Here is a 115343-nt window from a genome sequence, read left to right on the forward strand (position 1 = left end):
ATCCTCTGTATCCAAGTATGCAGCTTAACAATTAGAAGTTTTCTTAAAAATCGAAATAAAACAAAGAAGCTGCCCTTTTTGGACAGCTTCTTTTTTATGCCAACATAATTTGGTATTACTGAATGATAAACATTAACTTTGCAACAAAAATATAAAATAGCAATTATGCAATACGACGTTATAGTAATTGGTAGTGGTCCAGGCGGTTATGTGGCCGCTATCCGTTGTGCTCAATTAGGGTTAAAAACAGCGGTTGTTGAAAAATATAGCACTTTTGGTGGTACATGTCTAAATGTAGGATGTATCCCTTCAAAAGCCTTATTAGATACTTCAGAACACTATCATAATGCCGCTCATGCTTTTGCAGACCATGGTATATCTGTAAAAGATCTGAAAATTGATGTTAAAAAAATGATCGATCGCAAAAATGATGTGATCGCACAAAATACAGCAGGTATTACTTACCTTTTCAAAAAGAACAAAATTGATTCATTCGAAGGAACAGGTTCTTTTGTGAATAAAAACACAATTAAAATCACTAAAAAAGACGGTGGTTCAGAAGAAATCATAGGTAAAAATGTAATTATCGCTACCGGTTCTAAACCAACGGCATTACCTTTCTTACCTATTGACAAAAAACGTATCATCACTTCTACAGAAGCTTTAAATCTTCAAGAAGTTCCTAAACACTTAATCGTAATCGGTGGTGGTGTTATCGGTCTTGAATTAGGTTCGGTATACGCTCGTCTAGGTGCTAAAGTATCAGTAATTGAATACGCAAAATCAATTATCAGTACAATGGATGGTGGTTTAGGCAAAGAATTACAACGCGTATTGAAAAAATCATTAGGCATGGAATTCTTCTTAGGTCATAAAGTAACTGGCGCTAGCGCAAAAGGCAAAACAGTAACTGTTACCGCTGAAGATGCTAAAGGTCAAGCTGTCTCTTTCGAAGGTGATTACTGTATTGTTTCTGTAGGACGTGTAGCATACACGAAAGATTTAGGTTTAGAAAATATTGGCATTACACCAGAAGAAAGAGGAAATAAAATCACTGTAAACGATCACTTAGAAACTAGTGTAGAAGGTGTTTATGCTATTGGTGATGTTGTAAAAGGCGCAATGCTTGCACACAAAGCAGAAGATGAAGGCATCTATGTAGCTGAGCGTATTGCTGGTCAAAAACCGCATATCGATTACAATTTAATCCCTGGTGTCGTGTACACTTGGCCAGAAGTAGCTTCAGTCGGTAAAACAGAAGAACAATTGAAAGAAGCTGGTGTGAAATATAAATCAGGTTCATTCTCATTCAAAGCTTCAGGACGTGCTAAAGCATCTGGTGACACGGATGGTTTTGTAAAAGTATTAGCTGATGCAGAAACTGACGAAGTAATCGGTGTACACATGATTGGACCACGTGCAGCAGATATGATTGCTGAAGCTGTAGTCGCAATGGAATACAGAGCGTCGGCAGAAGATATCGCAAGAATCTGTCACGCACACCCAACTTACACAGAAGCGCTAAAAGAAGCTGCTCTTGCAGCAACTGCAAACAGAGCAATTCACGCTTAAAATAATCCAGAGAGGCAAAATTAATTTTGCCTCTCTGGATTTTCTTTAAATAAGAATAAGATGAACTTTCATACTAGAAAATGGGTAAAACCAGAAGATCTAAATCCGAATGGCTCACTTTTCGGAGGTACACTTTTACGATGGATTGACGAAGAAGCAGTTATTTATGCCATCGTACAATTGGGTAATCCACATGTAGTTACGAAATTTATTTCGGAGATTAACTTTGTAAGTTCGGCAAAACAGGGGGATATTATTGAGTTAGGTATTACGGCAACAGAATTTGGTAAAACATCAATTACATTGACCTGTCAAGTACGCAATAAAATAACAAGAAAACCAATTCTTTCTATAGACAAATTGGTTTTTGTGAATTTGGATGAAAATGGTACACCAACTCCACACGGAAAGACAGAAATTACTTATGCGTATATGAGTATAAATGACTTACCAACTAAAGACTAATCATCTAATAAAACAAAAGCAAGCTAAATAGCTTGCTTTTGTTTTATTTAATTCCTGCATTAATATCCTTCTTCAAATCAATTTCTATCCAGAATGAAGCGATCGGAATTACAGAAATAATGAGATATTTGACCAATCTTAAGAAACTCCATTTATAAATTCTCCATGCAGCAATTAACATTAATGCCAAAATAACAAACAAGGCTCCATGAAATAAACCAACCATATACGAAAAGCCCGCTGCCAATTCTTTTGTCAAGCCTAAATGTTCATAGAAATAATACTTAATAGGCATAGCCACAAAAAATAAAAGCACAGCAGAGATCGCTTCCCAAAGCGCAATAAGTCTTAAAATACGTAACATATTAATTATGATTGATAAATCGCAAAAATAATGGTCTACTTATGGAAACAAGAATTGTTTTCATTTATTGACTAGCCACTGACATAGCACATTTTTTTTAAGACAGTAGTTTATTACGTTTTGCCAAAATAAGATTGCAATACGCTATGTCCTTGCCAAAAAAAAGTGTATTTTTGGCTACAAAATTTGAAAAAGAAAACTAATTCAAAAACTATATGAACTACGACATTATTGTGATTGGATCTGGACCGGGTGGTTATGTTGCTGCTATCCGTGCATCTCAATTAGGTTTTAAAACTGCCATTGTAGAGCGCGAAGCTTTAGGTGGTATCTGTTTGAACTGGGGGTGTATTCCTACAAAAGCTTTATTAAAAAGTGCTCAAGTATTTGAATACTTAAACCATGCTGAAGAATACGGTATTAAGGTACAAGGCGGAGAAGCTGACTTTGGTGCAATCGTAAAAAGAAGTCGTGGTGTAGCAGAAGGTATGAGTAAAGGTATCCAGTTCTTAATGAAAAAGAACAAGATTGATGTAATCATGGGTACTGCTAAAATCAAAAAAGGCAGTAAAGTTGAAGTAAAAGCTGCTGATGGTAGCATAAAAGAATATACTGCAAAACACACGATTTTAGCTACAGGAGCTCGTTCAAGAGAATTACCTAACTTACCTCAAGATGGTAAGAAAATTATTGGTTACCGTCAAGCGATGAATCTGCCTACACAACCGAAATCAATGGTCGTGGTAGGATCTGGAGCTATTGGTGTTGAATTTGCCTATTTTTATAACGCAATAGGCACAAAAGTAACTATCGTTGAATTCATGGATCGTATCGTTCCTGTTGAAGACGAAGAAGTATCAAAACAATTAGAAAAATCGCTTAAAAAAGCGGGTATTGATATTTTAACGAAATCAGAGGTAACCTCTGTGGATACTTCAGGTGCATTGTCAAAAGTAAATATCAAAACTGCAAAAGGCAACGAGGTAATCGAAGCAGAAGTAGTGCTATCAGCTGTTGGTATCGCTCCAAATATCGAAAATATCGGTCTTGAAGAAGTTGGTGTAAAAGTAGATAAAGGTCGTGTATTGGTAGATGATTTCTACAAAACAAATATTGATGGTGTATATGCTATTGGTGACATCGTAAAAGGTCAGGCATTAGCGCACGTAGCATCGGCGGAGGCTATCACTTGTATTGAGAAAATCAAGGGTTTGCATGTAGAGCCTATCAACTATAACAATATCCCTGGATGTACATACTGTTCACCAGAAATTGCTTCTGTAGGTCTTACTGAAAAAGCTGCTCGTGAAGCTGGTTATGAAATCAAAGTTGGAAAATTCCCATTCTCTGCATCAGGAAAAGCTTCTGCTGCTGGCGCAAAAGATGGCTTTGTAAAAGTAATTTTCGACGCTAAATATGGTGAATTGTTAGGTGCGCACATGATTGGTGCTAACGTAACTGAAATGATCGCTGAGATTGTAGTAGCTCGTAAATTAGAAACTACTGGTCACGAAATGATCAAAGCTGTTCACCCTCACCCTACAATGAGTGAAGCTATTATGGAAGCTGCTGCTGACGCATACGGTGAAGTTATTCACTTATAAGATATCAGTTAGTTCTTTAAAAAATAAAAAGGCTTGAAATATTTTCAAGCCTTTTTATTTTTTAAAGAACTATTATCGTTCAAACATCATTTCCAGAATCACTCTCCACTGAAAATCATCTTGCAATTTCCACACCCTGATATAATTGAATTTTACTGCCTTTTCTTTTGAATGAATGGTAGCTGTACCTTGTGAATACGCATACTCCCCACTATATGTTCTTCCTACCTTTAATGGTTCAGTTACGATATCGATGCGTTGTTTTTTGATGAAATTGACTACATTATTTTTGCCCTCAATTTCATTTTGCCATGGATAATAAAAACGAACCTCATCAGCCATAAATTCTCGATAAGCAGCCTCTGTATCACGCTTTGAAATAGTAGAGAATAATTGATCTGTAGATGATATGATATCCTCACGCTGCTTCAATCTCACTTGTGAGCGATGTTTCAAATACCAAGAATCGTCAGGCTCTTGATATGTTAAATCTTTCGCGGCCTGTTTACCGTAGTTTTCTACTTCTGCACGAAGATCAACCTTCCAAACTCCCTTTTTATCGCGCTTCCAAATTGTTAAATATTGTCCATATCTTTTTACAGCGCCAACTTTTTGAAATTCCATATTGCCTGAAGTAACACCGAACTCCAAACTTTTCGACACCAAAGCAAAGTTTGGTTCCCAAGCCATGACATCAGGTATATTGGGTCTGTTATTCAAATAATTAAATGCATTCACCGCTGAAGGCACATAAAAAGTTGAGGTCTTATCTATAATAGACGAAAATGCTGCATGAGGAGTTTGTGCTTTTGAAATAATTGCCGCATTCCGATCGGCAGTAATTAGACCACCAACCTTTTCAGGAAGTTGAGCAAGCAAAACTTGCATTGGCAACAAAGCACATGCTACAGATACAGTTTTAAGAATAGTTGAATAATTCATCTAAAGTTATTTGCAAGCCTTATATCAAATCTTATTCCAAAGTGTACCGTCTTTGCTATCTTTTAATTGAATACCAATTGCCGTTAGCTCGTTACGTATTTTATCAGATGTTGCATAGTCTTTATTTTGCTTCGCTTCATTACGTAAGTTGATAACCAAATCCATCAATTTATCCATGCTTTCATTATCTGAACCCAATTGATCATCTTTCAAGCCCATGACATCAAATACAAAATTATTAAGCAATAATTTGATTTGATCTAAAGCGACCTGATCAACTTGTTGTTTACCATCATAGATTGAATTTATCAAACGAACAACCTCAAACAACTCCGCAATCAACACAGGTGAATTGAAATCATCATCCATAGCTGCATAACAACGTGCTGTCAATGTATCTAAATCAACATCAATTTTCGTAGAAGAAGCCGGAACTACCTTGTCTAATAAACTGATCGCATTCATTAGTCGCTTATAACCTTTCTCTGCCGCATCCAAAGCTTCATTAGAAAAATCTAATGTACTTCTGTAATGTGCTTGCAACATAAAGAAACGCACCGCCATAGGTGAATATCCTTTATTCAACAAAGGATGATTACCCGTAAATAATTCCCCAGGCAAAAATCCATTACCCGCTGATTTAGACATACGCGCACCATTTACGGTCAGCATATTCGTATGCATCCAATATTTAGCAGGAGAAGTATGGTTACAAGCTTCAGATTGTGCAATTTCGTTGGTATGGTGTGTAGCGGCCAAATCCATTCCACCACCATGTATATCGAATTGATCACCCAAATATTTACGACTCATCGCCGAACATTCAATGTGCCAACCTGGAAAACCTACACTCCACGGTGCAGGCCAACGCATAATATGTTCTGGCTTTGCTTTAATCCAAAGTGCAAAATCTAAACGACCTCGCTTCTCGTCCTGACCTCCTAACTCTCGCGTGTTATTCATCAAATCATCGAGATTACGGTTGGTCAGAATTGTATAGTTATGTTCTTTTGTGTATTTATCCACATCAAAATAAACCGTACCGTTTACTTCATAAGCATAACCATTATCAATAATTGTCTGCACCATTTCGATTTGTTCCGAAATATGTCCAGTAGCGGTCGGCTCAATACTTGGTGGTAATGCGTTAAATAAACGCAAAACATCATGAAAACCGATTGTATATTTCTGAACGATTTCCATTGGCTCAAGCTGTAATAATTTTGCCTTTTTAGCAAATTTATCATCACCCTCATCGTTATCACCTTCTAGATGGCCTGCATCGGTGATGTTACGCACATAACGTACTTTATACCCCAAATGAAGTAAGTAACGGAATATTAAATCAAAGGAAACGAAAGTTCTACAATTCCCTAGATGTACATCACTGTAGACGGTAGGACCACACACATACATTCCAACTAAATTGGGATGTAATGGCTCAAACTTTTCTTTTTTACGTGTTAATGTATTATAAAGTACGAGATTGTGTTGCATATAGAACTTTAGTTGATTTGATTTTAATAATTACTTTTGTCTGAAATAAACTTGAATAGGAACTCCCGTGAAATCAAAATTGTCACGTAATTTATTCTCCACGTAACGTTTGTAAGGATCCTTAATATATTGAGGCAAATTACAGAAGAAGGCAAACATAGGTGCTTTCCCTGGTAATTGTGTCGCATATTTAACTTTGATGTATTTACCTTTTATTGCTGGAGGTGGATAGTTCTCAATCACACCAAGCATTACTTCGTTCAATTTAGAAGTAGGGATCTTTTTCGTTTTATTACGATGTACTTCCATCGCTGTCTCTACGACCTTGAAAATACGTTGTTTCTCTGTCACTGATGTGAAAATAATTGGTACATCTGTAAAAGGAGCAATTTTTTCTTTAATACGAGCTTCAAACTCTTTCATCGTTTTGTTGTCTTTCTCAATAGTATCCCATTTGTTGACAACAATCACAATTCCTTTTTTATTCTTTTCTGCTAAATGAAAAATATTAATATCCTGCGCTTCGATACCATCATTCGCATCCAACATTAATACGACTACATCAGAGTCTTCTAGTGCACGAATAGTACGCATTACCGAGTAAAATTCGATATCTTCATTCACTTTACTCTTACGACGAAGACCCGCAGTATCCACCAATAAAAACTCATGTCCAAATTGATTATAATGAATTTTAATGGTATCACGTGTAGTTCCTGCTATATCAGTCACGATATTACGATCTGTTCCTAATAAAGCATTGGTCAATGATGATTTACCAACATTTGGACGTCCTACTATGGTTACTTTTGGTAAATAATCCTCTTCTTCCTCTTCTTCTGGTTCAGGAAAATGTGACACTACTGCATCCAACAATTCACCTGTACCCGAACCTGTAGCCGAAGACACATTAAATATCTCACCCAAACCAAACGCATAGAACTCAGAAGAATCATGGTGCAATTTAGCGTGGTCCACTTTATTAGCTACCACATATACAGGTTTTGAAGTACGACGCAATAGATCAGCGATCTCATCATCTAAATCTGTTGTACCAGTTTTAACGTCTACCATAAAAATAATTACAGACGCCTCTTCAATGGCGATATGCACTTGGTCACGGATTGCTTCTTCGAAGATATCATCTGATCCATGTACAAAACCTCCAGTATCAATAACTGTGAATTTCTTACCTATCCACTCTGCCATCTCATAGTGACGATCGCGTGTTACTCCACTAAAATCGTCAACGATAGCTTTTCTACTTTCCGTCAAGCGGTTAAATAAAGTCGATTTTCCCACATTTGGGCGACCTACAATTGCAACAATGTTTGCCATAATATTTTTTAAATTTTATCTCGCGCGTTACCATCCCGGCAACTCATTTCAATATGAAATATAGGCTACAAAGTTACACAAAATAGATTGTATTATTTTGAGAGATTTCAGACAAAGAAAATGGCAAGAAATTTCTCTCTTGCCATTCGTTAAGACCTTATAATAAGTGCTTATTTTCCAAATAATGGACTAATACCCATTGTTTTGTTTTAGCACACCTCTACTTGCGTCAATTGCAGCTTGAGGAATTGGCCAATATTCATTTTTCCCTTTTTCAAAAGTTCTATTTTCAACAAAGAATCTATCATTTAAGTTCGTAAATGTAACAACACCTGTTGCGGGATCAATATTACCTTTAGAAAGTGAACCATAAACTGGACCATTCATAACCTCGTCTGCAATCCCCCAACGGATAATATCAAATCTACGACGTCCCTCACCAGCCAATTCTACACGCAACTCTCTTCTCACCAAGTCTCTTAACTCCGTTTGTGAAGGATATTGCGTTGCATCTACTTTTGGTAAACCAGCACGTTCTCTTACCAAATTAATATTTTCGTAAACCGAATTATCGATTTGATTGGCTTCAATTTTAGCTTCGGCGTTCAACAATAAAATCTCAGCATAACGTTGTACAATAATATTCACTCCTACATTCCACACATTTGTATAGCTTGAAGGATTTTGAATATATTTCTTGTAGTTATAACCTGAATTAGAAGCGTTATCAGCACTAGTAGGGTAATCATTTGTGTCTCCTAGTGGATTAAACACTTGGCCTCTATACGTTACGCCTGCATACAAAATAGTAGCTGCTAATCTTGGATCACGATTTTCATAAGGTTGAGCCGCATTGTAAACTGCTGATTTTTCAATTGGCAAACCGTCTTTTGCTTCATAACTATCAACCAAACTCTGAAGAGGAACAATAGAGCTCCACCCACCAATGCTATTCGGCATCATGATTCCTAATGAACCATAACCGAAATCATTCTGAATGTACTGTATATCAGAGATTACTTCTGAATTTCCTTCATTGGCTTCTTCAAATAATGTAGCATAATTATCAAAAAGCTCGTAAACGCCTAAATTAATTATCTCGTCAGTAGTACTAGCCACTTCTTGATGTTTATTTTGGAATGCGTAAACTCTTGTCAAAAAGCCTAAAGCTGCCCCTTTGGTCATTCGCCCTTTCTCTGTAGCTACGCCAGGCAAATCTGCAGCAGCATCCTTCAATTCTTTCTCCAAAAACGCATAAACTTCTGCTTTAGGTGTTCTTTCTACAAAAGATTCGTCTATAGTTAATGTTTGAGTAATCAATGGGACATCACCAAATAATGTGACCAAATCCAAATAGCGATACGCACGAATAGTTTTTACCTCAGCTATTAATCTTTTCTTTAAATCAGCACTAATTGGAGCTTTCTCAATATTTTCCAATATCCAATTTGCACGTCTTATATGATTGTATGTATATCTTGACGAGGCATTTCCTGGATTTGTAGCCGTGGCTGTACCATTACCCAAAGCTTGGTAGCCTTCGTGTGCAAAATCATTATTCGAGTTATCTGAAACACAATCCATATAGAAAATTTGACTTCCTGATTCCCATCCATTATACAAGCCCGTCACAGCAAAAAGTACATCCTTCTCTGTATTCCAAAAATTGTTTTCACTTAAATCTTTTAGCGGATTCTGGTCTAAGCTTTCACATGACATCATGCTAACCAATCCTGCTAAACACAATACTTTATATTTTCCTAACATAATTTACATCTTAAAAATTAACATTTAATCCAAACACATTCGTTTTCACTTGAGGGTAGAAATTACCTCTTGAATCAGCTGGAGCTTCAGGATCGAATCCTTTTGCAAATCCAGTTATAGTGAATAAATTTTGTCCACTATAGTAAATTTTAGCACCTTTAAGCCCTATTTTATTAAGTACGGATTGAGGCAGATTATACCCTAACGTTATATTTTTTAGACGTACATAACTCGCATTTTGAATCCAAAAATCAGAAGGATTTGACTCTGGTTTATTTTGAACCCATGATGTCAAGGCTCTTGACATTGATCCATTTGGATTATTAACAGCATGGAATCTCTCGCTGTAGATTTCAGTAGGCTTATCTGTACCTGAAATATTGCCAATTGCTTCTCCCCACATATAACCTTGTACATCTGCCGCTCCTTGCAAAAACATATTCAAATCGAAATTTTTGTACGACATATTTGATGTCAATCCAAAAATATACTTTGGATCCGGAGAACCTAAATATACACGGTCGTTACCATCAATTTTACCATCGCCGTTTTGGTCTTTATAGATTAAATCTCCCGCACCTACTGTATTATTCACTCCCTTCACACCTGAATTTTGATATTCTTCATCAGATCTATAAATACCCAAAGATTCGTAACCATAGAAAGATCGCAACGGCAGTCCTAAATCTCTCACGTAAAATGAGCTATGAGGTTCTGCTGAATTCGATCTCCATTCTAAGATTTCATTGTTGATGTATGAAATGTTGGCTCCAATATCAAATTGAAATGGATTAGATCTATTACTGTAGTTAACTTGTAATTCTACACCATTGTTTTTGACCTTTCCTGCATTTTGAACAGGACTTGGAAGCCCAAATTCAACCGGAACAGGCAATGACATATAAAGACGGTCTGTTGTTCTGTTGAAATAGTCTAACACAAAAGACCATTTATTTCTAAAATTTAAATCTAAACCAACATTTGAGCTAATTGAACGCTCCCATAACATTTGAGGATTCGCTGCGACAGCTACTGTTCCTCCTGAAGCCAATCCAGTTCCGATTGGATAATTATATCCAGAACTAATCGTAAATACACCTGGGTAATAATTATCTGCTGAAGGGTAGGCATTCTCACCTACACCTGATAAGGTTTGGTTACCCAATATACCCCAACCACCTCTTAATTTCAATTCAGATATTTTTTCTGCTAAAGCTGAATTTTGGAAGAAACCCTCTTGTGAAACTCTCCATCCTGCAGAGAAAGAAGGGAATGTGTTCCATTTATTCTCTCCAACAAATCTAGACGTTCCATCATGTCTTACATTTGCTTCAAACAAATACTTATTATCAAATGCATAGTTTACTCGACCAAACCAAGATCTCAATAATAGTTTTTGCGCCCCACCTGTAGCCTGCTGACCCGATACATCACCCAAATCCAACTCATGCAATTCCGTACCCAAGAAATTTTGTCTATAACCCCTTGAAAAATCCGCTCTTCTCGTTTCATCCATAAAACCAGCTAGTGCATTAAGATCGTGTTTGCCAAATGATTTATCATAAGTCAACATTGACTGCAATGTCAATAACTCATCTTGGTTATTATATACCGTAAGATTATTTACACCTTGTCTGAAAGTTGGTGATCCTGTATTGTGATCATAAAACTGAATCTCCTTTACAAATTTAGAAGACATGTTATCTCTTGGCTGAAAACTAACCACTTGTTTAAATTTCAACCCATCTACAATTTTATATTCTCCAGAAAAATTGATATGAGTATGCTTGTAGATCATTTCATCCGTAGATTTCATATCTAACCAAGCAACAGGGTTCCCGTCACCATAGTAGCCATAAACTCCATTTGAATATTGATATGGGATAAAGGAAGGAATACGATTAGCCTGTCTAAAGATTTGCGCCATGTCACCTGTATATGGATTCACAGGCTCATCAATACGCTGGTAATTGTAAGACAAGCCAAGATTTATATTCAAGCGCTCAGTGACTTGTGCACCTAGGTTTGTACGTAAATTATAACGATCTGCTTTAGCTACATCAATCACACCCTTTTGCCCCATAAATCCTGCTGAAGCCATATAATTAACCTTATCCGTTGCTCCAGAAATTTGAACATTATGTGATTGTTGCAATCCAGATCCATCATACAACAGACCTAACCAATCTGTATCAGGATATTTATCTCTATCTGTGGAGTTTTTAAACCCGTCCAAATCATCATTTGTAAATCTCAAAGGCAGTCCTTGATTTGCTAAGGCTTCATTCAATATTACCGCATGATCATAAGAACGCATATATTCTGGCAATCGAGTAGGATCTTGCATACCTACATATCCAGCATAATTAAGCTGAGGTTCACCTATCTTACCTTTTTTTGTAGTTACCAAAATAACGCCGTTTGCAGCTTTAGATCCGTAAATAGCGGCACTTGGTCCATCCTTCAATACAGAAATATTTTCGATATCGTTTGGATTAATATTATTCAATGAACTTTCTACCCCATCCACCAAAACCAGAGGGTTCGCATTATTCGTTGTACCTAGACCACGAACGCGAATAGTACCACCATCTTTACCCGGCTGACCTGAATTTTGTACAATAGTTACACCTGCAAACTTTCCTTGCAATGCCGTAGAAGCATTTGTAACCGGTCTGTTTTCTAAATCTTTAGCACTAATTGCTTGCACAGCCCCAGTCAAATTAACCTTTTTCTGTGTCCCAAAACCAACTACCACAACTTCATCTAGTGACTCTGTCACACTTTCCAATGTGATAGCCATAGTGGCAGCATCGATTACTTTAGTCAGCGAATTATAACCAACCGCACGAATTATTAAGGATTGACCAACTTTAGCTTTTAGCGTAAACTCACCATCCGAATTTGTTGTCGTTACGATAGAAGGATTTTCTTTCAATGAAACAGTCACCCCTGCGACAGGTCCTGATTCATCATAAACTTTACCAGAAATAGTTTCTTGGGCTAAAACATTTGAGTTTAAAGCATAATTCTCATGCGCTAACACATATGACGCATTGGGCATCATAGTCGTCAACAAAAGAGCTGTTGCTAACGGTGTTACTTTCCTTAAATGAAAGGGCATTGTAAATCTGTTGTTCATAAGTAATTGAATAAATAATTGTTACCGTGTGATACCATAATAGGGATTATCGATTTCAATATTAACTTATTATTAGCATAATAAAAAAACTTTAACCAACGAAATCGATTGCACAAACAACAAATGATTGATTTACAGAAAACAAGCATATTTGATGAAAAACAAATTATTATCCACAAACGACAAATATTTTTTACAAAATTAGTTGCATAACTAATATGAAATCTTACTACACAAGAAAAAGGATAAATTTAAAAGATTCGAAGAGGATTTTTTAGGCAAAAAGCACTTTTTCGGAAGTAATTAAAAAACCAAAAGCAACTTCTAAACACACAACTACATAAAGTATAGCATAGTATATAAAACAAAAAAGCTTTACATTTTCATGTAAAGCTTTTATACTTAGTAGCGGGAACCAGACTCGAACTGATGACCTTCGGGTTATGAGCCCGACGAGCTACCACTGCTCCATCCCGCATTATATTTTACCAAATCTAACCTCGCGTTAGACTTTAAATTTTAGTAGCGGGGACCAGACTCGAACTGATGACCTTCGGGTTATGAGCCCGACGAGCTACCACTGCTCCACCCCGCATTATATTTTACCAAATCTAACCTCGCGTTAGACTTTAAATTTTAGTAGCGGGGACCAGACTCGAACTGATGACCTTCGGGTTATGAGCCCGACGAGCTACCACTGCTCCACCCCGCATTATATTTTGCCAAATCTAACCTCGCGTTAGATCTTAAATTTTAGTAGCGGGAACCAGACTCGAACTGATGACCTTCGGGTTATGAGCCCGACGAGCTACCACTGCTCCACCCCGCATTATATTTTGCCAAATCTAACCTCGCGTTAGATCTTAAATTTTAGTAGCGGGAACCAGACTCGAACTGATGACCTTCGGGTTATGAGCCCGACGAGCTACCACTGCTCCATCCCGCATTATATTTTGCCAAATCTAACCTCGCGTTAGACTTAAATTTTAGTAGCGGGGACCAGACTCGAACTGATGACCTTCGGGTTATGAGCCCGACGAGCTACCACTGCTCCACCCCGCATTATATTTTATATGTCAAAATCTTTGTTCTTAATGTCAAAATCAAAGATTATTTACTCCCTTAATTGGAGTACAAAGATATTATTTGTTTCTTTGTAAAACAAATAAATATTCAAAAATGTCACATAAAGCTGGGTTCGTAAGTATAATCGGAAAACCAAACGCTGGTAAGTCTACGCTAATGAACGCTTTAGTCGGTGAGAAGATGTCTATCATCACACCTAAAGCGCAAACTACTCGCCATCGTATCATGGGTATTGTCAATGATGACAATCATCAAATCATCTTTTCAGACACACCCGGAATCATTATCCCCAAGTATTCTTTGCAAGAATCAATGATGAGTTTTGTTGAAGGATCACTGATTGATGCTGACATTATTTTATTTGTGACAGATATTAATGAGAAACACGATGAAAATGATGTAATCGAAAAATTAACAAAAACATCGTCACCCATTGCGGTATTAATCAACAAGATCGATAAATCTACAGAAGAACAAGTAAAAGAGAAGATAGAATATTGGAAGGAAAAATTAAACCCTGAAGCGATTTTTGCAATGTCAGCATTGCTAGGATATAATGTGCCTCCAATCCTTACATACATCAAAGATAAACTGCCAATTCATCCTCCATACTACGAAAAGGACGAATTAACGGATAAATCTATGCGTTTCTTTGCTTCTGAAATTATTCGCGAAAAGATTTTCAAATTGTATGCTAAAGAAATCCCCTACAGTACCGAAGTAGCTGTAACGGCTTACAAAGAGGAAAAGAATATTACACGAATATCCGCTGAAATATATGTAGAACGTGATTCTCAAAAAAACATCATAGTGGGTACAGGAGGATCAATGATCAAAAAAGTCGGCACCTATGCTCGACAAGATATAGAAGAATTTATTGGAGGAAAAGTCTTCCTAGAAATATTCGTCAAAGTAGTACCCGATTGGAGAGCGAAGAAGAACATTCTGAAAAGATTTGGTTACGAAGATTAGTATAAATGCCCGTTACAGTTTTGTAACGGGCATTTATACTAATCTTCGTGTTGTAATAATGTTTGTTTTTATTTAACTTTATTAAGCAATAAGTAAAACTTAAAACATGAGAACTATCTTAACAATTATCTTCCTTACTATTTTTACGACAGGAATATTCGCACAAACTGATTCAACTTTAAAAGGAGTTTGGAAACTAAGTCAGTCAAAGAATAGCCTCGGGGAAATCACGGATGTACCTCCTGTCTTTTATAAGTTTTTTGATTCTAACAATTCATTTTCGAACTTATCACTACGACAAAATGGTTTAACTGCAGCACACAAAGGTAAGTATTCATTAGACAGTCAAAATAGCAAATATACAGAATCTGTCACTACAGTGAACGAGAGTAATACCCAAGCCGCAGAAGCCACTAATACCTTAAAGATCACATTCAATGAAGACAAAACTTCGTTTACAATTGAGGGGAATATTCAAAGTACAAATGGCACATTTAGTCTATACGAAGTTTGGGAAAAGCTGGACTAAAAGTTATTGAAAATACTCACGAAGTGCTTTAATCTGTTTTAGATTAAGCACTTTTTTTAATTCCTCTTCAGACTGTTCTTTAATCCGTTTCACGGATTTAAATTCTTTCAACAATTTCTCTACTGTTGTCTTACCAATCCCAGGAATATTCTCCAACTCTGACACAAAAGTTTTACGACTACGTTGATTGCGATGAAAGGTTATCCCAAAGCGATGCGCTTCATCTCGTAGATGCTGAATAATTTTCAGCGTTTCGGATTTTTTATCCAAATACAATGGATATTGATCGCCTGGATAGAATAATTCTTCTAGGCGCTTCGCGATACCGATGACAGTCACTTTCTTTTCTATTCCCAAAAGCCTTAAACTTTTCAATGCAGCTCCTAATTGTCCTTTACCCCCATCTATGACGATTAATTGTGGCAGTTCTTGCCCTTCATCCAATATGCGTCTATAGCGACGATGTACCGCCTCTTCCATCGTTGCAAAGTCATTCGGTCCTTCGACTGTCTTTACATTAAAGTGTCTATAATCTCTCTTCGAAGGCTTTGTATCTTTGAAAACTACAATTGCCGAAACAGGGTAGTTTCCTTGGATATTGGAGTTATCAAAACATTCAATATGGCGTGGTAGTACATTAAGTCGTAGGTCCTTTTGCATTTGCAGTAATAAGCGATCTGTACGAACTTCTGGATTTAGCTTTTCGTATTGAAGCATACGTTCCTTTTTGAAGTAAGCAACATTCTTCAGCGACAGATCCAACAATTTTCGCTTGTCACCCAACTTCGGTACTGTAAATTTCACAAAATCTGGCAGACCATCAATTTCTAAATCAAAAGGAACGATAATTTCTCTCGATAATGATTTGTAGCGGTTTCGAATTTCGGGTATAGCAATCTGTAACAACTCCGCATCCGTTTCATCCAAACGTTTTTTCATTTCCAATGTTTGTGTCTGAATGACTACACCATTTACCACTTTCAAGAAATTCACAAAAGCCAAACTATCGTCCGAAGCTATACTGAATACATCCACATTCGTGATGGATGAACTTACCACGGTAGACTTAGATTGGTAATTATCGAGCTTATCCAATTTATTCTTGAGGTAATGTGCCAATTCAAAATTCAACGAGGAAGCTGCTTCATTCAATTGCTCTTTTATACGATTTTTTACAACTGCAATCTTACCATTCAAGATATCTTTGATATCGGACAAATTTTGGTCATAATCTTCTAATGTTTGGTAACCTTCGCAAGGACCTTTACAGTTACCAATTTGATACTCTAAACACACTTTATATTTCCCCTTTGCAATTTGCTCAGGTGCTAGATTCAGATTACATGTACGAAGTGGAAATAATTCACGTATGGCGTCCAATACAATATGCATCATCCCTACGGAAGCATATGGACCAAAATATGTTGAGCCATCTTTAATGTATTTCCTTGTCCAAAAAACACGTGGAAAAGACTCATTTTTAATAACGATCCAAGGATAGGTCTTGTCATCCTTGAGCATGACATTATACCGAGGCTTATGCTTTTTGATAAGGTTATTTTCCAACAACCACGCATCAATCTCGGTGTCCACTATAGTAAAAGCGATACGTTGGATTTTACGCACCAGCACACGCGTCTTCGAATTGAGTTGACGCTCGTTAACAAAATAAGAACTTACACGATTCTTTAAATCTTTGGCTTTACCGACATAAACAAGTGTATCCTCTTTATCAAAATATTGATAAACCCCAGGTTTATGCGGAATCTTCTTTAACTCTTCTTTGTAATCAAACGAACTCATCTATACCAAACAAAAATGCCAGACAACAAATTACAAAAATTCATTGTCTGGCGTATTTATAAATTGTAAAATTTTAAAATCCTAAACGGTCATCTTGCAATTCTGGCTCTTGAGGTTCACCGCCATGGTAAATTCCCTCATATTGAGAACAATCCAATGTCCGTGTCAAGCCTCCAGGTGGTTTGGCAAAATCACCTTTACTATAATTCAATTTCGAATCAGCATATACGCGTTTCATATACAAGCCAAACACTGGTAAAGCAGCAGCGGCTCCCTGTCCATATTGCATATTACTGAAACTAATACTTCGGTCTTCTGCTCCTGTCCATACTCCCGTTACCAACTCTGGTGTAACACCAATAAACCAAGCATCCGAGTTATCATTTGTAGTACCCGTCTTACCACCAATAGGATTTGTTAAGCCTCCAAATTCGGCGCGTCGCAAGCGACTTGCAGTACCACCATCAACTACACCTCTCAACATATCCACCATAATGTAAGCTGATTCTGGATTTAAAACCATTTTAACATCAGGCTGATTTTCATACAATACCGTCCCATCTTTGGTCTCTACACGTAAAATCATAATGGGTTTTATCCAAGTACCATGATTGACAAAAGCAGAATATGCTCCAACCATATCATATACTGATGCCTCGTATGCCCCTAATGATATAGATGGATAATTTGGCACATTGGAAGTAATCCCCATCTTACGTGTCAAATCAGCTACATTTGAAGCCCCCACTAAATTCACTAAATAGGCAGTTGCATAGTTTTGAGAATACTTTAATGCATTTTTTAAGGTTATAGGATTACCACCTTGGACTGTACCTCTTGGTGTCCAATCACCATACGTTTGTTGATAATTAGGTATAGTCTGACATGGAGAATAATCGTTATCAATAGCTACAGCATATGTAAATGGCTTCGCGGTAGATCCTACTTGACGAATCCCCATCTTCACTTGATCGTACTTATAATGTTCAAAGTTAATACCTCCAACCCACGCTTTAATATGACCACTTCTAGGTTCCATAGACATCATCGAATTACGGAGTACCAATTTATTATACTTTATAGAATCCATTGGTGTCATCATAGTATCAACATTTCCACGCCAAGTGAAAATCGTCATTGATGTCTTTGTATTAAAAGCCTTTTTTATTTCCTCGTCACTAGCACCATCTTGTTTCATCTGAATATAGCGATCAGATCGCTTCATTCCTGCTTGCAATAATTTAGCTCGATCCCCTACAAAAGGGTTTTTATTACGCCACTGCTTATCAAATTCACGTTGCAATTTCTGCATCCACTCCTTTTGAGCAGCCTCAGCATATTCTTGCATATCGTAATTGATTGGAGTAAATATCTTTAACCCATCCTTATCTAAATCATATGGTGTACCATCATCCTTTAATATCTGCAAACGTTGAAATTCTTTCTTGATTTCATCTTTTAATACGGCTCTAAAATATGGAGCTAAACCTTCTCCGTAACTAGACACGTTCAAATCAAGCTTTAATGGTTTCTCTTTCGCTGCCGTCAGCTCTTCAGTAGATATAAAACCTTCGTTCATCATATTCTCCATCACAAGATTACGGCGACTTTGTGAACGCTCTATATTTCGAACTGGTGAATACATAGAAGGTCCCTTCAACATACCAACCAAAACCGCAGCTTCTTCCAATTTCAATTTATCAGGAGTCGTATTGAAGAAAGTACGCGCCGCGGACTTTATACCGTATGTATTTTTATACCCGAAATCTACAGTATTAAAGTACATCATAATGATTTCTTCCTTGGTATAATTACGTTCCAAACGTACAGCAGTAATCCATTCCTGCAATTTTTGCATAATACGTTTTATAGTATTACGCTCTCTTTTTTCTGCAAAAAGATTTAGCGCCAACTGCTGGGTAATGGTACTTCCCCCTTGTTTATTACCCATTAGGGTATGAAATATAACTGTAAATGTACGAGAGTAATCAATTCCTGAGTGACCATAAAATCGCTTATCTTCAGTTGAAATTAGGGCGTTGATCAAATAAGGTGATAAATCACTATATTCTACATTAGATCTATTTTGGCGATAATACGTACCTAATACTCTGTTATCATCTGTTAAAATTTCAGACGCAAGATTACTTTGTGGATTCTCCAGCTCATCAAAACTTGGAAGTTTACCAAATAAACCAATACGTACTAGAAACAAAAACAACATACCAAAACCAATTGCTCCCAAAAGAATTACCCAACATGTACGGGTATATCGCTTGATATCTTCTGTAGTCAGTTTACTATTTTTAGATTCTCTCTTCATATTAACACGTAGAATACTACTTATTTATATATTTTCTAACGAAATAATCTATATCAGATATATTTTCAACACTATCTAATATCGATTTTTGAATTACAAAGGTACTATATTTTTTTTCACGAAACTTGATTATTTCAGGCAGCATTTTCTCAACTTGATGTTCAAAATTAGTAACAGCATCCAAAGATTCAAATATTCCTACACGTAGTAATTGACACGATGATCCAAACTCCAATAAATCATGCCCAAGTCCCATATTGGTATGTTTAGTTCGAATAAACTGTCCAATTGCATAGCGCACGGGTGTCAGATTTATCCTCATATCCTCCAGCAATAGTACAAAATAATATGCCTCCCCATGTCTTGATTGAATATCAATAAATGTTCCAACATTTGAAATTTGGCTATCATTTTTTATTGATTCAATTGGAGTATCTCCCTGTTTAATGTTACGATTTGAAAAATATTCTTTTGTTTTTTCTAGAGCGTATTTCCGGAGCGCAAATTTGGATTTATTCTTGTCAATATACTCGAGATATTTATGAACCAATTCAGAGATTGGATAACCCTTATATTTTTCTTTAATAGACTCTAAAGTGCTAACAAAGGAAGAAACAGATTGAGAATACCCGATTGCCATAGCTTTTATATAAGCAACCCGAGATTCATCCCCAATAGCTAAAATTGATTCATCAATAATAGCATCAGCTAATACTATGAGTTCTTCATATTTTTCAGCATCCAAAAGCTTATATAATTCTTCCTGCTTTGTATATAACTTCTGCTTAATAACTAATTTTTGCTGGTAAACATTATTCTCATCTTCTACACCTGCTTTATCGAAGAGGTAGAGATCATGCAAATAATCGATTTGTTTAGATGGATTAATCAGAACTAAATCATTGAGGATTGACTTCGCATCATTATACAATTTATTTTCTCTGTAAAAAGTGGCCAACTCGTACATTGCACTGAAATACAGTTCGCTTTTAGTATTTTCAGACTGTTGCTGATCAATTAGTTTTAATAATACAATCCAATTTTCCCTCTGTAAGATTAATGTTTTACTTCTCTTGTCCAGAAGAGACAATTCTTCAACATCAATTTGAGAAAAGCTAATCACTGCGTCATCTAATTTATTTAGAAGTAGCATGAATTGCCCTTGCTTCCACCGTTCCAAATTCTTGACCGCAATAGGAACGGTATTGTGAGCCAGAACTTTTTCTGACACAACATTTGCTGAATCAACTTCGTTTTGTAATCTATATAAGTCAGATTGTGCAGCATAGACCAACCATTCTAAACCTATAGAATACCCCCTATTTAGTAGTTCACGAAGAGCTGTAATCCTTTCATCAACACTTTGACTCCCTATATTAATTAATTCTACTTCAGCTTTGAGCGTGAGTAAACTAGGAGCACTATTGGATCTCGCTATTTTTCTTAAAACTTTCTTAGCTTGTGGAACATCAATTGTCGACAACATTTTACCCAAACACAATTGCCAATAAAATTTATATTTTAAAGGAACACCAATTTCGAAAGATCGACCCAAATAATAAGCCGCTGAATCTTTAATCTCCTGTTGACGAAATATATCCGATTTGAGAGCATAATATAATGAAGCCTCTTTAGGAGAAAGTCCATTAAAATCAATTTCATTGATTTCGATTAAGGATTCCTCCAGTTTTCCTATCTCACGTAATGCATTAATCTTCCACAAATCCCTATCCTTAAACAACGAGTGATTTGTTATTAGCTCAAAATAAGCCAATGCTGTATAGAAATCTGACATAAGATAATACGCTTTCCCAATTCTATAATAGAGTTCTTCACGTACAGCCTCGCTTTTCTCTTCAACAAGTAAGCGTTGTAATTTCGATATGGCTGATGCCAATTCGATTTTATAAATTTCATTAGGTGCTCCAAATAATGAAAATTCTGATAAAGCTATTTCATCTCGAAATAAAGAACTTTCTGCCTTAGACAAAAGTGCATCCACATTAAACATTGTATTATATTTCATCTGAAAGTGATGTCCAATGGACTGGTTACTTTTAGGTGAACAGGCATACTGTTGCAATATTACCACAACTATGATAAATGTAATTATAGCATGAAGAGAAGTTATTCGAAATACATTCATGACAGAATCTACTGACTATCAAATATAATCTTTCGGAGCAGTATATTTCCAAATACCGCTTCTGATTTTTTCAATACGCTGTAAAGTATTAATTGAATCCTTACCTTTATTATTATAATATGAGAACAGGAGCTCCAAAAGGTTTATTATTTATATTTATTACGGTTGTAATTGACTCGATTGGTTTAGGTATTATAATCCCAGTGATGCCCAAATTGATTCAAGAACTTATACATGGAGACTTGAGTCAAGCATCAAAATATGGAGGCTGGTTAGTATTTATGTATGCCTTTACCCAGTTTTTCTTTGCATCGGTATTAGGCAATCTAAGTGATAGATATGGCAGGCGGCCCATTTTACTTTTTTCATTATTTGGCTTTTGTATCAACTACATACTAACGGGGCTTGCTCCTTCCATAGCATGGCTATTTGTAGGAAGATTGATCGCAGGTGTAACTGGTGCAAGTCATACTGTCGCAGCCGCATATATTGCCGACATTAGTACTCCACAAAACAAAGCGCAAAATTTTGGCCTGCTGGGGGCAGCCTTTGGCTTAGGGTTTATACTTGGACCTGTACTTGGAGGCGTTCTTGGCCAATATGGCTCAAGCATACCTTTCTATGCAGCGGCTGGTTTATGCTTGTTGAATGCCATTTACGGTTACTTTGTAATTCCAGAATCCTTAAAACCTGAAAACAGAAGACCTTTTAATTGGAAAAATGCGAATCCAATAGGTGCATTTAAACACATTAAATCATACCCCAATATATTACCATTGGTCATTTGTATTTTCTTAATCAATATAGCTGCAAATGCTGTACAAAGTACTTGGTCATATTATACTATGGAAAAATTCAACTGGGATGAGAGAATGGTGGGTTTATCATTGGGCTTTGTTGGCACACTTCTAATGATTGTTCAAGCGGGGTTAATTCGTCTTGCCATTCCAAAATTCGGGCTTGAAAAATCAATCACAATAGGCTTAGTTCTGTATGTTGTAGCTTATGCACTATTTGGATTTGCATCTGCAAGCTGGATGATGTATGCGATAAGTATTTTATTTGTATCAGCTGGTATAGCAGGTCCATCGTTACAAAGCTGTATCTCGAATCATATCCCTCAAAATGAACAGGGGCAAATCCAAGGTGGTATTACTTCAGTAATAAGCCTTACTTCTATTATTGGCCCTTTGGTGATGACGACACTCTTTTCTCATTTTTCAGAAAAAGAAGTGCACCCTTATTTCCCAGGTGCACCTTTTATATTAGCAGCAATTTTAGCTATCACGGCTTTAATAATTGCCTTAGTCTACTTTCGAAAACAATAAGTGAGCTTTATTTTTGAATCAAGCAAACCGCATATGCTACGACTCCTTCTTCACGTCCAACAAAACCCATTGTTTCATTAGTCGTGGCCTTTATAGAAATATCCTCCACATCCAAGCCCGTAGCTTCAGCAAGCTTTTCCTTCATTTGTGGAATATAAGGTTTGATTTTAGGTGCTTCTAAGCAAAGCATTGCATCAATATTTCCCAAACACCAACCTTTATCTGTGATCAGACGCATGCATTCTTCTAACAACAAAAGACTGCTTACACCTTTCCATTTCATATCCGTGTTCGGAAAATGATAACCAATATCCTCTAAATTAGCTGCCCCAAGAATAGCATCACAAACAGCGTGGACTAATACATCTGCATCAGAATGCCCAAAAGCTCCTGAATGATGATCCAATTGTACACCACCTACTATAAAAGGATGTCCCTCTTTCATTTGATGAACATCAAATCCAAAACCAACTTTAATTTTCATATCGAGCTAAATTAGGCTTTTATTATGAAATAAACACATAAAGTCAGCGTATGACTACAGTTGAATTATAAATAGCAGAAAATTCTACATCGATCTTAGCGCTATCTTATAAAAATATTCATATTTTTGAGTATTACTATTAAATCCAATTGAATCAAATTATGCATAATTTGCGTAAACTTATACCAGCTCTATTAATTACTACAAGTCTGTTCAGTGCTTTTTCATGCAAAAGCAATAAAAATAATGTGTCTGATAAAACAGGTGTACGCTATAATGACCCTGATAATGGAGGCTTGCAAATAAGCCGTAAGGTGAAAGACTCTCCCGGACCAGGATTAATTGCTATTGAGGGTGGAACTTTTATTATGGGGGGAAGTCTAAATGAAGATATTTCCTACAACCATGACAATCCCAAAAGGAAGGTTACCGTAGCTTCTTTCTACATCGATGAAACTGAAGTTTCAAATGCTGATTGGTTAGAATATTTACAATGGATTGGACAGAATTTCCCAAAAGACCGAAAAATGTATTACGATGCACTACCAGATTCTTTAGTTTGGCGTAATCCTTTGTCTTACAATGAACCATATGTGAATTTTTATCTTCGTCATCCTTCATTCCAAGATTACCCTGTTGTAGGAGTATCATGGGAACAAGCAAATGACTATTGTCTATGGCGTACTGATCGTGTTAATGAACATATCTTACGTAGTAGCGGAATTCTTGCGGATTATAAAACAGCAAATCAGCAACAAACAAACGCCCCTTTTAACTCAGATATATACCTAAATGGTCAATATCAGGGACAGGGAATAGATGGCAAGAAAATGCTTAAAGATGATCGCCCAGGCGCTCAAAAAAATGCAAGTAGAACAGCGCGCATGCAGGATGGTATATTAAAACAAGCATATCGTCTACCTACTGAAGCGGAATGGGAATATGCTTCCCTAGGATTGATAGGTAATACATTTGATGGAAATATTGAATCTAGCAAAACATATCCTTGGAATGGACTTGGTGTTAGAGATCACAAACGTCGTACTCAAGGCCGCATGTTGGCGAATTTCAAAATTACTAGCGGAAATAATATGGGTGTAGCTGGAGATTCTAATGACGGAGGAGATATCACAGTTCCTGTTAAGAGTTATCAACCAAATGATTTTGGATTATATAACATGGCTGGAAATGTAAATGAATGGGTAAGTGACGTATATCGTCAATTATCATTTGAAGATTTTGAGGATTTCAATCCATATCGTGGTCATGTCTTTATGAGCAATCAATATGAAGACACAGAAACAGGCAAATTGGCTAAAGATCAATATGGCAGACCTATCAAAATAGCATCTAAAGCCCCTCGTAAACAAACTTGGCAAGATCTACAAGCTAACATTACTCAGAATGCATCGACTACCTCCGTTTATGATAATGACGTAAGAGGATTCAAAGATGAGGTGCAAAAAGAGCTATATGGAAAAACAACACTAATAAACGATAAATCAAGAGTTTACAAAGGCGGATCTTGGAACGATAGAGCATATTGGATGAATCCAGGTACTCGAAGACATATGCAGCAAGATGAATCTAGTGCGATGATAGGCTTTCGATGTGCTATGACTATGGTCGGAAATGTCTTTGGACCAAAAAAATAAAGATCTTAACCTCATTCATAAAAAAAGCGTTCGACTATGTTAGTCGAACGCTTTTTTTATATTATATTCAATCCTTCTGTAACTGATATTGGCTTTTTGTCATCCCCCAAAGCAACAAAAGTGAACATACCCTGAATGGCCAACTCCCGTCCTTCTTCGTACATATGTTCCAAATAAATTTCTACTTTCACTTTCAAACTTGTACGCCCAACACTATCAACACGCGCAATAGCCTCTATAATACTTCCAGAAGGAATAGCTTTCTCAAAATTAATTTTATCTGATGAAACAGTCACCAAACGCTTACGACAAAAACGTGTTGCAGCCATAAAAGATACCTCATCCATAATAGCCATCGCCTTCCCCCCAAATAAAGTGTCATGATGATTTGTCAAAAATGGGAATACCGTTGTACATACTCGAGTTTCTGCTAGATCAATTCTTTCTTCTAAAGTCATTTTTTACTGTAATTTCCACAAAAGTACAACTTCTAATCGTTTTGTACATGCACACCTATCCCCTTCAAGAGCAGCGAAGCATTAAAAACAGTACATTTTCCGTTCTTTAACTTATAATCAAACAGCATTTCTCCATCTTTCACCTGAATGTCAAAATGAAAGTTTTTCAATAATCCTTCGTATTCTTCCTCCAACGATGCTAATTGCAAATCATGTGTTGCAACCATACCCTTACCATTAATAGCTAATATTTTGCGGATAATAGCTTTTGAACCCAAGTACTTATCTACTGAATTCGTACCTCGTAGCATTTCATCAATCAGCACATAGGTATTCCCATCCTTTTCCAATTGTTCTAGAATAAACTTCATTCTATCCAATTCGGCTTTAAACGTAGAGGTGCTCTCATTCAAATTATCTTTGATACGCATATAACTAACGAGCCAATATACAGGAAGAGCCAATTCTTTTGCACAGACCACCGCTCCAGCATAAGCCAAAACAGCATTGATACCTATGGTGCGCAGAAAGGTACTTTTTCCTGCCATATTTGATCCAGTAATCAAAGCCAATTGATGGTCATGAGCTGAATAATCATTCGCTACAGCAATTTTATTATTAATCAATGGATGATTAATTTCAAGAGCAGAAATCCTGTCAGATTGAGGATTATCCAAGATAACAGGCGTTGCCCATGTTTCAAAATTACTTTTTAGCGTTGCCAAACTTATCAAAGCTTCAAATTCAGAAATGATATCAAAAGCTTTAAGTACATCCCCTTCGTAATTCTTCTTCCAATCAACAATGGCTAATACCTGCTTGAAATCCCATAGCAGAAACATATTTAACACCGCACCTACTAAGATGTTGTTGCGGGCGTCCAACTTATCTACCAAAGAACCTAACCCCCTAAATGCCAATGATAAATTCTCTTGTTTACCTGTTCTTAATTCTGATTGTAATTTTTGATTTAGTGAAGTAGTAAATTTCTCACCTTCTACCATTCGTATAGCATCAGAATATGCTATCAATGTAACTCCGATTTTATCAATCCGACTAGAGAAATATGAAACCTTACCTCCCAATGCCATCGACCATATTAAATGTACTATAGCCAACAACAATAGATAATTCCAAATAGGTGTAACAAATAAAGAAACAAAAATCCCCGCCAGGAAAAGAAACGGAGCAACCTTCACATACAATCGCATGAAAGAAGAACCAAAGTTTAATGATTCATCTTTCATATATCGAGTCATAAATGTCTTAATATTTACTTTTTGACCAAGATTAAAAAGTAGTTTCGTCTGTAACAATTGTGTCCACTCGCGTTTAGACGATAGTTCTGCAGAAGCCTCTTGTCTCGCTAAAATTTCACTTTTGGATGCTGGAATAGATAGCCAAGAAGCTAATAACGAAGTACCTTCTACTGTCGCTGAACGATTGATTAATAAAAAAAGTGATTTTTCACCAAAAATATCTAAATCAGAACTATATGCGTGTTTACCATCCTCAAATTCAGCTCCATTAGCATACATGTTTTCTGAATGTTCGTCTACATGAAGTTCATTCTCATTGACACGTAAAAATGCTTTTTTAACATCGCGCAACTTCTCTAGCTTGCTTTGACGCAATACTAAATAAGCGAAGCCTAATACTATCGTAAAAACAGCAGCAAACAACACCCAAATGTTATTCATCTGAAATGTTTGGAATAATATAGCAGCACCAATCAAGATTAGTGCTAGGCGCATTAAACTATTTCTGTTAATATTTTTCTCAAGAACTTGAAGTTCTTCTTTCGTCGCTTGAATATTTTTATTGTAAAATGCCTTCATTAGGGCTAAAGATAGGAAAAAGCCCTTGAAGTATAATGCGAATTACCAAGCTTTGTCGCCCACCAGAGGCACAAAGCGAAAAGTATCTAATTCAATGCGCTCAAAGTCATTTTCTCCCACACGTAATATTGTTACCATTTTTTGGGATTTCTCATCTCCCACAGGAATAACCAATAATCCGCCCAATTTCAATTGCTTCAACATTATTTCGGGAACAAATGGTGCACCAGCTGTCACAATAATCTTATCGTAAGGAGCATGTTCAGCAATACCCTTTGAACCATCCCCCAAAAAGAAATTAGGCTTATACCCCATATAAGGCAACACCTGAATAGTACGCTGGTACAACTTCTCTTGACGCTCAATCGTGTACACCTCGGCACCAAGCTCCAATAAAATACAAGTTTGGTAACCTGATCCTGTTCCAATTTCTAATACCTTATCACCTTTTTTCACATGCAACAGCTCTGATTGGTAAGCCACAGTATAGGGTTGCGAAATAGTTTGTCCATCACCAATCGGGAAGGCAATATCTTTGTACGCTTGATTCCAAAATGTCTCATCAAAAAAGAAATGACGAGGTACCTTTGCGATAGCTCCGAGTACACGAGAATCTTGTATACCCCTACTTTCAAGATGCGTTACCAGCTTCTTCCTTGCGCCCTTTTCTCTGTAATTATCTATGAATTTGTATGCCATCGTCCCTCAAAAATACCATTGTTTGACCACATTATTAAAGAATAAATACAATTACTTCGAAGCCAATAAGTTCAGTTTTACAATTCATATTTTAGGGTTTATAGTTTTTAATAGGTAATTTTATAAATTTATAAAATCAATATGATGATGCGTAATTTTCTACCTTTTATTCTTTTATTTTTTGTTGCTTGTGATTTTCAAGGCAATACCCCCACACGTAATCTAGACTTAAAAGATAAAATAGATGATATATTTTCTAAACAAGATCTGAAAGGAACCATCTTAGTGTATGATGCAAAACAAAAAGTGTACTATTCAAATGATTTTGGATTAGCAGAAAAAGGTTATCTACCCGCGAGCACATTCAAAATCGCAAATTCAATTATAGCTTTTGAAAGTGATGTCCTAAAAGATGAAAATACAGTAATGAAATGGGATGGTCAGAAACGAGCGCTTCCTTCTTGGGAAAAAGATATGAATGTACGTGAAGCTTTTCAAGCATCCTGTCTACCCTGCTACCAAGAGGTAGCTAAAAATATAGGTGCGAAACGTATGAAGACTTACCTAAACAAATTGCATTACAACAATATGGAGGTAAGCGAAAGTACAATATCAGACTTTTGGATAAAAGGGAACTCTCACATTACCCCCTTTGAGCAAATCGACTTTATGCAGCGTCTATATACAAAAAAACTCCCTATTCTTAACACAACATATGATAAGATGTTGCACATTTTTGAAAAAGAAAAAACATCAACCTATACCTATTATGGCAAATCAGGCTGGTCTGAAAACAACAGTGTGAATAATGGATGGTTTGTCGGTTTTGTTGTAAAAAATACTCAAGCATATTATTTTGCACTGAATGCTGAACCGATCGATCAAAATAACACATCAAAATTTACCGAAGGTCGTGAGTTGGCCACACGTGAAGTTTTAAAATTATTACAAATACTATAATCAACACAACTATACAATGAAAAACCTTATTACAAGTTTATTTACCATTCTTTTCATGACCATAAGCGTTACTGCGCAAGAAAAGGTTCTTAAGATTTTAGCCATTGGCAACAGCTTCTCCGAAGATGGCATTGAAAATTATCTCTATGATTTAGCTAAAGCTGATGGCAGAAAGATAATAATAGGAAACATGTACATTGGTGGTGCTTCGGTAGAGTTACATGTTAAAAATTCTCGCGAAGACAAAGCAGCTTATTCATACCGCAAGATAGGGCTAGATGGAGAGAAGGTCACAACAAAAGAGATTCGTATTTCACAAGCCATAGCAGATGAAGATTGGGACTATATAAGCTTACAACAATCGAGTCCTTATTCTGGACAACACGAAGCTATTATGAAAGATTTACCTGAATTGATTACTTATGTAAAGTCTTTAAAGAAATCCCATACAAAATTAGTCTATCATCAAACGTGGGCATATCAACAGGATTCTAAGCATAAAGGTTTTGCGAACTATGATAACAACCAATCCAAGATGTATACCGCAATAGCTGATGCAACAAAGAAAATAAGCAAGATGAAAGATTTTGCTATGGTCATTCCCGCTGGAACAGCCATTCAAAATGCCCGCACGTCCTCACAAGGCGACACCTACACACGTGATGGCTATCATTTAGAATTGACCTACGGAAGATTCACCGCAGCCTGCACTTGGTATGAAAAACTATTCAAAAAGGATGTCCGCAAAAATAGCTACACACCTGAAAAAGTAACAGAAAAGCAAGCTGTGATTTCCAAACAAGCAGCACACAAGTCTGTGAAAAAACCTTTTAAAATATCAAAAGTTAACTTATAAAAGAAAACAAAAAGAGCGAGTAATGTAATACTCGCTCTTTTTGTTACTTCAATTCCTCTGGACTCATTATCTTTTCAAGAATTTATTTACCACGCGGTAAATTATAATTACTAAAAAAATCAAAAACGCTATATTTGCTAATTGCCAAATAAACAACCCCCAAGAGAAAGAATGTACAACCATAATTGACAATTCAAATATTTATGATGAAAAATTAAATTTAAACAAAAAATAAGAGAAAAAATAAATATTTAAATTAATTCCATATTTATTTCATTAGCCAAATATAGGTACCTAATACGGATCAACATCAATTACAGTACGTACTCCTGCATTATGTTTATCCAATTCAAAATGAAGCAAACCTGTACGGATTAACTCCTTCACTTTATGGATACTGATGTTGGTGCGTTCGATTTTCAGTGTAATGGTTTGTATATAATGATTACGCACACGAGAAATCAATGGAGGTTCTGGTCCTAATATTCGATTCCCCAAAGAAGTACGCAATAGATTTGCCAATTTTTGTGCCGAATCTAACGTTTGTTGCTGATCAGGATGTTTGACATCTATTTTGATAATACGATAGAAAGGCGGGTAAGCAAAATTCTTCCGTTCAGTCACTTCCTGCATAAACATACCTGTATAATCATGATTAACAACCTGCTCGATGACGCGATGATTCGGCGTATACGTCTGAATAATTACTTTTCCTTGATCTTGACGACGGCCTGCACGACCTGCTACTTGGGAGAACAAAGAGAATGCACGTTCATAAGCTCTAAATTCTGGAAAATTAATAATTGTATCCGCATTAAGAATACCTATCAAACTTACTCGACCGAAATCCAAACCCTTTGCTACCATTTGTGTACCAATCAACACATCAAATTCATGGTCATCAAAAGCCGAAATAATCCGATCAAAACCATATTTTCCTTTTGTAGAATCTAAGTCTAAACGACCAATTCGTAAATCAGGCATCAAAATCTCCAGTTCTTCTTCTACCCGTTCCGTTCCAAAACCCTTGCTTTCCATATGTGGCATTCCACAGGCAGGACAGACATTCACTGTATTTTCTGAATGACCACAATAATGACAATGCAGGAGATTCGATGACTTATGATAAGTCAAACTCACATCACAATTGACACATTTTGCAACATAACCACAGGTGCTACATTGTACAAACGGTGTATGTCCGCGCCTATTTTGAAATAGAATAACCTGTTCCTTTTTGGCTACAGCTTCTTCAATTCCTTTTAGTAGACTAGCACTGAAATACGAATGCATCTCATCCTTTCGCGTGGCTTCTGGTATGTTGACAATTTCTATTTCGGGCAATTGTGCTTCTCCAAATCGTTGCAACAACTCCACCAATCCATATTTATTCGCTTTGGCATTGTAATAACTCTCAACGGATGGGGTAGCTGAACCTAACAACACTTTTGCATGATGCAAATGTGCTAAGTAAATAGCTGTATCCCGCGCGTGATAGCGTGGAGCTGGATCATATTGTTTATATGAATTTTCATGTTCTTCGTCAACGATAATTATACCCAAATCCCGAAACGGTAAAAACACCGAAGAACGTGCACCCACCACCACTTTAAATTCATTCTTTACTATCTTGTGCCAGACTTCAGCACGCTCATTATCGTTAAATTTCGAATGATAAACCCCCAAATTATTTCCAAAATGAAGCTTCAAACGTTCTGTAATTTGTGTCGTTAATGCAATCTCTGGCAAGAGGTACAACGCGTTTTTGCCCGAAACCAACGCTTGCTCTATCATCCGAATGTAAATCTGCGTCTTTCCAGAAGCTGTGACACCATGCAGTAAGACCACATCCTTTTGTTCAAATAAGGTATTAATGGATTCAAAAGCCTTTTGTTGTGTTTCACTAAATGTAAACTCCTTCGTCAGAAGAATATCGTGGCCTTGAAAACGACTAACTACTTTCTCCTTGACTTCAAAAACTCCTTTATCAATTAACGCAGTAATAGCTCCAGTACCACATCCTGTAGCTTCCATTAAATCTTGACGAGATATATCTTCTTGATTTTTGGACAGTTGCATAAATCCCAACACTGCGTCTTGCTGCTTAGGCGCTCGATTCAAACTATCCAACAGTTCTCTTTTTCCATCTGGATCATTATAGACTGCCGAAAGCCTCAAATAAGCCTTCGTTTTTGGCTTATAGCGCTCTTTGATTTCTTCCGAAATCTGGATAAATCCCTTTTCGAATAATGTTTTTAATAAAGGAAAAACAGATTTCTGTCCTAATATTTTAGACACGTCAGCTACAGACAATTCTCCTGCTACATCTAGCGCATCCAATACTAGAAACTCCTTATCTGATAGTGTTGAACGATCTTTATCATCATTAGAAACAGCTATTATTTTTGTTTCTGAAGCCATTTTTAAGGCAGCGGGCAAAGCGGCTTGCATCACTTCCCCCAAATGACACATATAATAGTCTGCTATCCAATCCCATAATTTCAACTGCCCTTCGTCTACAAGAGCATAATCGTCTACCACATCTATGATGTATTTGGCCTCATATTTCTCGGGTGGCTCAGTCGATATTTGCTTTACAATAGCAGAATAAACCTTATTACGGCCAAATTGCACAATAACACGAACGCCTACTACTACCTTATCATTCAACTCAAATGGCACACGGTAGGTGTACGTTTTAGCAATAGCCAAAGGCAAGATAACTTCTACAAAATAAGTCTTTCGTTCTGCAAACAAATCTGGATTCGACATATACACAAATGTAAAAAAAAAGCCCTTGATAGCATTTATCATGGGCTGAATATTTTAGACTGTTAATCTTTAAGCTCTGTTTTTCAATGCTGCAACGAACAACCCTATCCATCCAACAATGAAACATAATCCACCAAGAGGCGTGATTGGCCCCAATATAGAAACCTTTTCGAGACCTATAAGCTCTCGCACACTCAGTAAATAAAGAGACCCTGAAAACAAGAATATACCTATAGTAAAAAATATAAATGAAATACGAATAGATTGACTTTTCGCTCTTGAAAAAGTAGACAAAAATAATATAGCGAAAGTATGATAAAAATGATATTGATTTGCAGTTTTCCACGTATCAATATGATAATCGCTTATTTTCCCTTCTAACCCATGAGCACCAAACGCCCCCAAAATCACAGCTATAAGTCCAAATAATGAAGCTGTTAGAATGATTTTTTTATTCATTAAAGTAGTCAATAAAATATATCCTTGTTAATATTAGTCATAAATGTAGTAAAAAAACAGAAGAAAAAACTACACAAAACAATCATTTTGGAATGGATTACTTCTTTTCAAAATCGGAATTAAGTAGGTTTGTAAAATGAGGAATACGATTATTATTACGGTTATACTATTTATTGGAGTAATTGCTGCTTCCGTTTATTACTTTCGTGATATAAACAAAGAACAGCATAATACATTAAAACCCCTAAAATATCTTCCTGATAACACATTCTTAATTGCATCTATCAAAAACGATGAGATTACAGATAATATTTTTAAAAATTTCGATTTATTTGATGCTTTGCTAGGCAAACAGGAGCTTCAACTTATCAAAGAATATAAAAACAAAATATTACGTCACGAAGCTTTACATGATTTTATAGAAAACCAAGACATCTACATTTCATTTCATCCTGAAGCAGATTCATTAAACACATTATTTACAATCCCCACTTCGACAAATATTGAAGAAAGTGATTTTGCTGTATTAAAGAATGAATTTGGTCAATCCTATAAATTAGCAACCATCGACACATTAGGAGAAAAAATAACAACATTTAGTAAAGGGAGTCCAGAAACAGTGCTATACACTATTTATTATCAACACCTTCTTTTCGCATCTTATTCAAAAAGCACTTTACTAGCTGTAATAAATAAGAGTATCCCAAAATTATCAGAAAACCAAATTGATTATTTCATTCATAATAATTCAAGAAACACTCCACTAAGTATATATTTTCCACATCAAAATTATGGCGCTATAATCAAACATTTTCAACAAAGAGAAAAAGGAGTTTTTGCAGACCAATTCATTGGATTAGAGGGACAGTCGGCATGGAATATAAATTTCAAACAAGATGCTCTGATGCTAACTGGAGAAAGTGAAATTAAAAATTCCAAACATAACTATTTAGCTCTATTTCGAAATCAGACTAAGAAAACACAAAGATTATATAACTACTTCCCTTCGAATACTGCTGTATTTATGGAGTATAGTGTTAGTAATTTCCCAAAATATCAAGCCGATTTAAAGCAATATTTTGAAGCACGTGAAGAATATAAAAAATTGGAATCCACATTCCAGTCATTAGCAGATAGCAGCTCATCAGTTAGTAAATTACAACATGTATTGCAACATAGTTTTGCCCTCGTCGAACAAACAAATCAAGTGCATATTGGATTTGTAGGCGTAAGTGACACCTCTACATGGAAAGAAATAGCAAATCGTATCTTGGATGATGAAGGGGATAACATTTACCGCTTTAGAAACGCTAATGTATTTTACGCGTTGTATGGTGAAGCTTTCAAATACCATACACGTCCATATATAACCAGAGTAGATGATGTGTTAGTAATAGCAAATTCTAGAAATGAATTACAAAACTATCTAACCAATTTCCGTCGTAAAGATTTACTTACAGGGACGTTGGGATTCAAAAACTTTGAAAAACTTCAAGGAAATGAGGCAAACGTAACTCTATTTGTACATAACAAAAACTCTTTGTCAAAGATATTATATTCTCTTCCTAGCCATTATCAAAAGAATTTCAAAGATAAAGACAATTTTGGATTCCAAGACTTTTACTCTTGGTCTGTACAATTATCTGGCAACAATGGCAATTTCTCTTCCCAAATCTACGCGCTCTACAAAAGCAAAAATGCGCTGGGAAGTACACCTGACTGGACGTATCAGTTCGATGACAGGGCAATTACTGACCCTTATGTGTTTGAGCAATCAGACACTAATCAAATGATCTTAATTCAAGAGTTAGACCATACTCTTCACGCTATCCATCCTAAAGGAAGTAAATTGTGGTCTACTGTAATTTCTGGACGTATAGTTGGCGAAATGCAACAGCTAGCAGACCGCAGTATTGTTTTTGTCACAGACAAAAATCGCCTGTACCGAATAGATACCTCAGGCAAAACTTTGAAAGGATATTCAACTGGTATTCCAAATGAACCTACAGCATCACCTTTATTAGCTAAGTCTATGAATAAAGATGTAATCATCATACCTACACAGGATGAAATTCTCGCATACGACTTAGGTGGAAATAGAATCGCAGAGTGGAAATTTACTGAATTTGACGGCAAAATATTGGGACCAATTCAATCTATAGGTAAAGAATTTGTATTTGGAACAACATATGGCCGAATATATATTCTTAGTGAAGATGGGTCCTTAAAAAAGGAGATTGATATACCTGGAGACGTTGAATTTAAAACCCCAATTGCCGTGGTTGATTTAGGCAGTTCTAAGTATGATTTTTTCGCATACGGTACGAACTCAACACTCTATAGAATCGGGATTGACAAAGTAATTTCAGAAGTAAAAATAGATACGCAGACTGAAAAACACAATGGTGCTTTCATAAACATCAACGGCTCATCAGCTCCAGAATTTGTACTAATTGCAGACAATCAACTGAGTGCCTATGAACCATCAGCATCAACTGCTATCTTTGAATACCACTTTACTAAAAACATTGATGATAAGCCACAATTTTTCAAAAATGGAACATCAAATAATCATCTAATAGGGGTCGCCTCAAAAGCCACGAACTTGCTGTATCTTTTTGGTGACAATGGAGCTATAATTGAAGGTTTTCCTGTGGAAGGCCAACCTTTATTCTATTATGGAAAGGTAAATTACAGCTCTGACACGTATCTTTTGTGTATGCGAAGAGATAAGAAGCTGTATGCATTTAAGCATCAAAAATAATTTTACGTAGAGACTATTTATTTGTACGTTTGTATTCTTAATAAAGATATGTTACGAGGAGAAGAAAATTTAAATTTACTGACCAAACCTAGACGAATTGCGATTACGACACACCACAAACCTGATGGTGATGCATTAGGTTCTTCATTAGGTCTTTACCATTGGCTCAAGAAGAATAACCATGATGTTTCTGTTGTTGTTTCTTCTGATTTCCCTTCTTTTTTGGATTGGATGCCAGGGCGTCAGGATGTTGTTTCCTATCCCGAACAACCTGAATTAGCACAAAAATTAATAGCAGAAGCTGAGATAATATTTTGTTTGGATTATAGTGCATTATCCAGAACGAATATCTTAGAACCAATTATAGCAAATGCAACAGGTCAAAAGTGGATGGTTGATCACCATTTAGACCCTGAAGAATTTGCTCAATTGACATATTGGGATTCTAATGCCGCAGCTACCGCACAGTTAATTTATACGTTCATAGCTGAAGTATGTCAGTCTCCATCTCAAATCGATGCAAACATTGCGACATGTCTCTATGCAGGTATAATGACTGACACAGGTTCTTTCCGTTTCAGATCAACTACATCTGCTGTGCATCATATTATCGCGAGTTTGATAGATGCTGGAGCTCGTAATTGGGAGATTCACGAACGTATTTATAATAGTTCAACAGAACGTCGCCTAAAGTTTCTAGGCTATTGTCTATTAAATTGTTTGGAAGTAATTCCAGAATACAATACAGCATTATTTGCTATTAGCAAAGAAGATTTAGCACAGTTTCAAATTACAACAGGTGACACTGAAGGATTAGTGAACTATGCTCTCTCTATTAAAGGGGTAAGACTTGCTGCATTATTTGTTGACAGAACTGAATTAATTAAACTATCTTTACGCTCAATTGGCGAAATACCTTGTAATGAGATATGTAAAAAGTATTTTAATGGAGGAGGTCACCTTAATGCTTCTGGTGGTAGTTCTTCTGAAGAGTTATCAGTAGTAGTAAACAAATTTAAATCAATTTTACCTGAATACTCAGAAATATTAACAAAGTAAATAAGTATTAATCAATAAAATGAAAAAATCAATTTTAGTATTAGCTGCTGCAGTAGGTATTTTCACTACTTCATGCCAGAATTTCAAAAAAGGAGACGGTGGTCTTGAATACAAAATCGTGGATGACGAAGGTGGTGTTAAAGCTGCAGATGGAGATCATTTATTTGTAGACATGATTGTGAAATCTGATAGAAATGATTCATTAATCCAAAGCACATATGATTTAGGATTACCTCAATATGTGAACATCGTATCAGATACTATACCTGGAAACTACAAAGGAAGTTATTCTTCAATGTTCAAACATCTAGGAGAAGGTGATAGCGCTGTATTCCGTCTTAACTTGGATACAATGGCTTCTAAATCAGGTCAACCAAAACTTCCTATCGGTGATAAATACTTAACTTTCATTGTTAAGGTAAGAAAACATTTCAAAAAAGCAGAATTACCTGATTCAATTGCTCACGTAGAATTAGACAAATATTACAAAGAATTAATTGGCAATCTAGAGAAAGCTGAAGCTGGCAAAATCGAATCTTATGTTAAATCTAATAAGTTAGAGCCTAAGAAAACAGCTTCTGGATTACAATATATTGTAACAACTGAAGGTAAAGGTGTAAAACCAGTAGTAGGTGATACTGTAAAAGTAAATTACGTAGGTAAATTAACACATGGTAAAGTATTCGATACTTCTATCAAAGAAGAAGCTGATAAAGCGAAACTTCCAGTTAACCCAATGCGTACATTTGAGCCGATCAAATTTGCTTTAGGTGTAGATCCAGTTATCCCTGCATGGGTTGAAGGTTTACAATTATTAAACAAAGGTGGTAAAGCAACATTAATCATTCCTTCAAGCTTAGCTTACGGTTCAAATGGTGCTCCTCAAGGTGGTATCCCTCCATTTGCTCCACTTATTTTCGAAGTAGAATTGGTTGATATAATCAAAGGTACTGCTCCAAAAGTAGATTCTGCAGCAACAGTAGCTCCAGTACCTACTCAACCAGCTAACTAATAGCAAATAATACATAATATATCCTTCGATATATTATTAATATAAAAATGAAAACACGATTTTGTTAGCAAAATCGTGTTTTTCTTTTTTAAATGGATTATTTTTTAACAAATCGTTACTTTTACACCTTATATAGACATGACAAATCCAAATCATATTCTTACAGATACGCATACACATATCTATTACCATATAGGTAGTGATAAGATTCAGGAACAAATTGAACGCTGTCAATTAAACAATATTCAGCGTCTATTTTTACCTAATGTAGATACAGATTCTATCGAACAAGTATTAAATACGGTAAACTCTTACCCTACTATCTGTTTTCCAATGTTAGGACTCCACCCCTGCAGTGTAAAAGAAAATTATAAAAAGGAATTGTCAACTATAGAAAATGCTATCACAAAAAATAAGATATATGCAATTGGTGAGATTGGGATAGATCTTTATTGGGACAAAAGTACTTTAGCGTGGCAACAAGATGCCTTTCGAACTCAAATTAATTGGGCAAAAGCATTAGGTTTACCAATTGATATTCATTGTCGTGAAGCTTTTGATGAAATTTTCGAGATTTTGGAAGAGATGAATGATGATAAGCTATTTGGAATATTCCATTGCTTCACCGGAACTTTGGAACAAGCGAATCGAGCAATTAACTTGGGTTTCAAACTCGGAATTGGAGGAGTGGTCACATACAAAAAAGCAGGCTTAGATGCCGTTGTAAGAGAAGTTGATTTACAGCACTTAGTTCTAGAAACAGATTCGCCCTATTTGGCACCATCACCATACAGAGGCAAGGAAAATGAAAGTTCATATCTTATTCACGTAGCACAGAAGGTTGCTGATCTACATGAAACAAGTATTGATGAAATAGCAAAAATAACAACGCAGAATTCTAAAGATATATTTGGCATATAGTCATGAAAATATTCATCATATACACCGGAGGCACCATTGGAATGGTTCAAGATGAATCAGGTACATTTGTACCTTTTGATTTTGAATTAATCAAAAACAATCTTCCTGATTTGAGTCGATTAGATTACCAATTGACCGTCCACTCCTTCAATCCAATAATAGATTCATCTAATATGAATCCCGAAATTTGGATTGAAATGGCGCAAATTATTAAAAACAATTATGATGAATATGACGGATTTGTGATTCTACATGGATCAGATACGATGGCCTTTTCAGCATCTATCCTGAGTTTCTTGTTAGAAGGGTTACAAAAACCTATTATCTTTTCAGGGTCACAATTACCAATTGGTGAAATTCGCACCGATGCACGCGAAAATATGATGACTGCATTGGAAATAGCGAGTGCTAAGCACAATGGAAAATCTATTGTTCAGGAAGTCTGTATATTATTTGACAACAAACTATTTAGAGGAAATCGTTCTTTTAAATATAACTCTGCAAAATTTGAGGCCTTTAGATCGCCAAATTATCCAGTATTAGCTGAAGCAGGTATACATTTGAAATATAACTTTGATGCGCTGATGAATAATTCAGATAAAGAATTTATTTGCCACAATCATGTTGATAATCATGTTGGCGTATTAAAGTTATTTCCAGGTATCTCTGCAAATACTATTAAATCCATTTTAGATGCCGACGTTCGCTCTATCGTCATGGAAACATTTGGCTCTGGAAATACAACCACTGACAAATGGTTTTTGGATTTGTTAGAAAGTGCTATCAAACAGGGTAAAAATATTCTTAACATCTCACAATGTAAAGTAGGCTCTGTCGAATTAGGGCGCTATGAAACAAGCCAAGGCTTAAAATCTATTGGTGTTTTAAACGGTTATGATATGACATTCGAGGCAGCAGTTACCAAATTAATGTATCTGCAAGGTGAATTAGCGGATCAAGCTGCAGTAGCTTATTGGGTTGAGAAAGATATACGCGGCGAATTAACCGTAAATGACTAACTAAAAGAGCCACAATTTACATTGTGGCCCTTTTAGTTTACCCGAAGTTTCCGTTGATATAATTTGCAGTCATTTCTTCTTTTGGATTATTAAAAATTTGGTAGGTATCACCTTCTTCCTTAACTTCTCCAAGATACAAAAACACGGTCTTATCTGCTATACGTTGTGCTTGCTGCATATTATGTGTCACAATCACAATCGTATATTTTTCTTTTAAATGCTTTATTAGCTCTTCAATTTTAAGAGTGCTTACAGGATCCAATGCCGAACAAGGCTCATCCATCAATATTACTTCAGGACGCAGCGCTACAGCTCTCGCAATACACAAACGTTGTTGCTGACCACCTGATAATCGTGTCGCGGGCATCTTCAAGTCATTCTTAACTTCCTCCCAAAGAAACGCTTCGCGTAAAGCCTTCTCGATTACATCTTTACCATGCGGCAAATTGTTTATTTTCAAACCGTATGCAATATTCTCATATATACTTTTTGGAAATGGATTTGCCTTCTGAAAAACCATTCCAATTCTTTTTCTAATTTCAGTAACAGGAATAGATTTATCGTACAAATCTTGATTCTCCAATTTAAGAGTCCCGGTAATTTTCGCATCAGGAGACAAATCGTGCATTCTATTGAAACTACGTAGAAGTGTACTTTTACCACAACCCGAAGGACCAATTAATGCTGTGATTTCATTCTCATTAAATGAAACATTAATATTTTTTAAAACTTCTTTTGCTCCGAAGCTAATATGTAAATTCTCTGTTGATAACTTAGTTTTCATTTTTTCTGTATTTATAACGAATATAGAACGCTGTCAAATTTAATAAGAAGACAACAATTATTAATACTAATGCAGTACCGTAAGCGATTGGCCGTACTTCTTCAATAGACTGATGCTGAGTAGAAAGCATATACAAGTGGTATGGCAAAGCCATAAACTCATTATCAATCGCACTTCCCATTCCATTAATATAAAATGCTGCACCTGTAAATAATATAGGCGCTGTTTCTCCAGCTGCACGTGACAAAGTCAGTACCACACCAGTCAAAATTCCTGACATAGCTGATGGCAATACTACATCTTTGATTGTTTCTAACTTCGTAGCACCTACTGCTAACGCTGCTTCACGCGTACTTGCTGGAATACGCATCAACGCTTCCTCTGTAGTTGTAATAATATATGGCAACGATAATAATCCTAGTGTTAAACCAGCAGCAACCATAGAAGTACCCAATTGCATCGCCTGAACAAATAATGCTAGACCAAATAAACCATAAATAATTGATGGTACACCTGATAGATTACGTATAGCTGCACGAATTGTTTTTGTCAACCAATTATCTTCGGCATATTCGTTCAAATATATTGCACAACATACACCAAAAGGAATAGAAAATAAAGCTGTCAACAAAGTCAATAATACTGTCCCTAAGATTGGAGTTAGAATTCCTCCTTTGGTCATACCTTCACGGGGAACCTCAGTTATAAAATCCCATGAAAGAGAACCTGCACCCTTGGAAATGATTTCCCAAATAATGATTACTAGGAAAAAACATACTAACCCCGTTGTGATTAATAATGTCCCCCATTCTACAATGGAGCTGAATCTAAATTGCTTATGCTGCATGGTACTTTCTGAATCGATTAATAAAAAATTCGCCTACTAGATTTGCCACCAAAGTCATAAAGAATAGTACCGTTGCGATGGCATATAATGAGAAGTAATGTGTTGTTTTGTACGGTACTTCGCCCATCTCGATAGCGATAGTAGCTGTCATAGTCTTTACCGAGTCAAACATTCCTTCTGGTAATAATGAAGCATTACCCGTCGCCATTAATACTGTCATGGTTTCACCTATCGCTCTTCCTACCCCCAACATAATAGCCGCTATAATACCAGGTGCTGCTGCCGGAATGATAACACGACAAAGGGTTTGCCATTTTGTAGCACCGACACCATAACTGGCCTCTTTATATGTTTTGGGAACAGCATGAATAGCATCCTCAGCTACCGTAATAATAGTAGGCAAAGCCATTACGGCAAGTAAAATTGCTCCATTCAACGCATTCAATCCATTGGGAAGATTTGCTAAATCAGCGATACCTGGCCCAACTAAAACAATACCTAAGAATCCGATAACTACAGAAGGGATAGCAGCAAGCATCTCAATAGCTGGCTTTAAGAATGTTTTCAGCTTTGGACTCGCATACTCTGCAATAAACGCTGCTGTACCGATTCCGAGAGGAATAGCGATAATCATCGCACCAAATGTCACTAACGTAGTACTTAGAATAAGTGGCAACATACCATACTGAGGGGTTTTCCCCGTAGGATTCCACTCCAATCCTGTGATAAAATCAAGAGGCTTGACATCCAGGAAAAATAAAATAGAGTTGTATACAAGTATCGCTAAAATCCCCCCCAAGGCTGCTAATACAAGTAAACCCGTAATTTTGAAGATATACTTAAATATTATATCTAATGTTATTCGAGCTTGATATTTCATGATCAATTTTCTTTTACATAGTACCCGTGTTCACGGATTATTCCTACACCTTTTTCCCCAATTTCGAAATCAATAAATGGCTTTACCTTATCCCAAGACTTCTTCAAAATAAACTGATAAAGGGGACGTTGAAAAAAATACAAATTATTAGTAATCGCATATTTATCTACAGGTGAATACGCTGTGTCCTGAGCTGTCTTTTTGACTTTTAACACTTTGACACCTTGTTTTTGCTCTGATTCTGGAGATAAATAACCAGCACCAACATATCCTATACCAGATTTATCGGCCTTTACACCTTCTATTATTTGTGCATTACCCGTCATTTCTTTTGCTTTAGGAGCAAATTCAACCTTCAATTTCTTCTTCATAAAAGAATAAGTACCCGAACTACTCTGTCTTCCATAGATATTGATTGGCATGTCAACTTCTGTAAGTTCATTCCAATTTTCTATTTTCCCGTCCAGTACTTTCCCCAAAGTTTCCAAATCAATCTCACTAAGAGGTAAATCTTTATGCACAATTACAGCTGTTGCATCTTCTGCAAAAACTACTGTCTTCAATTCAATATTTTTTTCTTTGAATTGTTCGACCTCTTCATCGGATAACGGTCTAGACGAATTTGCTATGTCAGCTTGATCATTCAATAATGATGTAATCCCTAATCCAGATCCACCTCCTGAAATAGCAATACTAAAATCCGGATCAATTTCGGTAAATTTTTCAGCTAAATTAACAGCTAGATTCACCTCAGTATCAGACCCTTTCATTTTGATTGAATGTGTTTTATCAGTACATCCTGATAATAACATCAGTCCTAAGAATGAGCTAAGTACAGTTTTATATGTTATGATTTTATTCATCGATGCAAAATTGCAGGGTTGGTATAACTAAAACATTAATGTATTGTTAAGTTAATGTTAATAGAGAGGATGTTGTGTAAAAAAAATGTCAGGGCACACACTGACAAACAAGGTAATCACTTGATTACAAAAACAATATAACAAATATATTGATTAAAATAAGTTTAACAAATCATTACGTAAAAGAAAAGGAGTTAAACTCAATAGTTCAACACCTTTTACTCTTTAGTAGATTGTACTAACTAAAAACTGGCTACACTGCCATTATCCCAATTTTCATTTTTCTTTATTTGAAATCCCACGGTATGTTGTGGATCTTCAAGTAACTGACCGCGAAAAACCAATTGAACATTATTTTTGATTGAACTTCCTAATTGAAAAGTTCGTAAAATCTCATTTTGTCCATGCACCTCAACGGTATAATTGAGGGGTTCTACGGCTGTCATAAGTCCCATAAATTGATTAAAAATAAGTTGCTTATTCACTTGGAAGTCATCTGAAATCTCTACACTTGATTGATCAAGAATGGGGTTATTAATCGTGGTAGTAAATGGACTGTAGTAGAAAGGTTCATGCTCTTGTTTAAAAACGATCTTTTTGACGGATGAAAGATTTAAATTATCAGTGAATTCCACCTTAATTTGACTATACATACGTTGTAGTACGATATTAGAGGTCATATTACCCGATACAGTCAATTTCCCTGAATACCCAAATATTTCAGCATACTTATTTGAAAACAAATTTGAAGCATACACATCTGTGGACTTCAATATGGTAGAAGGAAAAACAAGTTCACTATTAGAGTTATTTAAAATAAAAAATACATCATACTCCCCTACTGGTAGATCCAACTCCAAATTTAATTGTTGAACATCATCAAGCTCACCGTCAATTACAATATTTGAACGTTCTTTGTGGAACAAAAAATAATGTAATTTATTAATAGAAAAGCTGGACGCTTCAGGTGGAGCAATACCAACTATGTGTAAATTATCTATTCGTAAGGTTCCTTGACTATCGCTGTAATTACTGATACCTGTTCTATCCCCAGCTTTGGGAACAATCTTGATCCATAGTTCCTCTCCTGAAATTGTAAGTGTGGACAGATTGTATGTAAATGAATTTTTTGCTGTTGATGAATTATTTACAAAATTGTTAACAAGTGCAATTTCTTTGAAAGTACCTCCTTCATCAAAGCTATAATACAATTCAAAGTCTTTAGGTCCTGTATTAGACCCGGTCATATCAAACCCCAATCTTGCTAGAGAAATTACATCTTTGATAGGGAGTTTAATTGTAATTTGACTCGGCCCGACAAAATTTGCTGCTTTACCAGCTGTATAATTTTCAAATGCAAACCCATTACCATAAGTAATAGGTTTCCCATCATTATATATAATTACTGGACTAGTAGATTTTCGATATTTGACATCTGGAGTTAAAGTTTCGGAATTGAAACTCCAATAGTATAAAAATCCCTCACTATAATTAGAATTAACTCCAGTGGCAGCTATATGCTTCTTTGTGGAGGCTGCATTCTTCAAGAAGTTTGTCGTACTCTGAAAATTTGTAAATGTAAAATTTACTGGATAGACTAAGTCATTTTCCTCATCTACGTATGAATCCCTTTTACATGAAGCCGCTAAAAAAATGATGAATAAAAATGAAAATCTACAAGCTAAATGAAATAGAGTTTTCATAATATTAAATTAATTATTGTGATCTGACTACTAGTTAGTTATCAAATTGAATTTACAAAAATTAATTTAAAATATCATTATTTAATTTTAAAGAACAACTCGATTAACCACATCATTCACACGTAAATTAACAATTCTTCCTTTTGTTCCATGAATTTTATAGGTCACAACTTTATTGTTTTTCCAAACTATGTCTACTGAAATATTCCCACGTACACGAATACCTCTAACTTCTCCATCAGACCAATTGCTTGGCAAAGCTGGCAATAAGTGAATAAAACCATCATGACTTTGCACCAGCATCTCTCCTATCCCTGCAGAGCCACCAAAATTACCATCTATCTGGAAAGGAGGATGTGCACAGAACAAATTTGGATAGGTACCAGCAGAAACTTTACCATCCAAACTTATAGCCGGTTTAAGTAATTGACGAAGGATTTCTAATGCATGATCACCATCATGCAACCTCGCCCAAAACAAGATTTTCCAAGCACGTGACCATCCCGTACCTCCATCACCTCGTACTTCCAAAGTCTTTTTAGCAGCATCAGCCCATTTTGGGGTAGTAATGGGCGAAATAAATGGCGCTGGATAAAGACCATATAAATGTGACACATGACGATGTGTAGGTTCTACTTCATCATAATCCTCCATCCATTCCATGACACGACCTGAGTTACTAACGACCACTGCAGGAGGAATATGTTGTAATTCGGATCTCAAAACACTTGTAAACGAATCATTGATTTGCAAAATAGAATCTGCCGCAATTACATTTTGAAAGAGTTCACGTACAATTTGAATATCAATAGTCGGTCCCATTACGACAGAAGCTGCTTTTCCATTAGATAACCGAAAAGCATTTTCGGGAGAAACTGATGGTGAAGTAACATATTGTCTAGTTTTAGGATCAAAAACATTGGTGTGTTTGTAAAACTCTGCAGCTCCTTTTAAAATAGGAAATACTTGACGCAGGTATTCCTTATCTTCTGTAAACTGGTAATGTTCCCAAAGATGGTTACACAGCCATCCTGAAGCTGTACTTGCACCCCAGGACGCATGCTCACCAGGTGCAGTATATCCCCAAATATTGGTCATCATGTAAACTACCCAGCCTGGAGCATTGTAATATGCCTTCGCCGTTTTTTTCCCCTCATCCGAAATACGTTTTATTAAATTAATAAAAGGTCTATGGTATTCAGAAAGATTGCCCGTTTCTACACCCCAGTGGTTCATTTGAGCATTAACATTAAGATGATAATCTCCATTCCAAGGTGTTTGAATCTGATGTGCCCACAATCCTTGTAAATTTGGCGGTAAAGCCTTATCAGAATTACGTGCAGTACTCGATATAGTCAAATAGCGTCCAAACTGATAATACAATACTGCTAATCCATTGTCTTGAGCAGGATTTTTAAAAAAGTTAGCCAATCGCTGATCTGTAGGAAGATGACTTTTGGATTCATTATCCTTTATATTCAGATTTACTCTATCAAACACCTGTTTATATGCACGAATATGCTTAGTTTTTAGCTTTTCATAATTCAGCTTTGAAGCTAAAATATTGTTCACATAATCTGTAGGATTGTGATCATAATAATCTGTAGTTGCAGCATAATAAATGATTAATTGATCTGCGTCTTTAACAATGATTTGATTATCATAATTACTAATAGTACCTCCTTTATTGACCACCAGAAATTTACTCGCATAACTTAACCCATCACCTCCAATTCCATTGGGTAAAATTCCTTCAATTAGAATTGTATTTCCATCAACAATATGAGATTTTACATTCTCATCACGATAAAAATGCAGTGCCACACTAATAGACTTTTTCTTATTCGCGGATAATTTAACCGCACCCAAATTTTTATCTTGTGAAACAAAATATTCGCGTGTATATAAAGTATCTCCTAAGGAATAATGTGTTTTTGCTATTCCCGAATTCAAATCCAATTCTCTGTGATACCCGGTCCCCTTTTTAGAATTTAAAAAATTTATATTTAAGTAACCCAAATTTTGAAAACATCCATAAGGAACCTTTGCTCCATTACCATGTCCTGAACCAGCCCCAACGCATACAAAATTCTGATTAACTAATTTTTCTGCTTCGTCATTTTTCCCTTGAAATAAAAGCTGTTGAATTGTACTAAACTGCTTATAGGATTCATAATTGTTTGCATCTTGGTAACTACCAGACCACATTGATATCTCATTCAACACAATATTTTCTTCCTGAATACCTCCATTTGGCATCATCCCTATCCAACCATTACCAAGAGGAAGAGTCTCTTCCCAAAGTGCAGCTGGTTTATCGTACAATAACTTCAAATCTTGAGCCTGAAGACTCATAAATAACAAACAGAGAATAAGAGAGAATATGTTTTTCATTAGGTCGATTTAGTTATTTGTAAAATGAAAAGCTTTTAAAGCTAAATCCTGATTTCATCCCTGTTGCTACAAATTTCAAATATTTTGAATCAAAGGTTTTCTCAAAATCCAACATTTGTTCTATAGGATTGGACAAGACATTGGAGAATTCACCACCTTTAATTTTTATCCATTTTTTTCCATCCTCACTAGCCATAATTTCATAGTGCTGAACAATCCCTTCTCGTACCCCATCCTGTCTTGGTTGGTATCCTAAAGATTTAATTGGACTATCTAGTTTAAACACGATCTCATTCGAAGAAACGTACGACAGATCTTCGATACCTTGATTAAACTTTACGTCTTTACTTATCACCTGATAGGCTATACGAGACTTACTTTCTACGGACGAAGTAATATCATAACTGAAGGGTTCACTGTACTCTTTGAATAAAGAAAAATCACTCAATGTTGGGGCAACAGGAGCATATAATTTCACCCTCAATTTAGAAGCCTTTATTGGTGATTGCAATTTAATCAATCTATTTGCACCTATACTTGTCGCCGAAGCGATCTTCTCCCATTTACCTTCTTTCCATTGATCCACAACAACTGAATCCAAACGTTGACCCAATTTTATATTCTCACGAAGACGAATGATATCAAACTCCTTTTCACCACTTAACGCAATTTCTATTTCTGGATTTAAAACCGCATCCTTTGGTGCATAATAGCTATATCGATCCTTATCAAAAATATTTTTCAAAGCGAATTCCTTACTTTTTCCACGCAAATGTTTTGATGTTGCCTTCGCGCCACTCGTAAGATTTGTTTCAAATGTCTTTTCAAGCTTCTCTCCAAATTTTTGCAATGATTTTACATCATTCGGATGCAAAATTCCTTCGGGCATCGGTGCTAAACCTAAATTCAGATTTGCTCCACGCCCCACAGATTTCATATAAATATCAAATAATTCATTTGGGGTCTTCACCTTACTATCCTGATTTTTATGATAAAACCACCCCGGACGCTGTGGCACATCGCATTCAGCAGGAATCCATAATTTTCCATCACGTGTACCTGTTGGAAGATTTGAAGCGTCTGTACTTGCTCCTGGCATAGGCTTTTGACCATTTCTACCAATAGGTGTGATTGTAGCCCAAGAAGTTTCAGCAGCGTGACCATGTTCATTTCCTGCCCATCGCATATCTGGTCCTACATCCGAAAATATAGATGCCATAGGCTGTAGACGGCGAATTATAGGCCATGTTTTCTCTTCCCACTCATAATATGTTACAGGATCTATAGTTCTTTTCTCATTTTTTCCACCATAATACCCATCTCCTCCATTGGCTCCATCATGCCATGATGTAAATAGTGTACCATAATTACTCATTAATTCAGACAGCTGTTCACGATAAGCTTCTGTGTAAGCTGGTGTTCCATATCTCAAATCATTCCTATCCCATGCAGAAAGATAGGTTCCAAAGGCCATCCCAAATTTATGACTCGCCTCCATGAATGCCTTTACCATATCTCCCTTTCCATTCATCCAAGGTGAATTACTTACGCTATAAGTCGTTGTTTTCGTTGGCCACAAACAGAACCCATCGTGGTGCTTTGCCACACTAATCAATCCCTTGAAGCCTGCAGAAGCTGCTGCTTGAGCAATTTGTTCTGCATCAAATTTCGAAGGATTAAATATTTTTGGATCAGCATCTCCATATCCCCATTCTTTATCTTGAAATGTCGTAGGTGTATAGTGAATCAAACAATAGGTTTCCATTTCATGCCATTTCAACTGACGCTCTGTAGGCAATGCACCGTAAGGTTTAGGAGCTTGTTGTGCACTCAATTGGGACACCAAAAAACAGTTTGCTAATAAAAATAAAGAAGTCTTCATGCTAATTTCAAGGATTATAATTATTAATACATTACCAAATAACATGGTAATATTTTGATCGTACAGCAAAATACAATCATTTGTTAAAATTTAGATAAACTATTTTATCAAAAAATTAAACTAAATTATCTTAGAAAGAAGATATTATAAATATTTAAACAAAAAAACAATAAAAAAGTTACATTTTGAATGAAACCCCAATCGATTTACACACTCTAAACATCCTAGTATATAAGACGATAAATAAATTAAAAAATCACGACTGTATTGATAGAGATTAAAACAACAATTTATTAACTTTACCACCATTATGAAAAAAGATCAATCCAGAATAATACGTGAACAAGCACCACGTTCAGCTACTCGAGAGCATTCTGTTCCATTATATTTAACTTCAAGTTTTATTTTTGATAGTGCAGAACAAGGGAGAGCTATTTTTGCAGAAGAGGAAGAAGGAATGGTATATTCTCGCTACGCTAATCCAAACACTTCTGAATTTATCAACCGTGTTTGCGCACTTGAAAATGCTGAAGCAGGATTAGCTTTTGCTTCAGGTATGGCTGCTGTTTTCGCATCTTTCGCCGCATTTATCGAAGCTGGTGATCACATCGTGTCAAGTCGCGCAATATTTGGGTCAACACATCAATTATTGACACAACAATTCCCTAAATGGGGCGTTACATACTCTTATGTTGACACGGCAAACATTGATGAATGGGAAAAAGCTATTCAACCCAATACTAAAATTGTATTCTTAGAATCACCATCAAACCCTGGATTGGAATTGTATGATTTGGAAAAATTAGGTGCCCTTAAAAAGAAATATCCTAATGTAATTTTCTCTATTGACAATTGCTTCGCTACACCTTATCTACAAAAGCCATTACATTTTGGATTTGATCTCTCCATTCATTCGGCTACGAAATACATGGATGGACAAGGTCGCGTACTTGGCGGCGTAATCGTTGGCTCAAAAGAATTAATAAACAAGTTAATGTTTTTCATTCGTCATACTGGACCTGCGATGTCGCCCTTCAATGCATGGGTATTATCCAAAAGCTTGGAAACGCTAGGTTTGCGAATGGATAGACATTGTTCAAATGCTTATGCATTAGCCGAAACATTAGAACAGCATTCAGAAATCAAGGATGTAAAATATCCATTCCTTCCGTCACATCCACAATATGAATTGGCTAAAAAACAAATGAAAGCAGGTGGAGGTATTGTAACTTTTGAAGTAAAAGGTGGGAAAGAGAGAGCTTTTCAATTTATCGATGAATTAGAAATGATTCGTTACACATCGAATTTAGGAGACTCTAGAACTATCGCAACACATCCGGCAACAACTACGCATGCTAAATTAACTGAGGAAGAAAGAATAAATTTAGGTATTCATCCTGGGACTATTCGCCTTTCAGTTGGATTGGAAGACAAAGAAGATATCATTGGGGATATTATACAAGCATTAGAAAAAACTAAATAACATAAAAAAACTCCGATTTACACCGGAGTTTTTTTATGTTATTAATTTACTTGTTTAGTAAAATTCAAAATCAAATGCCCTCTAGTTCCATTATCCAAATCTACTGGCATTTTCATTGTTAATGTTTCACCATCAGCGTATGAAAGCCCCAAACGATATCCTGTAGTTACATTTGTAGCTTTATCTCCAGCATATATCTTTTTGAATTGAAACTCAGGTTCTCCGCCATCTTTAGGGTTAAAAATTGACCATACTATAGTTCTTACTGCGCCATTTGCACACAACGTACCTGCTGCATTGAATGTAATACTGCCTCTGTAATTTCCTGTAGGTAAATTCCAAACACTACCAATGAAACAATCAACAGGAGCCTCATCAAAAATATTTTTAATGGTATATGCCTGTGGAATATCTTGACGAGTAACAGAATTTAACACCCAAGATCCTTTGACACCATTACGCCATTGTGAGGCTGAAGGGCCTGAAGTAGAAACTGAACTTGATGCACTAGCACTAGATCCACCATCTTTGCGTTGTGCACCGCAACTTGACAATAGAGCAATCACTGTAAATAGTGATAATAATGAAAGAATATGTTTACGCATAACTATTATTGTTTATTTCTTAATTGAACATTAGTGATACAAAGATATACTTATCTACTATACCTAATCTGCCTTGTCATCCAAAAATCATACCACAAGCAATTTTATTATTACAAAGAATCAATATTGTAAAGAATGCTTACTTTTGCAATCATTGCATACCATAAGGATGAAGAAAAACAAAGCCCTAGAGATAACTAAAAACATCTTCAAAGTCATTGTCACATTTGGAGCTTTGTTTTGGGTCACCCGTAAAATTGATTTCCAAGAATTACAAACTGCTTTAGTCAACTGTAATTGGGGATTTCTATTTTTAGCGTTTTGCAGCTATGCGATATCCCAATTAATTGCCTCTTCGCGTCTTAACTCCTTCTTCAAAGCCATCAAATTATCCCTTACTGAACGATATAATTTCAGATTATATCAATTAGGGCTTCTTTACAACTTCTTTTTACCAGGAGGAATTGGCGGTGACGGTTATAAAGTATATTTTTTAAAGAAAGAACATCAAATCAAAGGTAGAAAAGTCCTTAGTGCCGTTTTTTTTGATCGTTTAAGTGGTCTCTGGGCATTAGGCATCATCATTTGTGCATTAGTAATTTTCATGCCGAGATTGGCTATTCCTAATTATATAACCATATCAGCAGCAATAGTCGGAACTATTAGCTATTACTTTGTACTACATACATTTTTTAAAGATTTTGCAAAGAAATTCATCTCTACACATATAAAAGCTGTAGGTGTACAAGGTTTTCAGGTGATAGCTGCTATCCTTATATTGTATTCTTTGAATTTTCAAGAAAAATTCTCCCCTTACCTATTAATTTTCTTGGTATCATCATTAGTGTCTATTGTACCATCAATTGGTGGGGGTGTTGGCTTGAGAGAATTGGTCATGCTCTACGGAGCTACTTATCTTCAAATCAATGAACATACTGCCGTATTATTGAGTTTATTTTTTTACATCATATCACTCTTGATGGCTACATCAGGCATCTACTACATATTTAGACCTGAAAGATTAGGGGCAAAAAAATTACCTTCAGCTGCAGAAGTAGAGCAAGAAATAGTAACAGAAAAAAACGAAGAAAATTAATCATCATGGCAAATATTATAATAACGGGTGCTAGTAGTGGAATAGGCTTTGAAACTGTATTAGATTTGACAGCAAACAAAAACAATAATGTTATTGCCTTAGCACGTTCTGCAGATAAATTACGTCGACTTCACGAAATTGCTTCTGATTTAAATTTTGATGGGGGGAAATTATACCCTGCTCAATTTGATATAGTATACGACAACTATGTTGACTCACTCATTCCATTTATCAAATCCAAATTTGATAAAGTTGATATACTGATTAACAATGCTGGTGCATTAATAAACAAATCCTTTTTAGATACCTCGGCAGAAGAATTTGGATATATGCTCCAAACTAATGTTTTAGGACATGTGAATATGATCAAATATATTGCTCCTCTAATGACTGAAGGCGGTCATATCGTAAATATCAGCAGTATGGGTGGCTTTCAAGGTTCTGTAAAATTTGCTGGTTTGAGTGCCTATTCTGCTAGTAAAGGGGCCTTAGCAGTCTTGACAGAATGTTTAGCAGAAGAATTTAAAGACAAAAATATAAAAGTGAACTGTCTAGCGCTAGGCTCTTCACAAACAGAAATGTTTGAAGAGGCATTTCCAGGACTAGAAGCTGGCACATTAGCTTTTGAAATGGGCCGCTACGTGTCAGAATTTGCTCAAAATGGTAGTAAATATTATAATGGAAAAGTATTACCCGTATCAAATACTACTCCTTAGTAACAAAGCCTAATCTTCCAATTATGCTTTATTATTACAAATTTCTTATCCATTCCACAATATCTGTTAGTACCTGTGGATTTATTGTTTCATCGATTTGACCATATTCTGCAACTCTTCCAGTATTTGCTTTCTGAAAGAGATGATTCATACCATCATATTCCTTAAAGACTGATTTAGAATTTTTAGGCAAATTATCATGATACCCCTTTAGATTCATTGTTGATGGGACTTGTACATCCAAAGACCCAAAGGCGCCAAATACTGGTATGTATATATTCTTAATAAATGGCTGTGGGTCTATACGAACAAAATACCGGTATGCAGGTGTCAACAACATCAACATCTCCTTACGAAGGACAGCATTCTTGTTAGACTCCTCTAATATATTCATATTTTTTTTGAGCAGTTCATACGCCTCATTTGTATTAAGATTACTTTTTACCGCATCAAAATTCTTTACATTAATTTCCCGTGCCATTGCTAACTGAAAATCGGACATTCCTTCTGATTTGCCTACACTATACAATTGCTCAATCATCAAATCCCGAATTGGAACTGTTGGTGCTGCCAGTGTTATTATAAAAGAAAGGTTGGGAAGCCCTTGACCAGCTAACAAATTCGCTATCAGCCCTCCTTCACTATGACCAATAATTCCAACTTTATTAATATCAATGTTTTTTTGCTTCTTCAAATAATTGAATGCAACAATTGCATCTTTGCTGAAATCATCAATAGTAGCAGTTGCAAATGCCCCTTCACTTTTGCCAACCCCTCTATCATCATACCGCAATACAACCACACCATTTCGAGTCAAATAATCAGCTATTACCTTAAATGGCTTATGTCCAAATAGTGTTTCGTCACGATCCTGAGGACCAGAGCCCGAGATCAAAATAACAGCAGGAAACTTACCTTTACCCTTAGGTTGTGTTATTGTCCCAGCTAACTTGATGTTAGAAAATGTATTAAGAAACTCAACATTTAACGTATCGTAAGGATATGGAGATTTAGGTGTCTGAAACTTCGTGCTAATTTTTGGCGTTGAGACCTGTTTCCCTCTCTCCAAAACTAGAGGTATAGAAACACCATTCTGGGAAAACGTTCCGCTTAAAGTATTTGGTTCATTTGTTTTCAAACGTACTTTTATGCCACTTGGATTATCTAAAAAGATTGAATCATTTTTTACTTCCATTTTGAATGGAATACCGAAAGCGTTTTGATCAGGACTATCTGCTTTAGCAGACCACACGCCATTCTCTTGTGATAAATGCAGCACAAAAGAAAGCTTCTGAACTCCAAAATCTAACTTTCCAGACCATGTTCCGACCAAATCTTGTGTATAGCCAACACAAGATTGTAGAATCAAGAAGAATGTAATAACAATATATTTCATTACTAAAATCGATTTAAAAATTGTAAAAAGTACGCCAAAGTCTCACTAAAAGCACAACTACTGCAGAATTAATTTTACGCTTATTATTTATTGCAATTTTCATTCCGACAACAATCAAATAAAAAAATAAATCATCAGACACAGTACAATATTCCAAATATCATTAAACGAATCTTTTTATATTAAGTTGCAGACCTGCTTCAAGCGCCTAATTCAAAATTTATAACTCAACGATCCCTACAATTTATACTATCTATCTAAATAATATAAAAAAAACAAATACAGCTATAAATAGAATTTCTACAACTAATAATTTAATTTCAGTGCATATCTCGAACGGATTTGTCATTATCTTTATTCGTTGGCTTTTTATATTCATCAATTCTTTTTTCTATTTCTTTAGGATGCTGCGTACCAATCATGACACGATCCCCATTGACGAGTTTGAGTTGTATGCCATATTTACCTTTGGTATTGTAAGCAACACCATTTTTACCTATCCGATATCCCCAACCTCCATAATCCGAAATAGAATATTGCGTGACATATATCTCCTCAATATCATCCCATTTCCACTGTTTACGACTTACAAAAGGTAAGAATCGAATAGTAATGCCAGTTCCATCAATAGTAGTATGTAATCTCATCAATACAAAACCTATTATTACTACTAGAAAAATTCCTAATCCAACATAGCTAGAACTATCTACCTTCCAATTAGATTCCAAAATTGGTTTCACCACATAAAATGATACGATTAGAATTATAGCTACTAACCACCATGTCCAAAAGCTTTGACTTTCTTTATAAATATTATTTTTCATATCGCAATTGATTAACTTTAATTAATAGATCATCCAGCTTACTTCCTAGAGTTGGATAACGTTACCTTACTAAATCTCCCCCCTAAGCTCCCTGACCTCAAGAAAAACATCAAAATAAACTTTTGCTCTACTAAAGCACCTATTTTCCTAAAACTTCTCCATCACATATTTCAAATTCCAATTTGGAGAAATTAAGCTTATCTTCCCAACTTTGGGCAATACACCTACAACCTGATTTTACTGTATTCTTTCAATAATTATAATAAATATAAATATATATCAAGAATGATTTTTCGGTACTCAAATGGTTATGTTTATATTTGCTAAATTTTAATTAATTCGAAAACATGAGAAAAATTTTAGGATTTGTTCTTACCCCTATATTTTATTTAGCCTTTGCTTTATTGTTAATCATATTCCATCCTATACAATGGTTTTCACTAAAAATAGGTGGCTATTCAGCACATAAAAAAAGTGTCGAGATACTCAACTTTTTTTTGACACATTGCAATTACCTATTGCTTAACTCAGTTACATTTAAAGACAACAAGAATTTACCTTTAAACACCGCAATCATATTTGTTGCCAATCATCAAAGTACATTTGACATTCCAGCAATGATCTATTTTTTACGTCGTTTTCATGGAAAGTTCATATCAAAAATTGAATTAGCTACAGCTGGAATTCCAAGTATTTCATTCAACTTAAAACATGGTGGCGCTGCCAACATTGACCGTAAAGATCCAAAACAGAGTATAGCTGAAATCTTAAAATTAGCTAACAATATGAAGTCAAAAAACTGGTCTGCTTTTATATTTCCAGAGGGAACACGTACGAGGACAGGAAAAATGAAACAATTCAATATCGGTGGAATTGCTACATTAATAAAGAAGAACCCCAATGCATTAATCGTCCCTGTAGCAATAACCGGTTCATATGAAATGGTAAAATACGGCTCCTTCCCCCTAAGACCGCTAACCCCATTAAAATGGGAGATTTTAGAACCTTTGGCGACAGAAGGGCTTTCCATTGAAGAGATTGTAAAATTAGCTGAAGATACAGTTAGAGCTAAGGTAGAGGGCTAATTTACCTGTCGACCTTTCCAATCATATTTACCTATATTTCCGGCCAATCCAATATAGACTAGATATACAGGATGAACGAGTGATAATAGAGGTAAATATTTAATTAATTCCATTCGCCTAGCAAAAGATAGAACTGGGACCATAAATAAAAATTCAACCACAACCTTCAGTCCCAAGGCAGTCAAAAGAACCCAATTAAAATTAGGCAGTAACATCAAAAAGGTGATAATCGAACTAATCAAAGCTAGATTAAACAGCCAAATACATACACCCAACACAATTACCTTTTTATCTTTGTATTTTGTACTTTTTGATGCCCAACGTTTACGCTGACTTATAAATGAAGCTAAATTTGGCTTTGCATCTGTATACACGATTGCTTCTCTTGACTTACAAAATCCAATTTTATCAGCATATTTCTCTGCTACTTTGTGTAGAAAAAGCTCATCATCACCAGAAGCCAAATTGTCAATACCTTTAAAACCTCCCATCTCAAAAAAAACATCTCTTCTGTATGCTAGATTAGCTCCATTGCAGGTTGTAGGTTTACCGTTGCCAATACCGGCAGCTCCTAAGCCTATCAAATACAAAAATTCAAGCGTCTGTAACTCCTCAAACCATGATTTCTCCTCCGAATAAGATACAGGAGACGACACCATATAACTGCCGTTTTCATCAAAATAGTTGAGAATTGTTTTTAACCAATTACGCCCCATACGACAGTCTGCATCCGTAGTCACAATAATTTCTCCAGAAGCCATTTCAACGGCTTTGGAAATCGCATATTTTTTATAAGAATTAAGCTTATCTCCTATTTGCAATTGTAGTAATTTCACACCTCTGTCAGCATAGGATGATACTATTTGAGCAGTTTTATCTGTAGAGTGATCGTCCACAATAATTAATTCTAATTGAGAAGAAGGATAGTTTTGATTCAAAATAGCCCGAATCGTTGTCTCTATATTTTCTTCTTCATTCCTTGCTGCAATCAGCACAGAAACTTTTTTCGCAGAGATATTTTCAGATTTGAAAAATGGAATAGAAGACCATCCATTACGTAAATAAATAACGATGGCGGCATACATTAAAGCAAAAACAATCAAACAAATATTAAGCATCGCTATCTTTAAAATAGTTTACATTTAAAACAAAAAAGGCACCAATAATAGCCGGAAGTATCAGGTTAATGAACCAAATGAAAGACACTATCGCCATTACGGCAATATCTTGAGTCGTGACATAAGCATACAAATTGCTTGCAACAAAGCTACGCACACTAAAATCAAATATATCTAAGGTTGGTAAAGCAGATTGCACAAAAAACAGTATAAAAATCATCATTACCATCGGCAATAATGCTATTTCAGGCAGGATAACGAACATCAGGATAATATATTGGGAAGTGAAAATGATGAATCGTATCAAAGAAAGAAGTAAAACTTTTCGCAGTTGCGAAAGAGTGACATTACGCAATACATCAAAAAATGGTTGAATCTTCTTCAAGAATTGAATTTTGCTCACCAAATAGTCTATCCATTGGACGTTAAAGTATAATAAAATAAAAGATAAGCCATAAATAACTCCTATCACCCATATACCAAGATTCACTCCAAAAGGCACTTCAACGTACTCAGCGACAAACCAAGCAATACCCAACGCTCCAAAAACACTGGTCAATACCAGCTGTGCAAATAAACCTACCCCCATTAACACAGCTCCTCTAGCTCTATTCTCTGGCTTAAGAAGCATAATTCGCCCTCCATACTCGCCAATACGATTTGGTGTAAATATTGCCCAGGTCAATCCACAAAAGACCGACTGTGTAGCTTTCCAAAAACTAATTTCCTCCACGCCCTTCACTAGAAAACGCCACTTAACAATCTCAAAAAACCAATTCATAAACATCATAAAAACTACTATTGCTATAGTCCAGTAAATAGCAGAGGTATCTATGTCTTTGATCAATGACTTGAATTCAAAAAGATTTTTTTGATTATTAACTTTTGAATAAACAAACCAAAATGCCAAACCGACAATCGTCAATTTGATAGTATAATTGAAATATTTTTTTTGCGTTTTAGATAGCATTTTCCTTCTGGTCGCACAATTTTAACAATTATTTTATGTAAAACAATTGGAATTGGTAAAAACCTTTTCAATAGTGTACTTTTGTGCTATGTTAAAACAAAAAGCCAAAGAACGTGTAATTCTCGGTATAGATCCTGGTACTGTAATCTTAGGGTATGGTGTGGTGAAAGAAACAGGTAAAAAGATTTCACTACAAACTCTTGGTGTAGTAAAAATGGGACATCTAGACGATCATGGCTTAAAGTTGCAACGTATTTTTAAAAAAGTGCTCGCACTGATAGAGGAATATAACCCTGACTGCGTCGCATTGGAAGCACCATTTTATGGGAAAAACATCCAAGTAATGCTGAAATTAGGGCGTGCACAGGGCGTGGCAATGGCCGCAGCATTGAGTCGAGATATTCCAATATTTGAATATTCACCGCGGAAAATCAAACAATCTGTTACAGGAAATGGTAACGCCAGTAAAGAGCAAGTAGCAGCTATGCTTCAAACACTACTTGGTTTTAAAGAAACTCCAGAATTCCTAGATGCTACTGATGGGCTTGCTGTAGCTGTCTGCCACTCATTCCAACAAAATGCAAGTACTGGTTCAAAAAACTATTCGGGCTGGTCTGCATTTGTAAAAGATAACGAAAACCGAATACGCTAGATCTGAACTGATCTTATTACATTCTTAACATTTAACTCTACAATATCTGTCATTGTCTTGCATCGATAATATTGATCATTATTATAGAGCTTCGCATACCCCTCTTTAAGCTTCCAAATATTCTCTACTGTAGACAATTCCTGGCCTATAGATGCATCACGAAGATCTTTAATCCGATGGCGCTCACTACGCACACGGTGCACTATAGACGAACGCTCTTCCTGTTGATATTGCAGCACGGTCTTGTCTGTCAAATGCTCGATGCATAATTTCACGTAGGGATAACATTCTTTAAAGAATTGTGGCATATATACTTTTGCATTTCCCTCATAAAATTGCTGATCAAAATCTATAGCACGAATGCGAAATTGAAAATCATCAAAATCGGGAGTTATTTGCATCACAAAGTTATAAGCACGCATGTCCCCAAGCAAAGCAATAGTACATCGCTCATTGAATTTCACAAACTCCTTCGCAATACGCGTTTGATTGTAATCGACATGATTTATTCTTGTCTTACTAAATACATCACCAGGGATTCCAACAATATGTTCCTCTACAAGAGTTTCAAAATCATATAAATAATTCACTTGATTAGGCGATAAAATCTCTTCTAGCTCCAACCCATAAATACGGGAAGCATCTGCTTGTTTAATGTAAAAATAATCATAAACATCATTCAGACGATTGATAATACGAATTCGAAAAGGTCTCGTATTCCCAAATGCACAATATTCTATTCGATCAATAATCTTATGCTGCACGATACGGGTATTGCCTGAAGCTTTTAACTTGGCATATATAATCTTTAGTCCATCATACAGTTGATCTTGAACATACTGCGGATACAATGGGGTTTCCCAATACGTATCATTTCCAAATTTATCCATTACGGGAACCGTTTCTTGAAAATTCAGTAAATCAAAATATGATATCGGTAATTTTGCATCACGCTGATAAAGCTTCAAATATTTAGCTAATCCCTGCCCTACAGGATAGATTGGTTTTTTGCGCGAAATGATTACATCCTCTATTTCCATAATACCTCCCTCAATTAGTTCATTAATATATCTATAAAGATAACAAACGTCAAACGTTGTGATAATATATAAATATGTTAATTTTAATTTGAATCCTTTCAAAAAAACCAAATAAAATATCAAATTTTGTTATTATTTTTGCAAAAGATTCAAAGAGATTAGATTTTTAATAGATATATTTGCATTGCAAATTGCTATTTATAATTTGCGAATATTTGTCTAATTATAAATCTATAAACCAGGGCTTTTGCCCTAAAACAAAAAATCTCAATTATCGTGATAGTGGTCACGGTTGTTGGACAAAATTACATTTATGGAAAAAAATTATTCTAACTACGATTTAGACAATCTTGATGTACAGATCCTTTCTATCCTAATGGAAGATGCATCGATTCCATACACTGAAATTGCGAAAAAACTGATTGTATCAGGTGGAACTATCCATGTTCGCATGAAAAAAATGGAAGAGCTAGGAATTATTCACGGTTCAAACTTAATCATCAACCCACAAAAAGTTGGGTTTGATATTACGGCTTTCTTGGGAATTTATTTAGAAAAAGGTTCGCAATATTCTGATGCAGTTGCGCAATTGAAAAACATCAAAGAAGTAGTGGAATTACACTATTGTACTGGTCAATATTCTATGTTTGCCAAAATCATCTGTCGTGATACAGCTCACCTTCGCAAGGTGTTAAACGAAGATATACAAGGTCTAAAAGGTATACAACGCACTGAAACTATTATTTCACTTGAAGAAAGCATCAAGCGTCAAATCACCTTATAAGATTTTATAATATAATACGCACAAAAAAAGGTAGCATTTGCTACCTTTTTTTGTGCGTATTATATCTCTATCGACAATCGTTAGCCATAGTTTTTTTCGTAACTTTGTAACGTATGTCGGATATAATTCAATTGCTTCCCGATGCAGTAGCCAATCAAATTGCTGCAGGTGAAGTGGTACAAAGACCTGCTTCAGCAGTCAAAGAATTGATAGAAAATGCTATTGATGCTGGTGCAGATCGTATAAAACTTATCGTAAAAGATGCCGGTAAATCATTGATTCAAGTCATTGATAATGGCTGTGGTATGAGTGTAACAGATGCACGTCTCTGTTTTGAACGTCATGCTACCAGCAAAATCCGTAAAGCTGAAGATTTATTTGCCATTCGATCGATGGGCTTTCGTGGTGAAGCCATGGCATCCATTGCGGCCATTGCTCAAGTAGAACTTAAAACTCGTCGTATTGAGGATGAATTAGGAAATGTAGTCCAAATAGAAGGGTCGAAAGTCGTAAATCAATTTCCCGAAGCACTTTCATCAGGCACGAGTATCTCCGTGAAAAATTTATTTTATAATATACCTGCTCGTCGCAACTTTTTAAAAAGTAACTCCGTCGAAATGCGTCACATTATAGATGAATTTCAACGCATATCTTTAGCTCATCCCGAAATATTCTTTAGTCTACACAGTGACAATAATGAGCTCTTCCATTTAACTCCAGGGACACTAAAGCAACGTATAGTTCATCTTTTTGGAAATAATTATAATCAAAAATTAGTTCCTGTAGAAGAAGATACTACTATTATCAATCTTAATGGTTTTATTGGAAAACCAGAATTTGCAAAAAAAACCCGTGGTGAACAGTTTTTCTTTGTTAATAAACGTTTTATACGAGATCCATATCTGAATCATGCGGTAATGAATGCCTACGAAGAAATTCTTCCAGCAGAGACATTCCCCATGTATGTACTTTTCATTGATATTGACCCCTCCAAGATTGACATCAATGTCCACCCGACTAAGACGGAAATCAAATATGAGGATGACAAAGCTATCTATGCGATCATACGTTCTGCAGTTAAAAGATCTTTAGGTAGATACAACATTACACCTTCTTTAGATTTTGATCAAGAGACGAGTTTTAGCAATATGATTTCGACCAAACCTTTGGATGAAATTCAAGCTCCAACTATCCAATTCAATCCAAACTTTAATCCTTTTGAAAGTGAAATAGGAACTTTGAGGCCTTCGAATGGATCAAGATCAACAGACTATTCTTCTCGTTTTGAAAGAGAGGCTACTCCCAAAAATTGGGATAGCTTATACCAAATTACAGAAGATCAGTCGCCAACACAATTACCATTATTGGATATTGAAGAGGACAATTCCGAAATTTCTGAGATCATCATTCCAAAAGCTGAATCTAAGAAAAGCTTCTTTCAGATTCACAATAGATATATTGTATCTCAAATTCATTCTGGCATTATGTTGATTGATCAACAGGCTGCGCACGAACGTATTTTGTTCGAACAGTACAAAGAGCAATTAACAAATAATCAAGGTAGTAGTCAGCAAAGTTTGTTCCCTACAACCATCGATTTATCACCATCTGATTTCGAATTAATACACGAGATTCTTCCAGAAATACAAACTTTAGGGTTTCAATTGAGACCTTTCGGAAAAACTACTTATATTGTAGATGGGATTCCAGCTGATTTAGGCAATAATATAAACGAGAAACAGATTATTGAACAACTGTTGGAAGACTATAAGCATAATCGCACTGACTTAAAAGTTGATAAAAGAGATAATCTTGCAAAATCTTTAGCCAAAAGTGCGGCAATAAAAGAAGGTACACCATTGAACAATGACGCTATTGAAGAATTAATTGATAAGTTATTTGCATGTGAGAGTCCAAGTCTTTCAGTACATGGTAAACCGACAATTATTACGCTAACGTTAGCTGAATTAATGGAAAAGTTTGACAAAATTTAAGTTTAAAATTTCAATGAATAATATTTTAGGAAATCTATCGCCTGTAGTTAAAAACATATTGATCATAAATATCATATGTTTTATAGGAACTCTTGTATTCCCAAGTGCTGATAGAATATTGGGGGTTTATTATCCAGATTCACCATTCTTTAAAATATGGCAACCTATTACCTACATGTTTATGCATGGTAATTATACCAATACAGGTAATATTAGTATCACCCATATCTTTTTTAATATGTTTGCTTTAGTAATGTTTGGTCCAGTTATAGAGCAAATGTTCGGATCTAAAAGATTTTTACAATACTATATCATTACCGCATTAGGTGCACTAGTACTCCAATATGGTGTCCAAGCTATCGAAGTATACAGAATTGTAGGTTCTCCGTTTGCTGCTGATTTTATCAATTTGGATATGACAGCTAATCGCATTTCATCATCTTTACCTCTCAACAGCAGCCAATTACAAACTTTAGGATCAATCTATGCGACTCCTATGGTAGGTGCTTCAGGAGCTATCTTTGGTTTATTATTGGCTTTTGCCTATTTCTATCCAAATATGCCATTGTACTTTATGTTTATTCCTGTTCCAATCAAAGCAAAATACTTTGTGGGGGCATATATTCTAATTGAAATTTACCTAGGATTCAGCAACTCCGGGGGCTCAGTAGCACACTTAGCACACGTAGGAGGCGCTCTTTTTGGTTATTTAATGATTAAAATGTGGGGTTACAAAAAAGGATATTATTAATAGAAGAAAATGAAAGAGAATGTTTTAACATCCTTTATTCGAGACACTTATAAAACAACGTCTATAATCCCCTATGTGATTACCGGACAAGTAGTCTTATTCATACTACTACATATTTTTGACCTTATAACATTCTCGGAGAAAACTTCCGTTGACTTATATACTATATTTTATACTGAAAGTATACTTCCGGTTAGTTTTCGAGAATTTTTGAGTCAACCGTGGTCATTACTAACACATCCGTTCATATACACAAGTCTTTGGAATTTGTTATTTGACTGCCTTTGGTTGTATTGGATGGGACAATTGTTCCTAAACTTACTACATACAAGGCAATTTAACTCCTTATTTATTGGCGGAACATTTGTAGGTGCAATATTATTCTTGATCTTAGGATTTATACCATTGCTTAGTACTCAGCCATTATATTGGCACACAACAGCCTTTGGTTTAGCTGCGATCATCAGCAGTTTAGTCGTATTAGTACCTAATTATGAAATACGTCTACTTTTACTAGGTAATATCAAGTTAAAATGGATTGCAGCAGTATACCTAGGATTTCAATTTGCATTTTTGATAAGCACAAATAAGGCTGCTGCCCTATCCTATTTATGCATTGTTTTTGGAGGTATGCTATTCATGCATCAATTACAACGAGGCAAAGATTGGAGCAATTTCTTTATTAAGAAAAAACGCAAACTGAAAGTCATTAGGAACAATTATGAAAATCAAAAGTTATCAGAACAGGGGTATCCGAATCAACAAGAAATTGACCAAATATTAGATAAAATTTCACTCAAAGGCTATGAAAGCCTAACTTTAAAAGAAAAAGAATTACTTTTTAGGGCGAGCAAAAAAGAAAATTAATGGCAAACCAATCTATTTTACGAAAGAAAAAACTTGGTTATTTCAGTAAAACAATTTTTATGGCCAATATATTGGCTGTAGTGGCGCTGTTATTAAGTTATTCAGCCTCGTTTATTGACCCTCGTGAGTTTTGGATTATTGCATTTTTTGGCCTAGCCTATTTACCTATTCTTCTTATCAATTGTGGGTTCATCCTATATTGGTTGATGAGAAAAAAGAGGAATACCATATTGAGCCTTGTAGCTATTCTAGCAGGATGGTCATTAATGAATAAACACATCAATTTCAGAAATAAGAACGATAAGATACTGGTAAAATCAGACACATCAATACGTGTAATGAGTTACAACGTTCATCTTTTTCAACGATATGATGATAAAAAAGAAAAATTCAGAGATGAGACTATAGAATTCATACGCACTATAAATCCAGATGTAATATGTTTCCAAGAATTTTATAGCCGCTTAAGAGGGTCTAAACAATTCACCAAGCTATTAAAGACAGAAGGTGAATTTGAAGATTACTATTTTGAGCCCTTCGAAAAAAATGATTATGAAGGCTATGGTCAAGCAATTTTTTCAAAGTATCCTATCATTAATTATGGGACAATAGAAGAAAATGCCTTTGGCGTGAACCGTATTATTTTTGCAGATATCAAACGGGAAACAGACACCTTACGTATATACAATGTCCATTTAAGGTCATTTGCCTTGCAACCAGAAGATCGAGATTTCATCAAAAAATCGCCTACTGAACAAGTACGTAATGAAGAAAAGACAAAAATGCTCGGTCGCAAGCTTAAAAAAGCATTCACAAGTAGAAGCAACCAGGCTAAAACATTGGTGCAGCATATGTCACTAAGCCCCTACCCGAATGTAGTGATGGGAGATTTTAACGACACGCCTATGTCGTATAGTGTGAATATCTTAAGTAAAAACATGAACAATGCTTTTCAACAAAAGGGATTTGGATGGGGAGTAACTTATTTTGGCATTCTTCCTATTTTTCAAATAGATTACATTCTATGTGATCATAAGATAAAAATAAATGATTACGGTATTCTAAAAGAAAAGTTATCTGACCATTACCCTATTTGGGCAGATTTAAATTATTAAGAAGCATTCTCTAATTCTTGTGGCTTTAATAATTTTATAGCAACATCTACATAATTATCATACCTATTTTTCACTTTGAAGTATGCTTCTCTACCAAAGTAGTACCTACCTACAATAGCCTCTATATCTGATTGAATTAACTTAAGAAGACTACGCTTTTTAATATCATTTACAACCAAACCTTTAGTCCCTAAGTATGCTATGAAAGCGTCATACTCCTGTTGAGGCAATCGATATCCCTGTAAAAAATTCTCAATCGAATAGGCAGGAAGTTTCTTTGTAAACCGCTCGTATACAAACTGTTCAAGATAATTTGATTTCAATATATCTTGATAAAACAAACTCAAAGCGTTAGAATCAACTTCGATTTTCACATCGGGATTAATCCCCCCCCCACTAAGTAATTTTCGACCTGCTAAGGTTTTGAATATTTCTGAACTTGTATACGTCGTATCTAACGCCCATAGTCCCTTATACATGGTAACATAATCTACCATATTGGACCAATTGGCAGTATATTTACGTTGTATTGATCGTCCCAAAGGGGTATAATATCGTGATATACTCAAATTGATCCGAGAACCATCCAAAAAATCATATTGCTCTTGAACAATTCCCTTTCCATAGGAACGCTGCCCTACTATAGTTGCTCTATCCCAATCTTGCAATGCACCAGCCAAAATTTCAGAGGCAGAAGCTGAAGACTCATTCATTAGCACAATTAATTTGCCATCAGAGAAAGAACCTAATCCATCTGAAAAATATTCCTTTTTTGTTTCATGTGCACCTTGTGTATACACGAGAAGCTTTTTATCAGCAAAAAATTCACTTGCCAATTTCAATGCGATGTGAAAATATCCACCACCATTATCCCTTAGATCTAAAATCAAATTAGTAGCGCCTTGTTTTTTCAACGTGTTAATACTTGTCTTAAATTCGTCTGCTGTCTTTAAGCCGAATCGTCGAAGTTTGATATAACCAACCTGCGGTTCAACCAAATAAGATACATCTATAGAACTTACACTGATCTGATCTCTTTTTACTTTGAAAAGCTGACTCATCGGTGCATTATCTCGATCTACATATAGGTTTACTGCTGAACCCTTTTTTCCACGCATCAACCTGTCTACTACTTTTTGACCTACATTACGACCTGAAACATAAGTCGTATCAATGCGGATTATGCGATCACCAACTTTCAACCCCGACTTTTCAGCAGGCCCATTACGCACTACCCCTACCACCAATAAAGTGTCATTCAGATTGAAAAAATCCAAACCTATCCCCTCAAACGTACCTTCCAAGACCTCATTCTGCCGTTGTGATTCATTAGGAAATAAATAAGTAGAGTAAGGATCCAAGTGGGATATAATATGATTAATGGCACCATTTTCAAGTGAATCGAAATCTATACTATCCACATACGAGCTAGAAAGTAAATCTAAGACTTGTTGAATTTTATATGAATTATCAGAAAAACCAATAGGCACAAGAGATACGCCTGGATTATTATTCTGCTGAGCAACATAATTTTGCCCAAGAATAAGCCCCAATATTAGCGTAGCAGCATATGTCGCAGCTACAAAGATATTCCGTCCAGTACCTTTTTGCATGAAATAAACGCGTATGCAAAAATAAGAGTTAAATCAATGATTTTAATGGATATTTAAATATTTATTAAAACAAATTATATTCCAATTTCTTTATAATCAACAAATAATTAATAATCTTTGAAGAAGAATTGAGATTATGCATGAAATAGAGCCTTTTTACAACTGGAGACACGATTATATCGCATCGGAAGATGAAAAATCACCATTCTATGGAACCATATATAATGAGTTCGAATTTGATAAACAAGTTTACAATTACCTATTACATCCGCAATGGGATGATTTTGGCTCACAAACGCTTTACCTAAAGGTAATTTTTGTTGATTACGAAAAACAGTTTGCCATAATAGAATTTATCGGCGAATGGAACGATGCGATTTACAATGATATTATGTTACTCAAACGAGAACTAATAGATGTTATGATTAGCGAAGGTATCACGAAGTTTATTCTTATTGGTGAAAATATATTAAACTTTCATAGCTCAGATGACTCCTATTACGAAGAATGGTTTCAAGATATTGAAGATGGCTGGATTGCAGGTTTGCATTTCCGCGAACATGTATTGGAAGAGTTTCAGTCACAAAACATTGATTATTATATTAATTTTGCAGGCTTCTTGAATGAAATACCTTGGCGCACACTAAAACCAAGTCAATTATTCCACCATATTGAAGAACATTTGCAAAAGCGGCTAGGGATGTAACTATTCTACTATTTTATTGTCAAAATTTTTGCGATTATAAAGTCCTGGCGCAGCATGATCTGATTCAGGAAAATCAAAATTCACCGAGTTTATATTAGGAACCTCTGTCAAACAATAAACAACTTCAGCCATAAAAGCATAATTGCCTGTGGATCCCAACTGCCCCAAATAAGAGGCGTCATCTAACTTAACAAATACTGTGTCAGCAGAAGTTCTTACGAGATTTAAATCTATTTTTTCATAACGTTTATTGAGTACATCTAATACAAAATTAACCGTCAAATCATCTGGAATATCATTTTTGACCATACTATCTCCCTTTGCATCGTAGTTCCACAACAGCAGTGAGATATCTTCAGGTTGATCGAGTGAAGACGCTTCGTTATCAACACTGGAATCATCAACATTATTATCGCTGTTTCGATCTCCTACACAAGAAAAAATAAGCGTACTAACTAAAAGTGACAAAATTAAATAACTTAACTTATGCATGTTCATTATATAATTGTAATAATCGATTAAAAATATAAATAAATATACGATTTTTTGACATTAAAGTTGTTTTTCATGCACAGCTACAAGTTCCTATTCTATATATAATTCAGTAACTTTGGAACACAAAAAAACAAAACTTTACTATCATGTCATTCAGAATAGAAAAAGATACAATGGGTGAAGTTCAAGTACCTGCAGAAAAATACTGGGGTGCACAAACTGAACGTTCACGTAATAACTTTAAAATTGGACCTTCAGGCTCTATGCCAAAAGAAATTATTGAAGGTTTTGCTTATTTGAAAAAAGCTGCGGCTTATGCAAACCACGAATTAGGTGTATTGCCTATCGAAAAACGTGATGCTATCGCTACAGTTTGTGACGAAATTTTAGCTGGTAAGTTGGATGATCAATTCCCATTGGTAATCTGGCAAACGGGCTCGGGTACACAATCCAACATGAATGTAAACGAAGTTGTTGCTAACCGTGCACAAGTATTGGCTGGTGGCAAAATCGGTGAAGGTGAGCCTGTACTGAAAGCTAATGATGATGTAAATAAGTCACAATCTTCAAACGACACGTACCCTACGGGAATGCACATCGCGGCTTACAAAGCAGTCGTAGAAGTGACAATCCCTGGTGTAGAGAAATTGCGCGACACATTAAAACGTAAGTCTGAAGAATTCATGAATGTTGTGAAAATCGGTCGTACTCACTTAATGGATGCTACACCTTTGACATTAGGTCAAGAGCTTTCAGGCTATGTAGCTCAATTGAACTACGGCATCAAAGCGGTTAAAAACACATTAGAGCACTTAGCAGAGGTTGCTTTGGGAGGTACTGCGGTAGGAACAGGTTTGAACACACCCGCTGGTTACGATGTAGTAGTTGCGAAATATATTGCAGAATTCACAGGTCATCCTTTTGTAACTGCCCCTAATAAATTCGAAGCTTTAGCAGCACACGATGCTATCGTAGAATCGCACGGTGCATTGAAACAATTGGCTGTAGCATTGAATAAAATTGCGAATGACATTCGTATGTTGGCCTCAGGTCCTCGTTCAGGTATTGGTGAAATTATCATCCCAGAAAACGAACCAGGTTCTTCTATTATGCCAGGCAAAGTAAACCCTACTCAATGTGAGGCGTTAACCATGGTAGCAGCTCAAGTAATGGGTAATGATGTAGCGATCACTATTGGTGGTACACAAGGTCACTACGAATTAAACGTTTTCAAACCCCTAATGGCAGCTAATTTCTTACAATCAGCACGTCTGATCGGTGATGCATGTGTTTCATTTGAAGAGCACTGTGCTGTTGGTATCGAGCCGAACTACGCACGTATCAAAGAATTAGTAGACAACTCTTTAATGTTGGTAACTGCCCTGAATACTAAAATTGGTTACTACAAAGCGGCTGAAATAGCGCAAACAGCACACAAGAACAATTCTACGTTGAAAGAAACTGCAATCGCATTAGGTTATGTGACTGCTGAAGAATTTGACGAATGGGTGAAACCCGAAGAAATGGTTGGAAGTTTAAAATAAGCTTAGTGAATAAACTTTCGGCAACATATAATTTTCAAAAAGCATACCTATTCATCTTGGTAGGTATGCTTTTCACTTTTGCAAGTTGTTATCGCCACTCGGACATGCAAACTGAGGGCGTCAAAGAACTGCAAGGCGTATGGGTGCAAGATAGTATCCCTAATCAAGATCAACTTCTTTCGTATACGATGCATGAATTCACATTCCGTTGTGACTCAATATATACGACGATGAATGTCCATGCAAAAACGAAAACTATGCCTGACTCTTGTTTTAAAAATGGCAATTGGAAAGAATATGCTAAAGGTGTATATGTGCAGCGCGGTGACAGTATTATTGTAGAAGGAATTTATACAAAAGAAAACTGGAAGCAAAAAGGTTCGGGCTGCTATAAGCAAGGACAATACTTGCCTCGTTATAAAATTATTTCAATAACAGATTCACTTGTTGTACTTCAGAATCGATTTGAGTCCACACCTACAGTTTTACGCAAAAAATTAGATATTATATGCGTTCCTAAAAAACGTTGGGAAATGTAATAAACTAAAAAGAGCCGCTAATAGCGGCTCTTTTTAGTTTATTTAATCAATTTTTCTAATTCCTTTTCTAACATATCACCTCTAAGATTTCTAGCAATTATTTTACCTGTATTATCTATCAAGAAACTACTAGGAATTGATGTAATGTTATAATATTGTGCAGCTTCATTTTTCCAACCTTTCAAATCTGACACCTGCGTCCACGGCATATTATCATCTTTAATTGCCTTTAACCATCTCTCCTTATTGTCATCCAACGATATTGCAAAAACATCAAATCCCTTGTCCTTATACTTACTATAAACTTTTAAAATATGAGGATTTTCAGCTCGACAAGGACCGCACCATGATGCCCAATAATCAACAAGAATGTACTTTTTATCCTTCATTTGATCATAAAGTTTTACAACCTTACCTTTATCATTCATTTGTGCTACATTAATAAATTGAGCACCTATTTCTGTCTTCTTTGCTGCGACACTTGCCTTTTTAATGTTATTCTTCAATTCTTGCGCTTCATTTAACCATGGGTACTTTACTAATAAAGACTCTACATACCCCAAAATTAACTCTTGATCTCTTCGTGGACTCAAATAAGATAGGGCATACACAACCTGTGGATCATTTTTATACGTCTTAGCATACCACTTAGCACGTGTGGATAGATTATCATACTGTTCCATCATGAGCTCAGATAAAGATTTTGTCATAAGTGTATCTTTGTTCCTCATAGCTATAGACTGTCTTTTACCTATTGCTATTGTATTTTGGTAGTTTTGATACACCTCCCAATTAAGGATATTAATCAATTGATTATCCTTCCCCTCTGACTCAATAAATACGTAAGGAGGATTTTTAATTTTTACTTTAGCGGTATCTTCTCCTCTAAAATCAATTCTCAAATCATCATTTTCAGCCCAAAAGGTAATTCGATCCCAACCAAATACATCTAGAGAGTACAATCTTGGAGTCTTAACCGGTACCTGAATTTCATAAGTGCTGTCAGCCCTTAATTTTATAGTTTGAAAAACTTCAGCATCTTTAATAGCCTTATCTTTTAAGACAAAAGGGTATTTTTCTTGATTTTCAAAACTTGGAGGAAAATTCACCTTTCCTGTTACAGTTATATAAGCCTTTTTTTGGGCAAATAGATTTGATGAGGTAGCCATTAACATTAGAGCTACACATGCCATAATTTTTCTTAAACGCATCATATTAAAATTTAACACTAAATATTTCTTCTAATTTCTTCTCAATAGTCCCACCACCTTTTGAATCAAATCCAATTTCCTTCATTATTATCTTTCCAGTTGGATCTATCAAATAACATGTAGGAATAGCACTTACATTAAAGAATGAACTTGATATTTTTTTATCATCATACAATTGTGGCCATGGGTTACCTTCTTCTTCAACAGCTTTTAGCCATGCAGCTTTATTTTGGTCGATGGATATATTAACTATCTCAAAATTTTTACCCTGCAGCTTACTATAAATTTCACGTATTCTAGGAAATGATGCTCTACAAGGTGAACACCATGATGCCCAAAAATCAAGCAGAATATATTTTCCTTTATACTTATCAAACTCTTGTTGTTTATTTTGTGCATCTGGCAAAGTAAAATTCTTGACTACAGCTCCAATATATACATTCTTCAATCCTTGAATTTTCGCATATAATGTAGCCCCAGCATCAGATTTCTTAACAGCTTCAGATAGATTATTATAGTAATTCTCTGATTTATCTATTGGCAGTGATGCTAATACATTTAAAACTAAATGAGCAGAAACCACACTTTCACTGTCAAAATATTCAGTTAACAATGAATCAAACCCATAGCCTAGCCCCTTTTCGAAATGCGTATTAGCAGCTTCATATTGCTTATCATTTTTATTTAAAGCTGTGGTTCCAAATTTTTCTAGGGTAGACTTTCGACTACCTACATACACCTTAGCTCTATTTTTAACAAAATTAAAATGATTAACAGCAGATTTCATTCCACCGACCGTCGCAGAGGACAACCCTTTTTCAATATCAAATTGAACTTCAATAGTTCCTGACTTGTCAAAGAAAAGCACCAATGGAGAATACATTCTTCTCTTGCCTCGATCATAATCAATAGAAATTGCCCGAGCGCCGGGCTCATTCTCTACTATAGACATTTCAAATTTTCCATTAATTATCTCAGCAGAATCTTTAGCAAGCTGGTTCCCAAAGTAAACTTTAGTAAATCCCTCAGGATTTCCAGAGACGTTCCCAACGATTTTAATATTAATCTGGGAATAAGCCACATTTATTATAAATAAACTGGCTATAATACTAATATATTTTATCATAATTTTAATTACTTTTTACCCAAGCAGTCCTCACTGGAGATCTTTCCATTACTAATCTCATTCGCTCTACTTGTCCAATAGTGAATGTGTTTCGTAATGAGGCATAGCGAATATCATCCATTGCATTATTCGCCAAAAATTTCTCCCCATAAACACTTAACTTATATAGACTTAATGTATTATTGAAAGATTGATTAGTTCCCGATAAATATTTATTTGTATCATTCACATAATCCAACACAGCCGTTCCTGTAGTATGAGTAGCATACAAACCATAGTAAAGCCCCAAATAGCCGGCAATTTCAATTTGTCTACTGGGATCAGGAAAAAACACTGATCTATGAATTCCCAACCCATAATTTGTGTAAAAATCAGTTGTTGGCACATTAGCTTGACTATTCACAACATTAGTTATTCCTAACAACGGAGTTTCACTTAATTTCACTATTTGATAGTTAGCGCGATTATTTCCAATAGAATTATTTGGTGAAGAAGGAATCACATAAATATTTAAAAACTTATCCTTATTCCATTGATATGCTACTGTGGAATTAATACGAGAAGTAAAATTTGCAATAGTAAACGAAGCTGCAGTAGCAGATGTTTTCCATGTGGCATCATATTGAATTCTATTGTAACCAGGAATTGCTAATGCGGCACCAGATGCATTTGTTTTAGCTAATCTAAATTCAATATTTGCATTTCCACTATTTGCATCATTTCCAACACTATTATTAAAAATCGCATTAGCATATGAAATAGCATCTTGTAATTGCGTAGATGTAATACTCTGATAGCGTAATGGATCATATGACACATCAGTAATACTTAACTCAAAAACATGAAAAACAACATCAACAACTATTTTCTGAGGAATTCCTTGAGGTTGACGAATTTCCACCAGCTTTTTAACCGATTTCTGATTTCCAATCTCTGCATAAAACTCAATATTATTTGCTGTAGAATTTGTTGTCTTATATATCATATCCTTAATTAGTGAACCATTAGCGTAAATTTTTATGTCACTATGAGGAAGCGTTTTGTAATCAACAAACATCAATGTATCCTTTTGCTGTCCGATTGCATTAGCTATTCTTACCTTACGAAATGTTTCTATAACAAAATTCAAAGATGCTTTCCCATCAGCTATAAGTGTTTTACTACCCGTTGAGAAATATATAGAATCTATATCCTCAACTGTCGGTTTATAAATAACATATTCGAAAGATTCCTTTTGACAGGACTGAAATAGTACAATAGCCAAAAGTATATATAATATTTTTTTCATTTTAGTGCGTATTAATAGGTTAAAAAATTATAGGATTCCAGCCTTCATTTGGAATCAAATCTGGGTTTTCTTGAAGCTCGGACAATGGAATTGGCAAAGCGTAATAAGAGCTATTTGGCTCCACCTTAACTGCATAAGTTTTACCAAAGAAAGTAAATCTACGATCTATAGTTACATTTGCATACCGTTTAAGATCAAGCCATCTCTTATCTGTATCCCCAAAAAATTCTTTTCTACGTTCCTTTATAATCTCATCTAATAACGTTTGTCCTGATAACCCTGATTTTTGACTTGCTCCACGAAAGCTTTTGAACTTGTTTAAAACTCCCAAAGCCAAATCTGTTTCACCTAATCTATGATATGCTTCAGCTAATATCAAATAAGCTTCCTCTGGTGCAAATAAATGAATACGTATATATTTTTGCACTGGAGTCAACCCGTCAGGCCAGTTACTTGAAATATTAGTCCCTGTGAAATACGCTGACAAACGAATATCTGTTGCATCGAAAGATGAATGAAAATCTGTTGACACCTTAAGGTTATTAGGTGAAAATCCGATATAGTCCAAATTAGAGCCATATATAGGCCCCACACTACCAAATGCTATACTCTCTTGGTAAAATGCTGGGTAATCTGGATTTCGATTTTTTTGAACTGTTTGGAATTCTAGTGTAGTTTTAGGAATATATCCATCTACCCCCTCGATAGCCCCCAATGCATATTCCTTAGCAAATTGATAATCCTCATTCTGCTTAGATGCTGACTCAGCCTTAAACCAATAGACCTGAGCTAATAAGTTTTGAATATATCTATCATTAAAAAAGCGACTATATCCACTATTAGGACCTACTTCCTTATAATACTGTAAGGCCACTTTGAGATCACCTGTCAACACATCATAAATTTCAGAAGATCTTTTGCGCATCATACGTATACCTACCACTTCCTTTCCTGTATGTAAATAAAGAGGTATACCCAACTCTTCTTTATTCATAGGAGCAAAATATTGCTGTAATTTGAATATGTAATACGCCCTATGCACTAACATTTCTCCCTTAACCCTTCTCAATTCTTCTGAATCAGCCTCTACTAATTCATCACATTGATCTATTAATGCATTCAAAAAGCCTATAGCTTGATAATGTGTATTCCAAATAGCATCCGTAGTTGCTATATCGTTGAATAGAAATTTGTTTGCATAAAATTGTTCATTTTTCGTATTATTAGGAGCAATGTACCTATTCAAATTCGCCACAAAATCTATATTATCGGCATAGGATTCGAACATCATATTATGTTCTTCTGTGACAATAGGAATTGGTCCAACAATAGGTCTTGTATTAGTGCGTGCAAATGCATCCAAATACCCCGACAATACTGATTTTACATCATTCAATGTCGTTACAGCACGTTGATTTTTCGGAGGTAAATCTAGAAATTTCGTGCAGCCATTTAATGTGAATCCCCCAAATATTATAAATGCTATTAATATCTTTTTCATATCTCTTAAAATCCAATATTTAATGAAAATGTGTAACTAGGTGTTGTTGGATATCCAAATGCTGTTTGCGTCTCTGGATCAGTGCCAGAATACTGTGAAATAGTAAACAAATTATTTGCAAAAAATCCAACTTGCAATTGTTTGATCACATTTTTGAATATTGAGGGATTTGTCCTCCAATTCACGCCCAACTCAGTACATTTTATGTAGGCTCCAGATTCTATATCTCGATCCACTAAATATCTCGTATAGTTTGACGATACTCGTGAATAGAATGGAATATCTGTTTGATCGCCATATTGCCTCCACCTATATTCTTGATTTTTCAAACGATTAGTTCGACTAGACGTAACATCATCTGTCTGACCACTTGGACCTTCTAATCGGTCGTGAAAACCTTTTATCATGTTTCCATCTGCGAAGACGAAGTTACTTGAGAGTGTTAAGTTTTTATATCTCACGCGAGTATTGAAACCTCCATATGATTTAGGATCTCTTTGTCCTAGATAATATGTTCTATATTTATTATTTAAGTCCGCTGTAGAAATTGCGGACAAATCAATTACCTCATCCCCCATTGAATTACCTGTAGTTGGATCTATTCGGTCAGCTCTAACCATCATATGTCCATTAGTAGGGTCAATGTGATCGAATTTATAGCCAAACCATGACCTAAGTGCATAGCCTTCTATATTTTGAGTATTTACATTAGCTAGTGATGACGTTTTTTTGTAAAAAACCTTTTCTAAATTGTTTTTATTGTGGGTGTAATTAATGCCTAATTCCCAAAGCCACTCTTGCGTTTTCACGGCTTCAATCCGAGCAGACAACTCTATCCCCTTGTTACTTAATATTCCAGCATTTACGACCGATGATGACCGCCCTACAGAAATTGGCAACAGTACATTATCCAGTAAATCAGTAACTTTATTATCATAGTAATTAGCTTCTAAATTCAATCTACTATTTAACACGGACAGCTGTACTCCATAATTTGCATCGCGTTTCCTTTCCCATTTTAACACTGGATTTCCATAATTAAACGCAGAAGCTTTGACGACATCGTCATATACTAATGCACTCAATGTATAGGTATGGAATGGATAAACAGATCTATTTATACTACCCGTATAACCATACCCATAAGAAAACACAAGGCGATTTAACCAAGAGACATTATCCTTTAAAAACTGTTCTTCGTGAGCATTCCATTTTACCCCTGCAGACCACAATGGTGTAAATTGATTTTCAGAACCAATAATATCTACACCATCAGCTCTAAAATTTCCATTAAAAATGTACTTATTAGCATAAGAATATGCAAAAGAACTAATGAATGATACCGAACGATCCTTTTCATAATACGTACCACCCAAACGCGATAAGTCTAACCTTTTGTAACTAGACGCTGGAATATCATCCCATGATGGATATCCTGCCATTCTATAATCTTGCAGGTACATTGGATTGAAATGAAAAAACCTATTGTTTGTGCCTTCTGATATTTCGTTTGCGAAAAAACCTTGAACATAATGTTTTTCAACATATGTTTTATTAAACTCCACTGTATTTCTTACAGTGTAATCTATTGTTCTGCCTGAGTTTTCCTCAAGGTATCCCATGTTGAACTTTTCTAATACACCACCACCGGTCGTATTGAGCCAATTATTATTATACGATCTGAATGAACCCGCCCTGGATTCATCTATTGTTTGGACATTAGTATAATTTACAACAGCAGATCCTCTGTACTGGAAATTTGGAAGAAATTTCCATTCAATCCCCATCTGGCTCCTGACATTACCATAATTTGTTGACAACGTATTCTCGCGCAACTCTCTGACAATATTGAAGCTCTCATAATTTAAATACGATGCCTCTCCAATCCTTACACTTAGATCACGATAAGTTTCGTCAACCGCATACGAACCATCTGAGTTATACACTTTTTCATACGGATTAGCAAACATAGCATACCGAAATGGATCAATAGCAGATTGTCCTTCCTTATTCAACTTCAATGTAGAATAGAGATTAAAATCTATTAAAAGTTTATCACTAATATTACGTGTTAACTTCGCATTGATCCCTCCCTGCTGATTGTTATTCTCCATTAATGTACCATTGGCGTTTTGATAATTTAATGATACATTATACTGCAATTTTGTACTACCACCACTAAAAGCCATATTATGTGATTGATGATGCGATGGGTCATATAGTGTATTAATCCAATCTGTATTAATACCTGATAATGCACTTATTTGCGTCTCCGCTTCGGCTGATGTAATCACCCCATTATCAGCCTTCATGAGCAAACTATTTGCACGCCCACCATATACAGGATGAAAATCTTCATATATTTGTCTTTCGAAAGCCAATTTTTCAGCAGAATTCATAAAATTGAAATTATTCTTCGGGCGTAGAGTCATTCCTTGTTTCAAACTATAATTAATATAGTCTTTGCCTACTTCACCTCTTTTTGTTGTAATTACAATAACTCCATTAGCGGCTCTAGAGCCATAAATAGCGGCAGCTGTCGCATCACGTAAGATATCTATTGTAGCGATATCTTCAGGTGGAATATTACCAATGCCATTCGTTAATAAACTATTGATATTTGAATTTGTCTTTTCCATCCCTGCCACGTCCCCATTTTGCAAAGGCATCCCATCTAAAATAATTAATGGCTCAGCGCTACCAGTCATTGTATTACTTCCTCTTATTACAATTGAGCCCGTTTCTCCTGGACGACCAGAGTTAGACCGAACATATACACCAGTCATCTTCCCTCTCAGCGCCTTGTCGATTGTTGTTACTCCCGCGGCTTCCAAATCTTCACCTTTTATAGACGAAATATTACCTATTAATTTGCTTCTTTCACGTTTCTGGAGACCCGTTGAAATGATGACATCATCAATCAATTGCTCTTTAATACGCAATACTAACGTCAACATTTTAGTATTGCCAACTGGCACCTCTTTAGACTGATAACCAATACTATTAACTACAATAGTTTGTGAAGGATTGAGTCTTTGCATTTTGAAAACACCAGATTTATCTGAACTTGTTCCAATTTTGGTCCCCTTTATTAACAATGTTGCTCCAATTACTGGATTTCCTTTTTCGTCTAAAACTTTACCTACTATTGAATCCACCTGAGCCCTCAGTGGTGTTACAGAGGAAGCAACACTCATTTTCTTTGTAGGTTTTACTTTAACAAGTATTTGTTCGTTTGAAACCTTAAACTCCAAGTCAGTCTGTTTCTCTAATAGTGTAATTATTTTTTTAATCGAACAATCATTACAATTAATTGAGATAGATGAGAATTTCTCTATGTTACTATCATATAGGAATACATAATCACTTTGCTTTTCTATCTGTGCAATAATATTTGTGAGAGATGATTTATTGACAATAAGATTAATCTGAGCAAGAGCCATCTTAACCTGAAAAAAAGCCAATAAAAGAAATATCATCTGCAGTGGAAATGCTCTTACCTCTTTGTACTTTGTAAAATTTTTCTTCATAATTTAGTTTAGGTTTAGTTATATAAGTTTAAAGTTGCTTCACAATCAGTAGTTCGATATCAAAAAATCGCAACATATCTACAACACTCTTCATAGAATCTGTACGTTTAATTCTTCCAGAAATTTTCTTAGATTTTTTTTCGTTTTGAATAGATATATTCACCGGATACCAGCGTTCAAGCTCTTTTACTATTTCATCTACATTAGCATTATTGAAATAGAATTCTCCATTTTTCCAAGCTATTACACCCAACGGATTGTGCAGTGTTTTTACATATGACTCATCTCCATCTGAAAATAGCGACAGTTGCTCTGCAGGCTTCAGAAGCTTGGGGTTCAATTTATCACCCTTGTTGGAAACCGAAATAGCCCCCTCTAGTAGAGTGACCACATCTTTATTTTCATTCGTATATTTTCTAATATTAAAGTGTGTACCTAACACGGTCACCTCTTCAGCACCAAACTTCGCTATAAATGGTTTATGAATATCTTTACTAACTTCAAAATAAACCTCCCCATCTACTTTAACATCTCTACTAGCCTGTCCAAAGCGACTAGGAAATTCTATCTTAGAAAAAGCATTTAACCAGACTTTAGTGCCATCTGGTAATACAACATTAATTTGTTTACCTCGACCACTTTCGACAACATTTACCCCGTCATCTAAAATACCGATAGAATCATGATCTACAGCCAAATTTATTTTTCCATTTCTTGAATCTATAAAAGACTCATTGAGAATAACATGATCGAGAAAAATAGTATCGCCATTAGAAAGCACCATACGTGACGCGGAGGAGGTATCGGCATATATCAAACTTAATTCCTTATCAGACAAAAAATTAGCAGAATTATCAACCAATAATCGGTAGGCATAAAATGAAAAACCTAAGAACAGCACAATTGCCGCAGCTGTTGTCATTAATTTTTTATAGGTGTAAAATATAGGTCTCCTTAATTCTTGTATATCGATAAGAGAATAATCTCCGTCGGATTTTGCCTTTTGGAGTATACCTTTCCAAATCTCAGATTTCTTGTGATTATACTTTTTATTAAAGAATAGTTTTTTCATAGTTATAGGTGTTCTATAACTATAGTCTTATAATTTTTAAAAACATACTATATGAATTTAAAAAATAATGAAAAAATTAGCTATTAAAACAGTAATAAAGGAATATCACCCACGCTGTCCTATCATTAAAAATTTTTTCAAACCGCTTTATCGCTGAAGAAATTTGATTTCTAACGGTTTGAATAGATATATTTAATCGCTCAGAAATTTCTTGGGCACTAAGATTCTCAAAACGACTAAGAACGAATATTTCTCTCATCTTTTCAGGCATCTTTTCAATGGTATGGTTGACGGCTTCATTCAGCTCCCTAAAATCAATCTCATCAGCCAGTTTAAAATTGTAATCCCAATATTCTTCCTCATCAATCATACTAACAAGGATGGGCAAACGGTCTCGCTTCGCATAAAAATCATAGATTTTATGCCTAAGCATCGAAATAAGGTAACTATCTAAGTTGCTTTTTACTCGTATGAATTTACGATTCTTCCATATTAGGTAAAATACTTCTTGTGTAATATCGGAAGCATCTTCTTCGGAAGGCAACTTTTGTATCGCCATTCTATAAATCTTAAACCAAAATCTATCAAAAAGCCTTTTGAAGGCTATTGGATTCTCTTGATTTATTCCATCTATTATAAGAATATCTTCTTTTTTCACGGTAGATTATAAAATAGCTAGTAACAACTAGACAAAATTTCCAGTAGGGCATTTATTTACTAGCCTAAATTACAATATATTATCAAATTGTAATAATCTATAAAAAAATAACCTTAAGCTTCCTTCAAACGAAGCATTTAGTTATAATGACAAACTGAACATATATTTAGCACATTAAGAAAAATGTAGAAATTCATATTTCAGACTAAAAAACATCAAATATTATTGGCATTTTTAGTTTAAATTTTTAACCCAATATGAAAAGAATCTTACCTCTCCTTACAACTATATTATTCAATTTGTGTTACGCACAAAACGACAGTACCAAAATCGTCAATTTAATATCATACCTTTCAAAAGGAGAAACATTAAATTATTCTGTCTTAAAAACAAGAATTGATTCTAATGTCAATAAAGAACCTATAACCAAAGAAGAAGCCTTCAACTTTAAAATTACTGTAAAAGATTCTACAGATTCAAACTATATTATTAGCTACTATCGAGCTTTAGATGTATTTGCAACGCCTCAGTTGAGTAATTTAGAAGAAAACTTACAACAAAAGCTTATAGAGTTATCTACCATAAAATTTGATTATGAAACAAATGAGTTAGGAGCTTTTAAGCGTATTATAGATGAGGATGAACTAACCGAGAAGATATCTTCTGACTTCGAAGGACTATTAAATATTCTAAGCGCAGAAACGAATGATGAAAAAACAATAGAATTTATGAAAGAATTTATAGGTTCCATAGATCCGAAATCATTAATTACTGTATATGCGCAAGACATACATGCTTTACATTATGCTTTGGGTGCTTCACTCAATCTTCGAGATACTATTGAATTCGAGGAAGAAATATTTGCACCTATTTTAAATGCTCCTATCACCATGATTGGAATAGTGTATTGTGATGAATACGACCAAGAAAATGACTTTATATCTATAATCCAAGAGAAGAGAGTTGAAGGCGATTTTATGGAAAAAATGCTTGATTTTGTAAAAAAACATAAAAACACTGAAGAGTCAATCAATGAAGAAGAATTTAAAAACACACCAACAAATATTTATTTCCATAATACTTATCAATATAATTCTGTATATGGTGTTGCGACTTATATTGAATTATTTAAAGAAATAACAGTCGAAGGCAAAAATGAAAACCTAAAGCGAATAGATATTTATGAAATTTCTTTAGTAGAAGAATAAAAGGTTATCCTATTAATGGTTTAACTAAAAAGAGCCGCTTGAAGCGGCTCTTTTTAGTTTATTAACTTTGAATCGGCTGAAGATTTCAGTAAATTTTGTTTTAATTCATTTTCAGATTGCAATAGTTCTTGCTCTACGACTTTACGTTTTTCGCGTCCATCACGTTGAATTTGTAACACTTGTTCGATAGTGCTGATAATATCAACATTTGCCTTTTTAATCGTTTCGATATCGACGATACCACGTTCGGTTTCACGTGCTACATTGATGGTAGATTCTTTCAACATTTCAGAATTCTTACGCAATAATTCATTCGTAGCATCAGTCACTGCTTTCTGCGCTTCCAACGCACGTTGTGCATGCGCAATACCCAAAGTCAAGACCATTTGATTTTTCCAAAGTGGCAATGTATTCACAATACTGGATTGGATTTTCTCCATCAACGAAGAACTGTTACTTTGTATCATACGAATCTGCGGTGCTGTTTGTAATACCACCATACGTGTGAGTTTCAAATCATGGATCTTACGCTCAAAACGTACGACATGTTGCTCCATATCCTTGTAGGCTTGAATTTTGTGCTGATCACCTGACTCTTCTGCTTCTTTACGTAACTGTGGTAAAGTCTCCGAATGTACTTCTTGTAATTTTTCCTCTCCTGCGGCTATATGCAAAGAAAGCTCTTTGAAATAATTTTGGTTTTCTTGGAAAAGCTTGTCGAAGATATTCACATCTTTCAACAAGGTTTTATAGTGTCCTTCTAATTTTAGCTCGATTTGATGAATATTCTTTTCTACTGAAGCATACTCCGTACGTAAACGTTGTACTTTTTTCTTCAACGTATCAAAGAAAGGAATCAACGGTTTTTTATTTAAATTCTCATCAAAAGATTTGATATCCGAACGCAAATTCAACAAAATATCCTCTGCGCCTCCCATATCTTTCGTACGCACCTGCTTCAATATTTCGTTTGAGAAATTGCTCACCTTAGTTTGGCTCGCTACCCCAAATTGAATGATATCAGTCGTTGATTGCAAATTTATTTTATCTTTATATTGCTTAATTACAGCTTTTTCCTCTTCCGAAAAATGAACCTGCATTTCCTGACTTTTCTCCGGCGTATTGTCTTCGTAAGTTGTTAAATCAATCGTAATCATATTTTAGTCGTTAAGTAGTTTTTTATTTTTAAGTGTTTGCAAATAGACATCCGACTCCGCAGACACGTCTAATAAACGGTATTTAATCAAATTCGTCACGTCCAACTCAATCGCTGAGGAAGCCTGTACCAGCACCGATTCCAATTTATTTTTGGATTCCAGAGTAACAGCGTTATTTAATTTTGTCTGCTCCAAATCGTAATATTCACGTAGTACATTGACCACTGTCCCATGCCGTACCAGAAACTTTTCAGCTTCCATAATATCTCGTTGTTCCAGCAAATGAAACATGCGAACTATCTTTTCAGTGTGTGCTTGCAATGTTCTATTCTGAACAGCTTTTTGGAAGAACATCAATTTGGTCACGAAAGATTGTGGTGTTTCAATTTCTGCCTGTGCCAATTCCAATCTACGCTGATGCGAAATACTATTTACCCAAGTCAATTGTCGGACTTCCGAAAGTTCAAGTCGTTGTAAATAGTCTTTGGATTGACTCAACAGAAGACCGTTACCTGCAATATATGAAGCAATATATCCAACAATCGTAGCCAACATACCCGAAGACATTGCTCCTGCAAAGTAGTAGAACGAATAGAATATACCGAACTGAATACCTAATAATATCCAAGCCAATGCATACCATGAACGCACTTTACTCTTGGATGCTTGCGACAGCATCACCAAGGGATGTATCGGCGGAACAAAAAACAAAATAGACATAAAAGTCCATTTTAATTGTCCAAATTCCCATCTTTTAGTTTTCTTTGTCGCAAAACCCATTTTTATAAAATAATATTATCACTTCTAATATACTTATTTTTCAAGCTTTATACGGAAATTAATTCCGAAGCATTACAACAAAACGTTCAATTCCTATTCCAATAATCAATATTTTTACATAATGGCTACAAAAAACAATTATATCAGCTATTTACGTGTCATTGCGACAGTATTTGTCATATTGATTCATGCCAGCACAGGTTTTTTGAATCGGTTTGATGCGGATAGCTTTGATTGGAATTATGCGAATTGGATTAATTCGGCAACACGATGTTCGGTGCCAATTTTTGTGATGTTATCAGGGGCTTTACTTTTGCAAAAAGACGAAGACACCATTTCATTCTATAAGAAAAGAATTTCAAAACTGTTATTACCCTTTGCATTTTGGACGATAGTATATTTAATATACTATTTCTATCGGTACACCAAATTTTCACTTTTATCTACAGAAAAAATCATTTCGATAGCACAGGATAAAATATTACACGGAGCCAATGCACATTTATGGTATTTGTACATGATTGTAGGATTATATTTAGCCATTCCCTATTTACGCAAGATTATTAATCAAGTTAGTATAAAAGAAATTGAAATATTTCTTGTCCTTTGGTTTGCAGCTATGATCGTGATGAATAAATTTTACTATCCCTTTGTACCCAAATTTGACCTAACGTTTTTCTCAGGCTATTTAGGTTATTTGGTTTTGGGCTATTATTTATCTATAAAATCGTTCAATTGGAATAAATGGATTCCTTTAATCGGATTTACAGCTATTGCAATATTTACAGCGTATATAACTTACAATTGGAGCTTAACTTCAAATAAATTCAATCCACATTGGTATAATTATGTGTTTCCAAATACAGCTCTTGCTGCTGGTTTTTTATTTATTTTCATTAAGAAGATATCCTCTCAAAACGAAGCACTACCGAATTGGTTGCGTCTAGTAGATGAATACAGCTTTGGAATTTATTTAGTACATATTATACCACTGAATTATATCCATCCTTTGGTCTCTAAATACCTAAGTACGCTTTGGGTGACACCTTTAGCGACGCTATTAACAATACTAAGTTCTATTGGAATTATTTATGTCATGAGGAAAATTCCTTATGGGAAATATGTAAGTGGATAAAACATAAAAGCCATCTCGTAAGAGATGGCTTTCTATATAGTATAAAGTTATTTTCTATTAGAATGGTAAATCGTCATCATCAGCACCTGAAGAAGAAATGTCTACTGGAGCAGGCATCTCTGCATACGAAGGAGCGGAAGCTGAAGCTGTATTTGCTAACTTGGTTGTTCTCCAAGCTACTAATGAATTGAAATATGTTGTTACACCTTGTGCATTAGTCCAAGGACGACCACGCAAATTGAAAGAAACTTCAACTTCATCGCCTACAGCCAAATTGTCAAAAATATTAACTCTATCTTGTGTCGCTTCAAAACGAATATATTCCACAAATTGTGGGTTTTCTGCATATGCAACTATCAAATCTCTCTTTTTAAAAGACTCAGTAACCTGTTGTACAGCACCTACTTCGTGAACTTTTCCTCTGATTTCCATATCATTAATTGTATTAAACCGTAAAATTACACAATTTTTGCGTCGAAGATTAATTAACTTTGCACAAATATGAAAGAAGTTTTCAACACAGCAAGCAAAGTGATAATAACTTGTAACAAAAGATTATCACCATTCCTTCAAGAAGAAATTACAGAATTAGGCTACGAAATAAAAAGAGCATTCAATACAGGTGTAGAATTACATGCGTCCATCAATGAATGTATTCGACTTAATCTTAATCTTCGAACTGCAAGTCAGGTATTATATGAAATAGGTTCATTTCGTGCCAATGACCCAAAAGAATTATATGATGCATTAGTAAAAATCGACTGGGAAAATATTATTCCTTTTGATGGCTATTTTACAGTAACATCCAATGTACATAATGAGACTATTACTACGCCTCTTTTTGCCAATGTAAAAGTGAAAGATGCGATAGTAGATAGAATAAAAGACAAAAAAGGGGTGCGTCCCGACACAGGTCCTGACGCACACAAAACGGTTATTCACTTGCATTGGATGGAAGATCGTGCCGAAATATTTTTAGATACCTCTGGTGAAACTTTGGCTAAGCATGGTTACCGTAAACATCCAGGAAAAGCACCAATGTTAGAAGCATTAGCAACTTCGACGATAATGGCTACAAAATGGGATGGGAAATCTCCATTTATCAATCCGATGTGTGGTTCAGGCACATTAGCTATTGAAGCAGCCCTTATGTCACAAAAGAGAATGCCTGGTTTATACCGAATGAATTATGCATTTATGCACTTAATTGGATATGATGAAGAAGTTTTCTTTCAAGAGAGAAGATTATTGAAAGATAAAACAGAGAAAACGAACCTTCCTCCTATCATCGCGTCGGATATTTCTAAAGAGGCCATTGAAATTGCAAAAATTAATGCACAGACAGCTGGTGTAGAACATTTGATAACATTTGAGGTATGTGATTTTGCAGAAACAACAGTGCCTACCGACCCTGGTGTCATCATGTTCAATCCAGAATATGGTGAACGTCTTGGTGTGCATAGCAAATTAGAATTGACCTACAAACGCGTTGGCGACTTCATGAAACAGGAGTGTAAAGGCTATCGCGGCTATGTATTTACTGGTAATCCAGACCTTGCCAAAAAAATTGGTTTAAAAGCTTCTAGGAGATTTGAATTTTTTAATGGTAAATTAGACTGCAGATTATTACAATACGAACTTTACGACGGAACAAAAGATTAAACACATGCAACACACCATAGATCTAACAGTAGCATTTGTACAAGATAGGTTAAAATTTGCGGAATCAGGCCACGATTGGTGGCATATTCAGCGTGTTTGGAACAACACCAAATTGATTTTACAATCCGAACAAGCAGATAATATAGTTTGTGAACTTGCAGCTCTATTACACGATATCGCAGATAGTAAATTTCACGATGGTGACGAAACGATCGGCCCACGTGTAGCAGGTGAATTTTTAGCATCGATAGGTGTGGACAAACTAATGGTAGAACATGTACAGCAAATCATTCTGAATATGTCCTTCAAAGCTTCTTTGGGTGAGATTTCTTTTCATTCGAAGGAATTAGAAATCGTGCAAGATGCTGATCGTCTAGATGCTATTGGTGCAATAGGAATAGCTCGCGCATTCAATTATGGTGGTTATAAAAATAGAGAAATCTATAATCCTTCCATAAAGCCCATAAAACATCAAAACAAAGAGGAATATAAAAACACTTCTGCTCCAACGATTAACCACTTTTATGAGAAGCTTTTATTATTAAAAGACAAGATGAATACAGCAACTGCTAAAGGTTTAGCGGAGCAAAGACATGCTTTCATGGAAAAATATTTGCAACAATTTTATGCAGAATGGGAAGGAAAGTGTTAATCGTACAGATAAATTAACATAAGATATTTAAATTAGGCAGTAATTATGAAAAACATTACTGCCTTTTTATTTACCTTATTATTACCACTGCTTGCAATCAGTCAGCCAAGTACTGAAAAAGATTCTATTGCTTTTGTGCAACAACAATGGCAAACCAATAAAATTGCTAGAGGTGTACTTTGGAAAAGCGCCAAAACATCCAATCTATTCAACAGTAACCAAATAATTAATATCCTTGAAATAGATCTCAAAAAAAACCAGAAAAAACTAGCCCTTAAAGCATTGCCTCAAAGTCGAGAACTAACATCAAAACTAGCGAAAGAATCTAATGCGACTGTTGCTATTAATGGTGGCTTTTTTGACATGAAAAATGGAGGAGCAGTAGATTTTATCAAAGTCGACAATCAAATTGTGAATCATACACGATCAAAAAGTGTTCGCGCAAATGCCTATCTTGCATTTGATAAGCAATCAACCGAAATTTCTACAGACTCATCTAGTATTGGCCACTTTTCGAATATTATGTTGGCTGGTCCAATGTTAATTTCAAATAATTCACATTCAACATTAACCAAAAACGCATTTAACGACAACAGACACCCTCGAACAGCAATCGGTATCAAAAGCAATAAATTAGTCTTGATTACCGTTGATGGTCGTAGAAATGAGTCTCAAGGGATGAATCTACATGAATTAGCAAATCTATTGAAATGGTATGGATGCTCTACCGCTATGAATCTTGACGGCGGAGGAAGTACAGCTATGTATATTCATTCTGAGCCTCACAATGGAATTGTTAATTATCCATCAGACAACAACAAGTTTGACCATGCTGGCGAACGCAAAGTTTCCAATATTATATACGTAACTAATTAAACCACACATAAAAAATGAAAAAAACAACATTATTTGCCGTTCTAATTATTTTCTCAGTTACCACATTTGCACAATCAACCAAAATAGTTGCACATAGAGGAGCATGGAAAAATACTAAAGTACCACAAAATTCCATTGCGGCATTGAAACACGCCATTGACCAAAAAGTATGGGGTACTGAATTTGATGTCGTATTAGCAAAAGATGATGTACTTGTTGTCAATCACGACAATGATTATCAGGGAACTGACATTGCGAATAATGATTATGCTACATTGAGTCAGAAAAAATTGTCAAACGGCGAAAAGCTCCCTACTGCAGAAGAGTATATGCGTGAGGGATTAAAGCAAAAGAAAACCAAGATGATTTTTGAAATAAAACCAAGTCTATTGGGTAAAGAACGATCTAAAGAGGCTGCTGAATTAGCTTACAAATTAGTAAAAGATTTAAAAGGGCTAAAACAAACTGTATTCATTTCTTTCAGCTATGACGCTTGTCTTCACCTCAAAAAGTTAGACAAAAAAGTAAGAGTACAATTCTTGGGAAGCAACAAAAGTCCATCCGATTTGTATAAAGACGGATTCAATGAAATGGATTTTAACTACAATGTGTTCAAAAATAACCCATCTTATATCCCTGAAGCAAAAAAACACAAAATGAAAGTTAATGTTTGGACAGTAAATAAAGAGGAGGAAATGCGCTATTTTATAGATCAAAAAGTAGAATACATTACGACTGACGAACCAGAACTATTAAAGAAAATTCTAAAAAAATAACATGAAAAAGCTAGTAAGTATTGCTATTCTACTTTGCTGCATATACAGCGTATCTGCTCAATCATTTCATGTAGCAACGTATAATATCCGTCAACGTAATCAAGTTGATACGGGAAATTTATGGATAGACCGTAAGGAAAAAGTGGCAAATCAAATTAAATATCATGAGTTTGATATATTTGGAGTTCAAGAAGCTTTCAAGGATCAAATGGACGATATGCAAAAATTACTACCCAAATACAATTGGGTAGGTGTCGGCCGTGATGACGGTAAAGATAAAGGCGAATATTCTGCAATTTTCTATAAAAAAGAACGTTTCCGAGCAATTAAAAGCGGAACATTCTGGTTGTCCTCAACTAATACTGAATCACCAAACAAAGGCTGGGATGCTGCACTACCGCGTATCTGCACGTGGGGTATTTTTGAAGATGAAGCAAACAGCAAGCAGTTTATTATCATGAATACACATTTTGATCACATAGGAAAAACAGCTAGAAAGGAAAGCGCTAAACTAATGCTTCAAAAAGCAAAAGAGTTAGCAAAAGGATTACCGCTAATAATATGTGGAGATTTGAATGTAAACGAAAAAGACGAAGCTTATTTTACATTAGCAAATTCAACCAGTGTTGAGGATACCTACTATCTGTCACCTATTGTATATGAACCTAGTTCAACCTTCAATGGCTGGGGTAAAAATATTAAAGAAAAAGGAAGAATAGACCACATCTTTGTATCCAAGCCGTTTAACGTATTGAAATACGGCATTTTAACCGACACCTATATTGGCAAATATCCATCAGATCATTTTCCTGTCTCCGTACAACTAGAGTGGTGATAAGTTTTCGTATTTTTGAGAACAATTTAATTTTATAAATACATGAATTCAATAAAATATTTAGCGATTGGTATTGCAACACTTCCCGTATTCACTTCTTGTGAAACAATGAGTCAAATCGCTAATTCTTTGCCTCAAACTACGACACCAGGAACAACAACAAATAACACAGGATCTACTTCTGGTACCATTACGCAAGCTGAAGCTACAACAGGAATCAAACAAGCGTTGAATAATGGACTACAAAATAGTATAAATACATTATCAGCGTCTAATGGATTCTATGGCGATGCATTAGTAAAAATAATGATGCCTCAAGAAGCGCAAAAAGTTGAACAAGTATTACGCTCTGCTGGCATGGGAAAATTAGTTGATAATTTTCTAATGAGTTTAAATAGAGCTGCTGAATCTGCCGTTAAAGAAGCAGCTCCAGTATTCGTGAATTCATTATCCCAAATGACGGTGACTGATGCTTTCAATATTCTACTAAGTTCGCAACAAGATGCAGCTACTTCATTCTTTAAAAGAACGACCTCAGCTACATTGACACAAAAATTCAGCCCTATTGTAGAATCTGCATTAGGAAAAAATAATGTAGGCACATATTGGACTCAATTAACATCTGCTTACAATGCGCTTCCATTATCGAATAACAAAGTTCAAACAGATCTTAAAGCGTACGTTACTCAAAAAGCAATTGATGGACTTTTTGTAAAAGTAGCAGGTGAAGAATTAAAAATCAGACAAAATATTGGTGGTTCAAGAAATTCAAATGTTTTGCAATCCGTATTTGGTTGGGTTGACAAACAAAAATAATAAAAAAGGGAAGTTCATAACTTCCCCTTTTTATGCATATTCTTGACAATTAATATGCTTTAAAAACATCCTAACTTTAGTACATTTGTAGATATATTGATTTACAAATGGATAATTCTATTATAAATAAACTATCAAATTTATCCGTTGCAGACCGCTTTATGCGTTATGTACAGATAGATACACAATCCGATGCTGACTCAGTAACATTCCCCTCTACTGCAAAACAATTAAATCTTAGTAAAATTCTAGTTGAGGAATTAATAGAAATTGGAGCAAAAGATGTTGAATTGGATGAAAACGGATATGTATATGCCACTATTCCTTCTAATACGACGAAAAATGTACCTGTGATATGCTTTTGTTCGCATGTAGACACTTCTCCAGATTGTTCGGGCACCAATGTAAAACCTATCGTTCATGCAAATTATCAAGGACAAGATCTTGTGTTACCAGATGATAATACTGTTGTCATTCGATATGCAGAACACAGAGATTTAGCTGAACAAATAGGTAATGATATCATCACAGCTTCAGGAACAACTTTATTAGGTGCTGATGACAAAGCGGGTGTGGCTGAAATCATGGAAGCTACGAAATTGTTAATTGAACATCCTGAAATCAAGCACGGTGATATCAAAATCTTATTTACACCAGATGAAGAAATTGGTCGTGGTGTAGATTTTGTAAATCTTGAACGTGTAGGAGCTCAGTTTGCGTATACCATGGATGGTGAGAAAGCTGGTACTATAGAAGACGAAACTTTCTCGGCTGATGCGGCTACTATTACGATCAACGGTGTGTCTGTTCACCCAGGTTTTGCTAAAGGAAAAATGCAGTCAGCTATCAAAATTGCTTCCAAAATTGTTGATTCCCTTTCTACCGATAGATTATCGCCTGAGAGCACATCAGGAAAACAAGGATTTGTTCATCCGACAGGTATTTCTGGTTCTGTTGAAAAAGCGACTATAAACTTTATCGTAAGAGACCACGACACATCTAATTTAGTTAAACACGCAGCAGAATTAGAAAATATAGCTAAGGATATCGTCGCTCAATATCCAGGATGTACATATACATTAGAGACCAAAGAGCAATACCGCAACATGAAAGAAGTGTTGGACCAATATCCACAAATTATGGAAATCGGTCTTGAAGCTATTGCACGCGCAGGTATGAAAGCAGAACGTCGTAGCATCCGTGGTGGTACGGATGGCTCTAGACTATCTTTTATGGGTTTACCTTGTCCAAATGTTTTTGCTGGCGGACATGCCTTCCACGGTAAAATGGAATGGGTAAGTAAACAAGATATGGAAAAAGCTGTTAAGACAATTTTACTTATTGCCACAATTTGGGAAGAAAAAGCTTAATCTAATAATCAAATATTATGTCAAACGAAGTTTTAAATGCAATAAAATACCGCAGAACAGTTAATCAAAACAGTTTTACGGATCAAGATATCTCTAAAGAAGATCTTTTAACAATCTTAGAAGCAGCAAATGCTGCTCCTACACACAAACGTACACAACCATGGCGTTTTGTAATCTTTCGTAAAGAAGGTCTAGAAAGATTAGGAAGCGAATTAGCGCGTATTTACAAAGACATTACTCCTGCTGAAAAATACACGGAAGTAATGGAACAAAATATGGCGAAAAAAGCTACACAATCCAACGTAGCTATCGCAATTGTTGTAAACTATACAGGTGATTTGCCAGAGTGGGAGGAATTGGCTGCTACAGCATGTGCTGTACAAAATATTTGGTTGGCTGCGCATTCATTGAATATTGGTGGATACTGGGCGACACCAGGATTAATCAATCACTTGGGTGGTTTCTTGAATTTAGAGGAAAACCAAAAATGTATTGGTCTTTTCTATTTGGGTCACCACAATGCAGAACCACGTGAGCCTGCTCGCTCTCCGATAGAAGATAAAATTCGTTGGGAAGAGTAATAGAAACATAAAGGGTTGGCAAATTGCCAACCTTCATCCTTTATGATTAATTAAGATAATCGATTTCTTCAAATGAATTATATCTCTTCATAGGCCCCTACTTCCCAAACATCTAATGTAATGGCACCCTGTGTACCTTTCCATTTGATTTTATTTCTTATAATATCCTTTAATTCATCATACTTTACACCATCTTTACCCTCTACAGAGATATTAAAAGCTCGTTGATTATTATCAATTTTAAAAGTGATATATAATGTTCCTTGAAACTCTTCACTATTTGAATAATTAGACGAAAGTTGATTATATAATTTTCCCCATCCATCTACAGGTATCGCATCACTTGAATTGTTATTCGGAGTTATTTTATAATCATATGTCGATTCATTGACAACTACCTCTGTTAAAGTCGCAGTCCTTTGTTGTGGCAAATAACGCATCAAAATCAGCGTACACACAATCATAAACATTACCCCTGCTGCCATACCAATCGCCAAACGCTGCCAACTGTAGAATCTTCTATTTTTATTGGTGGCTTGCTCTTGTACTCGTGTCGCCAACCGCTGTTGCAATATGCTTAATTGTTTAGCGTCAACTCCCTGTTGCAACTTATAGCCATCTATAGCATCCTGCAAAAATGGGTCTTCCAAGGCTTCCCGCTCTAGCGCATGCATTTCGTCTCGGCTCATCAAACCATGTACGTAATTATGAATTCGCGATAGTTGGTAATTATTTTCCATTTTTCTTACTCTCCATACAAATTTTCAGATTCCGCTTTCCATTTTGAATAGCACTTTTGACTTTATTCAAATCTAAGCCCGTTTCATCAGCGATATCTTTATAACACTTTTGTTCCAAATAAAATAAACGAACGCATTGCTCTTGTTCAGCATTAAGCGTCTGCATACAATCCTCAAGTTTCTCAAAGTCTCTTTCCTCCCACTTATCGGCATCAACTGCGTTCAATTTTTGTTCACTTTCGAAGAGGTTTTCTTCTATGTCAACTTGCGGTCTTCGCTTATCTTTACGCAATTGCATCAAACAATAATTTTTCGAATAGACGTGAAGCCAGCTCTTGAAATTATCCACTTCATGAGTTCTTAATTTAATAATGAGTTCCTCAAAAATTTGCATCACAGCATCCTGGCTTTGCTCAGCATCTTGCAAATACTTGAAGCACACACCGTATAGCAACGACATATAGGGAGCATACAATTTGCCCAATACTTCTAGACTACCTGTAGTCTTATATTGCAATAGAAGCTCCTTTTCGCTCATGTACTTATTTGATATTATGATGCTTTAAGATACGATTTTCCATAAAATTATAGACCTAACTTTGGACAAAACTCTACAATCAAAAAAAAAACAACAAAATTAAATTATGATTAACTTATAAATCATATTAAATATTTATTTTAATCTTAAATTAAATATTTAAATGAAACAAACTATTTTATTTCTACTAATCATTATATCAAAAATTGGTATATGTAATAACAATCTACCCGATAGTCTTAATATTGACACGACTTCTCATAAAACAGTTAAATTTATAAAACCATTAATAGTACCGACTGTATTAATTACTCAGGGATTAATTTGTATGAAAAATCAACAAAAAGATCAACTCAATCAAATTATTAAATCCTCTGTTACTCCAGTCTCAAAAACTAAATTCCCTATTGATGATTATACCCAATATTTACCGACTGCTGCATTCTTGTCTTTAGATTACATGGGGATTAAGTCTAAACACAATCTCAAACAAAAATTATATGCGGGGAGTCTTTCACACATTATAATGGCCGCCACAGTAAATATAATGAAAGCTAAAATACATATCATGAGACCTGACCAATCTTCAGACAATTCTTTTCCGTCAGGTCATACGGCTACTGCATTTGTCGGAGCCGAGCTTCTATGGCAAGAATACCACCACCTATCACCATGGTACGGTATAGCTGGTTACACTATTGCATCTGCTACAGGTTTCTTTAGAATGTATAATAACAAACATTGGTTTTCAGATGTCACTATGGGTGCCGGAATAGGTATACTAAGTACAAAACTGGGCTATTGGTTGATGCCAAAATTTGAACGAATGTTTTCCAAGAAAGAAAACACATATACTATCTTACCAACTTATCAAAATAACACATTCGGACTAACTTATAGGCAAATCTTATAAGGGTGGAATGTTTTTTATCTAAATAATAATAAAGCAATTAGCAGCGTAACGAGTATATTAAATCCTTGAGCGATTAAAAATGCGTACAACGGTTTTTTATTGCTATGCTGGAAAAGATCTTTAAATTTAGTCTCCAGACCTATTGATGTAAATGCCAATACAAACCATAGGCTCTGTAAACTTTTAAGACTTTCCTTCACCAAACCATTTGTTTCTGGAGAAATGAAAAATGAAAATAACAAAGAGGCAAACACAAAACCGATTACAAATTTGGGAAATCGCTCCCAAATTATTTTTAAGGTTGGCTTTTCTTTTTTCGTTTCATCATTTACTGATTTGGAATACGTCCAATAGATACTAATTGCAAAAGCAGCAATTCCCAACAATACATTTTGGGAAAATTTAACTATTGTGCTTATCTCCAACGCTCTTTCTCCGACCAGCGATCCTGAGGCTACCACAGCACCCGTTGTATCAATTGATCCGCCCAACCATGCGCCTGTCACTTCCTGTGATAATCCCATCCACTCAGCCAAGTAAGGCATGAAAATCATCATTGGAATAGCTGTAATCAAGACCAAGGAGATCACGTAAGATAGTTTTTTGCTGTCACCTTTTATAGCACCTGAAGTAGCAATCGCCGCAGACACACCACAAATAGACACTGCACTGGCCAGCATTAAGGACATTTCTTTATCAATCTTAAGCTTTTTACAAAGCCAAAATGCAAAATACCATACGGTTATCACCACCACCAAGGCTTGAATTAATCCCAAAGAACCGGCTTTTAAAATGTCTCCGAAAATCACCGTTGTACCGAGCAAAACCAAACCAATTTTGACGTACAACTCTGTATTTAAGGCATTTTTAAACCAATCAGGTAAGGAGAATGTATTGCTAATCAGCAAACCTATTCCCAAAGCAAAAATCACAGCCTCAAGATTATATTCTTTGACAGTAGCATTTCCTGCCAATATTAAACTAAGGATAGTCAAAATAAAAACTACTGGAAACACAAATACTAAAGATTTAACAGACTTCTTTAACAAAAACGCCCCCACGATAGCGGTAATATAAACAGTAAAAAATTGACTTCCAATTTTAGTAAAATTGGAAATAGAAAGAACTTTACCGGTTAATTCCGCTGTAGAGGACCAACTAAAAGTTGGTTTTGGAATGATAATCCCTAATAAAGCCAAAACCACAAGACCCAATCCTAAAATCACCACCACCCAATCTTCGGTAAAAGCTATTCTTTTTGTTGACATAATTTAGTTGTATTGTTATTTTTTAGTTAGATGTTCAAAAGCCTTTTGTGTTGTTGGATAATTATATTCAAATCCTTCTTTTGCAGGTCGAATAGCATACACCGAGTTTGTGCGTAAAAGCATATCACTTTCCACCCCTTTGAAATAGGCTCCTATTTTTGCGAAAAGAGTAGGCAGGGGCATTCCCAAAGGCATGCCGACTGCTTTTCGTAAATTTTTCATAAATAATTTATTTGATTCCGGTGCAGATGAACAAGCATGGTACAAATCAGATGGAGATTCATGATTGATAATCCAAAGAACCAGTTTAACTAAATCATCCTCGTGAATCCAACACACTTTTTGATTTCCATCGCCTACTTTTCCTCCTAATCCAAGTTTTGCCAAAGGATACAATTCCTTGAACATGCCAAAATCTCGAGACAACACTGGACTAAGTCGAAGACATACTTTTGCCGTATTCGGTGTTCTAGCAGAGAAAAATGAATTCTCCCATTGCTTTGTCAGATTCGCTAAAAATGTATTTCCGCAATCTTTTGATTCTTCATCATGCATCCCCTCTAAACCTTCAAAAATAGAAATGCCTGAAAAATTAATCCATAGTCGTGGTGGATTTTTCACCTCATCTATAGCTTCACCCAAAATTCTTGTTGGATCAATCCGAGAGGACAAAAGCTCTTTTTTGTTCCTTTCAGTGAATCGACACTGAATTGAATTTCCGCTAAGGTTTATCAGTGTATCCGCATCTTCCAATGCTTCTTTCCACTCTCCTACTGTCTCTCCATCCCATCGTATGTATTTAATATTAGAATGTTTTGAAGTGTGTAATTTTCTACTCAATATGATTACCTCATAATCTAATTGAACTAAAACAGATGATAGTAAATCACCGATATTCCCTGTTCCGCCAGCTAATACAATCTTTTTATCTGCCATTATAAACTTACTGAAATATTAAAGTGATCCTTCAACGCTATGCGAGCAGCATGGAATCCACACATACCGTGCACACCACCACCTGGAGGTGTAGCCGAAGAACAAATGTATACGGATTTATTTGATGTACGATGCGGATTTAAAGACAAGATGGGCCGCGTATACAACTGTGAGATATCCATAATACCTCCATTAATATCCCCACCTACATAATTCGGATTATATGCTTCCATTTGTGCGGGACTGAACGTATGTCTCGCTAATATCGTATCCTTAAATCCGGGAGCAAACTGTTCTATTTGGTTTTCTATGATTTCTGTATAATCTACTGTTGAACCATTCGGTATGTGACAATATGCCCAACCGGTATGCTTTCCTTCAGGAGCTCTTGTTTTATCAAATTTACTTTGCTGTGTAAACAACACGAATGGCTTATCCGTAACTTTTCCTCTTTGTCCATCTTCTTCGGACAACGCTATATCGTTAAATGTACCTCCTACATGAACAGTAGCTGCTTCGCGAGCCCGTAAATCTGTAAAAGGTGTTTCCTCAGAAAGTGCCCAATCAATTTTAAACACGCCCATTCCTTGTTTGTAGCGTTGCAATTGTTTCGTATACCCGCTCGTAAAATCAAGGCCTTTCACATTTAACAATTGTTTTGGCGTCATATCCAATAGCAATATTTTATGTTCTGGAAGTTCATTCCTGTCCGAAAACCAGACCCCAGTCTGAACTTCACCACCTAGCGACTTATAGTAACTCTCTAAAGCATTAGCTATAGATTGTGAGCCTCCTCTAGGAATCGCCCATCCATATCGATGGCCTACTCCCAATAATACCATTCCAATAGCGGAAGTTGTTAAATTATCCAATGGTTGGATACCATGAGCCGCCATGCCTCCCCATAACGCCTTTGCTCTTTCGGTCTTAAAATTTCTAGCCAACCAAGAAGCTGGCTGAATAGCCCTCAAACCAAAAGCTGCCAAATTAAAAGGATGTTTTGGAACCCCCAATGGCCCCATTGTATCCTTTGCCAATTTATCCCAGTTATTAACAACTGGTTCTATTAAATCACTATAATATGACCCATCTACGCCTAAATCGGCTATTGTTTTTGCTAAATCACGATGCAAAACAGTACCTTCTTCACGTAATAAAGGATGTGCAGCTTCATATTTTGCATCAACAAAAGACAAACTGAAATTCGATAATGGAAGTGAACGCATAAATGGAGATGCCATAGCCATAGGATGAATGGCGGAACATACATCATGCCTAAATCCTGGTAAAGTAAGCTCTTTAGTTCGCATCCCACCACCAATAGTGTCAGCACCCTCAACAATTAATGTTGAGAGACCTATCTTTTGCAACGTAATTGCTGCCGCAAAACCATTAGGGCCTGAACCTACTATTATTGCATCGTATTTTTTCACGGTTTAATAGTTTTTAAAATTGTTGAACCTTACTTCTACGCCCTTCTGCCAATGGATATTTTTTATTGACTTTAGTCAATTCCACAGCTATAGAATCGGCACGATGATTTACACCCGACAATGAAATATGTCCATCGTCTTTGATATGGTATGTCAAATTAAGTTTTTCGTCAATATGGTTCTTGTTTTTATTTTGCAACACTAATTTATGATTAATCACATCCGATTCATAGAAAAAATAACTTCTATTTCCAGCCATGCCACCAACTTCCCACCGGGTTACCCCCAAATCTCTATTTTTCTTAAGCTTAAATAACTTATCTGAATCTTGTGTATTGACCTGATTTAGGCGTGTGTTTTTATTATCACCTTTTACCCGAAGTGGAGAATAACCAATCATTCTATCCACTAAGGCCATTCTATTGGTTTTATAACTTAAAGTAGACCAATTCTCAAAGATAGCATCATGCCAACGAATACTGTCCACCGGATTGTAAGGAATTTCTTGACCATTGAGTTCAAATTTAACAACCTGGTAAAGTCCTGCTGTATTTGTTAAGCCTTGCGTACTTGGTAAATTATAATTGTTTCCATAGAAAAACCCATATCCCCAAAACGCTGCAGCCAATGGTGCAAAAATGAAAATACTAACATATTTTACTCCAACGCGAAGATATTTCTGCCAATTAACTGTGTATATAGGATAGTATCGATCTAGTTGCACAGATTCATTTGTACTAATTACCTTGTAAATTTTTTTGATATCTTTCCACAGGATAAATATACCAAGCAACGTAAAATAAGCTGCAGGGACAGCAACTCCAGCATCAAAAGCGTGATTGGCTAATACAATATTAAAGCACACTACCGCGGCTAATGCACCACCAAAGCTTGCTGTTCTTTTATTTAACAATAACAATCCCGGAAGTATTTCAGCAAATCCTAAGAAAACAGTGTACCAAAAGGACACACCTACATGCGACCAATACAGCTTTTTCTCTGCCATATCAATAAAAGGGGTATTAAACATACCTATCGTCGGGTACACCATTTGCATTGGAAAGGCCTTTTTTAATCCCCAACCAATCATCCCAAAAGCTAAACGGTATCGAACTACGACATGAAACCAATAATACAATTTAGTATAGTTTTCTGTCTTTTTATCCAATAGCGACCAAATCAGCCCTATCACTATTGATACAACGATTAAGATAATCAAATTTATATAATTCAAAAATCCGAATACACCCTCCTCTGACTCTATTAACACAAACTGTGGAGGCCAAAAAGCAACTACACTTTGGAAATCATGATAGGTTAATTTAGAGAAATCCAAATTAAACAAATGATTATAAAATGCTGCATAAGCCGGAATACACAGCAAGAAAAAATAAGTTCCGAAAACTCTAAAGGCTAGCTTTTGAGTAGCCGTCCATTTTCTTTTGGTCTCAACAATAGCTTCTTCCTTTGCTATTGGATTTTCTAACACTTCTATCTGTGACATAAGTCCTAAAATTAGAATGTAATACCTTCAATTTATGTTATAAACGCGCTGCTTTTCTTCGTCCTTCGAATAGCATATAATTCTTTTCAACTTTCTCTAGCACGACTTTTAAATCATTGCCTTCTGAATTTTTGCCCGACAACACCACCGTTTTTTCATTAGGTCGTTGAAAAACTAAATGAAACTCTTCATCACGATGATGACGATTTTTGTTTATCAAGTGCAATGTATTACTCGAAGAATCAATTGAATAATGGTAATAATGACGACCAGCGAATCCTGCTAATTCATAATTTCTTTCCAAATCCGAAGAATGATAATTTTCTCCAGAAGTTTTATCTATTATCACTGGCTTATAATTTAGAATTGATATGGTAGACCATTTTTCGAAAATCACATTTTGCCAACGTGTAGAATCAATATTAGAATATGGAATCGTGTCTCCATCGAGGATAAACTCCTTAACATCGTAGATACCGTAAGCATTTTCTAAACCTGGAGTTTTCGGGTATTTGTATGAACCAAATCCTTTTTGAGATTCTCCAAAACCGGCAAAAAGTACAAGTGCAAAAAATGCAAACAAAGTGATTTTAGCAATCTTATGGTAGTACTTCCAAGAAACAGATTTAAAATCAATCAGAATGCTGAGCTGAAAAACTCTTTTTTCTTGAATCAACAACTGAAATAATCGAGGTACTTGTGGAGCAAACAAAAATGCTGCCCCCAAAACAATGAAAGTACTTAACGACAAATCCCCCAAATCATAAAAAGAGTTAGCAACAGCCACATTACCAATATAACCTAATATCAATCCTGCCCCCCAAGTCGTTGATTTTCTGAAAACTAATAGAAGTGCTCCCAAAATCTCTACAAATCCTAAAAACTCCACATAGAAATTGGACAAACTAGTGGTCTGATAATACACTTTCCACGCATAAGCATCGCCATAATTTGTAAACAGATTACTCAATGAAGCGGATGGAATTTGTAAAAGAAACAGCTTGTATACACCATAAGTGAATAAAAGTATAGCCAAACGATAGCGTACTACCACACATAACCAATAGAAAAGCACGTTATATTCTGTTCTTCCTTTATCCTTTATTGTCCATATCAGTGTGCCTATGACCGCCAACACAAATACTATAATCCAATTGGCATATGATGCTAAACCTAACACAGGCACTCCTTCAGCATCCTTTAAGGAAATAAACTCAGGTTGATAACGCGTCAATTCTAATAAGCCATAGAATGGATTTTCAGACCAAGAAATATGTAGTAATCGTTGATAATAATTTGGGTCTATCGGGACGATAAAGAACAAAAAGAAAATAAATAAAAACCGAAAAACTAACAGTTGCCAATGCTGCCATGCTGTTTTTTCAGTTCGCACAGAAATTGGTTCTTGAAATTCCTGTGCTAATGCATTTTTAGAATTACTCATATTAAGTACCTCCTGTATAATTTTGGTTAATAATTAGGGTTTTGTTCCAACTTACCTAATTCCACTTCATTGATAGGAATCGGAAAAACATTAAAATAAGGTTTCACGACTACGTTGGGTTTTAGCTTTGCAACCTCAGTTTGTAACTTGCCTGCTCGCACCAAATCAAAATAACGGTGTGCCTCCCAAAGAAATTCTAAACGTCGTTCTGCTAAAATAATGTCCAATAATTCCTGTTTAGATTTTCCTGTCGGAATATCCTGTAAATTTGCTCTAGACCTGATTCTATTAATATCTAGGCGAGCTTGCTCTAAGTGTTCTTGTCGTGCTAAAGATTCAGCACGAATTAAATATTGCTCAGCCAATCGTAATACATAAGCCGGGTCAGTAGCGGGACTGCGATAATATAGTGCACCAGCAAATTGTTTAACACCACCTTGTGTAGCACTATCCAATAAATCCACCCGTGAACCTCCAGTAGCAGGATTTCTTAAGGTAGCAATTACAGCATCTGCAGGCCTAAAACGATAAGAACCGCCACGTGTTAGCAAAGTCATACGTGCACGTAAAGAATTTTGATTTTGAGCCGAATAAGCAATTTCAAGAATAGATTCCTGAGTTTGAGTTACATTATTCTTAAACCAACCAGAGTATGTCTCCGTTAATTTATATGCATTAGAGATGTTTATAACCTTAGTTGCATATTCTGCTGCTTTATCCCAATCTTGAGTGTATAAATATAAACGCGCTTTCAAAGCCCAGACAGCTGATTTTGTAGCGCGAACACGGTTAATATCATTACCCAAATGTTTTTCTGCTTCTTCTAATTCGTTAAGTACAAAAGCATAGGTTTCTTCACGCGTACTTCTTTTTATTTTTTCCTCATCTTTAATATTTACGGTTGGTTTGGTTTTGATAGGAACACCACCCCAACCTCTTGCCAAATCAAAATATGCCAAAGCGCGTACAAAATATGCTTCGCCAATAGCTTTATTACGTTCAGTATCTGTCAACGAAACATCCGTTAATGTTGGTGTCACTAGAAGAATATGATTTGCAATATTAATTGTACTATAAATGCTAGCCCAAACGCTTACAAATTCGGAAGCATCCGCTCTAAAACTGAAATTGGATAAATTATCATTTACATTAAATTCCACATCACCGCTAGGTACAAAACCTAAAGCCACGAATCCATCTCCATAATAGCTATTCGAACCTACTGCGCGATACAATCCTCTCAAAGCCGTTTGAAGAGATTTTTTGTCCGTGATAGCCACGGATTCATCCACGGACTCTTTTGGTTCTATCTCTAAAAAATCGGAACATGAGCTTAGCAATGCAATAGATATTATTATGCCGAATATATATGTAGTAATCTTTTTTATTTGTTTTCTCTTCATGATTATAAAGTCAAATTAATACCTAATTGAAATGTGCGTGGAGTTGGAGGCGAAGCAAAATCATAACCTTGAATATTTTGGCTTTCTCCTCTTTCGATACGCGTTTCTGGGTCAGCGCCAGTGTATTTTGTTAATAGGAATAAGTTCGTTCCTACGAAATACACTCTGGCTTTGTCTAAATGAATTTTTGAGATTAAAGATTTTGGCAAAGTATATCCAAAATTAAAACTACGTAATCGGAGAAATGAACCATCTTCAAAGAATCGGCTTAATTCCTGTTTATCATAGTTTTTCAATGCCAATCTAGGAACATCAGTAATATCGCCAGGTTTTTGCCACCTATCTAATTGCGTCGCAAACAACACACGATTTGCATCCAATTTACCACCTTGCTCACCCAAAGCTCTATTGTGATTCCACACATTGTTTCCAAAGGAATAGGTAAAAAGCACATTCAAATCGAAGCCTTTGTAAGAAAAATTGTTGCTCCATCCACCGAAGAATTTAGGCCAAGAATCACCCACGATCTTACGGTCTGAAGCTGTAATTTGACCATCCTTATTGACATCTTCTATCTGCAAATCACCCGTTTGTGAGTCTACGCCTTGTACATTGTACAACCAATACGAATACAGCGGATAGCCTTGTTCTATACGGATAAACTGTCTATCTTCAAAAGACATTGGATTCGGTAGAACCTCTATTTTATTCTTGTTTTGAGAAATATTGAAAGAAGATATCCAGTTAAAAGGTTTTTTCGTGAAAATATTAGCATTCAAACCGATCTCAAATCCTTTATTGCTTAATTGGCCATAATTAGACAAATAAGATTGAAAACCTGAATAATTCTCTACTGCAACTTCCAGAAGAGCATCCGTAGTCCTTTTGTTGTAATAATTTAGATCTAACGCGATAAGGTCTTTAAATAATCCTACATCAGCACCAATATTAAATTGAGCCGTCTCTTCCCACTTTAGATTAGGGTTAGCTAATTGCAATGGTTTTATGCCTGGTAATTCAGTCGTCCCAATATCTGGATAACCTTCTCCAGCAATCCAAAGTCCTCTATATTTGAAATCTCCAATACCGCTTTGGTTACCCGCAATACCGTAATTAACTCTTAATTTTAGATTATTTAAGACTTTATGGTCTTTAAGAAAGTTTTCTTTGCTAATTTTCCAAGCCAATCCTACTGCAGGAAAATATCCCCAAAGATTGTCTTTGGCGAATTTGGAAGAACCATCGGCTCTGAAAACACCTTCAACGAAATATTTATTATTGAAATTATATTCCAATCTTGAAAAAAAAGAAAGCATCGTATTGCTTCCCCAAGATTCATCGACGGTTTGATTTGCCGCTGCGGAAATCAATTTGAATGAATTATTTGGAAAGTTTGTTCCTCTTGAAAAAGTGTTTTTAGTGGTTGAACTCTGAATGTGATTCCCCACCAAAATAGCGAAACTATGTCTATCGGCAATCTTGTTATAACGTAGTGTTTGTTCATTCACCCAGAAATCAGACTGCGTATAACTCGCTATCGCCTCTCCATTATTAGCAATCCCACGCAACAAATTGGTATTCCAATATTCACGTTCTTCATAGATATTATAATCTACACTAAAGCTGGTTTTGAAAACAAGATTGGGTAGAATATTGTAGTTACCATAGATTGACCCTATATAATGGTTACTGTTCGCACTGTTGTCCGTATTGTTAACCAAAGATGATATATTATCGAAATTGACCCAATTCAGGGCTTTTCCTGACTCATCAAACAAAGGTAAATATGTTGGAATATCCACAGAAGCCTGGTACAAACCACCAGTATTTCCAGAACCTACAGCACGACCGATTTCGCGCTTGGACCTTGAAAAAGTATTAGTAGTTCCAACTTTGATTTTCTCATTAATTTTTTGCTCTAGGTTAATACGGAAGCTCCCTCTTTCAAAACCCATTGTTTTCCACACACCTTCTTGGTCATTATACCCACCAGCAATGTAGTACACCGTTTGGTCTCCACCACCTCTTACCGCAACATTATAGTTTTTGAATCCTGCGGTTTTATTTAGAATAGCTTGTCTATCGTAAGTAGGTTGATCTTTTGGCAAACCTCGTGTACCTGCTGTAAAAACAGGAGCTAAACCTTCATTTTTACGATATTCTTCTACCAATAAAGCGTGTTCGGAACCACTTGTTAAATCCCATTTTTTAGGTGCATAACCAAATCCTTGAGAAAGCTCAACATCTACCTTTGCTGTTTGTCCGTATTTACCCTTTTTTGTGGTAATCAAAATGACACCATTTGCTCCTTTAGAACCATAAATAGAAATAGCAGCTGCATCTTTTAAGACTTCAATAGTTTCAATATCATTGGGATTTAAATCTGCTAAAGGAGAAGTAGTCCTGTCAGCTGCACTATTTTGCAAAGATGTATTGTTGACAAAAATCCCATCAATAACATATAAAGGATCATTGCTTGAGTTAATGGAAGTAGAACCACGTACCCGAATAAATGTATTTCCTCCTGGAATTCCCGTACCACCATTAATTTGCACCCCAGCTACATTACCTTGCAACTGTGTATCAAAACTAGCTTCGGGTATGACTTTTGTTTTTGAAGCATCCACTTTACTTACAGCACCTACCAAATCTGCTTTACGTTGTGTCCCGTAGCCTACAACCACTACCTCTTCCAATCCATTGGATTTTGGTTTCAATTCTACGATCGCTGGTGAGGTTTTGAAAACATTTTTTTGAGATACATACCCTACATAAGAAATCGTTGCAGTAAAAGGCAATTTCTGGCCCGTGACGAATTGAAATTTACCATTTCTGTCAGTTTTTACACTGTGTGTAACCGCTTCCAATTGTACTGTAGCCCCCTCAATAGGTTCCTTTGTTTCTGCATCGATGACAGTACCAACAAGTGACGCATTTATGATAGGTTTTGTCACCTGTGCCGAACTAGATAACACTGAAAATATATGCAATAGTATGGCTAGGGCGTATATATTTACACGCTGAATATTCATAGAATGAAAATTTAAAAATTACTAAATAGAAGCTAATGATGAATTATAAGCTTCAAAATAATTGAGTAGCAAAAAAAGATAATTTGACTAACTGAGTGGTTAGATTATTGACACATTCGTCCTTTGTAGCACATACAGTAAAGCAACACCAATTCGTGTATTCCTATATTAAGTTTAGAATCAATGTTTAGTAATTTCATAGGTAGATATGAGTTTATTTCAACAAAAGACTTATTAAACTCCAAGTTGAGGTAATGACAACTAATGTCCCAACCATAATCATTAATAGTTTAGGATTCACTTTGGAAGCTACATAAGCGCCAACTGGTGCAGAAATAACGCCTCCTATAACCAAGCCTAATACGATATCTAAATGCTGTACTCCTAGAATAAAGATAAAAACAACCGTAGCGAAATACGTAACAAAGAACTCTGCTGTATTAACAGTTCCAATTGTTTTACGCGGATTATGTCCTTGACTTAATAAATTAGACGTCACAATAGGTCCCCAACCTCCGCCACCTATAGCATCTAATAGGCCTCCGAATAATGCTAATACTGGTGCATATTTTGTTTTCGGCTTAGCGTCTGATTTTTTACGAATTGCCTTGTACACCAAATATCCTCCCAAGAAAACCAAGTAAAAAGAAATATACGGTTTTACTAATGAGCCATCCAGTAAGTCAGCCAAGAGATAGGCACCTAAACTAGCACCTATTACACCTGTAAACACTATTTTAAAGAATAATTTTTTGTCCAAATTATTGAAACGTATATGCGATAAACCTGAAACACCTGTTGTGAAAATTTCAGAAGTATGCACGCTTGCTGAAGCTAGCTTAGGAGGAATACCAAGACTGAGTAATAAAGTAGTACAGCTAACACCGTAAGCCATACCTAAAGCTCCATCTATCAATTGAGCGAAAAATCCTGCCAAAATGAATAAGAAAAAAGTGGAGTCAAAATTTATAGTATTAGTCTCTATTGCACCCTTCAGCAGGTACACTAAATAACCAATTATTACAATTTTTAAAACCAATATAAATCCTACGATTGGCGAAATTTTCTTTTTATTTCTCATTTGAAGTTCTGCAACTTGTATATTATCACTCATTTCTTTATTTTTTATCTCAAATTATATCTTAATGTTACACCATAGGTCTGTGGATCTCCCACAACTCCTGCATATTGCCCAAAATTTCCTGGGGCAGCCAATAATTGTTCGTAATAATCTTTGTTTGTTAAGTTTCTACTCCACGCAATCACAGATAATCCATTACTACCTCTGAAACCAACCCTCGCATTAAACAGTGTATATGCATCAATATTTAAATACTGAGATGGTGACGAACTAGATGAAAATTTAGAACGATAGAAAGCATCCACACCTAAGAAGTAGTTACCTTGAAGACTTAGAAAATTACCTTTCAACGTAAATTCTGGTGCAATAGTCCACGAATATTTAGAGATTCCGGGCAATTGACCACCTGACACATCTTTAAATGCTTGTACTCCTCCAACTTCCTCCAAAGGCACTGGTGCATTCGTAAATTTGTCATACTTTCCATCTACATAGGCAAACGCAGCATTGATTCGCAGAAAGGCACTTACTTTTATACTTCCATCTAATTCCAGACCTTTCACACTTACCTTTTCAGCATTCGCTAAATACCCTCTATTCACTCCTGGGTCAGGTGTTTGTACTTGTGTTTGATAATCCTTTATCTGTGTTTCGAATAAAGTCAAGTTCAGGAAGGCATTACGGATTGGATTTGTTTTCACACCAAATTCATAATGATTCACTGATTCTGGCTTCACTTCGGCCAATTCTGTAGCAACATTCCCATCTATAACCGGTAATCCACCTACATTAATGCCAATAGGCTTGTAGCTTTTCGAATAGGTTATGAAAGTATTGTAATTGGGATTGAATTTATATTGCAAAGACAGTTGTCCTGAAAAATTATCCGCATCGGCATTCACATCAAATTGCTGATTGGAATAAATACTATTCACAGCTACCAACTGTGCTTCTGTATAGTTGATACTATTTTCAACAAATTTCACACGGCTGTAATCTGCTACTTTCCTATCATAGTTATAGCGGATACCAGGCAATAAGTGCAACTTATCAGTTATAGCCCAATCCAATTGACCAAACAAAGCCAAACTTGTACTTTTTATACCATAATTCGTACGGATCCCTACTCTATCCACTAATCCTGAAGCCCATTGTGAGGCTGCAGCATTATTTTGTTGAAAACGCCACAATGCATCACCAGCCTCTTCTGTATGGACAGGGTCTGTTCTTAAATTTTGCCATAATCCAAACACACCAACAACACCACTAATTTTGTCATTGATATTACCTGAATATCTAAATTCTTGAGACCATTGATCATGTTTTGAATTTCCAGAAGAAATGGTATACACAGGTATTCCTAAATAATCTCTATCATTCAATGGCACCCAGTCCCAATAGCGCCAAGCCGAAGTAGAGGTCAATGTACCATTACCAATTTTGTAATCTACATTCAATGACAAACCACCTAATTCGTTGTCAGCTTTTGAACGTGTATCTAAATCCACTTTACGCTCAAATGCACTTTTGTATGGGATTTCGTACCCCAAATCCTTTATTATACTATTGAACTGTCTGTATTCCGAACGTTGATTTTGAACTACACCAGCAACAGCCCAACCATAACCATCCGGCCTTTGCTTGGTCACATCCCCCGCCAGGGTAACCTTTATATTTTCATTCGGCGTGAATAACAATTGGCCTCTTACACCCAAATTATTGATATCATTGATTTGACGGTCTGTATTGACATTATACAATAGTCCGTCGCGTTGTGTACCTGAGAATGAAACTCTTGCAGCTAACTTATCCTTCACTATAGGGCCTGTGATTGATGCTTTGCCTTGTACATAACCATAATTTCCATAGCTTACCTCAAAATTTGCCCCAGGAATAAAGGATGGTAAGCGAGAGGTAATATTGAAAGCACCAGAAGTTGTGTTTTTACCAAACAATGTTCCTTGTGGCCCTCGTAACACTTCAATTTGCTCAATATCTATAAAATCCAATGCTGTAGCTGCTGGACGTGCCAAGTAAACACCATCCAAATAAAAGCCTACACCTGGGTCTATTCCATCATTTGTCAAACCATAGGTCGAACCTAAGCCACGAATATTCAATGTAGTATTACGCGCATTGGAAGCATACAATTGAACTGATGGAACAACTTCTTTGATACGATTGACATTAAAAGCCCCTGCATCTTCAATAACACTTGCCTTTACAATAGATACTGGAATCGGTATATCTTGAACCTGCTCTGTACGGCGTCTAGATGTTACAAAGACTTGTTCTAGTGTATTCAAACTCTGTTTTAATTCTATCACAGCTGGAGACGTTTCTATTACTAGTTTCTTGGTTTCATACCCCAAATAGGAAATGATAACTGTAAAAGGTAGTTTTTGACCAGTTACAAATTGAAACTTCCCATCTCTATCTGTTTTAACCTGGTGTGTAACAGCGTCCAATTGCACCGTGACACCCGAAATAGGTTCTTTGCTATCAGCATCGATGATAGTACCTACAAGAGATGCATTTATTATAGGTTTAGGATTTATCTCTTGAGCATGAACCAAATCAATAAGTGCGAACAAAAAAGATAATCCGATTGATATGCTATAAATTCTTTTATAATTCATAAATTTAAGCCGTTTATTAGTGAACATTACAAGTCGACAACGCCAATTGAACACTTGTTTATTATTAGACAAAATAAAGGGGAAGCCTCACACTTCCCCTCTCTATATACATAAGGGGAATAAAATTAATTACACATTCGCATTTTCCCTATCGAAACGATATTCTTTTCAATAGACTTTCCTACTACACATTCTGATTTTGAAATTTTGTAAAATAGACTCATTACTTATTATTAATTAAAGTTTGATAATTAACTAGTTGTACACAATGCATTGTTAACAATGCAAATATATAAACAAAAAATAAAAAGTCTACTAATTTTATAGATTTAATATACATTAATGTTTATTCAACTGATTACCAATACATTAATTTAAATATTTAATTCACAAAGGCATTAATTTCGCTATAAACTGAACTTAAGTATAATCCATCTAAGAACTTCACTACATAAGTATGCAAAATGAATAGAGGAAATTACATTCAGCCAAAAATTAACTTTGACAAGTTCCATTTTTTTTCAAACACGATTAATTATCCTATATTTAAATAATTAACCAACTATTTAAAAATGGAAAATCCAATAAATCTTAATGAAAACATTGATTCTGAAATTAAGAATCATGCAAAACTAGATGAGAAAAATAACTATCCTTTAAAACCAACTCCTGCTTTCATTGGTGCATCGTGGGCTGCACTATTTATTGGGGTCATTGGATATTGTATTGGTTTATGGAACGCCACTATGGAATTAAATGAGAAAGGATATTATTTCACCATATTACTTTTTGGACTTTTCGCAGTTGTCTCAGTACAAAAAAGTGTTCGTGATAAAGCAGAAAACCTTCCTGTGACGGATATGTATTATGGAATAAGTTGGTTTGCAACAATAGCGTCCATTTCCCTTCTAATAATCGGTCTGTGGAATGCGGAATTATTATTAAGTGAAAAAGGCTTTTACGCAATGTCCTTTGTATTAAGTCTATTCGCATCAATCGCTGTTCAAAAAAACACACGTGATTCTAAATTAATTGAAACAAAATAGTCTATAAACTAGTTAGGCTTAACAAATTGTTAAGCCTAACTAATCTAAATAAAAAATAAAAAAAATCTAAAAACAGTACTTGTTCTCTTCTACTAGTTTTCGTGCAATACGTTGACGTGCTTCTTTCACATTGAAAGGTGCTGCCTTTGTAAAACGACGAATACCAACCAACATCATATTCAATTCATCTCCCTCACCAAAAGAATATAAAGCTTCTTTTGCAGCCACATTCACTTTGTCAATCGTAGAATACAAATACACACGAGCCATATCTATCGCTAATGCAGCAGACTCTTCACCTCTTGTATGATACAATTTTTCCGCACGTAGCAAAACAGATTCTGCCACATACACATATCCGATTACATCCGCAATATTCATCAGAATCTCTTGTTCCTTAGACAAAGTCATCATTAATTTTTGAACAGCAGCACCAGCGACCAACAAACCTGCCTTTTTCAAATTAGCAATAATCTTTTTCTCCGCAGTGAACGGCGTATCATCTTCTTCGCCAAAATCAGGAATAGACATCAATTCACCCGCTACAGCTTGAGCAGGTCCCATTAAATCCAATTCACCTTTCATCGCACGTTTCAACAACATATCTACTACCAACAAGCGATTTACTTCATTTGTTCCCTCAAATATTCTGTTGATACGCGAATCGCGATAAGCTCTTTCCATAGGAGCTTCTGCCGAATAGCCCATACCTCCGTAGATCTGCACACCTTCATCTACCACATAATCCAGCATCTCTGAACACCAAACTTTGATAATCGCACACTCAATAGCAAATTGTTCTACAGATTTTAACTTCGCCTTCGCTTCATCCATTCCGCCTGCAACTAAAGAATCGTATGCATCATCAATGTTTTGTCCAGCACGATAAGCCGCTGATTCTGTCGCAAACAATCTTGTCGCCATTTCCGCCAACTTGTATCGAATTGCACCAAACTTAGAAATCGGCAAATTGAATTGCACACGCTCATTCGCATAATTAACTGCTGTAGAAATCACAGAACGCGCAGAACCAATAGTTGCCGCGCCTAATTTGATACGACCAATATTCAAAATATTAACGGCAATTTTAAATCCATTTTCACGTTCAGAAAGCATATTCTCTATTGGAACGGGGCAATCATTAAAGAAAACTTGACGCGTCGAAGAACCTTTGATACCTAGTTTGTGTTCTTCCGGATTCATGGTGATTCCACCAAAATCTTTCTCTACTATAAAAGCAGTAAGATTCTTATCATCATCAATTTTGGCAAAAACAATATATATGTACGCAAAGCCACCATTCGTTATCCACATTTTTTGACCATTAATCAGATAATGTGTTCCCTCAGCATTTAGCTTCGCCGAAGTACGACCTGAGTTTGCATCCGATCCAGAATTTGGCTCCGTCAAACAATACGCAGCCTTCCATTCTCCGGTTCCTAATTTTGGAATATACTTCGCTTTTTGTTCAGCATTTCCATAATACAAAATAGGCAAAGTGCCAATTCCAGTATGTGCTGATAATGCTACCGCAAAAGAAAATCCTCCTCCCACCGCATCTGCCACAAGCATAGATGTATTGAAATTTTTGCCAAAACCACCATATTCTTCAGGGATAGAAACACCCAACATTCCCAATTCTCCAGACTTATCCAACAGACTTTGCATCAATCCCTCTTCTTGAGCATCTATTCGGTCCAACTTATTCAAAACTTCAGCATCTAAGAAATCTAAACAAGTTTGACGAATCATTTGTGCTTCTTCATCAAATTCTTCAGGTATAAATATATCAGTGTATGCAGTTTCTTTAATTACAAACTCACCACCTTTGATTGATGTTTTGTTACTCATAATTTTAATTGATTAAGGAGAAAAGAATAATGTCTTATTCATCACTCGCTTGCCTAAACGTTTACAATTTGCTAATCTTAAACTCTTAATTAAAAAAGCTAATCCATCATTTCGAAAATACCTGCAGCCCCTTGTCCTGTACCCACACACATGGTAACCATACCGTATTTTTTACCTCGTCGCTTTAGCTCATTCAAAACTTGAACAGTCAACTTAGCACCAGTACAGCCCAAAGGATGCCCTAACGCAATAGCTCCACCATTCACGTTGATTTTTTCTTCATCTAATCCTAATTCACGGATCACAGCCAACGACTGCGAAGCAAAAGCTTCATTCAATTCGAACAAATCAATATCTTCCTTCTGCAAACCAGCCATTGCTAATGCTTTTGGAATAGCAGCTATAGGACCTATTCCCATAATGCGTGGAGGAACCCCAGCTACGGCATATGAAATCAATTTGGCAATTGGCTTCAACCCAAGTTCTTTCATTTTACGCTCAGACATCACCAACACAAATGCTGCTCCGTCTGAAGTTTGAGAGGAATTACCTGCTGTCACTACTCCATCAGCGGCAAAAACAGGTCTCAATTTGGCTAAAGCATCTAAACTCGAGTCAGCACGCGGACCTTCATCTGTATCTACGATATATTCACGCGTCGCCATCTTACCATCTTTAATGTAGTTTTCTTTGATTTTAATCGGAACGATTTCATCTTTGAAAACTCCATTCTTAATCGCAGCAACTGCCTTTTGATGAGATTTTAAGGCAAACGCATCTTGATCTTCACGTGAAACATTGAAATCATGTGCCACCGCTTCTGCGGTTAAGCCCATTCCCCAATACCAATCTGGGTTTTCTTTCGCCGTTTTTGGATTCGGAACAATTTTCCAGCCCCCAAACGGCATACCCGACATCATTTCTGCTCCTCCCGCAATAATAATATCGGCCATCCCAGTTTTAATCTTTGCTGTAGCTGTCGCAATCGTATCTAACCCTGACGCACAATACCTATTTACGGTCACGGCTGGAACTTTATCCGTATCCAAGCCCATTAACGAAATAAAACGTGCCATGTTCATGCCTTGCTCTGCCTCTGGCATCGCATTGCCAACAATTACGTCGTCAATTTCTTCTTTATTTAAATTTGGCACTGATGCCACTAAATGTTTTATAACTTCTGCGGCTAAATCGTCTGCACGCATAAACCGAAATCCACCTCGAGGCGCCTTTCCTACCGCGGTACGATATCCTGCTACTATATATGCTTCCATTTCTTTTAATTTAGTAGTTCGTAATGTGTATTGTGTATTGAGATTACTTCAATGATTTTATCAAGTTATAAAGCATCTTTTGGACAGCTTCTACTTCATTACATAATTTATTTTTTACAGAATCATCTATATAAGTCAATCTATTAAGTAATTATAATTGAGTTTCTAACTCATATGCCGAGCCGTTTGCAATTCCTAAAAATTGAATAAACTCACCTTTAGTATTTCGTCCAGCACCTTCAGCTATATTAGAACAAATTGAAACAGCACTTCTCCTAATTTGGCTAAGAAGCCCAAACTTTTCCGCGACAGGCAGATTTTCTGTACTCATATATACTGAATTAGCTAAATCCATAGCCTTTTGCCAAACAACCAAATCACGGAACTTATGCATACTCAATTCTCATTACTTAATACTCAAAGACTAATTCCTTAATGGCTTTCCTTTTGTAAGCATATGCTGTATACGCTCTAATGTTTTGCGTTCTGCACATAATTCCAAAAAAGCTTTGCGTTCTAGATCAAGTAAGTATTGCTCAGAAACTTCTGTTGGCGCAGATAAATCACCGCCACACATCACCCAACCAAGTTTTTCAGAGATTTTCTTATCATGATCTGAAATGTATTTACCAGCACGCATAGAATCCGCACCTACATATACAATACCCAATCCTTGATTACCCAAGACTTTGATATCTGTGCGTTGAATTGGTTGTACATATCCTTCATTGGCCAACTCGATAGCCTTTGCTTTGGCATCAGCCAATAGACGAGCACGATTCATAGTAATCGCATATTTTCCTTTTTGCAAATACCCCAACTCAAATGCCTCGACAGCTGAAGTAGAAACTTTAGCTTGACCTATGGTCAAGAATCTATCTTTCAGTGTATTTTGAACAATTTGATCTTCTTTGTATTCATCCGATGCCCGTAATGCAAATTCTTTGGATCCACCGCCACCAGGAATCACACCGACTCCAAATTCTACTAACCCCATATATGTTTCTGCATGTAATTGAACAAAATCTGCATGCATAGAAAACTCACAACCACCGCCTAAGGTCAATTGGAAAGGAGCTGCAACGACTGGAATCGAAGAATAACGCAGGCGCATAGCCGTATTTTGAAACATACGCACCGCCATGTTCAATTCGTCATAATCTTGTTCTACAGCCATCATAAAGATCATTCCGATATTCGCTCCTGCGGAGAAGTTTTTTCCGTCATTAGAGATAACCAATCCACGGTAATCTTTTTCAGCAATATCAATGGCTTTGTTGACACCTTGAATGACATCTCCACCTATAGTATTCATCTTAGTATGGAATTCACAATTGATGATTCCATCACCCAAATCTATAATCGAAACACCAGAGTTTTTCCAAATAGTTTTCGAATCACGAATATGATCCAACACAATTAAGTCT

94 protein-coding genes and 6 tRNA genes (1 of these 100 running past the window's edge) are annotated in these 115343 nt (G+C 35.6%); 39 read left to right on the forward strand and 61 right to left on the reverse strand.

What is annotated here, in order from left to right; all coding sequences use genetic code 11:
• Window positions 1-165: 165 nt before the first annotated feature.
• Both lpdA (IPZ78_RS07345) and IPZ78_RS07350 read left to right on the forward strand, forming a co-directional pair.
• The gene (gene lpdA / locus IPZ78_RS07345) at window positions 166-1572 is read left to right on the forward strand and encodes a dihydrolipoyl dehydrogenase (RefSeq protein WP_225552355.1); all 1407 of its coding nucleotides are present in this window, start codon (window positions 166-168) and stop codon (window positions 1570-1572) included.
• Between the two features lie 60 nt (window positions 1573-1632).
• Window positions 1633-2037, forward strand: a complete 405-nt coding sequence (locus IPZ78_RS07350; protein ID WP_225552356.1) for an acyl-CoA thioesterase — start codon at window positions 1633-1635, stop codon at window positions 2035-2037.
• 43 nt (window positions 2038-2080) lie between these two features.
• Here the strand turns inward: IPZ78_RS07350 and IPZ78_RS07355 are convergent, their stop codons facing one another.
• The gene (locus tag IPZ78_RS07355) at window positions 2081-2401 is read right to left on the reverse strand and encodes a DUF3817 domain-containing protein (RefSeq protein ID WP_225552357.1); all 321 of its coding nucleotides are present in this window, start codon (window positions 2399-2401) and stop codon (window positions 2081-2083) included.
• Window positions 2402-2616: 215 nt separating this feature from the next.
• On the opposite strand from IPZ78_RS07355, the gene lpdA (IPZ78_RS07360) reads away from it, so the two are divergent.
• Window positions 2617-4005 (forward strand): dihydrolipoyl dehydrogenase, encoded by a 1389-nt coding sequence (lpdA, locus tag IPZ78_RS07360; RefSeq protein ID WP_225552358.1) that lies wholly within the window; start codon window positions 2617-2619, stop codon window positions 4003-4005.
• Window positions 4006-4077: 72 nt separating this feature from the next.
• Here lpdA (IPZ78_RS07360) and IPZ78_RS07365 read toward each other — a convergent pair whose 3' ends face one another.
• The 11 genes from IPZ78_RS07365 to IPZ78_RS07415 form a co-directional block, all read right to left on the reverse strand.
• Entirely contained in the window at window positions 4078-4947 is an 870-nt protein-coding gene (locus tag IPZ78_RS07365; protein WP_225552359.1) for a YybH family protein, read from the reverse strand.
• Between the two features lie 24 nt (window positions 4948-4971).
• Window positions 4972-6444 carry a cysteine--tRNA ligase gene (gene cysS, locus IPZ78_RS07370; protein ID WP_225552360.1) on the reverse strand — a complete coding sequence of 491 codons (1473 nt, stop codon included), beginning with the start codon at window positions 6442-6444 and terminating at the stop codon, window positions 4972-4974.
• Window positions 6445-6474: 30 nt separating this feature from the next.
• Entirely contained in the window at window positions 6475-7782 is a 1308-nt protein-coding gene (gene der / locus IPZ78_RS07375) for a ribosome biogenesis GTPase Der (RefSeq protein ID WP_225552361.1), read from the reverse strand.
• 189 nt (window positions 7783-7971) lie between these two features.
• Entirely contained in the window at window positions 7972-9549 is a 1578-nt protein-coding gene (locus IPZ78_RS07380; RefSeq protein ID WP_225552362.1) for a RagB/SusD family nutrient uptake outer membrane protein, read from the reverse strand.
• Between the two features lie 10 nt (window positions 9550-9559).
• Window positions 9560-12691, reverse strand: coding sequence for a SusC/RagA family TonB-linked outer membrane protein (locus IPZ78_RS07385; RefSeq protein ID WP_225552363.1), 3132 nt, complete (start codon window positions 12689-12691; stop codon window positions 9560-9562).
• A gap of 406 nt (window positions 12692-13097) precedes the next feature.
• A tRNA-Met gene (locus IPZ78_RS07390) sits at window positions 13098-13169 on the reverse strand.
• A gap of 45 nt (window positions 13170-13214) precedes the next feature.
• Window positions 13215-13286 (reverse strand) — tRNA-Met (locus tag IPZ78_RS07395).
• Between the two features lie 45 nt (window positions 13287-13331).
• A tRNA-Met gene (locus IPZ78_RS07400) sits at window positions 13332-13403 on the reverse strand.
• Window positions 13404-13448: 45 nt separating this feature from the next.
• Window positions 13449-13520, reverse strand: a tRNA-Met gene (locus IPZ78_RS07405).
• Between the two features lie 45 nt (window positions 13521-13565).
• A tRNA-Met gene (locus IPZ78_RS07410) sits at window positions 13566-13637 on the reverse strand.
• Window positions 13638-13681: 44 nt separating this feature from the next.
• Window positions 13682-13753 (reverse strand) — tRNA-Met (locus tag IPZ78_RS07415).
• Window positions 13754-13870: 117 nt separating this feature from the next.
• Here IPZ78_RS07415 and era point away from each other — a divergent pair.
• Together era and IPZ78_RS07425 are read left to right on the forward strand one after the other, a co-directional pair.
• Entirely contained in the window at window positions 13871-14749 is an 879-nt protein-coding gene (era, locus tag IPZ78_RS07420) for a GTPase Era (RefSeq protein WP_225552364.1), read from the forward strand.
• 106 nt (window positions 14750-14855) lie between these two features.
• The gene (locus tag IPZ78_RS07425; protein WP_225552365.1) at window positions 14856-15278 is read left to right on the forward strand and encodes a DUF4488 domain-containing protein; all 423 of its coding nucleotides are present in this window, start codon (window positions 14856-14858) and stop codon (window positions 15276-15278) included.
• A gap of 3 nt (window positions 15279-15281) precedes the next feature.
• Here the strand turns inward: IPZ78_RS07425 and uvrC are convergent, their stop codons facing one another.
• The 3 genes from uvrC to IPZ78_RS07440 all read right to left on the reverse strand — a co-directional run bounded on the left by uvrC (window position 15282) and on the right by IPZ78_RS07440 (window position 21430).
• On the reverse strand, window positions 15282-17081 hold the full coding sequence (gene uvrC / locus IPZ78_RS07430) for an excinuclease ABC subunit UvrC (protein WP_225552366.1): 1800 nt from the start codon (window positions 17079-17081) through the stop codon (window positions 15282-15284).
• Window positions 17082-17154: 73 nt separating this feature from the next.
• Window positions 17155-19404 carry a transglycosylase domain-containing protein gene (locus IPZ78_RS07435; protein WP_225552367.1) on the reverse strand — a complete coding sequence of 750 codons (2250 nt, stop codon included), beginning with the start codon at window positions 19402-19404 and terminating at the stop codon, window positions 17155-17157.
• A 16-nt stretch (window positions 19405-19420) separates the two neighbouring features.
• Entirely contained in the window at window positions 19421-21430 is a 2010-nt protein-coding gene (locus tag IPZ78_RS07440; protein WP_225552368.1) for a hypothetical protein, read from the reverse strand.
• Window positions 21431-21669: 239 nt separating this feature from the next.
• On the opposite strand from IPZ78_RS07440, the gene IPZ78_RS07445 reads away from it, so the two are divergent.
• Entirely contained in the window at window positions 21670-22878 is a 1209-nt protein-coding gene (locus IPZ78_RS07445; RefSeq protein ID WP_225552369.1) for a TCR/Tet family MFS transporter, read from the forward strand.
• 7 nt (window positions 22879-22885) lie between these two features.
• Here IPZ78_RS07445 and ispF read toward each other — a convergent pair whose 3' ends face one another.
• Window positions 22886-23362, reverse strand: a complete 477-nt coding sequence (gene ispF / locus IPZ78_RS07450) for a 2-C-methyl-D-erythritol 2,4-cyclodiphosphate synthase (protein ID WP_225552370.1) — start codon at window positions 23360-23362, stop codon at window positions 22886-22888.
• Window positions 23363-23610: 248 nt separating this feature from the next.
• On the opposite strand from ispF, the gene IPZ78_RS07455 reads away from it, so the two are divergent.
• Complete coding sequence (locus IPZ78_RS07455) at window positions 23611-25017, forward strand: SUMF1/EgtB/PvdO family nonheme iron enzyme (RefSeq protein WP_225552371.1); 1407 nt, start codon at window positions 23611-23613, stop codon at window positions 25015-25017.
• 56 nt (window positions 25018-25073) lie between these two features.
• Here IPZ78_RS07455 and IPZ78_RS07460 read toward each other — a convergent pair whose 3' ends face one another.
• From IPZ78_RS07460 to IPZ78_RS07470, 3 genes are read right to left on the reverse strand one after another with little or no spacing between them, the layout of a single operon-like run.
• Complete coding sequence (locus IPZ78_RS07460; protein ID WP_225552372.1) at window positions 25074-25475, reverse strand: acyl-CoA thioesterase; 402 nt, start codon at window positions 25473-25475, stop codon at window positions 25074-25076.
• Window positions 25476-25507: 32 nt separating this feature from the next.
• Window positions 25508-27313, reverse strand: coding sequence for a MutS-related protein (locus IPZ78_RS07465; protein WP_225552373.1), 1806 nt, complete (start codon window positions 27311-27313; stop codon window positions 25508-25510).
• Window positions 27314-27355: 42 nt separating this feature from the next.
• Window positions 27356-28012 carry a protein-L-isoaspartate(D-aspartate) O-methyltransferase gene (locus tag IPZ78_RS07470; RefSeq protein WP_225552374.1) on the reverse strand — a complete coding sequence of 219 codons (657 nt, stop codon included), beginning with the start codon at window positions 28010-28012 and terminating at the stop codon, window positions 27356-27358.
• Window positions 28013-28153: 141 nt separating this feature from the next.
• Between IPZ78_RS07470 and blaOXA the strand changes: the two genes are divergently transcribed.
• Together blaOXA and IPZ78_RS07480 are read left to right on the forward strand one after the other, a co-directional pair.
• Window positions 28154-28972: a class D beta-lactamase gene (gene blaOXA, locus IPZ78_RS07475; protein ID WP_225552375.1), complete on the forward strand. Its 819-nt coding sequence runs from the start codon at window positions 28154-28156 to the stop codon at window positions 28970-28972.
• A gap of 16 nt (window positions 28973-28988) precedes the next feature.
• Window positions 28989-29828, forward strand: coding sequence for a DUF4886 domain-containing protein (locus IPZ78_RS07480; protein WP_225552376.1), 840 nt, complete (start codon window positions 28989-28991; stop codon window positions 29826-29828).
• 294 nt (window positions 29829-30122) lie between these two features.
• Here IPZ78_RS07480 and priA read toward each other — a convergent pair whose 3' ends face one another.
• Both priA and IPZ78_RS07490 read right to left on the reverse strand, forming a co-directional pair.
• The gene (gene priA, locus IPZ78_RS07485; protein WP_225552377.1) at window positions 30123-32600 is read right to left on the reverse strand and encodes a replication restart helicase PriA; all 2478 of its coding nucleotides are present in this window, start codon (window positions 32598-32600) and stop codon (window positions 30123-30125) included.
• Between the two features lie 69 nt (window positions 32601-32669).
• Window positions 32670-33059 carry a DUF423 domain-containing protein gene (locus tag IPZ78_RS07490; RefSeq protein WP_225552378.1) on the reverse strand — a complete coding sequence of 130 codons (390 nt, stop codon included), beginning with the start codon at window positions 33057-33059 and terminating at the stop codon, window positions 32670-32672.
• A 136-nt stretch (window positions 33060-33195) separates the two neighbouring features.
• On the opposite strand from IPZ78_RS07490, the gene IPZ78_RS07495 reads away from it, so the two are divergent.
• From IPZ78_RS07495 to IPZ78_RS07515, 5 genes are all read left to right on the forward strand, one after another.
• Window positions 33196-35823, forward strand: a complete 2628-nt coding sequence (locus IPZ78_RS07495; RefSeq protein ID WP_225552379.1) for a hypothetical protein — start codon at window positions 33196-33198, stop codon at window positions 35821-35823.
• Between the two features lie 48 nt (window positions 35824-35871).
• Entirely contained in the window at window positions 35872-36882 is a 1011-nt protein-coding gene (locus IPZ78_RS07500; RefSeq protein WP_225552380.1) for a DHH family phosphoesterase, read from the forward strand.
• A gap of 19 nt (window positions 36883-36901) precedes the next feature.
• Window positions 36902-37894: an FKBP-type peptidyl-prolyl cis-trans isomerase gene (locus IPZ78_RS07505; protein WP_225552381.1), complete on the forward strand. Its 993-nt coding sequence runs from the start codon at window positions 36902-36904 to the stop codon at window positions 37892-37894.
• A gap of 138 nt (window positions 37895-38032) precedes the next feature.
• Window positions 38033-38815 (forward strand): TatD family hydrolase, encoded by a 783-nt coding sequence (locus IPZ78_RS07510; protein ID WP_225552382.1) that lies wholly within the window; start codon window positions 38033-38035, stop codon window positions 38813-38815.
• A 2-nt stretch (window positions 38816-38817) separates the two neighbouring features.
• On the forward strand, window positions 38818-39834 hold the full coding sequence (locus IPZ78_RS07515) for an asparaginase (RefSeq protein ID WP_225552383.1): 1017 nt from the start codon (window positions 38818-38820) through the stop codon (window positions 39832-39834).
• A 37-nt stretch (window positions 39835-39871) separates the two neighbouring features.
• On the opposite strand, the gene pstB is transcribed toward IPZ78_RS07515, so the two are convergent.
• The 7 genes from pstB to IPZ78_RS07550 form a co-directional block, all read right to left on the reverse strand.
• The gene (gene pstB, locus IPZ78_RS07520) at window positions 39872-40618 is read right to left on the reverse strand and encodes a phosphate ABC transporter ATP-binding protein PstB (RefSeq protein WP_225552384.1); all 747 of its coding nucleotides are present in this window, start codon (window positions 40616-40618) and stop codon (window positions 39872-39874) included.
• Window positions 40608-41465, reverse strand: a complete 858-nt coding sequence (gene pstA, locus IPZ78_RS07525) for a phosphate ABC transporter permease PstA (RefSeq protein WP_225552385.1) — start codon at window positions 41463-41465, stop codon at window positions 40608-40610. Before pstA ends, pstB begins: the two co-directional genes overlap by 11 nt.
• The gene (pstC, locus tag IPZ78_RS07530) at window positions 41455-42345 is read right to left on the reverse strand and encodes a phosphate ABC transporter permease subunit PstC (RefSeq protein WP_225552386.1); all 891 of its coding nucleotides are present in this window, start codon (window positions 42343-42345) and stop codon (window positions 41455-41457) included. The genes pstA and pstC overlap by 11 nt, the downstream gene beginning before the upstream one ends.
• A 2-nt stretch (window positions 42346-42347) precedes the next feature.
• A complete protein-coding gene (locus IPZ78_RS07535; protein ID WP_225552387.1) occupies window positions 42348-43208 on the reverse strand; it encodes a substrate-binding domain-containing protein in 861 nt (286 codons plus the stop codon).
• Window positions 43209-43450: 242 nt separating this feature from the next.
• Window positions 43451-44911: a hypothetical protein gene (locus IPZ78_RS07540; protein WP_225552388.1), complete on the reverse strand. Its 1461-nt coding sequence runs from the start codon at window positions 44909-44911 to the stop codon at window positions 43451-43453.
• 87 nt (window positions 44912-44998) lie between these two features.
• Entirely contained in the window at window positions 44999-47305 is a 2307-nt protein-coding gene (locus IPZ78_RS07545) for a glycoside hydrolase family 95 protein (protein ID WP_225552389.1), read from the reverse strand.
• A gap of 13 nt (window positions 47306-47318) precedes the next feature.
• Window positions 47319-49187, reverse strand: coding sequence for an alpha-L-fucosidase (locus IPZ78_RS07550; RefSeq protein WP_225552390.1), 1869 nt, complete (start codon window positions 49185-49187; stop codon window positions 47319-47321).
• Between the two features lie 310 nt (window positions 49188-49497).
• On the opposite strand from IPZ78_RS07550, the gene IPZ78_RS07555 reads away from it, so the two are divergent.
• On the forward strand, window positions 49498-50670 hold the full coding sequence (locus IPZ78_RS07555; protein WP_225552391.1) for a trans-sulfuration enzyme family protein: 1173 nt from the start codon (window positions 49498-49500) through the stop codon (window positions 50668-50670).
• A 41-nt stretch (window positions 50671-50711) separates the two neighbouring features.
• On the opposite strand, the gene IPZ78_RS07560 is transcribed toward IPZ78_RS07555, so the two are convergent.
• Window positions 50712-51275, reverse strand: a complete 564-nt coding sequence (locus IPZ78_RS07560; RefSeq protein WP_225552392.1) for a hypothetical protein — start codon at window positions 51273-51275, stop codon at window positions 50712-50714.
• A gap of 169 nt (window positions 51276-51444) precedes the next feature.
• Between IPZ78_RS07560 and IPZ78_RS07565 the strand changes: the two genes are divergently transcribed.
• Window positions 51445-52371: a lysylphosphatidylglycerol synthase transmembrane domain-containing protein gene (locus IPZ78_RS07565; protein ID WP_225552393.1), complete on the forward strand. Its 927-nt coding sequence runs from the start codon at window positions 51445-51447 to the stop codon at window positions 52369-52371.
• 5 nt (window positions 52372-52376) lie between these two features.
• Window positions 52377-53087: an SDR family NAD(P)-dependent oxidoreductase gene (locus IPZ78_RS07570; RefSeq protein ID WP_225552394.1), complete on the forward strand. Its 711-nt coding sequence runs from the start codon at window positions 52377-52379 to the stop codon at window positions 53085-53087.
• Window positions 53088-53121: 34 nt separating this feature from the next.
• On the opposite strand, the gene IPZ78_RS07575 is transcribed toward IPZ78_RS07570, so the two are convergent.
• On the reverse strand, window positions 53122-54483 hold the full coding sequence (locus IPZ78_RS07575) for an alpha/beta hydrolase family protein (protein ID WP_225552395.1): 1362 nt from the start codon (window positions 54481-54483) through the stop codon (window positions 53122-53124).
• 320 nt (window positions 54484-54803) lie between these two features.
• Entirely contained in the window at window positions 54804-55307 is a 504-nt protein-coding gene (locus tag IPZ78_RS07580) for a hypothetical protein (RefSeq protein WP_225552396.1), read from the reverse strand.
• A 347-nt stretch (window positions 55308-55654) separates the two neighbouring features.
• On the opposite strand from IPZ78_RS07580, the gene IPZ78_RS07585 reads away from it, so the two are divergent.
• Window positions 55655-56392: a 1-acyl-sn-glycerol-3-phosphate acyltransferase gene (locus IPZ78_RS07585; protein WP_225552397.1), complete on the forward strand. Its 738-nt coding sequence runs from the start codon at window positions 55655-55657 to the stop codon at window positions 56390-56392.
• Here IPZ78_RS07585 and IPZ78_RS07590 read toward each other — a convergent pair.
• Together IPZ78_RS07590 and IPZ78_RS07595 are read right to left on the reverse strand one after the other, a co-directional pair.
• A complete protein-coding gene (locus IPZ78_RS07590; RefSeq protein WP_225552398.1) occupies window positions 56389-57510 on the reverse strand; it encodes a glycosyltransferase family 2 protein in 1122 nt (373 codons plus the stop codon). The two genes, IPZ78_RS07585 and IPZ78_RS07590, sit on opposite strands and share 4 nt — an antisense overlap.
• Window positions 57503-58480, reverse strand: coding sequence for a lysylphosphatidylglycerol synthase domain-containing protein (locus IPZ78_RS07595; protein ID WP_225552399.1), 978 nt, complete (start codon window positions 58478-58480; stop codon window positions 57503-57505). The genes IPZ78_RS07590 and IPZ78_RS07595 overlap by 8 nt, the downstream gene beginning before the upstream one ends.
• 88 nt (window positions 58481-58568) lie before the next feature.
• Here IPZ78_RS07595 and ruvC point away from each other — a divergent pair, with 88 nt between their 5' ends.
• Window positions 58569-59132 carry a crossover junction endodeoxyribonuclease RuvC gene (gene ruvC, locus IPZ78_RS07600; protein WP_225552454.1) on the forward strand — a complete coding sequence of 188 codons (564 nt, stop codon included), beginning with the start codon at window positions 58569-58571 and terminating at the stop codon, window positions 59130-59132.
• Here ruvC and IPZ78_RS07605 read toward each other — a convergent pair.
• Window positions 59129-60172, reverse strand: a complete 1044-nt coding sequence (locus tag IPZ78_RS07605; protein ID WP_225552400.1) for a hypothetical protein — start codon at window positions 60170-60172, stop codon at window positions 59129-59131. The genes ruvC and IPZ78_RS07605 overlap by 4 nt on opposite strands.
• A gap of 313 nt (window positions 60173-60485) precedes the next feature.
• Between IPZ78_RS07605 and IPZ78_RS07610 the strand changes: the two genes are divergently transcribed.
• The 5 genes from IPZ78_RS07610 (at window position 60486) to IPZ78_RS07630 (ending at window position 65683) form a co-directional block, all read left to right on the forward strand.
• Window positions 60486-60956, forward strand: coding sequence for an Lrp/AsnC ligand binding domain-containing protein (locus tag IPZ78_RS07610; RefSeq protein ID WP_225552455.1), 471 nt, complete (start codon window positions 60486-60488; stop codon window positions 60954-60956).
• Between the two features lie 113 nt (window positions 60957-61069).
• Window positions 61070-62950 (forward strand): DNA mismatch repair endonuclease MutL, encoded by a 1881-nt coding sequence (gene mutL, locus IPZ78_RS07615; protein WP_225552401.1) that lies wholly within the window; start codon window positions 61070-61072, stop codon window positions 62948-62950.
• Between the two features lie 13 nt (window positions 62951-62963).
• On the forward strand, window positions 62964-63701 hold the full coding sequence (locus IPZ78_RS07620; protein ID WP_225552402.1) for a rhomboid family intramembrane serine protease: 738 nt from the start codon (window positions 62964-62966) through the stop codon (window positions 63699-63701).
• Between the two features lie 9 nt (window positions 63702-63710).
• On the forward strand, window positions 63711-64568 hold the full coding sequence (locus IPZ78_RS07625; protein ID WP_225552403.1) for a rhomboid family intramembrane serine protease: 858 nt from the start codon (window positions 63711-63713) through the stop codon (window positions 64566-64568).
• Window positions 64568-65683: an endonuclease/exonuclease/phosphatase family protein gene (locus tag IPZ78_RS07630; RefSeq protein ID WP_225552404.1), complete on the forward strand. Its 1116-nt coding sequence runs from the start codon at window positions 64568-64570 to the stop codon at window positions 65681-65683. The genes IPZ78_RS07625 and IPZ78_RS07630 overlap by 1 nt, the downstream gene beginning before the upstream one ends.
• On the opposite strand, the gene IPZ78_RS07635 is transcribed toward IPZ78_RS07630, so the two are convergent.
• Window positions 65680-67296, reverse strand: a complete 1617-nt coding sequence (locus IPZ78_RS07635; protein WP_225552405.1) for a S41 family peptidase — start codon at window positions 67294-67296, stop codon at window positions 65680-65682. The genes IPZ78_RS07630 and IPZ78_RS07635 overlap by 4 nt on opposite strands.
• A 136-nt stretch (window positions 67297-67432) precedes the next feature.
• Here IPZ78_RS07635 and IPZ78_RS07640 point away from each other — a divergent pair, with 136 nt between their 5' ends.
• Entirely contained in the window at window positions 67433-68002 is a 570-nt protein-coding gene (locus IPZ78_RS07640) for a hypothetical protein (protein ID WP_225552406.1), read from the forward strand.
• Here IPZ78_RS07640 and IPZ78_RS07645 read toward each other — a convergent pair whose 3' ends face one another.
• Window positions 68003-68494, reverse strand: a complete 492-nt coding sequence (locus IPZ78_RS07645) for a hypothetical protein (protein WP_225552407.1) — start codon at window positions 68492-68494, stop codon at window positions 68003-68005. It lies immediately after the preceding gene.
• Window positions 68495-68643: 149 nt separating this feature from the next.
• Here IPZ78_RS07645 and fumC point away from each other — a divergent pair, with 149 nt between their 5' ends.
• Window positions 68644-70041, forward strand: coding sequence for a class II fumarate hydratase (gene fumC / locus IPZ78_RS07650; protein ID WP_225552408.1), 1398 nt, complete (start codon window positions 68644-68646; stop codon window positions 70039-70041).
• A gap of 5 nt (window positions 70042-70046) precedes the next feature.
• The gene (locus IPZ78_RS07655; RefSeq protein ID WP_225552409.1) at window positions 70047-70580 is read left to right on the forward strand and encodes a fumarate hydratase; all 534 of its coding nucleotides are present in this window, start codon (window positions 70047-70049) and stop codon (window positions 70578-70580) included.
• Between the two features lie 38 nt (window positions 70581-70618).
• On the opposite strand, the gene IPZ78_RS07660 is transcribed toward IPZ78_RS07655, so the two are convergent.
• From IPZ78_RS07660 to IPZ78_RS07690, 7 genes are all read right to left on the reverse strand, one after another.
• The gene (locus tag IPZ78_RS07660; RefSeq protein WP_225552410.1) at window positions 70619-71794 is read right to left on the reverse strand and encodes a TlpA family protein disulfide reductase; all 1176 of its coding nucleotides are present in this window, start codon (window positions 71792-71794) and stop codon (window positions 70619-70621) included.
• Window position 71795: 1 nt separating this feature from the next.
• Entirely contained in the window at window positions 71796-72917 is a 1122-nt protein-coding gene (locus IPZ78_RS07665) for a TlpA disulfide reductase family protein (protein ID WP_225552411.1), read from the reverse strand.
• 4 nt (window positions 72918-72921) lie between these two features.
• On the reverse strand, window positions 72922-74205 hold the full coding sequence (locus IPZ78_RS07670; RefSeq protein ID WP_225552412.1) for a M43 family zinc metalloprotease: 1284 nt from the start codon (window positions 74203-74205) through the stop codon (window positions 72922-72924).
• Between the two features lie 19 nt (window positions 74206-74224).
• Complete coding sequence (locus IPZ78_RS07675) at window positions 74225-75706, reverse strand: RagB/SusD family nutrient uptake outer membrane protein (protein WP_225552413.1); 1482 nt, start codon at window positions 75704-75706, stop codon at window positions 74225-74227.
• Window positions 75707-75711: 5 nt separating this feature from the next.
• Window positions 75712-79236, reverse strand: coding sequence for a SusC/RagA family TonB-linked outer membrane protein (locus tag IPZ78_RS07680; protein ID WP_225552414.1), 3525 nt, complete (start codon window positions 79234-79236; stop codon window positions 75712-75714).
• Window positions 79237-79264: 28 nt separating this feature from the next.
• On the reverse strand, window positions 79265-80308 hold the full coding sequence (locus IPZ78_RS07685) for a FecR family protein (RefSeq protein WP_225552415.1): 1044 nt from the start codon (window positions 80306-80308) through the stop codon (window positions 79265-79267).
• 76 nt (window positions 80309-80384) lie between these two features.
• Window positions 80385-80966, reverse strand: coding sequence for an RNA polymerase sigma factor (locus IPZ78_RS07690; RefSeq protein ID WP_225552416.1), 582 nt, complete (start codon window positions 80964-80966; stop codon window positions 80385-80387).
• A 257-nt stretch (window positions 80967-81223) separates the two neighbouring features.
• Here IPZ78_RS07690 and IPZ78_RS07695 point away from each other — a divergent pair, with 257 nt between their 5' ends.
• Complete coding sequence (locus IPZ78_RS07695) at window positions 81224-82174, forward strand: hypothetical protein (protein WP_225552417.1); 951 nt, start codon at window positions 81224-81226, stop codon at window positions 82172-82174.
• A 53-nt stretch (window positions 82175-82227) separates the two neighbouring features.
• On the opposite strand, the gene IPZ78_RS07700 is transcribed toward IPZ78_RS07695, so the two are convergent.
• Entirely contained in the window at window positions 82228-83331 is a 1104-nt protein-coding gene (locus IPZ78_RS07700; protein ID WP_225552418.1) for a toxic anion resistance protein, read from the reverse strand.
• Between the two features lie 3 nt (window positions 83332-83334).
• Entirely contained in the window at window positions 83335-84111 is a 777-nt protein-coding gene (locus IPZ78_RS07705) for a 5-bromo-4-chloroindolyl phosphate hydrolysis family protein (protein ID WP_225552419.1), read from the reverse strand.
• Window positions 84112-84232: 121 nt separating this feature from the next.
• Here IPZ78_RS07705 and IPZ78_RS07710 point away from each other — a divergent pair, with 121 nt between their 5' ends.
• Window positions 84233-85246 carry an acyltransferase gene (locus tag IPZ78_RS07710; protein WP_225552420.1) on the forward strand — a complete coding sequence of 338 codons (1014 nt, stop codon included), beginning with the start codon at window positions 84233-84235 and terminating at the stop codon, window positions 85244-85246.
• A 57-nt stretch (window positions 85247-85303) separates the two neighbouring features.
• Here IPZ78_RS07710 and IPZ78_RS07715 read toward each other — a convergent pair whose 3' ends face one another.
• On the reverse strand, window positions 85304-85678 hold the full coding sequence (locus IPZ78_RS07715; RefSeq protein ID WP_225552421.1) for a DUF3127 domain-containing protein: 375 nt from the start codon (window positions 85676-85678) through the stop codon (window positions 85304-85306).
• Between the two features lie 69 nt (window positions 85679-85747).
• Between IPZ78_RS07715 and IPZ78_RS07720 the strand changes: the two genes are divergently transcribed.
• The 8 genes from IPZ78_RS07720 to IPZ78_RS07755 all read left to right on the forward strand — a co-directional run bounded on the left by IPZ78_RS07720 (window position 85748) and on the right by IPZ78_RS07755 (window position 92814).
• Window positions 85748-86908 (forward strand): THUMP domain-containing class I SAM-dependent RNA methyltransferase, encoded by a 1161-nt coding sequence (locus IPZ78_RS07720; RefSeq protein ID WP_225552422.1) that lies wholly within the window; start codon window positions 85748-85750, stop codon window positions 86906-86908.
• Window positions 86909-86912: 4 nt separating this feature from the next.
• On the forward strand, window positions 86913-87560 hold the full coding sequence (locus IPZ78_RS07725; RefSeq protein WP_225552423.1) for an HD domain-containing protein: 648 nt from the start codon (window positions 86913-86915) through the stop codon (window positions 87558-87560).
• A gap of 45 nt (window positions 87561-87605) precedes the next feature.
• Window positions 87606-88436: a phosphodiester glycosidase family protein gene (locus IPZ78_RS07730; protein ID WP_225552424.1), complete on the forward strand. Its 831-nt coding sequence runs from the start codon at window positions 87606-87608 to the stop codon at window positions 88434-88436.
• 14 nt (window positions 88437-88450) lie between these two features.
• Window positions 88451-89212, forward strand: a complete 762-nt coding sequence (locus IPZ78_RS07735) for a glycerophosphodiester phosphodiesterase family protein (RefSeq protein ID WP_225552425.1) — start codon at window positions 88451-88453, stop codon at window positions 89210-89212.
• A gap of 1 nt (window position 89213) precedes the next feature.
• Window positions 89214-90047 carry an endonuclease/exonuclease/phosphatase family protein gene (locus IPZ78_RS07740; RefSeq protein WP_225552426.1) on the forward strand — a complete coding sequence of 278 codons (834 nt, stop codon included), beginning with the start codon at window positions 89214-89216 and terminating at the stop codon, window positions 90045-90047.
• Between the two features lie 42 nt (window positions 90048-90089).
• On the forward strand, window positions 90090-90863 hold the full coding sequence (locus IPZ78_RS07745) for a DUF4197 domain-containing protein (protein ID WP_225552427.1): 774 nt from the start codon (window positions 90090-90092) through the stop codon (window positions 90861-90863).
• A gap of 107 nt (window positions 90864-90970) precedes the next feature.
• Window positions 90971-92233, forward strand: coding sequence for a peptidase T (pepT, locus tag IPZ78_RS07750; protein ID WP_225552428.1), 1263 nt, complete (start codon window positions 90971-90973; stop codon window positions 92231-92233).
• 17 nt (window positions 92234-92250) lie between these two features.
• On the forward strand, window positions 92251-92814 hold the full coding sequence (locus IPZ78_RS07755) for a nitroreductase family protein (protein WP_225552429.1): 564 nt from the start codon (window positions 92251-92253) through the stop codon (window positions 92812-92814).
• Window positions 92815-92891: 77 nt separating this feature from the next.
• Here the strand turns inward: IPZ78_RS07755 and IPZ78_RS07760 are convergent, their stop codons facing one another.
• A complete protein-coding gene (locus IPZ78_RS07760) occupies window positions 92892-93554 on the reverse strand; it encodes a hypothetical protein (protein ID WP_225552430.1) in 663 nt (220 codons plus the stop codon).
• Window positions 93544-94092, reverse strand: coding sequence for an RNA polymerase sigma factor (locus IPZ78_RS07765; RefSeq protein ID WP_225552431.1), 549 nt, complete (start codon window positions 94090-94092; stop codon window positions 93544-93546). The genes IPZ78_RS07760 and IPZ78_RS07765 overlap by 11 nt, the downstream gene beginning before the upstream one ends.
• Before the next feature lie 328 nt (window positions 94093-94420).
• Here IPZ78_RS07765 and IPZ78_RS07770 point away from each other — a divergent pair, with 328 nt between their 5' ends.
• On the forward strand, window positions 94421-95005 hold the full coding sequence (locus IPZ78_RS07770) for a phosphatase PAP2 family protein (RefSeq protein ID WP_225552432.1): 585 nt from the start codon (window positions 94421-94423) through the stop codon (window positions 95003-95005).
• A gap of 14 nt (window positions 95006-95019) precedes the next feature.
• Here IPZ78_RS07770 and IPZ78_RS07775 read toward each other — a convergent pair whose 3' ends face one another.
• The 9 genes from IPZ78_RS07775 to IPZ78_RS07815 all read right to left on the reverse strand — a co-directional run bounded on the left by IPZ78_RS07775 (window position 95020) and on the right by IPZ78_RS07815 (window position 109745).
• Window positions 95020-96273, reverse strand: a complete 1254-nt coding sequence (locus IPZ78_RS07775; RefSeq protein WP_225552433.1) for a YeiH family protein — start codon at window positions 96271-96273, stop codon at window positions 95020-95022.
• Between the two features lie 15 nt (window positions 96274-96288).
• Window positions 96289-97209 carry a TIGR01777 family oxidoreductase gene (locus IPZ78_RS07780; RefSeq protein WP_225552434.1) on the reverse strand — a complete coding sequence of 307 codons (921 nt, stop codon included), beginning with the start codon at window positions 97207-97209 and terminating at the stop codon, window positions 96289-96291.
• The gene (locus tag IPZ78_RS07785) at window positions 97209-98642 is read right to left on the reverse strand and encodes a phytoene desaturase family protein (protein ID WP_225552435.1); all 1434 of its coding nucleotides are present in this window, start codon (window positions 98640-98642) and stop codon (window positions 97209-97211) included. Before IPZ78_RS07785 ends, IPZ78_RS07780 begins: the two co-directional genes overlap by 1 nt.
• A 13-nt stretch (window positions 98643-98655) precedes the next feature.
• Window positions 98656-100146, reverse strand: coding sequence for a hypothetical protein (locus tag IPZ78_RS07790; protein ID WP_225552436.1), 1491 nt, complete (start codon window positions 100144-100146; stop codon window positions 98656-98658).
• Window positions 100147-100183: 37 nt separating this feature from the next.
• Complete coding sequence (locus IPZ78_RS07795; RefSeq protein ID WP_225552437.1) at window positions 100184-101590, reverse strand: DoxX family protein; 1407 nt, start codon at window positions 101588-101590, stop codon at window positions 100184-100186.
• A gap of 26 nt (window positions 101591-101616) precedes the next feature.
• Window positions 101617-102993 (reverse strand): RagB/SusD family nutrient uptake outer membrane protein, encoded by a 1377-nt coding sequence (locus tag IPZ78_RS07800; RefSeq protein ID WP_225552438.1) that lies wholly within the window; start codon window positions 102991-102993, stop codon window positions 101617-101619.
• Between the two features lie 2 nt (window positions 102994-102995).
• Window positions 102996-106025 carry a SusC/RagA family TonB-linked outer membrane protein gene (locus IPZ78_RS07805; protein WP_225552439.1) on the reverse strand — a complete coding sequence of 1010 codons (3030 nt, stop codon included), beginning with the start codon at window positions 106023-106025 and terminating at the stop codon, window positions 102996-102998.
• Window positions 106026-106239: 214 nt separating this feature from the next.
• The gene (locus IPZ78_RS07810) at window positions 106240-107139 is read right to left on the reverse strand and encodes a sulfite exporter TauE/SafE family protein (RefSeq protein ID WP_225552440.1); all 900 of its coding nucleotides are present in this window, start codon (window positions 107137-107139) and stop codon (window positions 106240-106242) included.
• Window positions 107140-107150: 11 nt separating this feature from the next.
• The gene (locus tag IPZ78_RS07815; protein WP_225552441.1) at window positions 107151-109745 is read right to left on the reverse strand and encodes a TonB-dependent receptor; all 2595 of its coding nucleotides are present in this window, start codon (window positions 109743-109745) and stop codon (window positions 107151-107153) included.
• A 572-nt stretch (window positions 109746-110317) separates the two neighbouring features.
• Here IPZ78_RS07815 and yiaA point away from each other — a divergent pair.
• Window positions 110318-110791 carry an inner membrane protein YiaA gene (gene yiaA, locus IPZ78_RS07820; protein WP_225552442.1) on the forward strand — a complete coding sequence of 158 codons (474 nt, stop codon included), beginning with the start codon at window positions 110318-110320 and terminating at the stop codon, window positions 110789-110791.
• Window positions 110792-110857: 66 nt separating this feature from the next.
• Here the strand turns inward: yiaA and IPZ78_RS07825 are convergent, their stop codons facing one another.
• From IPZ78_RS07825 to IPZ78_RS07840, 4 genes are all read right to left on the reverse strand, one after another.
• Window positions 110858-112642: an acyl-CoA dehydrogenase family protein gene (locus IPZ78_RS07825; RefSeq protein ID WP_225552443.1), complete on the reverse strand. Its 1785-nt coding sequence runs from the start codon at window positions 112640-112642 to the stop codon at window positions 110858-110860.
• A gap of 98 nt (window positions 112643-112740) precedes the next feature.
• Window positions 112741-113916 (reverse strand): acetyl-CoA C-acyltransferase, encoded by a 1176-nt coding sequence (locus tag IPZ78_RS07830; RefSeq protein WP_225552444.1) that lies wholly within the window; start codon window positions 113914-113916, stop codon window positions 112741-112743.
• 151 nt (window positions 113917-114067) lie between these two features.
• A complete protein-coding gene (locus IPZ78_RS07835; RefSeq protein WP_225552445.1) occupies window positions 114068-114310 on the reverse strand; it encodes a four helix bundle protein in 243 nt (80 codons plus the stop codon).
• Between the two features lie 30 nt (window positions 114311-114340).
• Window positions 114341-115343: the final stretch of a 3-hydroxyacyl-CoA dehydrogenase/enoyl-CoA hydratase family protein gene (locus IPZ78_RS07840; protein WP_225552446.1), read on the reverse strand. 1427 nt of this gene lie beyond the right edge of the window; the window shows 1003 of its 2430 coding nt (coding positions 1428-2430); its start codon lies beyond the right edge, outside the window; it ends in the stop codon at window positions 114341-114343.

The sequence above is a fragment of the Sphingobacterium bovistauri genome (assembly GCF_020295405.1).
Lineage (GTDB): Bacteria > Bacteroidota > Bacteroidia > Sphingobacteriales > Sphingobacteriaceae > Sphingobacterium > Sphingobacterium bovistauri.

Bases quoted from the DNA above. Each gene is read 5' to 3' on its own strand.
- der (WP_225552361.1), bottom strand. From the start codon at position 7,782: ATGGCAAACATTGTTGCAATTGTAGGTCGCCCAAATGTGGGAAAATCG.
- IPZ78_RS07470 (WP_225552374.1), bottom strand. From the start codon at position 28,012: ATGGCATACAAATTCATAGATAATTACAGAGAAAAGGGCGCAAGGAAG.
- IPZ78_RS07500 (WP_225552380.1), top strand. From the start codon at position 35,872: ATGTTACGAGGAGAAGAAAATTTAAATTTACTGACCAAACCTAGACGA.
- IPZ78_RS07710 (WP_225552420.1), top strand. From the start codon at position 84,233: ATGGCTACAAAAAACAATTATATCAGCTATTTACGTGTCATTGCGACA.
- IPZ78_RS07705 (WP_225552419.1), bottom strand. From the start codon at position 84,111: ATGGGTTTTGCGACAAAGAAAACTAAAAGATGGGAATTTGGACAATTA.
- IPZ78_RS07685 (WP_225552415.1), bottom strand. From the start codon at position 80,308: ATGAAAAAACTATTCTTTAATAAAAAGTATAATCACAAGAAATCTGAG.
- IPZ78_RS07780 (WP_225552434.1), bottom strand. From the start codon at position 97,209: ATGGCAGATAAAAAGATTGTATTAGCTGGCGGAACAGGGAATATCGGT.
- IPZ78_RS07640 (WP_225552406.1), top strand. From the start codon at position 67,433: ATGCATGAAATAGAGCCTTTTTACAACTGGAGACACGATTATATCGCA.
- uvrC (WP_225552366.1), bottom strand. From the start codon at position 17,081: ATGAGTTCGTTTGATTACAAAGAAGAGTTAAAGAAGATTCCGCATAAA.
- IPZ78_RS07555 (WP_225552391.1), top strand. From the start codon at position 49,498: ATGAAAAAAGATCAATCCAGAATAATACGTGAACAAGCACCACGTTCA.
- IPZ78_RS07625 (WP_225552403.1), top strand. From the start codon at position 63,711: ATGAAAGAGAATGTTTTAACATCCTTTATTCGAGACACTTATAAAACA.
- IPZ78_RS07575 (WP_225552395.1), bottom strand. From the start codon at position 54,483: ATGAAATATATTGTTATTACATTCTTCTTGATTCTACAATCTTGTGTT.
- IPZ78_RS07385 (WP_225552363.1), bottom strand. From the start codon at position 12,691: ATGAACAACAGATTTACAATGCCCTTTCATTTAAGGAAAGTAACACCG.
- IPZ78_RS07350 (WP_225552356.1), top strand. From the start codon at position 1,633: ATGAACTTTCATACTAGAAAATGGGTAAAACCAGAAGATCTAAATCCG.
- IPZ78_RS07505 (WP_225552381.1), top strand. From the start codon at position 36,902: ATGAAAAAATCAATTTTAGTATTAGCTGCTGCAGTAGGTATTTTCACT.
- IPZ78_RS07480 (WP_225552376.1), top strand. From the start codon at position 28,989: ATGAAAAACCTTATTACAAGTTTATTTACCATTCTTTTCATGACCATA.
- IPZ78_RS07675 (WP_225552413.1), bottom strand. From the start codon at position 75,706: ATGAAAAAGATATTAATAGCATTTATAATATTTGGGGGATTCACATTA.
- IPZ78_RS07775 (WP_225552433.1), bottom strand. From the start codon at position 96,273: ATGTCAACAAAAAGAATAGCTTTTACCGAAGATTGGGTGGTGGTGATT.
- fumC (WP_225552408.1), top strand. From the start codon at position 68,644: ATGTCATTCAGAATAGAAAAAGATACAATGGGTGAAGTTCAAGTACCT.
- IPZ78_RS07620 (WP_225552402.1), top strand. From the start codon at position 62,964: ATGAATAATATTTTAGGAAATCTATCGCCTGTAGTTAAAAACATATTG.
- IPZ78_RS07610 (WP_225552455.1), top strand. From the start codon at position 60,486: ATGGAAAAAAATTATTCTAACTACGATTTAGACAATCTTGATGTACAG.
- IPZ78_RS07805 (WP_225552439.1), bottom strand. From the start codon at position 106,025: ATGAATATTCAGCGTGTAAATATATACGCCCTAGCCATACTATTGCAT.
- IPZ78_RS07355 (WP_225552357.1), bottom strand. From the start codon at position 2,401: ATGTTACGTATTTTAAGACTTATTGCGCTTTGGGAAGCGATCTCTGCT.
- yiaA (WP_225552442.1), top strand. From the start codon at position 110,318: ATGGAAAATCCAATAAATCTTAATGAAAACATTGATTCTGAAATTAAG.
- IPZ78_RS07535 (WP_225552387.1), bottom strand. From the start codon at position 43,208: ATGAATAAAATCATAACATATAAAACTGTACTTAGCTCATTCTTAGGA.
- pstA (WP_225552385.1), bottom strand. From the start codon at position 41,465: ATGCAGCATAAGCAATTTAGATTCAGCTCCATTGTAGAATGGGGGACA.
- IPZ78_RS07740 (WP_225552426.1), top strand. From the start codon at position 89,214: ATGAAAAAGCTAGTAAGTATTGCTATTCTACTTTGCTGCATATACAGC.
- IPZ78_RS07800 (WP_225552438.1), bottom strand. From the start codon at position 102,993: ATGAAGAGAAAACAAATAAAAAAGATTACTACATATATATTCGGCATA.
- IPZ78_RS07425 (WP_225552365.1), top strand. From the start codon at position 14,856: ATGAGAACTATCTTAACAATTATCTTCCTTACTATTTTTACGACAGGA.
- IPZ78_RS07680 (WP_225552414.1), bottom strand. From the start codon at position 79,236: ATGAAGAAAAATTTTACAAAGTACAAAGAGGTAAGAGCATTTCCACTG.
- IPZ78_RS07735 (WP_225552425.1), top strand. From the start codon at position 88,451: ATGAAAAAAACAACATTATTTGCCGTTCTAATTATTTTCTCAGTTACC.
- pstC (WP_225552386.1), bottom strand. From the start codon at position 42,345: ATGAAATATCAAGCTCGAATAACATTAGATATAATATTTAAGTATATC.
- ispF (WP_225552370.1), bottom strand. From the start codon at position 23,362: ATGAAAATTAAAGTTGGTTTTGGATTTGATGTTCATCAAATGAAAGAG.
- IPZ78_RS07440 (WP_225552368.1), bottom strand. From the start codon at position 21,430: ATGAAATATAATACAATGTTTAATGTGGATGCACTTTTGTCTAAGGCA.
- IPZ78_RS07490 (WP_225552378.1), bottom strand. From the start codon at position 33,059: ATGAATAAAAAAATCATTCTAACAGCTTCATTATTTGGACTTATAGCT.
- IPZ78_RS07715 (WP_225552421.1), bottom strand. From the start codon at position 85,678: ATGGAAATCAGAGGAAAAGTTCACGAAGTAGGTGCTGTACAACAGGTT.
- priA (WP_225552377.1), bottom strand. From the start codon at position 32,600: ATGTCGAATCCAGATTTGTTTGCAGAACGAAAGACTTATTTTGTAGAA.
- IPZ78_RS07460 (WP_225552372.1), bottom strand. From the start codon at position 25,475: ATGACTTTAGAAGAAAGAATTGATCTAGCAGAAACTCGAGTATGTACA.
- IPZ78_RS07790 (WP_225552436.1), bottom strand. From the start codon at position 100,146: ATGTCACAGATAGAAGTGTTAGAAAATCCAATAGCAAAGGAAGAAGCT.
- cysS (WP_225552360.1), bottom strand. From the start codon at position 6,444: ATGCAACACAATCTCGTACTTTATAATACATTAACACGTAAAAAAGAA.
- IPZ78_RS07670 (WP_225552412.1), bottom strand. From the start codon at position 74,205: ATGAAAAAAATATTATATATACTTTTGGCTATTGTACTATTTCAGTCC.
- IPZ78_RS07665 (WP_225552411.1), bottom strand. From the start codon at position 72,917: ATGATAAAATATATTAGTATTATAGCCAGTTTATTTATAATAAATGTG.
- IPZ78_RS07540 (WP_225552388.1), bottom strand. From the start codon at position 44,911: ATGAAAACTCTATTTCATTTAGCTTGTAGATTTTCATTTTTATTCATC.
- blaOXA (WP_225552375.1), top strand. From the start codon at position 28,154: ATGATGATGCGTAATTTTCTACCTTTTATTCTTTTATTTTTTGTTGCT.
- IPZ78_RS07605 (WP_225552400.1), bottom strand. From the start codon at position 60,172: ATGGAAATAGAGGATGTAATCATTTCGCGCAAAAAACCAATCTATCCT.
- IPZ78_RS07590 (WP_225552398.1), bottom strand. From the start codon at position 57,510: ATGCTTAATATTTGTTTGATTGTTTTTGCTTTAATGTATGCCGCCATC.
- IPZ78_RS07380 (WP_225552362.1), bottom strand. From the start codon at position 9,549: ATGTTAGGAAAATATAAAGTATTGTGTTTAGCAGGATTGGTTAGCATG.
- IPZ78_RS07560 (WP_225552392.1), bottom strand. From the start codon at position 51,275: ATGCGTAAACATATTCTTTCATTATTATCACTATTTACAGTGATTGCT.
- IPZ78_RS07835 (WP_225552445.1), bottom strand. From the start codon at position 114,310: ATGCATAAGTTCCGTGATTTGGTTGTTTGGCAAAAGGCTATGGATTTA.
- IPZ78_RS07645 (WP_225552407.1), bottom strand. From the start codon at position 68,494: ATGCATAAGTTAAGTTATTTAATTTTGTCACTTTTAGTTAGTACGCTT.
- IPZ78_RS07700 (WP_225552418.1), bottom strand. From the start codon at position 83,331: ATGATTACGATTGATTTAACAACTTACGAAGACAATACGCCGGAGAAA.
- IPZ78_RS07365 (WP_225552359.1), bottom strand. From the start codon at position 4,947: ATGAATTATTCAACTATTCTTAAAACTGTATCTGTAGCATGTGCTTTG.
- IPZ78_RS07580 (WP_225552396.1), bottom strand. From the start codon at position 55,307: ATGAAAAATAATATTTATAAAGAAAGTCAAAGCTTTTGGACATGGTGG.
- era (WP_225552364.1), top strand. From the start codon at position 13,871: ATGTCACATAAAGCTGGGTTCGTAAGTATAATCGGAAAACCAAACGCT.
- IPZ78_RS07725 (WP_225552423.1), top strand. From the start codon at position 86,913: ATGCAACACACCATAGATCTAACAGTAGCATTTGTACAAGATAGGTTA.
- pstB (WP_225552384.1), bottom strand. From the start codon at position 40,618: ATGAAAACTAAGTTATCAACAGAGAATTTACATATTAGCTTCGGAGCA.
- IPZ78_RS07565 (WP_225552393.1), top strand. From the start codon at position 51,445: ATGAAGAAAAACAAAGCCCTAGAGATAACTAAAAACATCTTCAAAGTC.
- IPZ78_RS07815 (WP_225552441.1), bottom strand. From the start codon at position 109,745: ATGAATTATAAAAGAATTTATAGCATATCAATCGGATTATCTTTTTTG.
- IPZ78_RS07515 (WP_225552383.1), top strand. From the start codon at position 38,818: ATGAAAATATTCATCATATACACCGGAGGCACCATTGGAATGGTTCAA.
- IPZ78_RS07585 (WP_225552397.1), top strand. From the start codon at position 55,655: ATGAGAAAAATTTTAGGATTTGTTCTTACCCCTATATTTTATTTAGCC.
- ruvC (WP_225552454.1), top strand. From the start codon at position 58,569: ATGTTAAAACAAAAAGCCAAAGAACGTGTAATTCTCGGTATAGATCCT.
- lpdA (WP_225552355.1), top strand. From the start codon at position 166: ATGCAATACGACGTTATAGTAATTGGTAGTGGTCCAGGCGGTTATGTG.
- IPZ78_RS07465 (WP_225552373.1), bottom strand. From the start codon at position 27,313: ATGAAGGCATTTTACAATAAAAATATTCAAGCGACGAAAGAAGAACTT.
- IPZ78_RS07595 (WP_225552399.1), bottom strand. From the start codon at position 58,480: ATGCTATCTAAAACGCAAAAAAAATATTTCAATTATACTATCAAATTG.
- IPZ78_RS07810 (WP_225552440.1), bottom strand. From the start codon at position 107,139: ATGAGTGATAATATACAAGTTGCAGAACTTCAAATGAGAAATAAAAAG.
- pepT (WP_225552428.1), top strand. From the start codon at position 90,971: ATGGATAATTCTATTATAAATAAACTATCAAATTTATCCGTTGCAGAC.
- IPZ78_RS07510 (WP_225552382.1), top strand. From the start codon at position 38,033: ATGACAAATCCAAATCATATTCTTACAGATACGCATACACATATCTAT.
- IPZ78_RS07550 (WP_225552390.1), bottom strand. From the start codon at position 49,187: ATGAAGACTTCTTTATTTTTATTAGCAAACTGTTTTTTGGTGTCCCAA.
- IPZ78_RS07720 (WP_225552422.1), top strand. From the start codon at position 85,748: ATGAAAGAAGTTTTCAACACAGCAAGCAAAGTGATAATAACTTGTAAC.
- mutL (WP_225552401.1), top strand. From the start codon at position 61,070: ATGTCGGATATAATTCAATTGCTTCCCGATGCAGTAGCCAATCAAATT.
- IPZ78_RS07635 (WP_225552405.1), bottom strand. From the start codon at position 67,296: ATGCAAAAAGGTACTGGACGGAATATCTTTGTAGCTGCGACATATGCT.
- IPZ78_RS07570 (WP_225552394.1), top strand. From the start codon at position 52,377: ATGGCAAATATTATAATAACGGGTGCTAGTAGTGGAATAGGCTTTGAA.
- IPZ78_RS07825 (WP_225552443.1), bottom strand. From the start codon at position 112,642: ATGAGTAACAAAACATCAATCAAAGGTGGTGAGTTTGTAATTAAAGAA.
- IPZ78_RS07795 (WP_225552437.1), bottom strand. From the start codon at position 101,590: ATGAGTAATTCTAAAAATGCATTAGCACAGGAATTTCAAGAACCAATT.
- IPZ78_RS07760 (WP_225552430.1), bottom strand. From the start codon at position 93,554: ATGGAAAATAATTACCAACTATCGCGAATTCATAATTACGTACATGGT.
- IPZ78_RS07545 (WP_225552389.1), bottom strand. From the start codon at position 47,305: ATGAAAAACATATTCTCTCTTATTCTCTGTTTGTTATTTATGAGTCTT.
- IPZ78_RS07695 (WP_225552417.1), top strand. From the start codon at position 81,224: ATGAAAAGAATCTTACCTCTCCTTACAACTATATTATTCAATTTGTGT.
- IPZ78_RS07745 (WP_225552427.1), top strand. From the start codon at position 90,090: ATGAATTCAATAAAATATTTAGCGATTGGTATTGCAACACTTCCCGTA.
- IPZ78_RS07495 (WP_225552379.1), top strand. From the start codon at position 33,196: ATGAGGAATACGATTATTATTACGGTTATACTATTTATTGGAGTAATT.
- IPZ78_RS07435 (WP_225552367.1), bottom strand. From the start codon at position 19,404: ATGAAGAGAGAATCTAAAAATAGTAAACTGACTACAGAAGATATCAAG.
- lpdA (WP_225552358.1), top strand. From the start codon at position 2,617: ATGAACTACGACATTATTGTGATTGGATCTGGACCGGGTGGTTATGTT.
- IPZ78_RS07765 (WP_225552431.1), bottom strand. From the start codon at position 94,092: ATGAGCGAAAAGGAGCTTCTATTGCAATATAAGACTACAGGTAGTCTA.
- IPZ78_RS07660 (WP_225552410.1), bottom strand. From the start codon at position 71,794: ATGATGCGTTTAAGAAAAATTATGGCATGTGTAGCTCTAATGTTAATG.
- IPZ78_RS07445 (WP_225552369.1), top strand. From the start codon at position 21,670: ATGAGAACAGGAGCTCCAAAAGGTTTATTATTTATATTTATTACGGTT.
- IPZ78_RS07770 (WP_225552432.1), top strand. From the start codon at position 94,421: ATGAAAAATCAACAAAAAGATCAACTCAATCAAATTATTAAATCCTCT.
- IPZ78_RS07730 (WP_225552424.1), top strand. From the start codon at position 87,606: ATGAAAAACATTACTGCCTTTTTATTTACCTTATTATTACCACTGCTT.
- IPZ78_RS07630 (WP_225552404.1), top strand. From the start codon at position 64,568: ATGGCAAACCAATCTATTTTACGAAAGAAAAAACTTGGTTATTTCAGT.
- IPZ78_RS07830 (WP_225552444.1), bottom strand. From the start codon at position 113,916: ATGGAAGCATATATAGTAGCAGGATATCGTACCGCGGTAGGAAAGGCG.
- IPZ78_RS07755 (WP_225552429.1), top strand. From the start codon at position 92,251: ATGTCAAACGAAGTTTTAAATGCAATAAAATACCGCAGAACAGTTAAT.